112 protein-coding genes and 1 pseudogene (1 of these 113 only partly in view) are annotated in these 114150 nt (G+C 70.0%); 50 read left to right on the forward strand and 63 right to left on the reverse strand.

What is annotated here, in order from left to right; translation table 11 throughout:
- Positions 1–332: 332 nt before the first annotated feature.
- From ACSC1Q_RS14550 to ACSC1Q_RS14560, 3 genes are all read left to right on the forward strand, one after another.
- The gene (locus tag ACSC1Q_RS14550; RefSeq protein WP_436759226.1) at positions 333–830 is read left to right on the forward strand and encodes a MarR family winged helix-turn-helix transcriptional regulator; all 498 of its coding nucleotides are present in this window, start codon (positions 333–335) and stop codon (positions 828–830) included.
- Positions 790–3684 (forward strand): PEP/pyruvate-binding domain-containing protein, encoded by a 2895-nt coding sequence (locus tag ACSC1Q_RS14555; protein WP_436759227.1) that lies wholly within the window; start codon positions 790–792, stop codon positions 3682–3684. The genes ACSC1Q_RS14550 and ACSC1Q_RS14555 overlap by 41 nt, the downstream gene beginning before the upstream one ends.
- A gap of 275 nt (positions 3685–3959) precedes the next feature.
- Positions 3960–5138, forward strand: a complete 1179-nt coding sequence (locus ACSC1Q_RS14560; protein ID WP_436759228.1) for a carbohydrate kinase family protein — start codon at positions 3960–3962, stop codon at positions 5136–5138.
- Positions 5139–5276: 138 nt separating this feature from the next.
- On the opposite strand, the gene ACSC1Q_RS14565 is transcribed toward ACSC1Q_RS14560, so the two are convergent.
- Positions 5277–5858, reverse strand: coding sequence for a TetR/AcrR family transcriptional regulator (locus ACSC1Q_RS14565; protein ID WP_436759229.1), 582 nt, complete (start codon positions 5856–5858; stop codon positions 5277–5279).
- Positions 5859–5913: 55 nt separating this feature from the next.
- Between ACSC1Q_RS14565 and ACSC1Q_RS14570 the strand changes: the two genes are divergently transcribed.
- From ACSC1Q_RS14570 to ACSC1Q_RS14590, 5 genes are all read left to right on the forward strand, one after another.
- Complete coding sequence (locus tag ACSC1Q_RS14570; protein ID WP_436759230.1) at positions 5914–7056, forward strand: FAD-dependent monooxygenase; 1143 nt, start codon at positions 5914–5916, stop codon at positions 7054–7056.
- 203 nt (positions 7057–7259) lie between these two features.
- The gene (locus ACSC1Q_RS14575; protein WP_436759231.1) at positions 7260–9686 is read left to right on the forward strand and encodes an alpha/beta hydrolase; all 2427 of its coding nucleotides are present in this window, start codon (positions 7260–7262) and stop codon (positions 9684–9686) included.
- 600 nt (positions 9687–10286) lie between these two features.
- Positions 10287–11567: an ROK family protein gene (locus ACSC1Q_RS14580; protein WP_436759232.1), complete on the forward strand. Its 1281-nt coding sequence runs from the start codon at positions 10287–10289 to the stop codon at positions 11565–11567.
- A gap of 124 nt (positions 11568–11691) precedes the next feature.
- On the forward strand, positions 11692–17490 hold the full coding sequence (locus tag ACSC1Q_RS14585) for a ThuA domain-containing protein (RefSeq protein WP_436759233.1): 5799 nt from the start codon (positions 11692–11694) through the stop codon (positions 17488–17490).
- A 319-nt stretch (positions 17491–17809) separates the two neighbouring features.
- Entirely contained in the window at positions 17810–18412 is a 603-nt protein-coding gene (locus ACSC1Q_RS14590) for a hypothetical protein (RefSeq protein ID WP_436759234.1), read from the forward strand.
- A gap of 208 nt (positions 18413–18620) precedes the next feature.
- Here the strand turns inward: ACSC1Q_RS14590 and ACSC1Q_RS14595 are convergent, their stop codons facing one another.
- Positions 18621–19073: an RICIN domain-containing protein gene (locus ACSC1Q_RS14595; protein WP_436759235.1), complete on the reverse strand. Its 453-nt coding sequence runs from the start codon at positions 19071–19073 to the stop codon at positions 18621–18623.
- A gap of 73 nt (positions 19074–19146) precedes the next feature.
- Here ACSC1Q_RS14595 and ACSC1Q_RS14600 point away from each other — a divergent pair, with 73 nt between their 5' ends.
- Together ACSC1Q_RS14600 and ACSC1Q_RS14605 are read left to right on the forward strand one after the other, a co-directional pair.
- Positions 19147–19776, forward strand: coding sequence for a hypothetical protein (locus tag ACSC1Q_RS14600; RefSeq protein WP_436759236.1), 630 nt, complete (start codon positions 19147–19149; stop codon positions 19774–19776).
- A gap of 490 nt (positions 19777–20266) precedes the next feature.
- On the forward strand, positions 20267–21961 hold the full coding sequence (locus ACSC1Q_RS14605; RefSeq protein WP_436759237.1) for a pectate lyase-like domain-containing protein: 1695 nt from the start codon (positions 20267–20269) through the stop codon (positions 21959–21961).
- Positions 21962–22154: 193 nt separating this feature from the next.
- Here ACSC1Q_RS14605 and ACSC1Q_RS14610 read toward each other — a convergent pair whose 3' ends face one another.
- From ACSC1Q_RS14610 to ACSC1Q_RS14625, 4 genes are read right to left on the reverse strand one after another with little or no spacing between them, the layout of a single operon-like run.
- Positions 22155–22979 (reverse strand): AAC(3) family N-acetyltransferase, encoded by an 825-nt coding sequence (locus tag ACSC1Q_RS14610; RefSeq protein WP_436759238.1) that lies wholly within the window; start codon positions 22977–22979, stop codon positions 22155–22157.
- Between the two features lie 16 nt (positions 22980–22995).
- Positions 22996–25125, reverse strand: a complete 2130-nt coding sequence (locus ACSC1Q_RS14615) for a tetratricopeptide repeat protein (protein WP_436759239.1) — start codon at positions 25123–25125, stop codon at positions 22996–22998.
- On the reverse strand, positions 25122–25700 hold the full coding sequence (locus ACSC1Q_RS14620) for an RNA polymerase sigma factor (protein WP_436759240.1): 579 nt from the start codon (positions 25698–25700) through the stop codon (positions 25122–25124). The genes ACSC1Q_RS14615 and ACSC1Q_RS14620 overlap by 4 nt, the downstream gene beginning before the upstream one ends.
- 1 nt (position 25701) lies before the next feature.
- Positions 25702–25980 carry a hypothetical protein gene (locus ACSC1Q_RS14625; protein ID WP_436759241.1) on the reverse strand — a complete coding sequence of 93 codons (279 nt, stop codon included), beginning with the start codon at positions 25978–25980 and terminating at the stop codon, positions 25702–25704.
- A gap of 302 nt (positions 25981–26282) precedes the next feature.
- Between ACSC1Q_RS14625 and ACSC1Q_RS14630 the strand changes: the two genes are divergently transcribed.
- A complete protein-coding gene (locus ACSC1Q_RS14630) occupies positions 26283–28001 on the forward strand; it encodes an HAD family hydrolase (protein ID WP_436759242.1) in 1719 nt (572 codons plus the stop codon).
- A 278-nt stretch (positions 28002–28279) separates the two neighbouring features.
- On the opposite strand, the gene ACSC1Q_RS14635 is transcribed toward ACSC1Q_RS14630, so the two are convergent.
- Positions 28280–28861, reverse strand: a complete 582-nt coding sequence (locus ACSC1Q_RS14635) for a hypothetical protein (protein ID WP_436759243.1) — start codon at positions 28859–28861, stop codon at positions 28280–28282.
- Positions 28862–28893: 32 nt separating this feature from the next.
- On the opposite strand from ACSC1Q_RS14635, the gene ACSC1Q_RS14640 reads away from it, so the two are divergent.
- On the forward strand, positions 28894–29433 hold the full coding sequence (locus ACSC1Q_RS14640) for a MauE/DoxX family redox-associated membrane protein (protein WP_436759244.1): 540 nt from the start codon (positions 28894–28896) through the stop codon (positions 29431–29433).
- Here the strand turns inward: ACSC1Q_RS14640 and ACSC1Q_RS14645 are convergent.
- The gene (locus ACSC1Q_RS14645) at positions 29416–30543 is read right to left on the reverse strand and encodes an AfsR/SARP family transcriptional regulator (protein WP_436759245.1); all 1128 of its coding nucleotides are present in this window, start codon (positions 30541–30543) and stop codon (positions 29416–29418) included. The genes ACSC1Q_RS14640 and ACSC1Q_RS14645 overlap by 18 nt on opposite strands.
- 358 nt (positions 30544–30901) lie before the next feature.
- Between ACSC1Q_RS14645 and ACSC1Q_RS14650 the strand changes: the two genes are divergently transcribed.
- Positions 30902–32794, forward strand: coding sequence for a propionyl-CoA synthetase (locus tag ACSC1Q_RS14650; RefSeq protein ID WP_436759246.1), 1893 nt, complete (start codon positions 30902–30904; stop codon positions 32792–32794).
- 155 nt (positions 32795–32949) lie between these two features.
- Positions 32950–35190 (forward strand): WD40 repeat domain-containing serine/threonine protein kinase, encoded by a 2241-nt coding sequence (locus ACSC1Q_RS14655; protein WP_436759247.1) that lies wholly within the window; start codon positions 32950–32952, stop codon positions 35188–35190.
- Here the strand turns inward: ACSC1Q_RS14655 and ACSC1Q_RS14660 are convergent.
- The 11 genes from ACSC1Q_RS14660 to ACSC1Q_RS14710 all read right to left on the reverse strand — a co-directional run bounded on the left by ACSC1Q_RS14660 (position 35187) and on the right by ACSC1Q_RS14710 (position 47458).
- On the reverse strand, positions 35187–36404 hold the full coding sequence (locus tag ACSC1Q_RS14660; RefSeq protein WP_436759248.1) for a cation:proton antiporter: 1218 nt from the start codon (positions 36402–36404) through the stop codon (positions 35187–35189). The two genes, ACSC1Q_RS14655 and ACSC1Q_RS14660, sit on opposite strands and share 4 nt — an antisense overlap.
- A 68-nt stretch (positions 36405–36472) precedes the next feature.
- Positions 36473–36805, reverse strand: coding sequence for a hypothetical protein (locus tag ACSC1Q_RS14665; RefSeq protein WP_436759249.1), 333 nt, complete (start codon positions 36803–36805; stop codon positions 36473–36475).
- An 8-nt stretch (positions 36806–36813) separates the two neighbouring features.
- Positions 36814–37980 (reverse strand): DUF418 domain-containing protein, encoded by a 1167-nt coding sequence (locus tag ACSC1Q_RS14670; RefSeq protein ID WP_436759250.1) that lies wholly within the window; start codon positions 37978–37980, stop codon positions 36814–36816.
- 162 nt (positions 37981–38142) lie between these two features.
- The gene (locus ACSC1Q_RS14675) at positions 38143–39183 is read right to left on the reverse strand and encodes an N-acetylglucosamine kinase (RefSeq protein ID WP_436759251.1); all 1041 of its coding nucleotides are present in this window, start codon (positions 39181–39183) and stop codon (positions 38143–38145) included.
- 5 nt (positions 39184–39188) lie between these two features.
- Positions 39189–40076 (reverse strand): alpha/beta hydrolase, encoded by an 888-nt coding sequence (locus ACSC1Q_RS14680; protein ID WP_436759252.1) that lies wholly within the window; start codon positions 40074–40076, stop codon positions 39189–39191.
- Positions 40077–40246: 170 nt separating this feature from the next.
- The gene (locus ACSC1Q_RS14685; protein WP_436759606.1) at positions 40247–41641 is read right to left on the reverse strand and encodes an NAD(P)/FAD-dependent oxidoreductase; all 1395 of its coding nucleotides are present in this window, start codon (positions 41639–41641) and stop codon (positions 40247–40249) included.
- A 200-nt stretch (positions 41642–41841) separates the two neighbouring features.
- A complete protein-coding gene (locus ACSC1Q_RS14690) occupies positions 41842–42687 on the reverse strand; it encodes an ABC transporter permease (RefSeq protein WP_436759253.1) in 846 nt (281 codons plus the stop codon).
- On the reverse strand, positions 42684–43535 hold the full coding sequence (locus ACSC1Q_RS14695; protein ID WP_436759254.1) for an ABC transporter permease: 852 nt from the start codon (positions 43533–43535) through the stop codon (positions 42684–42686). The genes ACSC1Q_RS14690 and ACSC1Q_RS14695 overlap by 4 nt, the downstream gene beginning before the upstream one ends.
- Before the next feature lie 42 nt (positions 43536–43577).
- Complete coding sequence (locus tag ACSC1Q_RS14700; protein ID WP_436759255.1) at positions 43578–44786, reverse strand: polyamine ABC transporter substrate-binding protein; 1209 nt, start codon at positions 44784–44786, stop codon at positions 43578–43580.
- Positions 44787–44829: 43 nt separating this feature from the next.
- A complete protein-coding gene (locus tag ACSC1Q_RS14705) occupies positions 44830–45975 on the reverse strand; it encodes an ABC transporter ATP-binding protein (protein WP_436759256.1) in 1146 nt (381 codons plus the stop codon).
- Between the two features lie 25 nt (positions 45976–46000).
- Positions 46001–47458 carry a gamma-aminobutyraldehyde dehydrogenase gene (locus tag ACSC1Q_RS14710; protein ID WP_436759257.1) on the reverse strand — a complete coding sequence of 486 codons (1458 nt, stop codon included), beginning with the start codon at positions 47456–47458 and terminating at the stop codon, positions 46001–46003.
- A 193-nt stretch (positions 47459–47651) separates the two neighbouring features.
- Between ACSC1Q_RS14710 and ACSC1Q_RS14715 the strand changes: the two genes are divergently transcribed.
- Positions 47652–48146 (forward strand): Lrp/AsnC family transcriptional regulator, encoded by a 495-nt coding sequence (locus tag ACSC1Q_RS14715; RefSeq protein WP_344745451.1) that lies wholly within the window; start codon positions 47652–47654, stop codon positions 48144–48146.
- Between the two features lie 61 nt (positions 48147–48207).
- Here ACSC1Q_RS14715 and ACSC1Q_RS14720 read toward each other — a convergent pair whose 3' ends face one another.
- Complete coding sequence (locus ACSC1Q_RS14720) at positions 48208–48792, reverse strand: DivIVA domain-containing protein (protein ID WP_436759258.1); 585 nt, start codon at positions 48790–48792, stop codon at positions 48208–48210.
- 270 nt (positions 48793–49062) lie between these two features.
- Positions 49063–51819 carry a fascin domain-containing protein gene (locus ACSC1Q_RS14725; protein ID WP_436759259.1) on the reverse strand — a complete coding sequence of 919 codons (2757 nt, stop codon included), beginning with the start codon at positions 51817–51819 and terminating at the stop codon, positions 49063–49065.
- Positions 51820–52442: 623 nt separating this feature from the next.
- On the opposite strand from ACSC1Q_RS14725, the gene ACSC1Q_RS14730 reads away from it, so the two are divergent.
- The 5 genes from ACSC1Q_RS14730 to ACSC1Q_RS14750 all read left to right on the forward strand — a co-directional run bounded on the left by ACSC1Q_RS14730 (position 52443) and on the right by ACSC1Q_RS14750 (position 61544).
- Complete coding sequence (locus ACSC1Q_RS14730) at positions 52443–54566, forward strand: ThuA domain-containing protein (RefSeq protein WP_436759260.1); 2124 nt, start codon at positions 52443–52445, stop codon at positions 54564–54566.
- 49 nt (positions 54567–54615) lie between these two features.
- Positions 54616–57927, forward strand: a complete 3312-nt coding sequence (locus tag ACSC1Q_RS14735; protein WP_436759261.1) for a galactose-binding domain-containing protein — start codon at positions 54616–54618, stop codon at positions 57925–57927.
- 643 nt (positions 57928–58570) lie between these two features.
- Positions 58571–59848 (forward strand): pectate lyase, encoded by a 1278-nt coding sequence (locus ACSC1Q_RS14740; protein ID WP_436759262.1) that lies wholly within the window; start codon positions 58571–58573, stop codon positions 59846–59848.
- A 290-nt stretch (positions 59849–60138) separates the two neighbouring features.
- Positions 60139–60876 carry an ABC transporter ATP-binding protein gene (locus ACSC1Q_RS14745; protein WP_436759263.1) on the forward strand — a complete coding sequence of 246 codons (738 nt, stop codon included), beginning with the start codon at positions 60139–60141 and terminating at the stop codon, positions 60874–60876.
- A complete protein-coding gene (locus tag ACSC1Q_RS14750; protein WP_436759264.1) occupies positions 60873–61544 on the forward strand; it encodes a hypothetical protein in 672 nt (223 codons plus the stop codon). Before ACSC1Q_RS14745 ends, ACSC1Q_RS14750 begins: the two co-directional genes overlap by 4 nt.
- A 156-nt stretch (positions 61545–61700) precedes the next feature.
- On the opposite strand, the gene ACSC1Q_RS14755 is transcribed toward ACSC1Q_RS14750, so the two are convergent.
- The 6 genes and pseudogenes from ACSC1Q_RS14755 to rlmN form a co-directional block, all read right to left on the reverse strand.
- The gene (locus ACSC1Q_RS14755) at positions 61701–63185 is read right to left on the reverse strand and encodes an alpha/beta fold hydrolase (RefSeq protein ID WP_436759265.1); all 1485 of its coding nucleotides are present in this window, start codon (positions 63183–63185) and stop codon (positions 61701–61703) included.
- A 362-nt stretch (positions 63186–63547) separates the two neighbouring features.
- Positions 63548–64039: an AAA family ATPase gene (locus ACSC1Q_RS14760; protein WP_436759266.1), complete on the reverse strand. Its 492-nt coding sequence runs from the start codon at positions 64037–64039 to the stop codon at positions 63548–63550.
- A 422-nt stretch (positions 64040–64461) separates the two neighbouring features.
- Positions 64462–64875 (reverse strand): hypothetical protein, encoded by a 414-nt coding sequence (locus ACSC1Q_RS14765; RefSeq protein WP_436759267.1) that lies wholly within the window; start codon positions 64873–64875, stop codon positions 64462–64464.
- Positions 64876–65257: 382 nt separating this feature from the next.
- Complete coding sequence (locus ACSC1Q_RS14770) at positions 65258–66142, reverse strand: ATP-binding protein (RefSeq protein WP_436759268.1); 885 nt, start codon at positions 66140–66142, stop codon at positions 65258–65260.
- A 92-nt stretch (positions 66143–66234) separates the two neighbouring features.
- Positions 66235–66438, reverse strand: a pseudogene (locus ACSC1Q_RS14775) (AAA family ATPase); the annotation flags it as partial.
- Between the two features lie 483 nt (positions 66439–66921).
- Complete coding sequence (rlmN, locus tag ACSC1Q_RS14780) at positions 66922–68046, reverse strand: dual-specificity RNA methyltransferase RlmN (RefSeq protein ID WP_436759269.1); 1125 nt, start codon at positions 68044–68046, stop codon at positions 66922–66924.
- A gap of 72 nt (positions 68047–68118) precedes the next feature.
- Between rlmN and ACSC1Q_RS14785 the strand changes: the two genes are divergently transcribed.
- Positions 68119–69210: a suppressor of fused domain protein gene (locus ACSC1Q_RS14785; RefSeq protein WP_436759270.1), complete on the forward strand. Its 1092-nt coding sequence runs from the start codon at positions 68119–68121 to the stop codon at positions 69208–69210.
- A gap of 58 nt (positions 69211–69268) precedes the next feature.
- On the opposite strand, the gene ACSC1Q_RS14790 is transcribed toward ACSC1Q_RS14785, so the two are convergent.
- From ACSC1Q_RS14790 to ACSC1Q_RS14815, 6 genes are all read right to left on the reverse strand, one after another.
- Positions 69269–70138, reverse strand: coding sequence for a phosphatidate cytidylyltransferase (locus ACSC1Q_RS14790; protein ID WP_436759271.1), 870 nt, complete (start codon positions 70136–70138; stop codon positions 69269–69271).
- Between the two features lie 71 nt (positions 70139–70209).
- Positions 70210–70767, reverse strand: a complete 558-nt coding sequence (frr, locus tag ACSC1Q_RS14795; RefSeq protein WP_436759272.1) for a ribosome recycling factor — start codon at positions 70765–70767, stop codon at positions 70210–70212.
- 268 nt (positions 70768–71035) lie between these two features.
- Positions 71036–71803, reverse strand: coding sequence for a UMP kinase (gene pyrH / locus ACSC1Q_RS14800; RefSeq protein ID WP_386160956.1), 768 nt, complete (start codon positions 71801–71803; stop codon positions 71036–71038).
- Between the two features lie 50 nt (positions 71804–71853).
- Positions 71854–72687: a translation elongation factor Ts gene (tsf, locus tag ACSC1Q_RS14805; protein WP_436759273.1), complete on the reverse strand. Its 834-nt coding sequence runs from the start codon at positions 72685–72687 to the stop codon at positions 71854–71856.
- 109 nt (positions 72688–72796) lie between these two features.
- On the reverse strand, positions 72797–73747 hold the full coding sequence (rpsB, locus tag ACSC1Q_RS14810) for a 30S ribosomal protein S2 (protein ID WP_436759274.1): 951 nt from the start codon (positions 73745–73747) through the stop codon (positions 72797–72799).
- A gap of 227 nt (positions 73748–73974) precedes the next feature.
- Positions 73975–74595 (reverse strand): ArsR/SmtB family transcription factor, encoded by a 621-nt coding sequence (locus ACSC1Q_RS14815; protein ID WP_436759275.1) that lies wholly within the window; start codon positions 74593–74595, stop codon positions 73975–73977.
- A gap of 118 nt (positions 74596–74713) precedes the next feature.
- Here ACSC1Q_RS14815 and ACSC1Q_RS14820 point away from each other — a divergent pair, with 118 nt between their 5' ends.
- Entirely contained in the window at positions 74714–75997 is a 1284-nt protein-coding gene (locus ACSC1Q_RS14820; RefSeq protein ID WP_436759276.1) for an MFS transporter, read from the forward strand.
- Positions 75998–76475: 478 nt separating this feature from the next.
- Complete coding sequence (locus ACSC1Q_RS14825) at positions 76476–76874, forward strand: murein hydrolase activator EnvC family protein (protein ID WP_436759277.1); 399 nt, start codon at positions 76476–76478, stop codon at positions 76872–76874.
- Positions 76875–77140: 266 nt separating this feature from the next.
- Here ACSC1Q_RS14825 and ACSC1Q_RS14830 read toward each other — a convergent pair whose 3' ends face one another.
- The 3 genes from ACSC1Q_RS14830 to ACSC1Q_RS14840 all read right to left on the reverse strand — a co-directional run bounded on the left by ACSC1Q_RS14830 (position 77141) and on the right by ACSC1Q_RS14840 (position 78990).
- A complete protein-coding gene (locus ACSC1Q_RS14830; RefSeq protein ID WP_436759607.1) occupies positions 77141–77845 on the reverse strand; it encodes a DNA-processing protein DprA in 705 nt (234 codons plus the stop codon).
- Positions 77846–78067: 222 nt separating this feature from the next.
- Positions 78068–78517: a GntR family transcriptional regulator gene (locus tag ACSC1Q_RS14835; protein ID WP_436759278.1), complete on the reverse strand. Its 450-nt coding sequence runs from the start codon at positions 78515–78517 to the stop codon at positions 78068–78070.
- A 230-nt stretch (positions 78518–78747) separates the two neighbouring features.
- Positions 78748–78990, reverse strand: a complete 243-nt coding sequence (locus ACSC1Q_RS14840; RefSeq protein WP_436759608.1) for a GntR family transcriptional regulator — start codon at positions 78988–78990, stop codon at positions 78748–78750.
- Positions 78991–79088: 98 nt separating this feature from the next.
- Between ACSC1Q_RS14840 and ACSC1Q_RS14845 the strand changes: the two genes are divergently transcribed.
- A complete protein-coding gene (locus tag ACSC1Q_RS14845; protein ID WP_436759279.1) occupies positions 79089–79292 on the forward strand; it encodes a hypothetical protein in 204 nt (67 codons plus the stop codon).
- 136 nt (positions 79293–79428) lie between these two features.
- On the opposite strand, the gene ACSC1Q_RS14850 is transcribed toward ACSC1Q_RS14845, so the two are convergent.
- From ACSC1Q_RS14850 to ACSC1Q_RS14880, 7 genes are all read right to left on the reverse strand, one after another.
- On the reverse strand, positions 79429–79569 hold the full coding sequence (locus ACSC1Q_RS14850; RefSeq protein ID WP_436759280.1) for a hypothetical protein: 141 nt from the start codon (positions 79567–79569) through the stop codon (positions 79429–79431).
- A 29-nt stretch (positions 79570–79598) separates the two neighbouring features.
- Positions 79599–79850 (reverse strand): hypothetical protein, encoded by a 252-nt coding sequence (locus ACSC1Q_RS14855; RefSeq protein WP_436759281.1) that lies wholly within the window; start codon positions 79848–79850, stop codon positions 79599–79601.
- Positions 79847–80131 carry a DUF6247 family protein gene (locus ACSC1Q_RS14860; protein WP_436759282.1) on the reverse strand — a complete coding sequence of 95 codons (285 nt, stop codon included), beginning with the start codon at positions 80129–80131 and terminating at the stop codon, positions 79847–79849. The genes ACSC1Q_RS14855 and ACSC1Q_RS14860 overlap by 4 nt, the downstream gene beginning before the upstream one ends.
- 78 nt (positions 80132–80209) lie before the next feature.
- The gene (locus ACSC1Q_RS14865; protein ID WP_436759283.1) at positions 80210–80452 is read right to left on the reverse strand and encodes a hypothetical protein; all 243 of its coding nucleotides are present in this window, start codon (positions 80450–80452) and stop codon (positions 80210–80212) included.
- A gap of 45 nt (positions 80453–80497) precedes the next feature.
- A complete protein-coding gene (locus ACSC1Q_RS14870; RefSeq protein ID WP_436759284.1) occupies positions 80498–80812 on the reverse strand; it encodes a hypothetical protein in 315 nt (104 codons plus the stop codon).
- 120 nt (positions 80813–80932) lie between these two features.
- Positions 80933–81988 carry a helix-turn-helix domain-containing protein gene (locus tag ACSC1Q_RS14875; RefSeq protein WP_436759285.1) on the reverse strand — a complete coding sequence of 352 codons (1056 nt, stop codon included), beginning with the start codon at positions 81986–81988 and terminating at the stop codon, positions 80933–80935.
- Between the two features lie 226 nt (positions 81989–82214).
- Entirely contained in the window at positions 82215–82964 is a 750-nt protein-coding gene (locus tag ACSC1Q_RS14880; RefSeq protein ID WP_436759286.1) for a GntR family transcriptional regulator, read from the reverse strand.
- 209 nt (positions 82965–83173) lie between these two features.
- Between ACSC1Q_RS14880 and ACSC1Q_RS14885 the strand changes: the two genes are divergently transcribed.
- The 25 genes from ACSC1Q_RS14885 to ACSC1Q_RS15005 all read left to right on the forward strand — a co-directional run bounded on the left by ACSC1Q_RS14885 (position 83174) and on the right by ACSC1Q_RS15005 (position 96577).
- On the forward strand, positions 83174–83428 hold the full coding sequence (locus tag ACSC1Q_RS14885) for a helix-turn-helix domain-containing protein (protein ID WP_436759287.1): 255 nt from the start codon (positions 83174–83176) through the stop codon (positions 83426–83428).
- Positions 83429–83458: 30 nt separating this feature from the next.
- Positions 83459–83686, forward strand: coding sequence for a hypothetical protein (locus ACSC1Q_RS14890; RefSeq protein WP_436759288.1), 228 nt, complete (start codon positions 83459–83461; stop codon positions 83684–83686).
- Positions 83683–83826, forward strand: coding sequence for a hypothetical protein (locus ACSC1Q_RS14895; RefSeq protein WP_436759289.1), 144 nt, complete (start codon positions 83683–83685; stop codon positions 83824–83826). The genes ACSC1Q_RS14890 and ACSC1Q_RS14895 overlap by 4 nt, the downstream gene beginning before the upstream one ends.
- On the forward strand, positions 83823–83960 hold the full coding sequence (locus ACSC1Q_RS14900) for a hypothetical protein (protein ID WP_436759290.1): 138 nt from the start codon (positions 83823–83825) through the stop codon (positions 83958–83960). The genes ACSC1Q_RS14895 and ACSC1Q_RS14900 overlap by 4 nt, the downstream gene beginning before the upstream one ends.
- Before the next feature lie 112 nt (positions 83961–84072).
- Positions 84073–84282, forward strand: a complete 210-nt coding sequence (locus ACSC1Q_RS14905; protein WP_436759291.1) for a hypothetical protein — start codon at positions 84073–84075, stop codon at positions 84280–84282.
- The gene (locus ACSC1Q_RS14910) at positions 84279–84419 is read left to right on the forward strand and encodes a hypothetical protein (protein ID WP_436759292.1); all 141 of its coding nucleotides are present in this window, start codon (positions 84279–84281) and stop codon (positions 84417–84419) included. Before ACSC1Q_RS14905 ends, ACSC1Q_RS14910 begins: the two co-directional genes overlap by 4 nt.
- Positions 84416–84706 carry a hypothetical protein gene (locus tag ACSC1Q_RS14915; protein WP_436759293.1) on the forward strand — a complete coding sequence of 97 codons (291 nt, stop codon included), beginning with the start codon at positions 84416–84418 and terminating at the stop codon, positions 84704–84706. The genes ACSC1Q_RS14910 and ACSC1Q_RS14915 overlap by 4 nt, the downstream gene beginning before the upstream one ends.
- A gap of 123 nt (positions 84707–84829) precedes the next feature.
- Positions 84830–85036 (forward strand): hypothetical protein, encoded by a 207-nt coding sequence (locus tag ACSC1Q_RS14920; protein WP_436759294.1) that lies wholly within the window; start codon positions 84830–84832, stop codon positions 85034–85036.
- Between the two features lie 76 nt (positions 85037–85112).
- Positions 85113–85268 carry a hypothetical protein gene (locus ACSC1Q_RS14925; RefSeq protein ID WP_436759295.1) on the forward strand — a complete coding sequence of 52 codons (156 nt, stop codon included), beginning with the start codon at positions 85113–85115 and terminating at the stop codon, positions 85266–85268.
- An 86-nt stretch (positions 85269–85354) separates the two neighbouring features.
- Positions 85355–85654, forward strand: coding sequence for an HU family DNA-binding protein (locus tag ACSC1Q_RS14930; RefSeq protein ID WP_436759296.1), 300 nt, complete (start codon positions 85355–85357; stop codon positions 85652–85654).
- 76 nt (positions 85655–85730) lie between these two features.
- Entirely contained in the window at positions 85731–85916 is a 186-nt protein-coding gene (locus ACSC1Q_RS14935; RefSeq protein ID WP_436759297.1) for a hypothetical protein, read from the forward strand.
- 85 nt (positions 85917–86001) lie between these two features.
- Positions 86002–87417: a DUF2637 domain-containing protein gene (locus ACSC1Q_RS14940; protein ID WP_436759298.1), complete on the forward strand. Its 1416-nt coding sequence runs from the start codon at positions 86002–86004 to the stop codon at positions 87415–87417.
- Complete coding sequence (locus ACSC1Q_RS14945) at positions 87414–87872, forward strand: RapZ C-terminal domain-containing protein (protein WP_436759299.1); 459 nt, start codon at positions 87414–87416, stop codon at positions 87870–87872. Before ACSC1Q_RS14940 ends, ACSC1Q_RS14945 begins: the two co-directional genes overlap by 4 nt.
- Positions 87869–88102, forward strand: coding sequence for a hypothetical protein (locus ACSC1Q_RS14950; RefSeq protein ID WP_436759300.1), 234 nt, complete (start codon positions 87869–87871; stop codon positions 88100–88102). The genes ACSC1Q_RS14945 and ACSC1Q_RS14950 overlap by 4 nt, the downstream gene beginning before the upstream one ends.
- Complete coding sequence (locus ACSC1Q_RS14955; RefSeq protein ID WP_436759301.1) at positions 88099–88527, forward strand: DUF3307 domain-containing protein; 429 nt, start codon at positions 88099–88101, stop codon at positions 88525–88527. The genes ACSC1Q_RS14950 and ACSC1Q_RS14955 overlap by 4 nt, the downstream gene beginning before the upstream one ends.
- A complete protein-coding gene (locus ACSC1Q_RS14960) occupies positions 88524–90176 on the forward strand; it encodes a hypothetical protein (protein WP_436759302.1) in 1653 nt (550 codons plus the stop codon). Before ACSC1Q_RS14955 ends, ACSC1Q_RS14960 begins: the two co-directional genes overlap by 4 nt.
- A gap of 27 nt (positions 90177–90203) precedes the next feature.
- Positions 90204–92396, forward strand: coding sequence for a hypothetical protein (locus ACSC1Q_RS14965; RefSeq protein ID WP_436759303.1), 2193 nt, complete (start codon positions 90204–90206; stop codon positions 92394–92396).
- Positions 92397–92591: 195 nt separating this feature from the next.
- The gene (locus ACSC1Q_RS14970; protein WP_436759304.1) at positions 92592–92885 is read left to right on the forward strand and encodes a hypothetical protein; all 294 of its coding nucleotides are present in this window, start codon (positions 92592–92594) and stop codon (positions 92883–92885) included.
- A gap of 82 nt (positions 92886–92967) precedes the next feature.
- The gene (locus ACSC1Q_RS14975) at positions 92968–93177 is read left to right on the forward strand and encodes a hypothetical protein (RefSeq protein ID WP_436759305.1); all 210 of its coding nucleotides are present in this window, start codon (positions 92968–92970) and stop codon (positions 93175–93177) included.
- Entirely contained in the window at positions 93177–93824 is a 648-nt protein-coding gene (locus tag ACSC1Q_RS14980; RefSeq protein WP_436759306.1) for an NUDIX domain-containing protein, read from the forward strand. Before ACSC1Q_RS14975 ends, ACSC1Q_RS14980 begins: the two co-directional genes overlap by 1 nt.
- Positions 93824–94087, forward strand: coding sequence for a hypothetical protein (locus ACSC1Q_RS14985; RefSeq protein WP_436759307.1), 264 nt, complete (start codon positions 93824–93826; stop codon positions 94085–94087). Before ACSC1Q_RS14980 ends, ACSC1Q_RS14985 begins: the two co-directional genes overlap by 1 nt.
- Positions 94088–94371: 284 nt before the next feature.
- Positions 94372–95229: a tyrosine-type recombinase/integrase gene (locus ACSC1Q_RS14990; RefSeq protein ID WP_436759308.1), complete on the forward strand. Its 858-nt coding sequence runs from the start codon at positions 94372–94374 to the stop codon at positions 95227–95229.
- Positions 95230–95243: 14 nt separating this feature from the next.
- Positions 95244–95630: a hypothetical protein gene (locus tag ACSC1Q_RS14995; RefSeq protein ID WP_436759309.1), complete on the forward strand. Its 387-nt coding sequence runs from the start codon at positions 95244–95246 to the stop codon at positions 95628–95630.
- 60 nt (positions 95631–95690) lie between these two features.
- Positions 95691–95849 carry a hypothetical protein gene (locus ACSC1Q_RS15000; protein ID WP_436759310.1) on the forward strand — a complete coding sequence of 53 codons (159 nt, stop codon included), beginning with the start codon at positions 95691–95693 and terminating at the stop codon, positions 95847–95849.
- Positions 95846–96577: a PP2C family protein-serine/threonine phosphatase gene (locus ACSC1Q_RS15005; protein ID WP_436759311.1), complete on the forward strand. Its 732-nt coding sequence runs from the start codon at positions 95846–95848 to the stop codon at positions 96575–96577. Before ACSC1Q_RS15000 ends, ACSC1Q_RS15005 begins: the two co-directional genes overlap by 4 nt.
- Before the next feature lie 343 nt (positions 96578–96920).
- On the opposite strand, the gene ACSC1Q_RS15010 is transcribed toward ACSC1Q_RS15005, so the two are convergent.
- From ACSC1Q_RS15010 to ACSC1Q_RS15035, 6 genes are all read right to left on the reverse strand, one after another.
- Entirely contained in the window at positions 96921–97202 is a 282-nt protein-coding gene (locus ACSC1Q_RS15010; protein WP_436759312.1) for a DUF8825 domain-containing protein, read from the reverse strand.
- 357 nt (positions 97203–97559) lie between these two features.
- On the reverse strand, positions 97560–97922 hold the full coding sequence (locus ACSC1Q_RS15015) for a hypothetical protein (protein ID WP_436759313.1): 363 nt from the start codon (positions 97920–97922) through the stop codon (positions 97560–97562).
- Positions 97919–98530: a hypothetical protein gene (locus ACSC1Q_RS15020; RefSeq protein ID WP_436759314.1), complete on the reverse strand. Its 612-nt coding sequence runs from the start codon at positions 98528–98530 to the stop codon at positions 97919–97921. Before ACSC1Q_RS15020 ends, ACSC1Q_RS15015 begins: the two co-directional genes overlap by 4 nt.
- Before the next feature lie 250 nt (positions 98531–98780).
- Complete coding sequence (locus ACSC1Q_RS15025) at positions 98781–99593, reverse strand: peptidoglycan recognition protein family protein (RefSeq protein ID WP_436759315.1); 813 nt, start codon at positions 99591–99593, stop codon at positions 98781–98783.
- Positions 99590–99982 carry a hypothetical protein gene (locus tag ACSC1Q_RS15030; protein ID WP_436759316.1) on the reverse strand — a complete coding sequence of 131 codons (393 nt, stop codon included), beginning with the start codon at positions 99980–99982 and terminating at the stop codon, positions 99590–99592. Before ACSC1Q_RS15030 ends, ACSC1Q_RS15025 begins: the two co-directional genes overlap by 4 nt.
- A complete protein-coding gene (locus ACSC1Q_RS15035; RefSeq protein ID WP_436759317.1) occupies positions 99972–100382 on the reverse strand; it encodes a hypothetical protein in 411 nt (136 codons plus the stop codon). Before ACSC1Q_RS15035 ends, ACSC1Q_RS15030 begins: the two co-directional genes overlap by 11 nt.
- 303 nt (positions 100383–100685) lie before the next feature.
- On the opposite strand from ACSC1Q_RS15035, the gene ACSC1Q_RS15040 reads away from it, so the two are divergent.
- Complete coding sequence (locus tag ACSC1Q_RS15040) at positions 100686–101687, forward strand: DUF4352 domain-containing protein (RefSeq protein WP_436759318.1); 1002 nt, start codon at positions 100686–100688, stop codon at positions 101685–101687.
- 35 nt (positions 101688–101722) lie between these two features.
- Here ACSC1Q_RS15040 and ACSC1Q_RS15045 read toward each other — a convergent pair whose 3' ends face one another.
- From ACSC1Q_RS15045 to ACSC1Q_RS15110, 14 genes are all read right to left on the reverse strand, one after another.
- The gene (locus tag ACSC1Q_RS15045; RefSeq protein ID WP_436759319.1) at positions 101723–101875 is read right to left on the reverse strand and encodes a hypothetical protein; all 153 of its coding nucleotides are present in this window, start codon (positions 101873–101875) and stop codon (positions 101723–101725) included.
- 13 nt (positions 101876–101888) lie between these two features.
- The gene (locus ACSC1Q_RS15050) at positions 101889–105077 is read right to left on the reverse strand and encodes a fibronectin type III domain-containing protein (protein WP_436759320.1); all 3189 of its coding nucleotides are present in this window, start codon (positions 105075–105077) and stop codon (positions 101889–101891) included.
- A 4-nt stretch (positions 105078–105081) separates the two neighbouring features.
- A complete protein-coding gene (locus ACSC1Q_RS15055) occupies positions 105082–106269 on the reverse strand; it encodes a hypothetical protein (protein ID WP_436759321.1) in 1188 nt (395 codons plus the stop codon).
- Positions 106266–110030, reverse strand: coding sequence for a phage tail protein (locus ACSC1Q_RS15060; RefSeq protein WP_436759322.1), 3765 nt, complete (start codon positions 110028–110030; stop codon positions 106266–106268). The genes ACSC1Q_RS15055 and ACSC1Q_RS15060 overlap by 4 nt, the downstream gene beginning before the upstream one ends.
- A gap of 26 nt (positions 110031–110056) precedes the next feature.
- Positions 110057–110272 (reverse strand): hypothetical protein, encoded by a 216-nt coding sequence (locus tag ACSC1Q_RS15065; protein WP_436759323.1) that lies wholly within the window; start codon positions 110270–110272, stop codon positions 110057–110059.
- A gap of 11 nt (positions 110273–110283) precedes the next feature.
- Positions 110284–110754, reverse strand: a complete 471-nt coding sequence (locus ACSC1Q_RS15070) for a hypothetical protein (protein ID WP_436759324.1) — start codon at positions 110752–110754, stop codon at positions 110284–110286.
- A complete protein-coding gene (locus ACSC1Q_RS15075) occupies positions 110754–111308 on the reverse strand; it encodes a phage tail tube protein (protein WP_436759325.1) in 555 nt (184 codons plus the stop codon). Before ACSC1Q_RS15075 ends, ACSC1Q_RS15070 begins: the two co-directional genes overlap by 1 nt.
- Positions 111308–111643 carry a hypothetical protein gene (locus ACSC1Q_RS15080; RefSeq protein ID WP_436759326.1) on the reverse strand — a complete coding sequence of 112 codons (336 nt, stop codon included), beginning with the start codon at positions 111641–111643 and terminating at the stop codon, positions 111308–111310. The genes ACSC1Q_RS15075 and ACSC1Q_RS15080 overlap by 1 nt, the downstream gene beginning before the upstream one ends.
- On the reverse strand, positions 111643–111972 hold the full coding sequence (locus ACSC1Q_RS15085; RefSeq protein WP_436759327.1) for a hypothetical protein: 330 nt from the start codon (positions 111970–111972) through the stop codon (positions 111643–111645). The genes ACSC1Q_RS15080 and ACSC1Q_RS15085 overlap by 1 nt, the downstream gene beginning before the upstream one ends.
- Before the next feature lie 34 nt (positions 111973–112006).
- Positions 112007–112426 carry a hypothetical protein gene (locus ACSC1Q_RS15090; protein ID WP_436759328.1) on the reverse strand — a complete coding sequence of 140 codons (420 nt, stop codon included), beginning with the start codon at positions 112424–112426 and terminating at the stop codon, positions 112007–112009.
- Positions 112426–112881, reverse strand: a complete 456-nt coding sequence (locus ACSC1Q_RS15095) for a hypothetical protein (protein WP_436759329.1) — start codon at positions 112879–112881, stop codon at positions 112426–112428. The genes ACSC1Q_RS15090 and ACSC1Q_RS15095 overlap by 1 nt, the downstream gene beginning before the upstream one ends.
- Before the next feature lie 9 nt (positions 112882–112890).
- The gene (locus ACSC1Q_RS15100; protein ID WP_436759330.1) at positions 112891–113346 is read right to left on the reverse strand and encodes a hypothetical protein; all 456 of its coding nucleotides are present in this window, start codon (positions 113344–113346) and stop codon (positions 112891–112893) included.
- A 74-nt stretch (positions 113347–113420) separates the two neighbouring features.
- Positions 113421–113777 (reverse strand): hypothetical protein, encoded by a 357-nt coding sequence (locus ACSC1Q_RS15105; protein WP_436759331.1) that lies wholly within the window; start codon positions 113775–113777, stop codon positions 113421–113423.
- Positions 113778–113791: 14 nt separating this feature from the next.
- Positions 113792–114150, reverse strand: partial view of a phage major capsid protein gene (locus ACSC1Q_RS15110; RefSeq protein WP_436759332.1) — the end only. It continues 562 nt past the right edge of the window; 359 of the gene's 921 nt are visible here — the last part of the coding sequence; its start codon lies beyond the right edge, outside the window; it ends in the stop codon at positions 113792–113794.

The raw sequence follows: 114150 nt of genomic DNA on the forward strand, positions 1-114150 counted from the left end.
ACCCGACACCGACCCGGCACTGACACCGACCCGATCGGTCTTTCACGCTCGAACCCGGCCGGCTCCCCAGGGGGCCGGCCTCGTGCTGTACGGCCTTGTCCCCAGCCCCGTATTCAGCACCACGTCCCCGGCGCTGCGTCCACTTCCACATGCGCCGCCACATCCAGGCTGGACGGCGACCCACCGGGGACCGCGTGCCCTCCCGCGAACCCGGCACCTCGCGAGGCCCGACGGCCGCCCCGTGGGTTAATTTCATCACTTGTTGACTTCTTTCCCTCTCCGGCTTAACCTTGCGGCAGCGCATTAGTTGCAGTGATGCAAGGAGTTGTCCGATGAACCCCGTGGACGGCGCGGAGCGTGACCGGCTGGCCGACGACATCGGCGATTTCCGGCGGGCGCTCATCCCCGGTCTGCTGCTCCACCTGCTGAGCGGGTTCGAGGGCGACGAGCCCTCCATGATCCAGGTCGCCACGCTCTACACCATCGACGAACCGGTCGCCCCGACCCTCCGCGAGCTCGCCGGACGGATCAGCCGGTCCGTCTCGGCCACCAGCCGCCTGGTCGACCAGCTCGTACGGCGAGGGCTGGCCGACCGCCGGGAGGACACCGGCGACCGGCGGGTACGGCGGATCGCCCTCACCCCGGCCGGAACCGATTTCCTCCGCACGTTCGAGCGCGTCCGGGCCGACGCCCAGCTCGAAGTCATGGCCCATCTGACCGCCGAGGAACGCGAGCTCGTGACCCGGGCCATGACGCTTCTCGGCGAAGCCTCAAGGAGACGACGCACCCATGCCCAAGCCGCTCATCCCGCTCATCCTGAGATTCGGTGACATCGGGGCGGAGATGCTGCCCCTGGTCGGCGGCAAGGCCGCCAATCTCGGCGTGCTCACCACCGCCGGCTTCCCCGTTCCCCCCGGCCTGTGCGTCACCACCGAGGCCTACCGCAGGGTCGCCGAGCGGGCCGGGCTGGAGGGGGTGCTCGCGGCGCTCGCCACGACGGCCTCCGGGGACGTCCCCGCCCTGAACGCGCTCGCCGCGAAGGCCCGAGGGCTCGTGCTCACCGCGCCGGTCCCCGACGACATCGCGAGCGCCGTACGGGACAGCGCGGACGGTCCCGTCGCGGTCCGCTCCTCCGCTACCGCCGAGGACCTGCCGCACGCCAGCTTCGCCGGGCAGCAGGACACCCATCTCAACGTGATCGGCGCCGACGCCGTGCTGGACGCGGTCCGGCGGTGCTGGGCCTCGCTCTGGACCGACCGGGCCGTCGCCTACCGGGCCGCGAACGGCATCGGCCACGACACGGTGCGCCTGGCGGTGGTCGTCCAGGAGATGGTCCAGTCGGAGGTGGCCGGGGTGATGTTCACCGCGAACCCGGTCACCGGGCGGCGGCGCGAGGCGGTGATCGACGCCAGTCCCGGTCTCGGCGAGGCCGTGGTCTCCGGCGCGGTCAACCCCGACCACTTCGTGGTCGACACCGCCACCGGCCGGATCACCGAACGCCGCCTCGGCGACAAGCGGCTGGCCGTGCGGTCAATGGCGGGCGGCGGCGTCGAGCACGTCGAGGCGCCCGCGAGCCCCACGGCCTCCCCGGAGTCCGCAGGATCCGCAGAATCCACGGAGAGCGCCTGTGTCACCGACGCGCAGCTGGCGGCGCTGGCCGCGCTCGGCGACCGGGTCGAGCGGCACTACGGGGCACCCCAGGACACCGAGTGGGCGATCGACGCCGGAGGCGTCCTCTGGCTGACCCAGTCGCGTCCCATCACCACGCTCCACCCGATCCCCCACCACGCGGAGCCGTCCGCGAGTCCGTCGCCCGCGGCGGGCGGCACGGGCGCGGGAGAAACCGGCGCCCGGGGGTTCGAGCCCGACGGCACGCGGGTCTACTTCTGCTTCAGCCTGGCCCAGGGCCTCTACCGGCCGATCACCCCCATGGGCATGTCGGCCTTCAGGCTGCTGTCGTCGTCGGCGTTCGGGATTCTGGGGATCCCGGTGGCCGACCGGGTCGCCGGGGCTCCCGTCATCGCGGAGTCGGGCGGGCGGCTGTTCTTCGACGTCACCGGCCTCATGCGAGGCAGGGTGGGCCGGGTGGCCTTCCCGAGGGTGCTGGACGTGATGGAGGCCCGGTCGGCGAAGGTGCTGCGCGGCCTGCTCGACGATCCCCGGTTCAGCGTCACCCAGCCCTCGCTCCGCCCGCCCCTTCGCCGGGCGGTCAGGATCGCGTCCCGCTTCCGCGTCCCACGGCGTGCCGTACGGGCCCTGGTCAACCCCGCGTCGGCGCACCGGGACGTGGAGCTGCTGGACGCGCGCCTCCGGAGGGAGCTGGCCGCGCCCGGGGACGCCACCCCGGCCCAGCGCCTCGACCACGTCGAGCGGGTGCTGAGCCGTCAGATCTTCCCGCTGCTGCCGACCATCGCCCCGGCGGCGGCGGCCGGGTTCGTGATGCTCGGGCTGGCCGCCAAGGCGCTGGGTGACCGGGCCAGGCCCGGCGAGCTGCAGACGGTCCTGCGCGGGCTCCCCCACAACGTGACCACCGAGATGGACCTGGCGCTGTGGCGGCTGGCCACCCGCGTTCGCGAGGACAGCGAGTCGGCCTCCCTGCTGCTGGGCACCCCCGCCGCCGAGCTGGCCGAGCGCTTCCGCGCCGGGTCGCTCCCCGGCGTCGCGCAGCGGGGCCTGGCGGACTTCCTCTCCGTCTACGGCGTCAGGGCGGTCGCCGAGATCGACCTCGGGCTGCCGCGCTGGTCGGAGGACCCGACCCACATCATCGGTGTCCTCGCCAACTACCTGCGGCTGGAGGACCCGGCCCTGGCTCCCGACGCCCTGTTCGCCAAGGGCGCCGCCGAGGCCGTTCTCATGATCAAGACCTTGAGCGGGCGCGCCGGAGGTGTTCGCGGGCGGTTCGTCCGCTTCGCGCTCGGCAGGACCCGGGCGCTGGCGGGCCTGCGCGAGATGCCCAAGTACGCCATGGTGACCGCGCTGGCCGCGATGCGGGCCGAGCTGCTGGCCGTCGGCGCCGAGCTGGCGGCGCGCGGGCCGCTGTCCCGTGCCGACGACGTCTTCTTCCTGACCTTCCGCGAGGCCAGGGCGGCCCTCGCCGATCTCCCCGCCGGGGAGACCCCGGCTCCGGCCGCCCGGGAGACCTCGGATCCGGCCACGGCCGGTCACGTGCCCGGCACCGGACCGGATCTCGTCTCCGCACCGGCGCGGACCGTCACCTCACCGTCCGGCGGTGCCGCGCGACTCGCACCGGCGGAGATCGTGGCGCGGCGGCGCGAGGAGGCCGCCCGCGAGCTGCGCCGCAGGCACGTCCCTCGCGTCCTGCTGTCGGACGGCACCGAGCCGGAGGCCGTCTCCGTACGGGCGCCGGTGGACGGGGAACTGACCGGCACCCCGGCCTCGGCGGGCACCGTCACCGGGGTCGCCAGGGTGGTCCTCGACCCGGTCGGCGCCCACCTGGAGCCCGGGGAGATCCTGGTCTGTCCCTCCACCGACCCCGGCTGGACGCCGTTGTTCCTCACGGCGGGCGGCCTGGTGATGGAGATGGGCGGCGCCAACTCCCACGGCGCCGTGGTGGCCCGCGAGTACGGGATCCCGGCCGTGGTGGGGGTGAGCGGGGCGACCGAGCACATCGTCACCGGCCAGGAGATCACCGTCGACGGCGCCTCCGGCGTCGTCACCACCTGACCGGGCGCGCGGCTCATTCGTGGCCCGCTCGTGGTCCACATGGGCGAGACTGCTACCGGCGGTGTCGCCGGAACACCAGCCGCGCCGTCTCCAAGAAGCCGTCTCCAAGAAGCCGCCTCCACGAAGCCGTCTCCAGGAAGCCGTTCTCAAAAGGCCGCCCCCAGGAGGCCGACCTCGAAAAGCCGTACTCAAGAGGTCGTCTCCAGGAAGCCGCACCCGGGAAGCCGTCTTCAGGAAACGCCGTCGAGGAGACACCTCCCGGAAAGGCGGGGATCATGCCCTCCACCCAGGTCGCCGTACTCGGCGAGTGCGTCGCCGACGCCTTCGCCACAAGCGGCGCCTTCGCCACGAGCGGCGCTCTCACCAAGGACGGCGCCTCACCCCCGGACGGCTCCGCCACGGGTGCCCCCTTCTCGGGCGGCTCCGTCACGAACGACCCCGCCACGAACACCCTCGTCACGGACGGCTCCTCCGCGAACACCCTCCCCCCGGACGGCTCCCCCGCGGCCGGGTCCTCGACACCCGGCTCCACGACGCCCGGGTCCTCGACGCCCGGCTCCACCGCCGGTGACGCCCTCGCCCCGGGCGGCGCGCGGGACGAACTCGCCCTGCGCGTCCTGCCCGGCGGCGGTCCCGCGAACACCGCGGTGGCCCTGGCACGCCTCGGCACCGCCACCCGCTTCCTGGGACGCCTGTCGGGCGACTCCTTCGGCGCCCTGTTCCGCGCGCACCTCGGCGCCTCCGGGGTCGACCTGACCGGCTGCGTCGACGCCCCCGAGCCGAGCACCCTGGCGGTGGCGACCCTGGACGAGTCGGGGCGGGCCCGCTACTCCTTCCACGCCGACGGCGCCGCCGACTGGGCGTGGAGCGCGGCGGAGCTGACCGCCGAGCGGGTCGGTGACGTCTCCTGCCTGCACACCGGCTCGCTGGCCCTGGTCCGCGCGCCGGGCGCGGAGGTCGTCGAGGAGGCACTGGCGGCGGCCGCGACCCGCGCCACGATCTCGATCGACCCCAACGTGCGGGCCGTGCTCGTCGCCCCGGCCGTCTACCGGGAGCGGATGCCCCGGTGGTGCGCGCTCGCCGACATGATCAAGCTGAGCGACGACGACCTGGAGCACATCCACCCCGGCGAACCGGTCGAGCGGGTCTGCGACACCTGGCACGACGCGGGGGTGCGCCTGGTCGTGGTGACCCGCGGCCCGCTGGGGGCGCTCGTCTCCGTCGACGGCGAGCGCGCCACGGTCCCCACACCGCCCACGGAGGTCGTCGACACCGTCGGCGCCGGTGACTCCTTCACCGCCGGGCTCCTGCATCGGCTGCACGCCTCCGGCCTGCTCGGCGGGCGGCTCGACCGGCTCGACCTCGACCGGGCGGTGGACGCCGCGACCTTCGCCGCCCGGGTCGCCTCGCTCACCTGCTCGGTGGCCGGGGCCAACCCCCCGTGGGCGCGCTAACCGGCGGAACCCGCTCCGGCCACGTCCTCGACGATCTCCCGCCGGACCGCGAAGCCGTCCGCGCCTCCCGGCGGCCGGGCCGCGAGAGGTTACCGACCCGCCGACCGGCCGCGCGAGCACCTCGGCCGCGACCGTGCGCTAGTCGTCCGGTGTGGCCGAGCCGTACACCATGGTGTCGGCGATGGCCTCGACGACGGGCCGGGTGACACTGCCGGGAGGCGCGCTGACCAGGGCGAACAGGGCGCTGCCGTAGAGCGCGATGAGCGCGGGGACCTTCTCGCGCGCGATCCTCAGCCCCAGCTGGTCGTGATGCCCGGCGGTGAAACGCACCGCGACCTCCTGCAGCCCGGCCAGCGCCGCGGCCAGCGCCGGACGGCGCACCGCCTCCAGCTGTAGCTCGAAGATCGCGATATAGCGGTGGCGCAGCGTGGTCGCCGCCGTGAACAGCGACTCGGTCAGCATTTCCACCAGGTCGGCGCCGCTCGCGGGCTGGTGCCCGGCCGCCTGGTCCATGTCGGCCAGGTGGAGCTCGACCACCCGCTCGGCGGCGGCCACCAGCAGCGCCTCGCGGCTGCGGAAGTAGTTGGACGCCGTGCCGGTCGGCAGCCCCGCCTCCCTCTCCACCGCGCGATGGGTCACCCCGTGCACCCCCGAGGTCGCCAGCAGGTCGATGGCGGCGTCCGTCAGGACCTGGCGGCGGGCTGGGTTGGTGGGCGGCACCCGGCCATGCTACCAATAACCGTAGTAGTACGACCGTAGTGAATGGAGGGGCGCCATGCGCGTCGTCGTGGTCGGTGCGGGGCTGGGCGGGGTGACGGCGGCGGTGGGCCTGCACCGCCAGGGGCATCAGGTGACCCTCTACGAGCGGGGCGCCGAGCTCCGCGAGGCGGGCACCGGCGTGGTGATCATGCCCAACGGGCTCCGGGCTCTGGAGGAGCTCGGTTACGACATGAGAGGGCGGTCCATCCCCGCCCGCAACGCCGGGCTGCGCGACTGGCGCGGGAGGCCGCTGCTCATCACCGACGCCGTGCGCGCCCAGCGTGAGGTCGGGTCGATGATCGTGGCCGACCGGGCGGAGCTGCACCGCGTCCTGCGCGCCCCACTGCCCGCCGAGACGGTGAGGACCGCGACACCGGTGGAGCGACTGGAGCCCAGCATGGAAGGAGTAGCGGTGTTCAGCGGCGGTGAGCGCGTCGGCGAGGCGGACGCGGTGATCGTGGCGGACGGGATCGGCAGCAGGCTGCGCGGGCAGCTGTTCCCCGGTCACGGCGGGTCGCGCAGGATCGGCCGCATGGACCTGCGCGGCACCCTGCCCCGCCCCGCGGGGCTGGACGTGGAGGAGTTGCTGGCCGGCATCCTGATCGACCGGCGCACCGGGGCGATGTTCGGGCTGTTCCCCATCGGCACCGACAGGCTGTACTGGTTCACCGACTCCGTGCTGCCGGACCCCGTCCCGGGGCCCGCGGAGGCGCGCGAGCGGATGCTGGCGCTGATGGCCGACTGGCATCCGGCCGTCCCCTCGCTGCTGGCGGCCACCGCGGCCGGCGACGTCCACGTCGACCCGATCGCCTGCCTGGCCGAGCCGCTGCCGACGTTCGCGACCGGCAGGATCGCGCTGCTCGGCGACGCCGCGCACGCCATGACGCCCGACCTCGGGCAGGGCGCCAGCCAGGCCTTCGAGGACGCCGCCGCGTTCGCCCGCCACCTGTCGGGGGCCGGACCCGCCGAGGTGGCCGGGCGGCTGCTGCGCTACGACGCGCTCCGCCGCCCGCGCGCCAACCGGCTGATGCGGGCCGCGGAGCGGCAGTCACGGCTGACCTCGCGGACCGGGGCCGCCGCCTGGGCGCGTGACACCCTGCTGCGCGCGATCCCGGCCCGCCTGGCCACCCGTCAGCTCGCCGCCATCTGGCGCGCCTAGTCACGCCCGGCGCGGCTCGCGGGCGTCCGGCACGGACCTGGCGGGCGGTTTTCCAGCGGTCATCCCCGAATGTCATTTACAGACTTGCAAAAACCCCGTAACCCCCGCAAGCGATCATGCGCGATCTGATTTGGGTCGTACATGCAAAAACCCCACCAATGCGGACGTAAGCACCGCCTGGGGCATTGCTTGAAGGGAAAAACATGCGCTTGTACGCGCAGGTCAGGGCACGGGCGCTCGCCGGAACCACGGCCGCCGCACTCGTCTCCACGATGCTCCTCGCCGGACCCGCCCACGCCGACCCGCCCGTATCGGGAACCGGCGAAGACGGCACCTGGTCGATCGAGACCGCGGAGGGTGGCTACAAGATCACACTCCGGCTCGCCGAGCCGCTCCCGGTACGGGACGCCATACCGGAACTCGCCGTCGACGGCGCCTCACTCGGCCCCGCCGTGGAGTCGCCGGACGGCACGACCCTGACGATCACCACGTCCGACCCCAAGGCCGCCGCTCCGGCGTCCGTCGACGTGGCCTGGAACGGTGAGGTCCCCTCGGAGGCCGCCCCCACCGCGAGGGTCGCTCCCGAACCGGCGCCCTCCCGGCAGGGGAGGCCGAGCACTCCTCCCCTGCCGATCGACCCGGCGGCCCCCGGCCGCTACACCGTCGTCCACGACGAGTACGACCTCGGCGACACCGCCATCACCCTCGCGGGCCTCGGCGGCAGGCAGGCCGAGATCCGCGCGAAGGTGTACCTGCCGAAGGAGGCCACCGGCAGGCTTCCCCTGGTCGTCTTCCAGCACGGCCGCCACTCCGCGTGCTACAACCCCGTCACGCGCCAGACGTCGAACAGCACCTGGCCGTGCCCGGCCGGGCAGCAGCCGATCCTCAGCTTCACCGGGTACGACGGCCCGGCCGACGTGCTCGCCGGCCACGGGTACGCCGTCGTGTCGGTCAGCGCCAACGGCGTCAACGCCGCCGACAACCCGTTCAGCGAGGACCGGGGCGCCCTCGCGCGCGGCGAGGTCGTCATGCGCCACCTCGACCTGCTCGCCGACGCGACGAAGGGGGCGGGCGACGGCAAGCTCGTCGAGCTCTTCGAGGGCCGTCTCGACATGGACGACATCGGCCTGATGGGTCACTCGCGCGGAGGTGAGGGCGTCGTCAAGGCCGCGCTGCTCAACGCCGGGCGTCCCACGCCGTACGGGATCAGGGCGGTCCTCCCGCTCGCGCCCACCGACTTCGCCCGCGCGACCCTGCCCAACATCCCGATGTCCGTCTTCCTGCCGTACTGCGACGGCGACGTCTCCAACCAGCAGGGCCAGCACTTCTACGACGACTCCCTGTACGCCTTCGAGAAGGACGAGGCGTTCCGCTCCTCCCTCATGATCATGGGAACGAACCACAACTTCTTCAACACCGAGTGGACACCGGGCGTGGCCGTCGCGCCGGCGTCCGACGACTGGAGCAATCGGAACGACCCGGTCTGCGGCAGCACCGCCGCCCCCGGCCGGCTCACCCCGGCCGAGCAGTACGCGGTGGGCACGGCGTACATCGCCGGGTTCTTCCGGCTCGTCCAGGGCGGGGAGCAGGGGCTGCTCCCGCTGTTCGACGGCACCGGCGCCGTCCCGGCGTCGGCCGGGCGCGCGGTCGTCCACACGGTCGCGCAGGCCGAGGCCGACAAGCGCCTCGACGTGGCTCCCTTCACGTCGCCGTCGTCGCCCTTCACGGTCTCGGGGGCGGCGACCGGCGTGATCTGCGCCGGTATGCTGGACCGCTCGCCGCAGAGCGGCGTGCCCACCTGCGCCACCAGGCTGACCACGTCGCAGGCGCCGTCCTGGACGCCCGCGACGTACGCCGGGAACGTCACCGCCACGCCGGTCCTGCGGTTCGCCTGGACCGACACCACCGGCGAGGTGAGCGTCCCGCTGCCCGCGGGGTCGCGGAACGTCAACGGCCGCGACGCGCTGACCTTCCGCGCCGCCCTCGACGAGAACGCGACAGGCCCCACGACGGGGAACGTCGACCTCGCGGTCACCGTCGTCGACGGTCGCGGCACGACCGGCACCGTGCTGGTCTCCGGCGTGAGTGACGCCCTCACGCCGTTCCCCGGCACGGTCTCGCCGCTCCCCAAGACGTGGCTGCGGACGGTACGCGTCCCGACGTCGTCCTTCGACGGGGTCGATCTGCGTGACGTGCGGGAGGTCCGCCTCACCGGCGCGAGCCCGACCGGCGGCGTGTACCTGGGCGACCTCGCGTTCTCCGACGTCCGCGTGGGCAAGGCCGAACTGGACGAGCTGCCGCAGGTCTCGCTCCAGGAGCTCACCGTCCCCGAGGGTGACGGTCCCGGTGCCGCAACCATGACGCTGACGCTGTCGGGGCGGAGCAAGAAGCCGGTGACGGTCAACGTCCAGTCGATCGCCACCGGCACCGCACCGGTGATCACGGCGCTGGCCCAGCAGGTCGTCATCCCCGTCGGGGCGAGGTCGGCCACCTTCCAGGTACCCATCGCGGGCGACACCGCACCCGCGACGGCCGCGCAGTCGTACCAGGTGGTCGCGTCCGTGCCGACGAACGCGACGATCGGGAACGGCTTCACCCGCCTCATCGTCACCGACGACGAGGCTCTCTGACCTCCGACCGAACGGGCACGGACGCTAGAGCGGGAGCAGAAACAGGAAGCAGTGAGCAGTAAGCAGTAAGCAGGAACGGAAGTAGGAACGGGCACGGCTCACGAGCCGTGCCCGTTCCCGTGCGGCGATCCGGAGCGGGCCGGGCGAGCCGGTGGCACGGGCCGCGACGCAGCCGGCTTGCGGGCCGTGACGCGACCGACCCGCGAACCACGATTCCGTCGCGCCGGGGACCACGATGCGGTCGACCCGGGGACCACAACCCGGTCGACCCCGTGACCACGATGCGGTCGGTTTGAGGGCCACGATGCGGTCGGCCTGCGGGCCGCGATGCGGTCGAGCTGGGCCCACGATACGGCTGGCCTTAACCCCTCGCCCAGAGCCTCCACCCGGGACCGCCGGGAACGAGCGCGAGACCCCGACACCCTCCGGAAGCGGTGAACGGTGCAAATGTAACGGTCCAACTACCGAGCACCCAACCCGTCTACCTGCGCATATCCGAAGATGTCAACTCGTTACCTCGCAATAAGGTGCACACCGGACACGTGCGTGTTACAAACCTCATTAGTTAATTGCCGAGACAAACGAAAGGCGGTGCCTCGCGTGAACCAGGACCACAACCTCCCGTACGCGGCCGGTACCGCCCTGCCGACCAGCTCTCCCATGGTCCGTCAGACGAACCTCTCGCTGGTCCTGCGTCACCTGCGGGACAACGCGTGCCAGTCCCGGGCCGACATCGCGGAGGTGACCGGCCTGCACAGGGCCACGGTCTCCAACCTGGTGTCCCAGCTGGTCGACCGGCGGCTGGTCCAGGAGGTCGACACGGAGCACGTCGGCGCGATCGGCCGTCCCCGGCGGCCCCTCGCCCTGCACGGCGCGCACATCGGCGCGCTGGGTCTGGAGATCAACGTCGACCACATCTCGGTTCACGGGTCCGACCTCGGCGGCCGGGTCCTCGTGGAGCGCCGGGTCGGCTTCGACGCCATAGCCGGCGGGCCGGACCGCGCGCTGCGCGTGCTCGGCCGGACGGCGCTGGAGGCCGTCGAGGCGATGGAACGGGCCGAGGCGGTCCCGGCCGGTCTCGGGGTCGCGGTCCCCGGCCTGGTCGACGTGGCACGCGGCGTCGTCACGTTCGCCCCCAACCTGGGCTGGCGCGACCTGCCGCTGGCGGAACGGCTGTCGGCCTCACTCGGCCCGTGGAGCGTTCCAGTCGCGGTGGACAACGACGCGAACCTCGCGGCCGTGGCCGAGCACACCTCCGGCGTCGCCGCCGGCACCCCCCATCTCGTCTACCTGACCGGCGACGTCGGCGTGGGCGGCGGCATCTTCGTCGACGGCAAGCTGCTCCGCGGCGCGGACGGCTTCTCCGGCGAGGTCGGGCACCTGCCGGTCGACCCGGGCGGCGCCCGCTGCGGCTGCGGGCGGCACGGCTGCTGGGAGACCAAGGTGGGGCTGGCGGCGCTGGTACGGACGGCCATGCCCGACCGGGCGTACCAACCGGCCGAACCGTCGACGTCCGACCCCGAGGAGTACGCGACGGAGATCGCCCGAGGACTGGCCGCGGGCGACCACCGGATGATGGACGCGGTCGCGCGGGTGGGGCGGTGGCTCGGGCTCGGCGGCTCGATCCTCGCCAACCTGTTCAACCCGCGGGTGATCGTCGTCGGTGGTTACTTCGCCACGCTCGCCGAATGGCTGCTGCCGCACGCCCAGGCGGAGCTGGAACGGCTGGTCGTGGCCGGCTCCGCCAACCAGTGCCGGTTCGTCGCCTCCGACCTCGGCTTCGGCGCCGCCTCACGGGGCGCCGCGAGCATGGTGGTGAACCGGCTCATCGACCATCCGACCATGATCATGGATCCACCCCCCCGGCTGTCGGTCATCTGACGGCCCCCTAAGCCTGGAGGTAGCACCCTCCAGCCACTGCAATACCCAATTTCATGTCATAAGTGGCACCAGTGCGGCGGCGCGCGCTTTGCCTGACACCCCCCAGTCAGGGAAGGAATCACCCATGTCACCACGTTCTCGAACGTGGGCCAGGTTCTCCAAGATCCTGCCGAAAACCGAAAACCGTTTCCTACGCCGGACGGCGACGACGGTGGCGCTCGCCCTCGTCCTGCCCCTGGTACCCGTCTTCACACTCATGACGTCGCCGGCGAACGCATCCGCGTCCCTGACGTCGGCGAACGCCGCCGACCCCGCCTTCAAGGTGCTGGTCTTCTCCAAGACCAGCGGCTTCCGGCACGACTCGATCCCCGAGGGGATCGCCGCCGTCCAGAAGCTCGGCCTGGAGAACAACTTCGCGGTCGACACGACCGAGGACAGCGCGCAGTTCACCGACGCCAACCTGGCGCAGTACCAGGCCGTCATCTTCATGTCCACGACCGGTGACCCCGTCACCACGCCGGACCAGAAGGCCGCCTTCGAGCGCTACATCCAGAACGGCGGCGGCTTCGCGGGCATCCACGCGGCCTCCGACAGCGGCTACAACTGGGAGTGGTACGGCAAGCTCGTCGGCGCGTACTTCAAGTCGCACCCGGCGACCCAGCAGGCGAAGGTCGTCACCGAGGACCTCGCCCACCCGTCGACCTCGCACCTGCCCACCTCGTGGACCCGCGTCGACGAGTGGTACGACTTCCAGGCAAACCCGCGCACCAGCGTGCACGTGCTGCAGTCGATGGACCAGAAGTCCTACACCGGCTCCACGCAGGGCATCGACCACCCGATCTCCTGGTGTCAGGACTACGACGGCGGACGCTCCTGGTACACCGGCCTCGGCCACACCAAGGAGAGCTTCGCCGAGCCGAACTTCACCAAGATGCTCCTCGGCGGGATCAAGACCGCGGCGGGCGCCGAGAAGGCCGACTGCTCGGCCTCGCAGAGCGGCAGCTTCGACAAGGTCACCCTTGACGACAACACCGCCAACCCGATGATGACCGACATCGCCAAGGACGGCCGGGTCTTCTACATCGACCGCCTGGGCGACGTCAAGATCATCAAGACCACGGGCTCCACCGTGACGGCCGGCCACCTGAACGTGTTCACCGCCAACGAGAGCGGCCTGCTCGGCCTGGCGCTGGACCCGGACTTCGACACCAACAAGTGGCTGTACCTCTACTACTCGCCGACGGGACAGAACGTCGACCGGCTGAGCCGGTTCACGGTCAACGGCGACGCGCTCGACTTCTCCAGCGAGAAGGTCGTCCTCGACGTGCCGGTGCAGCGGGCCGAGTGCTGCCACCACGGTGGCGGCATGCTCATGGACCACAAGACCGGCGACCTGTGGCTGGGCACCGGCGACAACACCAACCCGTTCGCCTCGGACGGCTACACGCCGACTGACGAGCAGGCGGGCCGGTCCTCGTGGGACGCGCAGCGCACCTCGGGCAACACCAACGACCTGAGCGGCAAGCTGCTGCGCATCACCCCGCAGGACGACGGTACCTACACCGTGCCGGCCGGGAACCTGTTCCCCGCGGGCACGGACAAGACCAAGCCCGAGATCTACGGCATGGGCTTCCGCAACCCGTTCCGCATCGGCCTGGACCCGAAGACCGGTCACGTCATGGTGGCCGACTACGGACCCGACGCCGGTGCCGCGAGCGCCACCCGCGGTCCCCGGGGCACCGTCGAGTGGAACCTGGTCAGCAAGCCGGGCAACTACGGCTGGCCGTTCTGCGTGGGCGACAACACCCCGTACATCGACTACAACTTCGCCACCAAGGCGTCGGGCGCGGCCTACAACTGCGCCGCGCCGGTGAACGACTCGCCCAACAACACCGGCCTGACCAACCTGCCCCCGATGATCCCGGCGGCGATCCCCTACACCGGCGCCACCAACCCGAACTCCTTCCCGGAGCTCAACGGCGGCGCGCCGATGGCGGGCCCGGTCTACCGCTACGACGCCGACCTTGAGTCGCCCGTCAAGTGGCCGGCCTACTGGGACGGCAAGGCGATCTTCGGTGAGTGGAACACGAACAAGATGTTCTCGTTCCAGCTCAACGAGGCCGGCGACACCCAGATCAAGATCAACCAGATCCTGAGCTCCCTGAGCTTCAAGCGCCCCATGGACATCAAGTTCGGTCCCGACGGCGCGCTGTACCTGATCGAGTGGGGCTCCGGCTTCGGCGGCGACAACGCCGACTCCGGCATCTACCGCATCGAGTACGCCAAGGGCACCCGCCCGCCGGTCGCCCGCATCACCGCGGACAAGACCGACGGCCCGGCCCCGCTGACCGTGCAGTTCTCCAGCCAGGGATCGAGCGACCCGGACGGCAAGCCGATCACCTACGCGTGGGACTTCGACGGCGACGGCACCACCGACTCGACCGCCGCCAACCCCTCGCACACCTACACCGAGGCCGGGCAGTACAGCGCGGTCCTGACCGTCAGCAACGCCGACGGCCTCAGCGGCACGGCGAACCTGCCGATCACGGCGGGCAACACCCGTCCGGTGGTCACCTTCGAACTGCCGCCGAACGGCGCGTTCTTCGAGTTCGGCGACCAGGTGAACTACAAGATCGCCGTCACCGACGCCGAGGACGGCACGGTCGACTGTGACGACGTCAAGATCCAGGCGTACCTGGGCCACGACAGCCACGGTCACCCGCTCGACCAGCACGAGGGCTGTGAGGGCACGATCCAGACGCTGTCCGACAGCGGCCACGGCATCGACGACAACCTGTTCTACATCCTTGAGGCCACCTACGCCGACAAGGGCGGCTCGGGTGGCGGCCAGTCGCTGACCGGGCGGGCCGAGGTCATCCTCCAGCCCAAGCGCAAGCAGGCCGAGCACTTCTCCTCGACCGGCCGGGTCGCGGGCGGCGTCGGCACCGACGCCCCCGGCGTCCAGACCGAGACGGGCGCCGACCCCCAGGGCGGCGCCCAGAACATCGGCTTCACCAACGACGGCGACTACTGGGCCTACACCCCGATCAACCTGGGCGGCATCTCCCAGGTCCGGTTCCGGGTCTCCTCGGGCGGCGCCGGCGGCACCGTGCAGATCAAGGCGGGCAACGCCGACACCGGCACCCTGGTGGGCTCGGTCGACATCACGCCGACCGGCGGCTGGCAGACGTACAAGGACGTCACGGTCGACCTGACGAACGTCCCGGCGACGACCGGCCCGCTCTTCTTCATCGTGCGCAAGCCGGCGAGCGCGGCCAACGACGCCTACCTGCTCAACTTCAACTGGGTCGACTTCATCGGCCAGGGCGCCACCGACAACCAGCGCCCGACGGTGACCGCGTCGGCGACCCCGACCACGGGCATCGCCCCGCTGAAGGTCGACTTCACCTCGACCGCCACCGACCCCGACAACAACACCCCGCTCACGTACAAGTGGAACTTCGGCGTGAACGGCTCGCCGGAGCCGGCCACCGCCAACGCGAGCCACACCTACACCGCCCCCGGCACGTACACCGCCAAGGTGACCGTGACCGACGCCAAGGGCGCCTCGACGAGCAAGACCATCTCCATCAAGGTGGACCCGCCGAGCACCGCGTGCCTGACCGGTCGTTCCGACGACTTCCTGGGCACCTCGCTCGACCGGGACCGCTGGACGGTCGTCCGTGAGGACCAGAACCTCAAGGTCGAGGACGGCAAGCTCGTCCTGCCGACGTCGCTCACCGAGATCTACGGCTCCGGCCCCGGCAACACGACCAACCTCGTGCTCCAGCCGACGCCGCAGGGGGCCTGGACGGCCACCACCAAGGTCACGCTGAACGCCCGCGACATGTACCAGCAGGCTGGTCTGATCGTGTACGGCGACGACAACAACTACGCCAAGATGGTGCTCCAGGCTCGGGGGACCAACGACCACGCCGCCCGCATCTTCCAGTTCATCCGGGAGGAGAACGGCACGCCCAACGAGGTGTCGCAGAGCAACACGGCCAACCTCGGGGACGCGTACCCCGACACGGTGTACGTGCGGTTCATGAGCGACGGCACCAACCTCACCGCCCACTACTCGGCGGACGGGACCACCTTCACGGCGATGCCGCAGACCAAGGCGCTCGCCGGGATCAGCAACCCGAGGGTCGGCATGTTCGCCCTCGCGAGCACGGGCAACCGCCCGGTCGTGGACGCGTCCTTCGACTGGTTCCACATCACCCCCGACGACACGGCCGGCAACCCCGAGCCGAGCGACGAGTTCAACGGTTCGTCCATCGACACCTGCCGCTGGAACGCGATCGTCCGTGGTGACAGCTCGGCCGCCCGGGTCACCGGCGGCAACCTGGAGATCGACACCCAGACGGGCGACATCTTCGGTACCGGCAACACCGCTCCGAAGAACTTCATCCTGCAGACGGCGCCGAGCGGCGACTGGACGATAGAGACGAAGGTCGACGGGTCGGCGCTGAACGAGCAGTACCAGCAGGGCGGCCTGATCGTCTACACCGGCGACGACGACTACGTGAAGCTCGACTACGTCGTCGACAACACCGCGGGTTCCGCGGTGTCGCGGCGGATCGAGCTGCGCAGCGAGGTCGCCGGAGTCGTCCAGGAGCCGCAGCCGCAGATCGGCTCGCTCACCCAGGGCGTCTGGCACCTCCGCCTGAAGAAGGAGGGGACCGGCTTCAAGGGTTCCTACTCCGCCGACGGCACCGCGTGGACCGAGTTCGCGCAGGCGGTGACCAACACCGCCGTCGGTAGCGGCAAGATCGGTGTGTACACCATCGGCACCGCCCAGCAGGCGTCCAAGACGGTCAAGTTCGACTACTTCCGCGTCAACGGCGGCGGCGGCGGTACGGACGACTCGACCGCTCCGACGACGACGGCCACCCCCGACCCGGCCCAGCCGGCGAACGGATGGTTCAACAGCCTGATCCTGGTCACGCTGGCCGGCGCCGACGAGGCGCAGGGCAGCGGCGTCGACAAGACCGAGTTCCAGCTCGACAACGGTGCCTGGACCACGTACCTGGAGCCGGTGGTCATCACCGGTGACGGGAACCACACCCTGGCGTACCGTTCCGTCGACAAGGCGGGCAACGTCGAGGCGACCAAGACGCTCGCCGTCAAGGTCGACGCGACCGCGCCCACCACGACCGCGGACTTCCTCCCGGTCGGTCAGGGCACGGTTCCGGTGACCCTCGCCGCGGCGGACGCGACGTCCGGCGTGGAGAAGATCGAGTACGCCCTCGACAGCGGCGACTGGACTCCCTACACCACGACGGTCAACGTCACCGGTGCGGGCGACCACGAGCTGCGCTACCGCGCCACCGACAAGGCCGGCAACGTCGAGGAGACCAAGGCCGCGACCATCAAGATCGAGGACGGCGGCACCGCGCCCACCATCCTCATCTCCGGTGTCGCGGACGGTACCGAGTACGGTGACAGCCAGGACCTCACCATCGCCTGGGAGGTCGCCGGGACCGGCGTCAAGACCGTGACCGGCAAGCTGGACGGCCGGCCGTTCACGTCCGGGACCGTCCAGCAGCTCCACAAGCTGGCCCTGGGCGAGCACACGCTCACCGTCACCGTCGAGACCGAGTCCGGCGGCACGTCCGAGCAGACGATCACCTTCAAGACGGTCACCTCGACCGACGACATCTCCGCCCTGATCGAGCGTTTCGAGGCGGCCGGGCAGCTGACGGCCACCGGTGCCGCGAAGCTCCAGGACAAGATCTCCAAGGTCATGGTGTCCGAGGACAAGGAGCGCGAGCGCGACAAGAAGAAGATCGTCAAGAAGCTTGAGCGCTTCATCGAAGCGGTCAACGACCCGAAGATCGTCTCCAACGCGACGGCGAAGGCCACGTTCCTGCGTGACGCCAACGCCCTGATCGTCGCGAACGGCGGCACGCCCGTGTAAGCAGGGCCACCGCCCCGACCAGGGGCGTGACCTCTGGTCGGGGCCGTGACCAGGAGGTGCCGGGCTCCTTCCCTGAGCCCGGCACCCCCGATGGATCTCGTGGCCGGGGTGCCCCACGACGCGGGGCACCCCGTCTCACGCTCCGGCGTCGGCGGGCCCGGCGAACACCCGCCGGACCCGCCGACGCCAGACCCGTCGCCGACCTCATCACCGAACCCGTCGCGACCTCATCACCGAACCTGTCACTGAATCCGTCGCCGAACCCGTCGTTGAACCTGTCGCCGACCCCGTTGTTGAACCCGGAAGGAAGTCACGACCCGTGAACCCCGTGAACAAGGCCCCGAGATACGCCGCGGCCGTCCTGCTGGCCGGGCTCGGGCTGCTGCTCGGCGCCCCGGCCGCCTCCGCCGCGCCCGCCACCATCACCGCCACCATCACCGCCACCACCACCGCCGCGCCCGGCTCGCCCATCGCCCTGGAGGTCGCCGGAGACGGCGCCCGCAACGTCAACGTGCTCTTCACCTGGAAGAAGGACGGCCGCCCGGTCACCGACATCGTCGCGGCGACCCTGCTCGCGAAGGCGGCCGACGGCCGTACCTTCGGCCCGATCCCGCTGAAGTCGGCGCCCGAGGGCCAGAACCTCTACAACGCGGCCGAGCCGCTCCCCGCGGGCGAGTGGAAGGTCACCGTGACCGCCACCAAGCCCGCCGAGGCCCGCAGCAAGTCGACGACCGTGAAGGCCCAGGACATCAAGCTCCCCGCCGCGACCGCACCCGCGTCCACCACGGCACTGGCCGAACGCGCCGCCCAGGAGAGCTCGTCCGACGACCTCCCCCTCCAGATCGGCATCATCGCCGCCGCAGCGCTGGCCGCCGTCGGCGTCATGGTCGTCCTCGTACGCCGCCGGAACGTCTCCGGCTGACCCCGGGCCGGAGGACCACCCCCGGCCCCGGGGGCCCGAAAGATCGACCTGGGACCGCCCGGGAAAGGCCGATACCGGCCAGAGGCGGGGATGCCGACCGCACCCGGCTGCCCTGAGGGGCTCTGCCGAGCGGGACCGGCGTGATGGGCGCGGCGGTACGGATGGCGGCCACGCCCGTAGGACGCTCAGCGATCGGTGCGGCCCGGCCTCACAGATCCCTGGTGTGCCACCTCTGGGCACCCTCGTTGATGTCACAGGGATTCGCGATGACGTCCGTACCGTTTTTCGTGGCATCGCCTTCGAGCTCCATGCAAAGTCCCCGATCGTTTGGGGCACCCGCGCTTCTCTTGTTCTGCCAGACGTTGTACCAGCCCCCGTTCGGACGGGTGTCGTTGTCGGCGTAGAGGTTCCCCCATTTCGTCCAGTCGTCGCCGCGGGCATCGAGTTCGAGTCGTGCGCCGACCGCGTACCACTGACTGACGCCGATGCACCACCCCGGCTTCATCGCGCTTTCGAACTCCCAGTAGCCGTGCCCACCGGGACTGCCGGCCTCGTTGAGTGAGGCGGGACATCGTGTTCCAGCCCGTTCCACCCGGCACTCGGAAACGTCGGCCGACTCGGTCGCGGGCAGCGGCGACGACCGCCTGTCCCCGGGTGGCACCGGCCATCGGATATCCATCGACGATGGGCGGAATCTCGCTTGCCGGGATTCGGGGGGCAGGAGACACTGCGGCATGCCTCCCCGCGAGCAGGACGATGAGCTCGACCAAGCCGTCGACGAGCTGAGTGTCCGCGTCTACACGGCGTTGCGTGACGGTGGTCTCGACGCCAAGCCCCTCGTCGAGCTGGCCCGCCTGACGGAGGAGCGGGACGTGCCCCCTCCCGTCACGCGGGCACTCCTCGAACGCCCCGCCGCCGAGTTGACGGCCGCCGACCTGGCCCGGCTGGGCGAGGCCCTTCTCGACGGGATCGGCTTCGGGCCGACCTTCGCCCTGGAACCGGGCCTGCTGGTGCCGCTGGAGGAGGCGCTGGAGGTCGTGGAGCGTGACCTCCGCGCCGCGGGGATCACCGGGACGCTTCGGATGATCGCCTCCGACCGGGACAGCATGGGCATGGCGCGGGTGGAGTTCCGGGGCATCTGCCATGGCAACGGCCTCTGGCCCGGAGGAGACCTCCGAGACGTGGCCGACGCCACCCAGGACGTGGTCGTGGAGGCGACGTGGAAGATGTGGCCCCCCTGTCCCGTACACGACCGGGGCCTGCTCGCCGAGCGGGAGAACAAGATAGCCGTGTGGCGCTGCACTAGCCGCGGAACACACACCGTCGCACCGGTGGGCGAACTGCCGCCCGGACACCGTCAGTAGTCCGCAACTCCACGAAACCCGGCGTGGCCCAATCCCGCTGGACATCGGTCAGCGGCGTTCAGCCGCTTCTCGTTTGCCATGACGATCCACAGGACCCGCCCGGCCGACACGGTTCGTGTACTTGTGCTTCGACCAGTTCACGCGATAGAAACATGTCAATTCCTTTAACGCTTGATACAAGTCTTGCACCTTCTTCGAGAGAGCGCTCTCACGGTCCGGCGGTGCCAGCCGCCCGTCGAAGGATCTCACCCCCCGAACAACCACTGCGCACGCAGCGGAAAGGACGAACCGTATGACGACGAAACCTCCCGGCCACGGGAGTGTGACGACGCGACGCCCCCGCCGTCGGCAGATCGGCCGGGCGTTGGCGTTCGGTCTCGTACTCGCGACCGCCGTCATGACGGCCGGCGGAACACCCGCCACCGCCGCATCGCCGACGACCCTTGACGCGCCTGATCTCGGGCCGAACGTCACCGTCTTCGATCCGAGCATGCCCGTCAGCTCGATCCAGGCGACCCTCGACGCGAAACACGCCGCTCAGGTCGACAACGAGATGGGCACCACGCGCCACGCGTACCTCTTCAAGCCCGGCACGTACGGCACCGCGGAGCAGCCGCTCCAGATCAAGGTCGGCTACTACACCGAGATCTCCGGCCTGGGCGCCTCGCCCACCGACGTCGTCATCAACGGCAAGGTCGAGGTCTACAACCGCTGCCTGGAGGGCGGCGGGACCGGCAACTGCCTCGCGCTCGTCAACTTCTGGCGCACCCTGTCCAACCTGTCGATCAACATCAACGCGGCCGGCCAGGACGGCTGCCGGGGGTCGGCGAACTTCTGGGCCGTCTCCCAGGCGGTGTCCCTGCGCCGCCTCAACATCAACAGCGGCACCCTGTCGCTCATGGACTACTGCACCGCCGGCCCGCAGTACGCCAGCGGCGGCTTCATCGCCGACTCCAAGCTGCCGTCCGTCACGAACGGATCGCAGCAGCAGTGGCTGACCCGCAACAGCGAGGTCGCCGGTTGGTCGAACGCCGTGTGGAACCAGGTCTTCTCGGGCACCGTCGGCGCCCCGGACGACGCGGCGTTCCCGAACCCGCCGTACACCACCCTCGACACCACTCCCGTCAGCCGTGAGAAGCCCTACCTGTTCGTCGACGAGCAGGGCAACTACAACGTCCGCGTGCCCGCCGTCCAGAAGAACTCACGCGGCATCACGTGGGCCAACGGCCTGACCCCGGGCCAGACGCTGCCGATCAGCGACTTCTTCATCGCGAGGCCGTCGGATTCGGTGAAGACCATCAACAACGCGCTCAAGAGCGGCAAGCACCTGCTGCTCACGCCCGGCGTCTACGACGTCGAGAAGAGCATCGACATCGAGCGCCCGAACACGGTCGTCCTCGGCATCGGGCACGCCACGCTGACCGCCGTCAACGCCTCGACCCCGATCGAGGTCGACTCCGTCCCCGGCGTGATCGTCGCAGGCGTGACCGTCGACGCGGGTCTCAAGAAGTCGCAGGTCCTGCTGAAGGTCGGCAAGAAGGACAAGAGGAGCCACAGCACGGCGGACAACCCGATCACCCTGTCCGACGTGTACTTCCGCGTCGGCGGACCCCACGTCGGCAGGACCAACACCGCGCTGGAGGTCAACAGCGACCACGTGCTCATCGACCACACCTGGGTGTGGCGCGCCGACCACGGCGTCGAGGGCTTCACCGACACCCAGCGGTGGAACACCAACGACGGCCGCAACGGCGTCATCATCAACGGCGACCACGTGACCGCGACCGGCCTGTTCGTCGAGCACTTCCAGCGGCACAACACCATTTGGAACGGCGAGGACGGCACGACGATCCTCTACCAGAACGAGCTGCCGTACGACCCGCCGACCCAGGCCGACTGGATGGACGGCGACGTCGAGGGCTACGCCGGCTACAAGGTGGGCAGGAGCGTGAAGAGGCACCTCCTCTACGGCGGCGGTGTCTACGTCTTCAACCAGAACAACCCGCAGATCCACACCGAGAACGGCTTCGAGGTCCCGCGGACCCCGGGCGTCAAGCTGCACCACATCATGACCGTCAACCTCAGTGCCGGAATCATCGACCACGTCGTCAACGGCGTGGGCGAGGCGGCCGACATGACGAAGGTCGGCGCGCCGGTGTACATCACGGATTACCCGGCCCCGTAGGGCCAGCCCGCCCCGGTGGGCCGGAATCTCCGGACCCGGCCCACCGGGGACTTCACGGGCAACTTGTCGCACGGCGGGACTCGGGCCAACCGCAGGCTCCCGCCTCGATACCCACGGGCCGAGTACGGCCACCGCTCCTCCCGCGGCCGCTTCTTCCGGGGACCTGCGCCCGCACCCGCTGAGCTCGGGCGTGTCAGGGGGACTCCGGGCCTCCCGCGATCGCGTCACGGCAGAGCACGCACCCGGTGTCGGGACAGCGGGTGATGTCCTGGTCGGCGGCGATGGCGGCCGTCGCGGCGGCGAGGACCCGCTGGGCCGAGTAGGCGCGCCAGCGCGAGGCCTCCACGGTGGCGATCCGGGCGAAAGGGCTGAGGGCCGGTTCCAGCCGAGGGAACCCCTCGGAGCAGGAGCCGACCTCCACCATGCGGATCTCACCTTCCTCGTCACGCGCCCATCTGCGGAACAGGCGACGGCCTGACCGCTGTTCGGCCAGGTGCAGTGCCGTCATGCGGTTGAGGCCCACGCCGACGAGCAGGATCGCGCCGTCGCGATCGGCCAGCTCGCGGACGGGACCGTACACGTCGACCGGACTTTGGGCATCCATCAGCCCGGTCGCCTGCGGGCCGACGGCGGCGAAGGAGTTGAGCGGGTGCCTGCCGCGTACGGCGCCGACGCGCCCGATGAGCACCGCGGGCAGCGCGCCCAGATGAGGGTTGATCAGACCGCAGTCCACGCTGTAGGCGGGTCCCTCCGGGAGCGCGCTCCCGGAGGGCGGGGCGGTGTAGTCGAGGCCGTTGCGCGCCGGCCGCATGGTGGCAGGCGCGGCCAGGCCGAACTGGGGCTCGGTGAAGGCGGGCACCATCACGGTGCATCCTCGCTCCAGCAGCGCGTCCAGCAGGGTGTCGGCGCCGCCTTCGAGGGTCGTCCCGAAGGACCGCAGCGAGGTGTGCAGCATGACCGGGCGACCCGACAGGCGCAGGTTGTCGATGGTGGTGCCGAGGTGTTCGGTGAGGATCATGTGGACCTCCGCTTGGTCAGGCGAGATGGTCGGCGTCGGCGATACGGCCCCGCAGGAGCTCGTTCAGTGCCCGCCGGGTCGCCTCGGTATCGGGGTGGTCGTCGCCCAGGGTTCGGCAGCGGCGCTCGACGACTCGCCGGTAGAGGGACTCCGCCTCGGTCCAGCGGCCCTGGCGGGCGATCGTCCAGGCGAGCTCGTGCAAGGTGAGCAGGGTCTGGGGATGGTCGGTCTCGAGCGTCCGGCGCAGGCTGAGGAGGTGGCGGTACATGGCCTCGGCCTCAGCCCACCTGCCCTGCTTGGCGGTGATCCAGGCGATCTCGTGCTCGGTCTGCAGGGTTTGGGGGTGATCGTCGCGGAGGACGCGCCGCCGGTCCCGTAGAACGTCCTCGAAGGCGGGACGAGCCTCGTCGAGGCGGCCCTGCCTGGCGATCGCGTGGGCCAGCTCGTGGCGCGTGGTCAGGGTGGCCCGCGCGTATGGGCCCAGATGGCGCAGGCTGTCGGACAGGGTGTCCCGGTAGCGCTGCTCGGCCTCCGCCCACCTGCCCAGGCAGGTGGCGACCCACGCGAACTCATGGCGGCTCTCGAGGGTGTCGGGATGGGAGTCGCCGAGGACGCGCAGCCGGATGTCGAGGACCTCCCGGAACATCGTCTCCGCCTGGGTCGGCTCCCCTCCGTAGGCGACCGCCCAGGCGAGGTTGTGCCGCACACTCAGCAGCGCGGGGTGCTCCTCCCCCAGCGCCGCACAGCGTGCCAGGGCGGTCCGGCACAAGATGTCGGCAGCCCTCCCGGCACCGCTGCAGTTGAAGGCTCCGGCCATGTCGGCCGCGGCGTCCATGAGCAGGGCGAGGTGCTCCAGGTCCACGTGTTCGGCGGCATTGTCGAGCAGGGCCAGCAGGTGCTGGCCGAGCAGCCGGTAGTGGGGCCAGTGATCGGGCGACCAGTGGTCCGGCAGGTCGAGCTCCCTCAGCGCACCGGCGAGTTGCTCGACCGCGGTGTGCCAGACCTCCGGTCCTTCGATGTGGGCGCGGTTGGTAGCGGTGACGACGGGGTGGAGCGTGATCGCGGTGGAACCCTTCTGGATCAGTCCCACGCCTCTCAGCCCGTCCAGCGCCTCCTCCAGGCCGGTCATGGGGAGTATGCGCGTCGGGATCGACGTGGATGCGTAGCAACTGGCCAGTCGCAGCAGTTTCCGGGCCTGGGGGACACCGTGGCGGGCCAGCCCGTCCAGGGAGATCTCCGCGGTGCGGGCCACCGTGGTTCCCTCGGCGCCCCCGAGGGCGTGGGCGTATGCGGCGAAGGTCGGCCACTGCGCGGTCTCGGAGCGCAGGTAGGTCCCGGCCAGGGTGAGGGCGAGCGGGAGCCCGTCGAGCCGGCGTGCCAGGGCCTGGGCCTGGGCCTCGTCTCCCGCCTCCGGCGCGAGATCGCGCAGGACCTGGGCGGCGTCGGCCGTACTCAGGCCGTCGACCGTGAAGCGCCGAGCGGCTCCCCACGCGCGCGGGTCGGCCTCCCTGCTGGTCACCACGACCAGGCCGCGATGCGACGCGCGCGCCCAGCCCCTGCTGTCCCGCACCCCCGCGGGCGAGTCGGCCGCGGCGAGTATCCGGGGATCGTCGGCGTTGTCGATGACAAGGAGCCACTCCCGGGGGGCGTTCTCCAGCAGTCGCCAGAGCCGGTCGGGAGCGCCGGCCGCTCCCTTGGTGATCGATTCAAGGTCGGTGTGGGATCCACCCAGGTCACGCGCCACCTCGGCCAGGTCCGCGGAGAATCCGGCCTGGTCGGCGGCGGAGATCCACCACACCTGCCGGTCCCAGCCCCGCGCCTGCTCGGCCAGGGCCGCGGCCAGCGTGGACTTCCCGGTCCCGCCCGGCCCGACGAGGACGGCGGGGCCGTCCCCGGGCCGGCGTGCCAGTGCCACCAGCCTCTCCAGCAGGTCGCGGCGCCCGCGGAGCTCCCCCTGCGGGCTCCGCACCGCGACGGCGGGGGAGAGATCCCATACGGCCTCCTCCACGATGTCGACCTCCCGATCGATCCACGCCCTCAGGTCGTCCAGGCCACGTTGGAGGGGGAAGGGGGGGGACGCCTTGACGGCGTGGGCCAGCCGGTAGACCTCGCCGAACGTGAGCGGAATCGGCTTCTCGTGGTTCATGGGGCGGGCTCCTGTTCTTCCTCGTCGTCGATGAACGGAACCAGATGGCCGACCTCGGCTCTCAGTTGCCTGCGGGCCTCCCGCAGGTGCCCGCGGACGGTGCTCGGAGTCACCCCGAGGTGCTTGGCGACCCGCTCGGTGGTCCACGACTCGCCCCAGACCAGGAACGCGACCTCCTGCCGCGTCGACGGCATCGATTCGATGACCCTCAGGCAACCGGCCAGAGCGATCCAGAATTCGACACGGTCGCCGACGTCGTCGGACCGAGAGGGCGAATGGGGAATGTCGTCGGTCAGGTGGATCACGTCCTGTTTCCTCCGAAGGTCGATCGTCTTGTTCTTGAGCACCCGGCGCAGCCACCTCCTGCGTTCGTCGCGGCCGTACGGGCCGACGTCCCGCCAGGCGAGAATCGCCTCCTGAAAGGTCGTCTGCACGAGATCCCACGCCTCGGACGCACGGTCCCGTAAGACGCAGCGGGCGTACCTGTACAGGTCGTCGGCCTCCTGCCGGTAGAAGTCCTCCACCTGCTCGCGTTGCCTCTTGGTGAGTTTCGGCCGTGGTACGGAGGGCTCCACATCATGTCCTTGACTGCCGTACGCGCTGGTCCGGGTCGGCACCCCAGGCCAGGTGGACGGCCGGTTCCCGCGAGGCGTACCGCCGGATCGTGATCAGCCCCGCAGGGGCTGTGCGGGCGAGGGCGACGAGAGTGCGTCGCGCCTGCCATTCGGCGAGGAGGCGCATCACGGCCCAAGCCGTCAGCGAGCCCGCCATCAGTACGGTCGACTGCCAGATCAAGGCTCCCGCAGCCAGAGCGGTCAGCGCCGCCCATGTGTCGTGTTGGGGGGAAGTCAGCATCACACCTCACTGTCGTGCGACCGGCCCTCGGCGTTTGGTCGCCCCGACGAATTTCTCGGCGCCATGAGGTGTGAGGTCCTCGGTGAGAGTGACGCATCCGGGGGCAATGCGCCTGCCGGTAATTCCATCCGTCCAGGTGACGGCCTTCGCGGTGTATCCCCGGCCCACGGCGATCGTGTGCCTCCGTCGTCGAGCACGCCACACGCCGAATCCACATCCCCGGCGCCACCCGAACGTCTTCTGCCAGGAGAAGTTCACCTCGCGTCCCGTTTCCCTCCCAGGTCCCGGGTAGGTGGCCCGGCATGCGCTATCACGTTCTGGCCTGCGACTACGACGGAACGCTGGCCACCGAGGGCCGCGTCGACGACGACACCCTGGACGCGCTCGAACGCCTCGCCCGCTCGGGGCGGCGGCTGGTCATGGTGACCGGCAGGGAGGTCGACTCGCTGACACGGGACTTCGGGCGGCTGGACCTGTTCGACCTGGTCGTCGCCGAGAACGGGGCCGTGCTCCACCACCCCGGCGAACAGGAGAGCTCGTCCCTCGCGGAGGCGCCCCCCGAGGCCTTCGTCGAGCGCCTGCGCGAGCTGGGCGTGGAACCGCTCAGCGTCGGCTCGGTGATCGTCGCCACCTCCGAACCCCACGCCGGGACCGTGCTCGACACCATCCGCGAGCTCGGCCTGGAGATGCAGGTGATCTTCAACAAGGGCGCGGTGATGGTCCTGCCCTCGGGTGTCAACAAGGCCACCGGCCTCGCCGCCGCCCTGGCCGAGCTGGAGATGTCGGCGCACAGCACGATCGGCGTGGGCGACGCCGAGAACGACCACGCGTTCCTCGCCGCCTGCGAGTGCGCGGTGGCGGTGGCCAACGCGCTCCCCGCCGTCAAGGAGCGGTGCGACCTGGTGACGGAGGGGGAACGCGGCGCCGGGGTCGTCGAGCTGATCGACCGGCTCGTGGACAACGACCTGGCCGACGTGGACGTGGCGCGCCACCGCCTGCCGCTGGGCACCGGCGACGACGGGGAGGTGCGGTTCCCGCCGTACGGCATGCGCGTGCTGGTCGCCGGGCCCTCGCACAGCGGCAAGTCCACCGTCACCGCCGCGCTGCTGGAGCGGATCACCAGGGCCGGCTACCAGTTCTGCCTGATCGACCCCGAGGGCGACTACACCGACGGGGTCGAGGGCGGGTCCGTGCTCGGCGACGTCCGGCGCGCGCCCACCCAGGAGGAGATCCTCCAGGTGCTGCGGGATCCCGGGCAGAGCGTCGTGGTCAACCTGCTGGGGGTGCCCCTCGACGACCGGCCCGGTTTCTTCCAGGACTTCCTGCCCCGCCTGTCGGCGCTGCCGGCCGGCTCCGGGCACCCGCACTGGCTGGTGGTCGACGAGGCCCACCACATGATGCCCGACGGGTTCAAGCTGCAGTCGGTGGAGATGCTGCGCGAGATAGGCGGGATCCTGCTGGTCACCGTGCATCCCGAGGCGGTGAGCGAGGCGGTCGTGCGGACCCTCAACACGGTCGTCGCGGTCGGGGACGAGCCCGGCGGCGTCCTGGGCGCGTTCGCCGCCGCCACCGGCCACGACGCCCCCGGCGGGGATCTCTCCGACCTGCCGACCGGGGACCTGCTGTTCTGGGAGCTCGGCGGCGAGCCGGTCAGGGTGCGGCTGGCCCCGCCGGAGGAGGAACGCCAGAGGCACCGCCGCAAGTACGCGGCCGGCGAGCTCGGCGAGGACTCCAGCTTCTACTTCCGCGGCCCCGAGAAGGCGCTGAACCTGCGCTGCGGCAACCTGAACGCGTTCTGCCGCATCGCCGACGGCGTCGACGAGGACACGTGGAACTATCACCTGCGCCGGGGCGACTACTCGCGGTGGCTCGCGGACAGCGTCAAGGACGAGGAGCTGTCGGCCGAGGTGGCCGAGGTCGAGCAGGACCCCGGCGACTCCGCCGACGACGCCAGGCAGCGGGTGCGCGAGCTCATCGAGGCCCGCTACACCGCCCCCGCCGAACCGAGCGGGATGGTCTGACCCCACGACCGGCCCGGCGATGCCGGGCCCTTCCGGGAGGGCTTGCGCCTTCTCAGGCTCCGCGGTGCTCCTTCGGGTAGCGGACGCGGACAGGTGAGGCCGGTGGGCCGTCCGCGTACGGCCCACCGGGAACAGGCGCGATGACACATGTCCCCGTGACACCGATCGCACCCGGCCACCACGGAGCCCGGCTCGGACGGGGCGATCGCGGAGCTGCGTCCGCCTCGGCCCCCCTTTGCGCGGGCATGTCATGCGGGGCCGTTTAGATTAAATGTAGATCACCGCCGTACGCTCAATTTCCGCGCATTCTGATTGATGAAACAGGCGCTTTCCCGGCTTTTTCTGCCTGCGATCGGACAGCCGCCCCTTTTCCCCGCCGCGTCCGGCCGGGGCGCCTGAGCATTTGCTTCGCACATGCGCCTTGACAACGCCAGGCGCAGCGAGCCGCCGTAATTCCGCCGGACCGAGCAGCGGAAACTCCCGGCGCGAATATCCCGGAAGACGGCCACCGGGTTCCCGAGCACCATGTTTACGTGCTGGGCGACAACCCGGAGACCAGTGCGGACTCGCGCCTGTTCGGGCCCATTCACGTCCACCTGCTCATTGGCGGGGTGATACGCCGGATGCCCGGAAGTTCGAGAAATGGCGGCCGTTCTTCGAATCGCGTTCTCCACGGCGAGCACGCGCCACCTGCCGGACCCGATTCCCGCGAATTCGGGAGGGCGGCGCCCGGAGGGTTCGATGCAATATCTTGAGATCGGCGTCCGCTGCCTGATCGGAACGGTCTTCCTCGCCTCCTGCGCGAGCGAGCTGGTCCGGAGGACGGCCCACCGGGATTTCGTCGCCTCGATCGTCGGCATGCGGCTCCTGCGCCCCGGGCACGTGCGGGGGGGTGGCCGCCGCCGTCGTCTCGGGCGAGGTGGCGGTCTGCGTCCTGATGGTGGTTCCCGGCCCCGTGTCGCACGGGATCGGTTTCGTTCTCGCCGGGACGCTCCTGCTCGCGTTCTCGGCGGCGATCCTCACGGTGGTGCGGAGACGGGTGACCGCGACCTGTCGTTGCTTCGGCCCCTCCACGGTGCCCCTCGGCGAGCGTCACGTCGCCCGGAACGTGGTTCTCGCGCTGTCGGCCGGCCTCGGCTGCGCGGCGACGTTCCAGGGCGGCCCCATGGAGGTGGGCGCGCTGGTCGTCGCCGCTTTCACGGGCCTCGTGCTGGGCGTGGCGGAACCTCGGGCTCAGGCGGTTCGAGGATCCGCGCTTCCTGGACCAGCTCCGCCTCGCGCAGCAGGCCGGCGGCAGCACGTCGAGTCAGGTGGTCGACGGCGTGCTGGGGGTCGTCAGGGCGATCCTGACGATCGGGGGTTTCGTCGGCATCCTGTGGTTCCTGGGCCCGCTCGTCACCGCGCTGTTCCAGTACTACATGCGCAGGGATGACCGAGGGTCACGGCCTGCCCGCCGTACCGGACCCCGAAGCGCGTCACGGACGTTCCCGCGCCTCGTGCACCGCCCGCCGCTCCGCCCGCGCCTGACGTTCCCACTCCTCGTTGCCCAGCCGCTCGGCGAGGGCCGTCGCCTCGGAGACGAAGGTGAGGGCGTCGTCGAGCCGGCCCAGCAGCCGGCACGCCTGCGACAGCCAGGTGAGACAGTGCAACTGGCCGATGAGGTAGTCGGTCGTACGCAGCAGTGCCAGGGCCGCCTCCAGGTGGTGCCGCGCGGCTTCCGGGTCGTCGCTCCCCTGAGGTTGACGAACAGCTGCCCGTCAGGGAAACGGTCATTGACCTGGTGCGCGACCCGTACGGCCGGCGCGGACTTGCCGACGCCCGGCGCGCCGGACACCACGACCAGCGGCGGCGGGGCGACGTCGTCCCGGGGAGCGAGCACCGCCCGCAGCTGGACGGATTCCTCGACGCGGCCGACGAACCCGATCAGGTCGCGGGGCAGCTCCCGCGGCGGCGGCAACCGTGTCTCGACGGTGAGGCGAAGGATGTGCCGGTGGCAGGCGCGCGGTCCCGGGCCGGGGCCCACGCCCAGCTCCTCCGACAGGACCCGCCGCCCCTCCTCGAACACCTTCAGGGCCTCGGCCTGGCGGTCGCATCGATGCAGCGCGAGCGTGAGCAGCTCGCGTACCTTCTCGCGAAGCGGGTGCCGGCGTGTCAGGTCCTGGAGGAGGGGGAGTGCCTCCTTGGGCCGTGACAGGCCCAGGAGCACCTCGGCACGCCGCTCCAGGGCGGCGAGGCGGCCCCCGTGCAGGCCGGCGCGCTCGGCCTCCGCGAACGGGCCGGGAATCCCCGCCGGCGCCTGACCGTTCCACAGCCGCAGTGCCAGGTCGAGGCAGCGCAGCTCACCTTCGAGGTCCCCCGAGTCCTGGGCACGGCGGGAGGCGTCCACGTGGTCGGCGAAGGCGCCCACGTCGGTCTGCCGGTGATGCAGCCGCAGCACGTAGCCGGTCGCGGTGCGCGCCAGCACGGCGGAATGCTCATGGCGGCCCCGGCCGGGTTCGAGCACCCGCCGCAGGCCCGCGACGTAGGTGTAGACGCTCTGCACCGCGGTGCGCGGTGACCCCTCAACCCCACAGGGCGTCGATCAGCTGGCTCAGCGACACCACCCGCCGGGAGGCAGGGCCAGCACGGCCATGATCGCCTGTTGACGCGGCGGGCCGAGATCGAGATCCATCCCGTCCTGGGATCCCGCCACAGGTCCAAGAAGGCGAATGAAGGTTCCCTCAGCCACACCCGCTCCGCAACCGTGTCGACCGCTACCACCGGAGCCTAGCTACAAGATCCCGAAAAAATAAACCCCGAGCCGCCTCGAAAGTCCGCGGCTCCGCCGGGAGCCGTTCTCCGTGCGCGAAGGCCGGAGAGGGGCCTCGACCCGGGCGTGCGGGGAAGAGCATGATGGCCTGATGTCGTACGCTGACGCCTTCGCCCGCAGCATCGCCGATCCCGAGGACTTCTGGGCCGAGGCCGCCGAGGCGGTCACCTGGAGCAGGCCACCGCGCGAGGTGCTGGACGCGGGGGCGCCGCCCTTCTACCGGTGGTTCCCCGACGGGGAGCTGAACACCTGCCACAACGCGCTGGACCGGCACGTCGACGCGGGTCACGGCGACCGGGTCGCGCTGATCCACGACAGCCCGGTGACGGGCACCGGCAGGCGTTACACGTACGCCGAGCTGCGCGACGAGGTGGCGCGGTTCGCCGGGGTGCTGCGGTCGCTCGGGGTGGAGCAGGGCGACCGGGTGGTGGTCTACCTGCCGATGGTGCCCGAGGCGGTGATCGCGATGCTGGCGTGCGCGCGGCTGGGGGCGGTGCACTCGGTGGTGTTCGGCGGGTTCGCGCCCAAAGAGCTGGCGGCCAGGATCGACGACGCGCGTCCCAAGGTGGTCGTGTCGGCCTCCTGCGGGATCGAGCCCACGCGCGTGGTGCCGTACAAGCCGATGCTCGACGCCGCGCTCGGCCTGGCCGCGCACGCGCCCGCGCACTGCGTGATCCTGCAGCGCGAGCAGGCCCCCGCCGAGCTGGTGGAGGGGCGGGACGTCGACTGGGCGAGCGCGAAGGCCGAACCGGCCGACTGCGTGCCGGTGCGGGCGACCGACCCGCTCTACATCCTCTACACCAGCGGTACCACCGGCCTGCCGAAGGGCGTCGTGCGCGACAACGGCGGGCACGCGGTGGCGCTGCTGTGGAGCATGGCCAACGTCTACGACATCGCGCCGGGCGAGGTGTTCTGGGCGGCCTCCGACGTCGGCTGGGTCGTCGGGCACTCCTACATCGTGTACGGGCCGCTGCTGCGCGGCGCCACCACCGTGCTGTACGAGGGCAAGCCGGTCGGCACCCCCGACGCGGGCGCGTTCTGGCGGGTGATCGCCGAGCACCGGGTGACCGCGCTGTTCACGGCGCCGACCGCGTTCCGCGCCATCAGGAAGGCCGACCCCGAGGCGGCCCTGCTCGGCGGGTACGACATCTCGTCGCTGCGGACGCTGTTCCTCGCCGGGGAGCGCCTGGACCCCGACACCTACCACTGGGCGGCCGGGAGGCTGGGCGTGCCGGTCGTCGACCACTGGTGGCAGACCGAGACCGGCTGGCCCGTCGCCGCCAACCCGCGCGGGCTGGAGCCCATGCCGGTCAAGCCCGGCTCCCCCACCGTGCCCGTCCCCGGATACGACGTGCGCGTGCTGCGTGCCTCGGGCGACGAGTGCGCCCCGGGTGAGGAGGGCGCGATCTGCATCCGGCTCCCGCTCCCGCCGGGCACCCTCCCCACCCTCTGGCAGGACGACGAGCGCTACGTGCGGTCCTACCTGTCGGCCTTCCCCGGCTACTACCTGACCGGCGACGGCGGCCACCTCGACGAGGACGGCTACCTGTTCGTGATGGGCCGCACCGACGACGTGATCAACGTGGCCGGGCACCGGCTGTCGACCGGGTCCATGGAGGCGGTACTGGCCGCGCATCCGGCGGTGGCCGAGTGCGCGGTCATCGGGGTCGCCGACGAGCTGAAGGGGCAGGTGCCGCGCGGTTTCGTGGTGCTCAAGAGCGGGGTGGAGATCGCCCCGGAGACCCTGCGGGCCGAGCTGGTCCTGGCCGTCCGCGAGCAGGTGGGCGCCGTGGCGGCCTTCCGGCAGGTGGACGTGGTCCCGGCCCTGCCGAAGACCAGGTCGGGGAAGATCCTGCGCAAGACCATGCGCGGCATCGCGGAGGGCTCCGACGAGCCCGCCCCCTCGACCATCGAGGACGCGACGGTGCTGGACGTGCTGCGCCCCATCATCGGGCGCCGCACCGCCGGGGACGGCCGGAAATAGGAAACGACACGAAATCTCACCGGCCGGAATTTCCCAAGGTCACCCCGGGTCTTCCCGGGAGTTCACGAGATGGCCGGCCCACGCTCGGCATCATCACGGTCACAATCAGTTCCTCTCCTCCACTCGCGGCACTATGACGTCGTTAAAGTCTCTTTGTGGCGAATGACGCGGGCAGGCTGGTCGCCGGGCGATATCGGCTGATGGACGTGCTGGGCCGCGGCGGGATGGGCACGGTGTGGCGGGCGCGGGACGAGAGCCTGCACCGCCAGGTGGCGATCAAAGAACTCATCCTCCCCGACTACCTGGACGTCTCCGCGCGCGAGATGCTCTACAAGCGGATGCAGCGCGAGGCCCGCGCCGCGGCGCAGCTGAAGCACCCGTCGATCATCACCGTGCACGACCACGTCGTCGAGGCCGACGGCAGCCCGTGGATCGTGACAGAGATCATCGACGGGCCCTCGCTGGACGAGGTGCTGAGAACCGAGGGGCGCCTGCCGCCCCGGCGGGTGGCGGCGATCGGCGGGCAGATCCTCGCGGCGCTGGCGGTCGCGCACGCCGCCGGGATCACCCACCGCGACATCAAACCCGCCAACGTCCTGCTCGAAGGCGAGCGGGTCGTGCTGACCGACTTCGGGATCGCCGCCGTCGAGGGAGACGTCACGCTCACCGGCGCCGGTGTCACCCTGGGCACCCCCGCCTTCATCTCCCCCGAGCAGATCAACGGCCACCCCGCCACCGCGGCGTCGGACCTGTGGTCGCTGGGCGCCACCCTGTACGCCGCGGTCGAGGGCCGCCGGCCGTTCAGCGGCACGACGCACGGATCGGTCTACGTCTCGATCGTCACCCGGCCGCCCGCCCCGCCCGTGCACGCCGGTCCTCTCGCCCCCCTCCTGGAGGGGCTGCTGCGCAAGGACCCCTCCCTCCGCCTCACCGGCCCCCAGGCCGCCGTCGCGCTCGCCGAGATCGCCGCCACCCCGGCCCCCCGCGAGTCCTCCGCCGGATCGCGGCCGGACGACGCCGAGACCCGGATCGCCGACCGCCCCGCTCTCCCCACGCCGCCCCCTCCTCTCCCTCCTCCCTTGCCGACCGAGCCGTACGCCACCGCACGCCAGGAGGAACGGCCCGTCACCCTGCCGCTCACCGCCCTGTCGCCCCCGGTCCCGTCCTCCAGCGCCTCGTCCCCCACCGCCTCGCCGCCCACCGCCGCGCTCGTGCTCGCGGCCACGGAGATCCCGGCGCGCGCCCCCCGGAAGCGGCTCCGCCCGGCGATCGTCGTGGTCGCGGCTCTCCTGGTCACCGCCGCCACGGTGGCCTACCTGCTCCGGCCCGGGACGGGCCCCGCGACCGTGACCTCCGTCGCCCAGCTCAGGGGACACACGGAAACGGTGAACGCGGTGGCCTACAGCCCCGACGGCGGGACGCTGGTCAGCGGCGGCGGTGACGGCGAGGTGATCATGTGGGACACGCGAACCCGGCGCCCTGCCGGCGATCCGTTGAAGGGCCACACCAGGGCGGTGCAGGCGATGGCGTTCAGCCCGGACGGCGGGCTCCTGGCCAGTGCCGGCAGCAACGGCGACGGAACCGACCCCGGCGACCACACGGTGGTCCTGTGGGACACACGGACCCGCCGGCCGGTCGGCGACCCCCTGACCGGCCACGTCAACTGGGTGGAGGCGGTCGCCTTCAGCCCCGACGGCAAGACCCTCGCCACCGGCAGCAGCGACAGAACAGCGATCGTGTGGGACACCGCGACCTGGCAGCCGGTCGGCGCCCCCCTCACCGGCCACAACGACTGGGTACAGGCGGTCACCTTCAGCCCCGACGGCAAGACCCTCGCCACCGTCGGCGACGACATGACGGCGATCATGTGGGACACCGCGACGTGGCAGCCGGTCGGCGCCCCCCTCACCGGCCACACCGGCTCGGTGCTGTCGGTCGCCTTCAGCCCCGACGGCAAGACCCTCGCCACCGGCAGCGGCGACAGAACAGCGATCGTGTGGGACACCGCGACCCGGAAGCCGATCGGTTCCCCGCTCACCGGCAATCCCGGCGAGATCCACACTCTCGCGTTCAGCCCGGACGGCGCCACCCTGGCCGTGGGCACCGGTTCCGTCGTCCGGCTGTGGGACACGCGAACCTGGAAGCCGGTCGGCGGCCCGCTCACCGGCCACACCGCGTCGGTGTGGTCGCTCGCGTTCAGCCCCGACGGCAAGACCCTCGCCACCGCCGGTGACGACACCACGGTGATCCTGTGGGACACCTCCTCGTCGGCCGGGACGGGCACGACCGTTCCGTGGCCGTGGCTCGCCGGAGCGGGCGTGCTCGTCGCGGCGGTGGTGGCGGGAGCGATGGTGATCCCGCGGCGCCGTGGCAGGCGGACTCCGGCGGCCTCCTAGGGGACAGGTTCCCGGTCCCCGGTCTCCACCGGGTCCGTCTCGGTACGGCGCCTCCCGCCGGGGAGCAGCCGGGAGATCTGCTCGGAGCGGCTCGCGACCAGCGGGCCCAGCAGGGCGAGGATGAGCACGTACCCGGCGATGAACGGGGCGAGCCTGCCGTCCAGCCCGGCGGCGAGCGCCATGGTGGCCAGGACCAGGGCGAACTCGCCGCGCGAGAGCACGGTCAGCGAGATGTTGACCGCCTCCGCCCGGCCGAACGCGTTGAGCCTCGCCGCCAGCACCCCGGCCGCGACGTTGAGCACCACCGTGACCAGCACCGCGATCGTGATGGGCCAGGCCACCGAGAGCATGTCGCCCGGTTCGATGGACAGGCCGAAGGCGAAGAAGAACAGCGCGGCGAAGGCGTCCCTGAGCGGGTGGACGAGCTGCCGGATGCGCGGGGCGGCCCTGCTGGAGCTCAGGATGAGCCCGATCATGAAGGCGCCGATGGCGTCGGAGACGCCCAGCTCCTCGGCGATCCCGGCGGTGAAGATCGCCAGGCCGGTGAACATCACCACCAGCAGTTCCTCGTCCCTGGTGGTGACCAGCTTGTTGACGAACCGCGTACCCCAGCGTGCCAGGGCGGTCAGCGCGATGAGGAAGGCGAACGCCTTGCCGAAGGAGAGCGCGGCGGCGCCGAAACTGTCGGCTCCGCTGAGGACCGGCTGCAGCACGGCGAGGTAGAGCGCGAGGAAGACGTCCTCGACGACGATGATCCCGAGGATGAGGCGGCTCTCGGGGTTGCCGAGGCGTCCCATGTCGACCAGGAGCTTGGTCACGATCGCCGAGGAGGAGATGCCGATCACCCCGGCCAGGACCATCGCCTCCCTGGTCCCCCAGCCCACGGCGAAGCCGAAGGCCAGGCCGCCTCCGACGTTGAGCACGATGTAGCCGACCCCGGCCAGCACCAGGCGCCTGCCTCCCGCCACCAGGTCGTCGAGGGAGAACTCCAGGCCGAGGTAGAACAGCAGGAAGATCAGGCCGAGCGCGGCGATCACCTTCAGGTCCGCCGGGTTCTCCACGAGGGCGAGACCGGGCGTGTGCGGGCCGAAGATGATGCCCGCCAGCATGAACAGGGGGATGGTCGGCAGCCCTATCCGGGTGCCGAGCCTGGCGATGATCCCGGCGGCGAGGAAGGAGCCGCCGAGCGCGACGAGAGCGTCACCCAGTGCCATCCGGCCCTCCCCCGGGGACGACCGCGGGCATGGCGAACACACATTCGTGGAACATGGAAAAACCTCCGTCAAACGATCTCGGGCGGGAACCTCTGCTGATCGCTTGACGGGGGCGCTCGGGGCGAGCTGTCGTCGTACAGGGTGTGCGTGGCCGGGACCGGCCAGGCGGGCAGCGGGACGACCCGCGCCGACGGGTCCGGCGGGGCGAGACCCGGGCCGGGCGGGCACAGGTCGCAGGCCGGCGCGTGGGGGGCCGCGGGAGCGAAGCCGACCCCGCTGGCCAGCGTGATCGCGGCGCCGGGGACGGCGGGATGATGGGCGGGCCCCGGCAGCGGGGCGTACACGAGGGCGATCAGGGAAAGCAGAAGGGCCGCGACCGTACCGGCGACCCTTCGCGACAAACCATGCCCTAACGTTTTGTGGAAACTTCTACTATTTTATCAGAGTTCTTCGAGCGCCCCTGCGGCAGCAGGTACGCCCACTGCCAGAGCGTCTCGACGGGACCGCGTTCGAAGCGCCGCAGCCACAGCGTGGACAGCGTCATGAAGAGCGCGCAGATGCCCGCCCAGGCCGCCAGGACCCACCACGGCCGCAGGCCGTCGAGCGACGCGGCCAGGCCGAGCCCCCAGCCGTAGCAGAGCGCCGACGCGACCAGGTTCTGGAGGATGTAGGAGCTCAGCGCGGTACGGCCGACGTTGGTCAGCCCTCGCCTCAGCACGCCGGGGGCGCCGGTCGCCCGCCGCGCGAGGGTCGCGACGAGGCCGAGCAGGCCCAGCGCCACCAGCGGGGGGAGCAGATACCGGTCCACCAGGAACCAGCCGGGGCCCGCGAAGGCGGTGACCAGGTTGAGCGGCAGGGCCACGGCGAGCCCGGCGACCATGAGCCCGCGGCGCAGCGCGGCCCCCCGCTCCGAGTCCTCGAACACCCCGGCGCGCATCAGCCGGGAGCCGAGCAGGAACAGCACGATGCCCATCGGGACGATGAGGACGATCTCGATCCGGTAGAGGCCGATCATCTCGATCCGGGCGGCGACCTGCTGCGGGTAGGTGCCGTCCGTGAAGAGCGTGGAGGACTCCGGCGCCCCGCCCGTGCTCGCCTGGTCGGTGAGCATGCCGAGGGTGAGCAGGCCGATCAGCGCGGCGAACACCGCCCCGACGGTGATCATCCATGCCTTGACCGCGCGGTCGCTCCTGCCGATCAGGTACGCCACGATGACCGAGGTCAGCGCGTAGCCCATCAGCACGTCGAACTCGAAGATCAGCAGGTAGTGGATCAGGCCCTCGACGAACAGCAGCCCGGCCCGCCACAGGTACCAGCCGGGCCACGGCACGCCCCGGCGCGCGGCCGAGCGGTACTGGAGTTCGAGCCCGACCCCGAAGAGCAGGGTGAGCAGCGCGAGGAACTTGCCGTTGGTGAGGAAGCGGAGGAAGGTCTCCACCGTCCCCGGCCGCCCCAGCGCCCCGATGACGTCGGCGGGACCCCCGGGATCGGTGAAGATCCAGATGTTCGTGCCCAGGGTGCCGACGATGGCGATCCCCCTGAGCAGGTCGAGCACTTCTATGCGGCGACTTGTCACGCCTTCCACGATCCCGCCCGATGGGCCCGCGGACATCGTCACGCGGGCCCATCCGAGGCGTACATCGATGTATGTACCCGCCTCGGATTCCGGCCCACCGGACCGGTCTCGGAACCGGAGCCCGGCCGGTCCTCTGACCCTGTTCAGGCCCCCGGAACCCGCTCAGTCCCCGGAGACGACGCGGGCGTGCAGCCGGGCGGCGGTCGCCGGGTCCCAGCCGAACGCCTTCCGGCCGGCCAGCCAGGCCGCCGCCCCCGCGCCGTCGCCCGCGAGGACCGTCGAGGGCCCCAGCCTCTCCCGTACGGCGGAGGCGACCGGTCCCTCGCTGGTCAGCACGCTCCCGGCCAGCACGATCGGGGTCGTCTCGCCCGCCTGCCGGACCTCGGCCACCGTCTCGCAGAGCAACCGGGCCCCGGTGGACACGATCTCCAGGGCGGCCGGGTCCCCCTCCGCCGCCGCGCGGCTGACGAGCGGGGCGAGCCGGGCCAGCTCCAGCGGGGGCCGCGACTGCGCGCGGACCACCAGCCTGATCGCGAGCGCCCGCATCGCCTCCACCGAACCCGCCGAACCCGCCGAACCGGCCGAACCGGCCGAGCCCGCGGAACCGGCCGTACCGGCACCCATCTCGACGACCCCCGTCCCCGGGATCTCCTCCTCCAGGAGGGCGCCCGTGACGAGGCGGGTGAGCGTGCCGTCCGCGTCGCCCCGGCTGAGGGCGTGGGCGGCGGCACCGGCCGCCTCCCTGCCCAGCCAGAACCCGGAGCCCCGGTCGCCGAGCAGCCAGCCGAGCCCGTCGGCGATCATCACCGGCTCGCCGTCCTCGATCCTGGCGGCGATCGCCCCGGTCCCGGCGATGAGCGCGGTGCCGCGCGGTTCGGCCGTACCGGCGGCGAAGGCGATGCCCAGGTCGCCGGTGAGCCGGGGCGGGACCCGCAGCCCGGCGGCGGCCCACATGGGGTCGAACACCAGCCGGTCCAGCGCCCCGCCGCCCGCCAGCCCGACGACCGCCCCGGCCACCAGGCCCGGGTCGATCCCGCGCAGGGCTAGCTCCACCGCCAGGCCGATGTTGGCCACCGCGACGGCGTTGCCGTGGGCCGCGGGATTGCCTCCCGGAGCCCTCCCGTACCCGGCCCGCCGCCCCGAGGCGTCGAGCAGGAGGGCCCGCGAGGAGGTCCCGCCGACGTCCAGCCCGAGGACGTACATCGCGTTCAGAGGTGCTCGCCGAAGAACGCGGTGACGGCCTCGACCGCCCGGGTGACGTGCGGTTCGGTGTCGTAGAGGTCGATGTGCAGCTTGGCGTCCAGCCAGACGAGCCGCTTGGGCTCGTCCATCCGCCGGTACGCCTCCTCGGCGCCCTCGGGCGAGCAGAAGCGGTCGACCACGCCGTGCACGATCAGGCCGGGCTTGGGCGACAGGAAGTCGGCGCCCGTCATGTTGTCCACGGTGATCAGCTCGCGGACGGAGGCCCGGGTGACCTCGTTGCGCCAGTGCTCCGAGGCGCTCCTGGAGGTGCCGTAGTAGGCGAACGGCTCGTCGCCCGGCATCGCCGCCTCCCCCTCCTCGGCCACCACGGGCAGGTACTCCACCTCACCGCCCCCGTCCTGGCGCTCCAGCACCTCTGTGAACGAGGCCAGCGCCTGCTGGTACCCCGAGGGCGACATCCCGGCGCGCATGCCGTAGGGGTTGTTGTAGGCCCCCGCGACGCCCGCGAACGCCTTCACCCGGGGGTCGAACGCGGCGAACCTGAGCGCGTAGCCCCCGCCGAGGCAGATCCCGACCGCGCCGATCCTGTCGCCGTCCACCTCGGGACGCGAGCGCAGCAGCGAGACCGCGGCCCGCAGGTCCTCCAGCTTGCCCTGGGCGTCCTCGTGGTTGCGCGGCTCCCCGCCCGACTCCCCCCAGTTGCGGTGGTCGAAGGCGAGTGTCGCGTATCCCGCCTCGGCCAGCCGGGCGGCGTACAGGCCGGTGACCTGGTCGCGGGTGCCGGTGAACGGGCCCGTGAGGACCAGGGCGGGGTGCGGGCCCGGCGCCGCCGGAATCCGCAGGTCGCCGACGAGGGTGATCCCTCCGGCGGTGAACTTCACCTTTTCGGACATGCTCCAAGTCTGTACGGCCCGCGCGACGGAAGCCAGCGGGTTCCCCGTCCGGCCCCGTCCCCGGCGTCCCCGGCGCCCCCGGCGTCCCCTGAAGTCCCCGCTCCCGTCCGGGCCTGAGCCGGGAACGGGAACGGGAACAGCCCTCGGAAACCTCGGAGCGCCCGGGAACCTCAGGAGTCGAAGCCGAGACCCATCCGGTCCAGGGTCCGCAGCCAGAGGTTGCGGCGCCCCTGGTGCAGGTCGGCCTGGGCGATCGACCAGCGGGTCATCTGGATCCCGGCCGAGCGGACCGGCTCGGGCGGGAACGGGACGGGCTTCTCCTTGACCATCCGGAGCTCGGTCCGCTCGGTCCGCTCTCCGGCGAGCAGGTCGAGCATGACGTTCGCCCCGAACCGGGTCGCGCCGACGCCCATGCCGGTGTATCCGGCCGCGTAGGCGAGACGCCCGCCGTGCGACTGGCCGTAGAAGGCGCTGAACCGGCTGCAGGTGTCGATCACGCCGCCCCACCTGTGGGTGAAGCGCAGCCCGGCCAGCTGGGGGAACGTGGTGGAGAAGTGTTCCGCCAGCTTGACGAAGGTCTCGTCGCGCTGCTCGTACTCGGGCTTGATCATGCCGCCGTTGTAGTAGACCGCGTCGTAACCGCCCCAGAGGATCCGGTTGTCCTCGGTCAGCCGGTAGTAGTGGAACTGGTTGGCCGCGTCGCCGACCCCCTGCCGGTTGTGCCAGCCCACCGAGGCCAGCTCGTCGGCCGAGAGCGGCTCGGTCATCAGCGCGTAGTCGTAGACCGGCACCAGGAAGTGCCTCAGCCGCCGCAGCAGCGGCTGGAACACTCCGGTGCCGAGGGCGACCTTGCGCGCCCTGACGCTGCCGTGCGGGGTGATCAGGTCCAGGCTCGTCGGGGTGTCCCTCATCGTGCGTACCGGCGTGCGCTCGTAGATGCGCACGCCCACCGAGAGGCAGGCCTGCCGGAGCCCCCAGGCCAGCCGGGCGGGGTCGAGCATGGCGCAGCCGTCGCGCTCCCAGTGGCCCCCGATGTACGTGGGCGAGTTCACCTCCGCCCGCACCTGTTCCTCGTCGAGGACGTCGAAGCGGGCGCCCAGGTCGCGGGCGACGCCGACGTTGCGGTTCATCTCCTCCAGCTGCCACGGCTCGGTGGCCACGTGCAGCTCGCCGGTGCGCTCGTAGCCGCAGTCGATGCCGTACCCGGCGACCGCCTCGCCGATCTCGTCGAGGTTGTCGAGGCCGAGGCGTTCGAGCGTGGAGATCTCCTCGGGCCAGCGCTCCAGCCCGTTGGCGATGCCGTGGGTCAGCGTGGCCATCGCGAAGCCGCCGTTGCGGCCGGACGCCGCCCAGCCGACCCTGCGTCCCTCAAGGAGGACGACGTCGAGCGAGGGGTCGCGTTCCTTCGCCATCAGGGCGGTCCAGAGCCCCGAGAAGCCGCCGCCGACCACCGCCAGATCGGCGGAGGTCTCGCCGAAGAGCCGCGCGAGCGGCTCGGGTTTCGCCGGACTGTCGAGCCAGTACGGCTTGCGCTCCGCGTCAGCAAGAGCCTTCAGCGGATCCACAAATCTCACTTCCCTACGTGAGTCAGGTTGTCCATGTGTGTATCGCGTGGTCACGAGGATCACGCGCGGGTTCCCCCCGCCTGGGTCCGATCTCGCCTCCCTGTTCTCTGCCGGGAACTGTTCTTCTTCTGGCGCCGCCCGGGAGCCCGGGTACACCGAAGCCCCGTGCCACCCGGTGAGGGCACGGGGCTCGGCGGCGACTAGGTGCGGCGGCGCGCGGTGACCGTGTTGACCACGGCGATGGCGACGCCTACCGCGAATATAAGCGTTCCGAGGATGTTGACCTGAGGCGGCACCCCGATACGGGTGGCCCCCCAGATCCACAGCGGGAACGTCTGGGTCGCGCCGCTGGTGAACTGGGTGATCACGAAGTCGTCGATGGAGAGGGCGAAGGCGAGCAGCGCGCCCGAGACGACGCCGGGCAGGATCATCGGGAAGGTGATCCGCCAGAACGTGATCCAGGTGGACGCGCCGAGGTCGCGCGCCGCCTCCTCGATCGACCGGTCGAGCCCGATCACCCGGGCCCGTACGGTGATCGCCACGAAGGAGAGCGAGAACAGCACGTGCGCGACGACCACGGTCGCGAAGCCGGTCTGCACGCCGACGCTGATGAACAGCGACAGCAGCGAGGCGCCCATCACCAGCTCGGGCGAGGCGATCGCGGCGAACATCACCAGGTTGGTGGCGCCCTGCCCGCGGAACCGGTAGCGGCCCAGGGCGAGGCCCATGAGCGTGCCGAGCAGCGTCGTGATCACCGTGGAGAGCAGGGCGATGAGGACGGAGTTGCGCACCGCAGCGAGCAGCTCGGGATACTCGTCCAGGCGGCCCCACCACTTGAGGGTGAAGCCCTGCCAGGTCACGTTCGACTTGCTCTGGGTGTCGTTGAAGCCGAACACGATCATGACGGCGATCGGCAGGAACAGCCAGATCAGGATCAGCCACACGTAGCCGAAGAGCAGCCGGTCGCCCAGCCGCCTGCCCCCGCGCGGCCTCCGCGCGGCGGGCGCGTCCGCCACCGGGGCCTCCGTGACGTCGATGGTGGTCATCGGGCCGCCGCCTCCAGGACGTTCTCGGTGCCGAGCGCCTTGGCGTAGGCGAAGATGCCGACCAGCATCGCCGCCATCAGCGTGAACGACAGCGCGGCGGCGGTCGGGTAGTCGTTGTTGACCAGATACTCGGTCTGGATGATGTTGCCGATCATCGTGTTCTCCGGCCCGCCGAGGATGCCCGCGTTGACGTAGTCGGCGGTCATCGGGACGAACGTCATCAGCACCCCGGCGAACACGCCCGGCAGCGAGAGCGGCAGCACGATCCTGGTGAACGCCTCGCGCCTGGCCGCGTAGAGGTCCTGGGCGGCCTCGACCACCTTGGGGTCGACCCGCTCCAGCGCGACGTAGATCGGCAGGATCATGAACGGCAGGTAGTTGTAGACCAGCCCGCCGATCACCGCGAACGTCGTCTGCAGCACGTGGAAGTCCTCGGGCAGCAGCCCGGCCGACTTCAGCGGCCCCAGCAGCATGCCGTCGTCGGCGAGCAGGAACCTCCACGACACCGTGCGCAGCACGAACGACACGAAGAACGGCAGCAGCACCAGCAGCAGGTAGGTGGACTTGCGGCTGCCGCCCTTGAAGGCGATCCAGTAGGCCATCGGGTAGGCCAGCGCGATGGAGATCACGGTCGCCACCAGCCCGTACCCGGCCGAGCGCAGGAACTGCGTCTGGTACTGCGTCAGGGCGTCGCCGTACACCGAGAAGTTGAACGTCTGGACGAATCCGTCGACCACGTTGCCCTCCTGGGTGGAGACCGAGGCCATGAAGACCATCGGGACCACCAGGAAGATCGCGAGCCAGAGTCCGCCGGGCAGGATGAGCAGGTAGGGGGCGAGGCGTTTCACCGGCCGCTGGCCCCTTCCCGTCCGAGTCGCTCTCTCATCCGCCTAACCCTGCGTGACCGGCTGGAAGATGTCCTCGAAGGTCTTCTCCTCCGCCGAGGTCAGCGTCTTGTACGACCGCAGCTTGGCCATGTCCGTCTCGGAGGGGAAGATCAGCGGGCTCTCGGCGATCTGCTCCAGCGCCTTGCGCTCGTCGCCCTTGGCCTTGGCGGCGTCGGCGAGGACGAGGTCCTTGGCGGAGGAGACCGGCGTGATGTAGTTGATGTACTCGACCAGCATCGTGGCGATCTTGGGCTGGTAGACGTAGTCCATCAGGGTGAGCGCGTCGACCGGGTTCTGCGCGGTCTTCGGGATGCACATGTTGTCGGTCCAGATCGTGCCGCCCTCCTCGGGCACCACGAACCTCAGGTCCTTGCCCTCGGCGACCTGCTGGAAGATGTCGCCCGACCAGGCCATGGTGATCCAGATGTCGCCCCTGGCGAGGGCGTCGACGTAGTCGTTCTCGTAGTACTTGCGCACGAGCCCGGCGTCGCGCTGCTCCTTGAGCTTCGCCCCGGCCTTCTTCCAGTCGGCCTCGGTCGACTTGTCGGGGTCGATGCCCAGGGCGAACATGCCGAAGTTGGCGACCTCCTGGGTGTCGAGCATCATGCCGACCTTGCCCTTGTACTTGGGGTTCCAGAGGTCGGCGATGCTCTTGACCTCGTCCACGTACTTGGGGTTGTAGGCGATGCCGGTGACGCCGACCGTCCACGGGATCGTGTGGGCGTTGTTGGGGTCCCAGGTGGGGTTCTTCACCGCGGAGCTCGCGTTGGCCGCGAAGTTCGGCAGCTTGGAGTGGTCGAGGGGGACGAGGTAGCCCAGCGCGATGGCCTTGCCCAGCTGGAGGCCGTTGGTCAGCACCATCAGGTCGTAGCCGATGTCGTTGTTCGCGGCGAGCAGCGGCTGGACCTTGCCGAAGAACGTGCTGTTGTCCTGGATGGCCTCCTGGTAGGCCACCTGGATGCCGGTGTCGGCCTTGAACAGCTCCAGCGAGGGGTAGCGCTTGCCGTCCTTGTCGATGTAGAGAGGCCAGTTGGCGAAGCGCAGCGTGCCGTTCTTCCTCTTGGAGCCCCAGTACTCGGCGACGGCGTCCCTGGGGGGGACCGCCGCCACCTTCTTGCCCTGCACGCCGCAGGCGGCGAGGGCGAGACCGGCGGCCGAGAGGCCGCCGAGCCGGAGGGCGTCACGCCGCGTGACGGAGCGGCTCTGCGTCATGCCTCGCAGAAAGGCGGGGTTCTTGCGGGGGTCCATGTCGAGCTCAACTTCCGATCGCGTACGAGTGGTGCGGCAGCCACGACAGCCAGACGGCGTCGCCGCGCTCCGCCGTGCTCGTGCTGTCGAGTGCGTTCTGCTGGAAGACGGTCACCTCTGCACCGTGGGCCAGGGAGACCGTGTAACTGGTGTAAAGCCCCAGATAGACCACCTCTGAGACGGTGCCTCGCACGACACTGAGGTCTCCGGTGGGCTCCTCCGTGGTAATCCTGATCTTCTCCGGGCGCACCGTGATCGCGATGGGTTCCCCGGCACGGAACGATCCGCCCTCGGCGAGGACGTGGTCGTCATCTCCCAGCTTAAGCACCGCGAAGCCGGACTGAAACCGGTCGACAGTGCCGCTGAGCAGGTTGGACGTCCCGATGAACCCGGCCACGAACGCGGTCGCGGGCCGCTCGTAGATCTCTCTGGGGCTGCCGAGCTGCTCGACCTGGCCGTCGTTCATGACGGCGATGCGGTCACTCATCGTGAGCGCCTCGCTCTGGTCGTGGGTGACGTACACGAAGGTGATGCCGACCTCGCGCTGGATGCGCTTGAGCTCGATCTGCATGGCCTGGCGGAGCTTGAGGTCGAGGGCGCCGAGCGGCTCGTCCAGCAGGAGCGCGCGGGGGTTGTTGACCAGGGCGCGGGCGAGGGCGACCCGCTGCTGCTGGCCTCCCGACATCTCCCGGGGGCGGCGTTTCTCCCGCCCGGTGAGATCGACGATCTCCAGGATCTCCCCGACCCGGCGCTTGATCTCGGCGTCGGCCACCTTCTTGCGCCGGAGGCCGAACGCGACGTTCTCCCAGACGTTCATGTGCGGGAAGAGGGCGTACGACTGGAAGACCATGTTGACGTCGCGCTTGTTGGGGGGGACGTCGGTGACGTCCTGGCCGTGCAGCCGCACGTTGCCGCGCGAGGGGTCCTCGAAGCCGGCGATCATGCGCATTGTGGTGGTCTTCCCGCAGCCCGAGGGGCCGAGGAGCGAGAAGAACTCCCCCTCGGCGATCGACAGGGTGACCCCCTTGACCGCCTGGACGACCTCGCCGTGGGAGACGTACTCCTTGACGACCCCGTCAAGTTCGATTGCGGGTACGTGGGGCGAGCGGGAGACGGTGTCGGCCGTCTCCGTGCCCGCCTGGATTTCGGTCATTCCAGGCTTATCCCTCTGTTCGCGGCTATTCGCCGATGTAGTGCATGACGTGCTTGACGCGCATGTAGTCGTGCAGCCCGAAGACGGACAGGTCCTTGCCGTAGCCGGAGTGCTTGAAGCCTCCGTGCGGCATCTCCGAGACGAACGGGATGTGGGTGTTGACCCACACCACGCCGAAGTCGAGACGGTTCGACACCCGCATCGCCCGGCCGTGGTCGGAGGTCCACACCGAGCCGGAGAGGCCGTACTTCACCCCGTTGGCCTTGGCGAGGGCGTCGGCCTCGTCGGAGAAGGTCTGGACGGTGATGACCGGCCCGAACACCTCGTTCTGCACCATCTCGTCGTCCTGCCTGAGGCCGTCGACGATGGTGGGGGCGAAGAAGTAGCCCCGGTCGCCGATCCGGTTGCCGCCGGTCAGGACCTTGGCGTGGCCGGGGACCCGGTCGATGAAGCCGGTGACGCGGGCCAGCTGGTCGGCGTTGTTGAGCGGGCCGTACAGGGCGTCCTCGTCGGAGAGGTCGCCGGTCACGGTGCTCGCCGCCGCCTCGGTGAGCGCGGCCACGAACTCGTCGTGGACGTCCTCGTGGACGATCACGCGGCAGGCCGCGGTGCAGTCCTGGCCCGCGTTGTACAGGCCCGCGGTGGCGATGGACTCGGCGGCGGCCTTGAGGTCCCTGACGTCGTCGAACACGATGACGGGCGCCTTGCCGCCCAGCTCCAGGTGCACCCGCTTGAGGTCCTCGGCGGCGCTCCTGGCCACGGCCATGCCCGCGCCGACCGAACCGGTGATCGCGACCATGGACGCGGTCGGGTGGCCGACGACCAGCGCGCCGGTCTCCCGGTCGCCGACGACGACGTTGAAGACGCCCTTCGGCAGGACGTCGCCGAGGATCTCGGCCAGCTTGACCGTGGAGACGGGGGTGGTGTCCGAGGGCTTGAGCACGACGGTGTTGCCCGCGGCGAGCGCCGGGGCGATCTTCCAGACCGCCATCATCATCGGGTAGTTCCAGGGGGTGACCTGGCCCACCACGCCGATCGGCTCGTGCCGGATGACGGAGGTGTGCTCGGCGAGGAACTCGCCCGACGTCGGGCCCTCCAGCGTGCGCGCGGCCCCCGCGAAGAAGCGGAAGTGGTCGGCCGCGATCGGGGTCTCGTCCTCGGCCATCCGGGCGCGCGGCTTGCCGGTGTTGCGGCACTCGGCCTCGTTCAGCTCCTCGGCCCGCGCGTCGATCGCGTCGGCCACCTTGAGGAGGAGGTTGGCGCGCTCGCCCGGGGTGGCCTGGCTCCACGACTCGAACGCGGCGGCCGCGGCCGCGTAGGCCGCGTCGACGTCCTCGGAACCCGATACCGGGGCCTTAAGGTAGATCTCGCCGGTGCACGGATCGACGACATCGGAGAACCGGTCGCTCCTGGCCTCCACGAGCTCGCCGCCGATGTAATTTCGCAGGCGGGGGAATTCGCTGGTCTCAACCGGGGTGGTCACCATCGGCCTCCTAAGGATCGGGGCTGAGTTGTCGCGACTCTTACAGAGCGACAGCCCTACGACAAGGGATTTCGTTGTTAAGATACCAAATTGCTACGAAATCGCTTGACAGAGGCGCCGGAACTGACAGCATGTCGCATCGGAGCCGCAACATGACGGCAACAGCCCCGCAACATGACGCCAGGGAGCGCCCATGACGACGCCGCCCAAGGTTCGCCGTGAGAACGACGCCAGGAACGGCCCCGTCGTCCTCGACGAGATCTCCAAGCAGATCATCGAGCAGCTGCAGACGGACGGGCGCAAGCCGTACGCCGCGATCGGCAAGGCGGTCGGGCTCTCCGAGGCCGCCGTGCGCCAGCGGGTCCAGCGCCTGCTCGACGCGGGGGTGATGCAGATCGTCGCGGTGACCGACCCGCTCACCCTAGGCTTCCCCCGCCAGGCCATGATCGGCATCAAGTGCGAAGGCGACCTGGAGACGGTGGCCGACGAGCTGTCGGCCATCAGGGAGATCGACTACGTCGTGCTGACCGCGGGGTCGCTGGACATCATGGTCGAGGTCGTCTGCGAGAGCGACCAGCATCTCCTGGAGATCCTCGGCAAGATCCGGGCCATCCCGACCGTCCGTGCCACCGAGACCTTCGTCTATCTCAAACTTCACAAACAAACCTACTCCTGGGGCACCCGCTGACGGGTCCCGGTGCCCTGTGAGGGACCTGTGAGGGACCTGTGAGGGACTGTGACGGACCCCGTCACCGGCCGAGGCGGGTCTCCAGGGCGCCCGCGAGCTCTTCGAGGAACTCGTCGACCTCGCCGATCGCGTACCCCGGCCTCAGCATCACCGTGGCGAACCTCGCCTCGCGCACGTCACCCGGGGTGAGAGGCGTGTCGGTGGTGCCGCGCAGGGTGGCCACGATCCGGTCGAGGAAGGCGTCGACCTCGTCCTCGTCGTAGCCCATGCCGAGCCGTCCCGGCCGGAAGGCGACCCGCTCGACCCTGGCCGCGCGCTCCTCGTCCTCCTCCTCGCGCTCTCCCGGCCCGGACTCCTCGGGCTGCCCGGGCGCGGTACGGCGGGCGGGCACGGCCGGGCGCCCGCCCGCGCCGGTGGGCCGGGTCTCGATCGCCACGATGAAGGCCTCCAGCGCGAAGTCCACGGCGACCTCGTTGTAGCCGCCGAGCCTGACGCGGAACCGGGCGTCGCGGATCTCGTCCGCGGTGACCGGGTCGCCTTCGGGGGCGCCCCTGCCGAGGGTCCCCTCGATCCGGCGGACCAGCAGGTCCACCTGGTCCGTGTCGTATCCCAGGCGAATCCCGAGAACCCGTGGAAAGCGGTTCAAACCCGAATCCTTTCCCGTCTCCCCGACAGGGCCTTTACCCGATGTATCCATTCTGGAGGGAATAGCGGGATAAAAGCGAGACGTCGGGGGCGAGCGCGGAGCCTGGTGTTCCAATGGGCATCGAGATCCGGGCTGTCCCGTGCGACGAAGGACCGGCGAACGCCGGTGCGGACATCCGGGCGTGACAGCCCGGGTGACCGGCGGGAAAGGCGAAAACCGAGTCCGGCGGGCCGAAGCCTGCCGAACTCGGTTTCCAGAAAATCCGCTTATTTAGTTATTTATCAGGTCGAAGCTCTCCCAGGGACCGATCGCGTCGCGGTTGGCGATCAGCGGGTTGGCGCCACCGGCGTCGGCGCACACGAGCTTGCCGTTGACCTGGGCCCTGAGGCTGACCGAGCCGTCCGGGTTGGTGATGAGCTGGAAGGTCTCCCACGGTCCCGCGGAGGGACGGTTGGCGATCAGCGGCTGGGCTCCGGCGCCCTCCGCGGCCACGAACTGGTTGTTGACCCTCGCGCGCAGCGCGATGGTGCCGCCGCTCTGGTTGACCCTGTCGAACTGCTGCGCCGTCCCGATGGACGTCCCGTTCGCGATCAGCGGCGAGCTGGTGGAGGCGGTGACGTAGAGGCCGTTCGCCTTGGAGCGCAGGCTGATCGTCCCGTTGCTGGTGCCACCCGGCAGGCCCAGGGTGGAGGCGGTGCCGCTCAGGGCCTTGACGCCCTGGTTGGCGGAGCCGGTCAGCGTCGTCGAGGCGTACCCGCTCAGCGGCTTGGCGGTCCGCTCCACGACGTACACCGTGTTGGCGGCGGTGGCGAAGGAGACCTCGCCGGTGGAGACGGTGGTCAGGACGGCGTTGTCCGAGGCGCGGCGCACCCGGATCTGCTGGGTGCCCCAGGGGTTGACCACCGTGGCCTGCTTGCCGTGCAGGCTCCTGAGCCCGACGTACTTGATCTCGCCGGCCTCGCGCTCGGAGCTGACCAGGAAGCCGTCCTTGGCCAGGAGGGTGAACTTGCCGACGAAGGAGGAGTCGCCCGGCACCGCGGGGAACACCCTGATCTTGTCGTTGTAGCTCTGCATGAGCGACTCGTTCAGCGCCGACAGGTGCACGCCGAGATACTCGAAGACGCCGTTGGTGTTGGTCGTCATGCCGTTCGGGTGGTTCTGGTACTTCTGCAGCATCGTCTTCATGCCCTGGTACGCCTGGTCGCCGAGGCCGAGGCGGGCCGCCTGCACCGCGTCGTTGGACCACACGTTGCCGTAGGGGAACGGCCGCTGGTTCCAGGTGTTCAGCGCGGTCTGATAGTCGGGGTAGCCGATGCCGGTGATGTTGTAAGGCCAGATCAGCTCCGAGGAGACGTTCTCGTTGTTCCTCGTCTGCGAGATCGGCGGCTGGTGCGGCTGGTAGGCGCCGTTGGCGACGACGTACGGGGTGAGGTTGTTCACGATGTTCTGCCAGTCGGCGCGCAGTCCGGCGTCGAGGCCGAGCTGCTGGCTGACCTGGATCGTGAGCGGGAAGATGCTGCGCACCGCGGCCAGGTCGGTGATCGCGTTGCGGACGTTCCAGTACGTCTCGTGCGAGTTGGAGTTGGCCATGTAGTACTTGCCGGTCGGCCCGTCGAAGGAGAGCAGGCCCTTGTAGAGCTTCGCGGTCTCCCGCATGTACGGGTACGCCACGTCGCGCAGGTAGTTCGCGTCGTTGGTGTAGCGGTACTGCAGGTACATGTTGTACGCGGCCTGGTAGCCGGTGGTCAGGATGTTCTTGGTGTAGTCGCTGTTGATCGTGCCGCGCGCGTTGCCGTCCCAGCCCATGGTCTCGGGCACCCACAGCGCGTCGATCCCGTACCTCGTCTGCGTGTACGACTTCAGCGCGCTGTAGTTACGGTTGTAGAGCCGGTTGAAGTTGTTCATCAGTTCGGTGTGGTTGGACGCGAAGAACGAGTTGTAGACGTCCCGCTGGTTCCAGTACCAATAGGCGTTGCTCCACTTGGAGTTGTCCTGCGTGGCGCGGAAGACACCGTTGATGAAGTGCAGCGGGTAGTTGCCGTAGCTGCCCGCGGCGATCATGTACGTGCTGAGGTAGTAGACGTTCTCCAGATAGTCCGCGTCGCGGTTGGAGTTGGAGTACTGGACGAACGACTTCTCCCAGAACGCGTGCCACCAGTTGCGGTAGTTGTTGTACGTGGTGGTGTAGCCGGTGTTCTTCACCGAGGTGAGCTGGCTGCGGGCCTGGGCGACCGAGTCGCGGTTGGGGGAGTTGATCCGGCTCGCGGCGGTGAACCAGATGGTGTAGCTGGAGGTGGGCGTGATGTTCAGCCGCACGTTCCTGCCGTTCACGACCTGGGTGGTGAAGTTCGCGCCCTCGACGGTGGCGGCCATGGTGTAGCCGAAGCCGTTCGCGTCGGTCTGGCCCCGGCTGAACCCGGCCACGTTGGCGTCGGAGAAGGTGGAGATCGTCCGCCAGGTGTTCAGGTCGGGCACGTCCGCGATGTTCTGGACGGTGGCCGGGTCCCACATGCTGAGGTCGAACGCCACGTTGGACACGCCGCCCCGGGTGTCCTCGACGTGGATGCCCATGACCTCGGAGTTCGGCGACCCCATCACGGTCACGGTCCGGTTGGAGTCGTACTTGGTGGTCAGCGTCCCGTCGTACAGCGAGAGCCGCTGCTGGAAGGTCGTGTACCCGGTGTCCATCGCGGGGGTGGTCCTGAGGTTCGCCAGGCCCGCCGCGTAGGTCGACTGCTGCGACAGGTCCACGCCCGAGACCTGCATCGTCAGGCCGTTCTCGTTCCAGGCCATCGCCCCGGTGCGGCCGTTGCCGACGGTGAGGCCCTGGATCGGGTTGGTGTTGGGGCGGTTGTAGACGATGTCGTGCTTCGACAGGTACGACCCGTGGTTGACCCTCAGCGCCCCGGTCGCCTGGTCGAAGGCCGTGTCACCCGGTGCCGCCCACGCCGGCACGGCCAGGCCGACCGCGGCCAGGCACGTCACGAGGAACCACATGAACAACAGGCGTACTGGTTTTCTCGACATGATCTTCCTTAATCGCCACCGGGGACGGCGGCCACGCCGCCCCGTCCTGACCAAGCGCGACTCACCCACCTGCGTGGCCGGCGCCTCCGCTTGGGGGGAGAGCGGGTCGCTTCGGCGGGACGGGGCTGCCGGTGGGTGACGTGATGCGGGGAAAGTACGCCGGGGAGTTAGGGAGCCGCCGCCGGCAATCGGCGACCGGCGGCGGCTCCCTAACTTCCCCGTGGGTGCAGATCCGCCACCGGGACACCTGTGGTCACAGGCCGGGCCTGCTTCACATTCGGTAGGTCGGATCTGTCAGCCGTAGTTAACATCGGACGTCTGCGCACGTCAAGATGGGAAATATCCCCTTTGGACAGGAAAAACTTGTCTCCCGATCGAGATAAGCCGCTGACCAGGCCGTATTTTGTCTATCTCGTCCGGAAATTACAGCCCGCCGCAAATAAATACATCCGATGTATCAAGATCGTTGCGAAGCGAACCATTCGTTAACACCCCCGACGCATTGACGCTTTCGCCGGTTCGTGCGAATCTTTTGTCGTACGGCGGCGAATGTCTCGACATCTCCGCCGAAAGGTTGTCATCAGGTGCGGCGGCGCGCTCCTCTCCCCCCTAGGAGTAGACGTATGCGCCGGATCTCGCGGGTTCTCCTCGCGCTGGCCGTCATGATCACCGGAGCCATCGCGCTGCTGCCCGGCACCGCCACCGCGGCTCCCCTGACCAAGGTCCTCATCTTCTCCAAGACGGCCGGCTTCCGGCACTCGTCGATCCCGTTCGGGATCACCGCCATCCAGCAGCTCGGCGCGGCCAACGGCTTCACCACGGTCGCCACCGAGGACGCGGGCGCCTTCACCACCGCCAACCTCGCCCAGTACCAGGCGGTCATCTGGCTGTCGACCACCGGCGACGTGCTCAACGCGGCGCAGCAGACGGCGTTCCAGTCCTACATCGCGGGCGGCGGCGGGTACGTCGGCGTCCACGCAGCGTCCGACACCGAGTACGACTGGCCCTGGTACGGCGGCCTGGTCGGGGCGTACTTCGCCTCCCACCCCGCCACCCAGCAGGCGACGATCCGCGTGGAGGACCGGGCGAACCCGTCCACCTCGCACCTCGCGCCCACCTGGACCCGCACCGACGAGTGGTACAACTACCGCGCCAACCCGCGCCCCGCCGTCAAGGTGCTGGCCAACCTGGACGAGTCGTCCTACAGCGGCGGCGGCATGGGCGCCGACCACCCGATCACCTGGTGCCAGGACTACCAGGGCGGCCGGGCCTGGTACACCGGCCTCGGTCACACCGACGAGTCCTACGCCGATCCCAACTTCACGAAGATGCTGCTCGGCGGCATCCAGGTCGCCGCGAAGGCGAAGGCCGCCGACTGCCGTCCCGAGACCGGCTACACGTCGCTGTTCGACGGCACGCAGGCGAGCCTCAGCCGGTGGCGGCAGGCCGGCGCCGGCAGCTTCACCCTGGCCAACGGGACGCTGTCCTCGGTCGGCGGCATGGGCCTGCTCTGGTACCCCGTCTCGACCTTCTCCAACTACTCGCTCAAGCTCGACTGGATGATGCCGGGCGACGACAACGGCGGCGTCTTCATCGGCTTCCCCGACCCGGGCAACGACCCGTGGCAGCCGGTCGACCTGGGACACGAGATCCAGATCGACGCCACCGACGCCGACCCCACCCGGACCACCGGCAGCGTCTACAGCTTCAAGGCGCCCGACACGGCCGCTCGCGCCGCCGCGCTCAACCCGCCCGGCTCGTGGAACACCTACGAGATCGCGGTGCACGGCCAGCGCGTCGAGATCTACCTCAACGGCACCAAGATCAACGACTACACGAGCACCCGGAACATCGCCAACGGCTACATCGGCGTCCAGAACGACGGTGACGGGCTCGACATCAACTACCGCAACATCCGCATCAAGCAGGACGGCCCGACCAACCCGCCGACCACCGACCTGGCGCAGGGCAAGCCGGTCACGGTGAGCAGCGTGGAGACCGGCAGCGCGCACGTCGGCGCGAACGCGGTGGACGGCAACCCCGCCACCCGCTGGGGCAGCGCCTACGCCGACCCGCAGTGGATCAGCGTCGACCTGGGCGCCAGCTACAACCTCAACCGGGTCCGGCTGAACTGGGAGGCCGCCTACGGCAAGGCGTACCAGGTCCAGACCTCCACCAACAACACCACCTGGACCAACGTCTACTCCACCACCACTTCGGACGGCGGGGTCGACGACCTGACGCTGACCGGGACCGGCCGCTACGTCCGCGTGTACGGCACCCAGCGCGCCCTCGCGTACGGCTACTCGCTGTGGGACCTCAACGTCTACGGCACCCCCGCCACCTCGAACCCCACGACGCTGCTGTCCACCGGCAAGCCGGTCACGGTGAGCAGCGTGGAGACCGGCAGCGCGCACACCGGGGCGAACGCGGTGGACGGCAACCCCGCCACCCGCTGGGGCAGCGCCTACGCCGACCCGCAGTGGATCACGGTTGACCTCGGCGCCACCCGCTCGATCAGCCGGGTCCGGCTGAACTGGGAGGCCGCCTACGGCAAGGCGTACCAGGTCCAGACCTCCACCAACAACACCACCTGGACCAACGTCTACTCCACGACCACGAGCGACGGCGGTGTGGACGACCTCACCGTCACCGGCACCGGCCGCTACGTGCGCGTGTACGGCACCCAGCGCGCGCTCCCCGCCTACGGCTACTCGCTGTGGGACTTCGACGTCTACGGCTCCTGACACCCCCTCCCCGCACGCATCTGCCTTTTCACCCCCCCAGGAGACCTTCGTGTTAGGTTTCACGCGCCTTCGTACGGCCTTGGGCGTCGCGGTCCTCGCTCTCTCCACCGCCGCGGCGGGAGCCACCGGCACCACCGCCGAGGCATCGACCTCCGCCGCGTCCGCCGCGTCCGCCGCTTTCGCTCCCCCGCCGACCAGCGCCTTCGAGAAGGTCAAGCTGGACGGCGGGCTGTCGATGGGCGAGCCCATCGAGCTCTCCGTCCTGCCCGACGGCAAGGTCCTCTACATCAACCGGGGCACCACCTCCGGCGGCGGCCAGGTCCGCCTGTACAACCCGACGACGAAGGCTACGACCGTCGCGCTCACCGTCCAGCTGGACGCGCGCTTCGAGGACGGGCTCATCGGCATCACCCTGCACCCGCAGTTCGCCACCAACCGGTGGGTGTACCTCTTCTACTCGCCCAAGGTGACGCCGCTGGTGAACCGGATCTCCCGGTTCACCTTCAACGCCACCACCAACGTCCTCGACCCGGCCAGCGAGGACATGATCATCGAGTGGCCCACCGAGCGTGAGCTGTGCTGCCACTCGGCCGGCTCGATGACCTGGGACAGCAACAACAACCTGTACTTCGCCGTCGGCGACAACACCAACTCCGGCGGCGACTCGGCGGGCATGGCCCCGATCGACGAGCGCACCGGCCGCAACCCGCAGTACGACGCGCAGCGCACCTCCGGAAACACCAACGACCTGCGCGGCAAGATCAACCGGATCCACCCGGAGAATAACGGCACCTACACCATCCCCGCGGGCAACCTCTTCGCGCCGGGCACCGCGCAGACCAGGCCCGAGATCTACATCATGGGCACCCGCAACCCGTACCGGATCTGGGTCGACAAGAAGTCGGGCAACACCCTGCACTGGGGCGAGGTCGGCCCCGACGCGAACGCGACCCTCGCCAACCGCGGCCCCGCCGCCTACGACGAGTTCAACCGCGCCACCGGGCCGGGCAACTACGGCTGGCCCTACTGCGGCGGTCCCAACGTCGCCTACAACGACTGGGACTTCGCGGCGAACGCCCCGCGCGGCTGGTTCCCCTGCGGCGGCACGACGGGCCCGGTGAACAACTCGCCGCGCAACACCGGCCTCCAGCAGCTGCCCGCCACCAAGCCGGCGCTGGTCTGGGAGCAGCACGGCGGCAGCAAGGAGTGGCCCGCCCTGGACAACCCCGGCGGCTGCGGCTCTCCCAACCACGCCGAGGTCTACCACTACGACCCGAACCTCGTCTCGGACGTGAAGTGGCCCGCCTACTACGACAACAAGCTGCTGATCTCCGAGTACTGCCGTAACTGGATCAAGGAGGTCCAGTTCAACAACGGCAACCCGACCACGGGGACGCCGACCATCATCGAACCGGTGCTCGCGGGGATGAACCTCGTGCACCCCATCGACATGGAGTTCGGCCCCGACGGCTCGCTCTACCTGCTGGAGTACGGCAGCGGCTACTTCTCCGGCGCCGCCGACGCCGGGCTCTACAAGATCAACCACGTGCAGGGCGGCCGGTCGCCGATCGCCCAGGCCACCGTCAACCGGGACAACGGGCTCGCCCCGCTCGCGGTCACCTTCTCCAGCGCCGGGACCTCCGACCCCGACGGTGACGCGCTCACCTACGCGTGGGACTTCGACGACAACGGCACCGTCGACTCCACCGCCGCCAACCCCACGTACACCTACACGACCAACGGCGACAAGCGGGCCCGGCTCACCGTGAGGGACCCGAGCAACCGCACCGGGACCGTGGTGATCCCCATCGTGGTCGGCAACAACCGGCCCACGGTGACGCTGAACGGCCTGCCCGCCGGAGGCATGTACAGCTGGGGCGACGACCTGGTCTCGACCGCGTCCGCGACCGACGCGCAGGACGGCACGCCCGCCTGTGCCGACGTCGTCATCCGCGCCGCGCTCGGCCACCAGGAACACGCCCACGAGGAGGGCCAGGGCACCGGCTGCGGCTTCACCGTGAACACCGGCCCGATCCACGCCGGGCTCGACGCCGTGCAGTTCTTCGTGATCCGCAGCAGCTACACCGACCGCGGCGCGACCGGCTCCGTCCCGCTCACCGGCGAGAAGGAGATCACGCTCTGGCCCAAGCAGTGGCAGGCCGAGCACTACGCGCAGCTCAACGGCCCCAAGGTCGTCGACCAGGCGGCGGCCGAGGGCGCCAAGCGGCTCGGTGACATCCAGAACGGCGAGTGGGTCAAGCACCACGCCGTCAGCCTCAAGGGCATCACCGGGGTGAAGGCCCGCGTCTCCTCGGCCAACGCGGGCGGCACCCTGTCGTTCCGCTTCGACTCGCCCACCGGCCCCGAGGTCGCCCGCCTCACGGTCGGCGGCACCGGCGGCTGGGACAACTACGCCGACGTGACCGCCCCGGTCACCAAGCCCGACGACGGCACCCACGATCTGTACATCGTCTTCACCGGGACCGGCACCGGCGCCCTGTACGACCTGGACAGCTACACCTTCACCGGTGCGGGCGCCAGCACCCCGCCCGGCAACCCCAACCCGGGCGGCGACATAGCGCGGGGCAAGCCGGTCACCACCTCCAGCGTCGAGGAGGGCAACGTGCTCGTCGGGGCGAACGCGGTGGACGGCAACTCCGCCACCCGCTGGGGCAGCCTCTACAGCGACCCGCAGTGGATCACCGTCGACCTGGGCGCGAGCTACAACCTCAACCGGGTCCGGCTGAACTGGGAGGCGTCCTACGGCAGGGCGTACCAGGTGCAGACCTCCGCCAACAACACCACCTGGACCAACGTCTACTCCACCACCACGGGCGACGGCGGGGTCGACGACCTCACCGTCACCGGCACCGGCCGCTACGTCCGCGTGTACGGCACCCAGCGCGCCCTCACCTTCGGCTACTCGCTGTGGGACCTCAATGTCTACGGCACCCCGGCGGGGTCGAACCCGTCGCTGCTGTCCGTCGGCAAGCCGGTCACGACCAGCAGCGTCGAGGAGGGCAACGGCCGGGTCGGCTCCTTCGCGGTGGACGGCGACCCCGCCACCCGCTGGAGCAGCCTCTACAGCGACCCGCAGTGGATCACCGTCGACCTGGGCGCCACCCGCACCATCAACCGCGTCCGCCTGAACTGGGAGGCCGCCTACGGCAAGGCCTACCAGGTCCAGACCTCCGCCAACAACACCACCTGGACCAACGTCTACTCCACCGTCGCCTCCGACGGCGGGGTCGACGACCTCACCGTCAGCGGCAGCGGGCGTTACGTGCGCGTCTACGGCACCCAGCGCGCCCTGCCCGCCTACGGCTACTCCCTGTGGGACTTCGACGTCTACGGCAGCTGACCCCGTAGGCGCGGAGCCGAACAGCGCGTAACACCGCACCGATTCGACAACGACGGAGACCTCGCGTTCGCGCGGGGTCTCCGTTCTGTTCGAGCGCCACGAGCGTCGAACTTCGAACGCCGTTCGCGGCCTTCCCTCCCCCGCCCCGGGCGCGGGGACGAGACCAGGGCGGCGGCACGGCCCCGCGCGTGTAGACCGTTCCGCCGGGCGCCCGAGGTGCCGTCGCCGCCCGGCGCGACGGTGGCCGTCCACGAGAAGTCGTGTCGTGCCGCCCGCCTCCACGTCGACGTGGCCGATGTTCGGCGCGAGGGCTCTTCTATTCATGTTCTTGCAAACGGTTGTTGCAGAAATCGCGACACGACCAGGAGAAACACCAGGCCGCGTTTGCAGTTTTACCTGAACGTATTGACGTTTCCGCCATGTAACGCGAATGTGTCTGCAACCGGTTGTTTGCAAACGTGATCTCTGAGTGGCCCGCGTGACCACTGCGTCGAGGTGGCGCGGCCGGCAACGGCACGCGTCACCCCCCGAAGGCGCCGGGCTCCTCCGACTCACCTTCACGTAACCCCCTCGGGCCGCCACGGCTCACGACCTCCGCTGTGCCATGCCTGAATCACCACAGATCGCAGAAATGGAGCTGGAAGTGCGTAGGAAAGAACATTTCGCCAGGAGACTGGCGGTCGTCCTGACCACCGGGCTCATCACCACCGGCGGGCTGGTGGTCATGTTCGACACGCCCGCCTCGGCGGCCCCCTCCAACGGCAACTACACGCTGGCCAACGCGGGCAGCGGCCTGTGCGCCGCCGTACCCGGGCAGAGCACCGGCGACGGCGTCCAGCTGGCCCAGAGCGCCTGCGCCGACACCGCCGGACAGGTCTTCACGCTCACCTCCTCGGGCGGCGGCTACCAGATCAAGGCGGCGCACAGCGGCAGGTGCCTCGGGGTGCGGGACGCCTCCACCAGCGCCGGCAAGGCGGTCCAGCAGGAGTCCTGCACCTCGGCCGCCTCGCAGACCTGGCAGCTCACCGCCTCGGGCTCCAACTACCGGGTGGTCAACGGCAACGGCGGCAAGTGCCTCAACGTCAAGGACAACTCCACCTCCTCCGGCGCCCCGCTGCAGCAGAACTCCTGCGACTCGGCGGCCACCAAGCAGTGGACGCTGCGGCCCGCCGGCGGGGGCGGCACGCCCGGCCCCACCCCCACTCCTACCGTGACCCCGACCGTGACGCCTCCCCCCGGCGGTGGTGACGGCAGCGGTTCGTGGCCCTCGGACACCGGCAGCGTCCACCAGACCACCACTCGCGACGCCGGCACGTTCTTCGACGGCGGCATGAAGCGCTACTACGGCATCGGCGACGGCGGCCAGGGCGAGAGCCAGGACCCGATGTTCGTCGTGGCCAACGGCGGCACCATCCAGAACGTCATCCTCGACGCCCCGGCCGGCGACGGCATCCACTGCGAGGGCTCGTGCACCATCCGCAACGTCTGGTGGAACGACGTCGGCGAGGACGCCGCCACCTTCCTCGGCTCCAGCTCCTCGGCCACCTACCTGGTGGACGGCGGGGGCGCCAAGTCGGCCTCCGACAAGGTCTTCCAGCACAACGGAGCCGGCAAGCTGACCATCCGCAACTTCCAGGTGCACAACGCCGGCAAGCTGTACCGGGCCTGCGGCAACTGCTCCAGCTCCTACCAGCGCCACGTCGTGCTGGACGGCGTCACCGCCCGTTCCACCAAGGTGCTCGCCGGGATCAACTCCAACTGGGGCGACACCGCGCGCTTCAGCCGGATCACCGTCTACGGCAGCGCCACCATCTGCGAGCGCTACAAGGGCGTACCGAAGGGCAGCGAGCCCAGCAAGATCGGTGAGGGCCCCGACGGCACGCACTGCCTGTACTCCGAATCCGACATCACCCGCCGCTAGCGCCCCCGGGTGGGCGGGCCTCTCCCCGCCCACCCGGGACTCCCGAACTCCCCGAGAACGTCCCTGACCGGAACAGCGGGACCACGTCGACCGCGACCCGCGCAAGAACGGCGAGAGCGCCGACGGCCCGGCCATCAAGGAAGGCCCGGGCAGCGGCGACGTGGTGCGCGGTGCCCGGCCGTGGAACGACTCCGACGACGGCCTGGACTTCTGGATGTTCCTGTCCCCGGAAACCGGGGGGAGCGAGGGCTCGGGCCGGAAAGCGGGTGATCACGGTAGGGTTGCGGCTTATGCGGCTTTCCACGGTGTCCTTCCGATACTCGCGGCGCGGCCCCTGGATACTGCGGGATGTCGAGCTCACGCTCCGCCCCGGCTCCGTCGTCGAGGTCACCGGCCGCAACGGCGCGGGAAAGTCGACGCTGCTCCGCCTGATGGCGGGCTTCGTCCCCCCGTCCCGGGGCTCGATCTCCGACCGGCCGGGCGTCGTCGGCTACGCCCCAGACGTGTTCCCCGTGGACCAGCCGTTCACCGTCGCCGCCTACCTCGCCCACATGTCCAGGATCCGGGGTCCGTCCTCCACCTCCGCCGCCGGGGACCTGGCGGGGCGGCTGAACGCGACCCACCTGCTGGAGCAGCCGCTCGGCGACCTGTCCAAGGGCAGCGCGCAGAAGGTGGGACTCATCCAGTCACTGCTGGCCCCGCCGGACCTGCTGATCCTGGACGAACCCTTCGCCGGGCTCGACGAGCAGACCCGCGTCGAGCTCCCCGTGATCATCGAGGAGATCGCCGCACGCGGCGGCACGGTCGTGGTCAGCGACCACCAGAAACAACTCCAGGACTTCCCAGGCGCCGAACACTGGCTCGTCGCGGACGGCGGCGTCACGGTCGGCACCCGCGCCCCCTCCGGGGACACCCACCGTGAGGTGCCCGCGCGGGTGGTCATCGAGGTGATCGTGGACGCGGACGACGCCGACGAGGTCGAGCAGAGGCTCCGCGCCGACGGCTACCTCACCAGGCGGTCATCATGATCCATCTCGTACGCTTCAAGCTCGCCGCCTACGCCCGGTCGCACCGGCTGCTCCAGCCGGCGATCGGGCTCCTCGCGATGCTGGTCATCTTCTACTCCACGCTGACCCCGCCCGGCAAGGAGCTGTCCGCGTACGCCGACTCGGCCGGGCTGCTCATCCTCATCTTCGCCTGGGCCGCCCGGGGACTGCTCGACACCGACCCCCCGACCCAGCGGCTGATCTCCATGACCGCCGCCGGACGGCCCGGCCGCGAGGTCGGGGCCGGGCTGCTCGCCGCGCTGATCGTCAACCTCGGCATGGCGGCGATCGCGATCGGGCTCCCGCTGGTCCACGGCTTCGCGGCCATGCCCACCTCCGCCGACCTGGCACTCGGCATCGCGCTGCACGTGCTCGGCGTGAGCGCGGGAACGGCCCTGGGCGCCCTGACCAGCCGCCCGATCCTCGACTCCCCCGCCGTCTCGATGCTCGCCCTGTTCGGCGGCTATCTCGCCCTGCTGCTGATCAGCATCACCCCGGTGGGCCGCCTCTCGGTGCCGATCATGCCCTGGATGCGCGCCGCCAACGACGGCCTGCTCGACACCGTCCTCCTCCCCATCTCCGCCGCCACCCTCTTCTGGACCACCGCGAGCCTCGCCCTGTACGCGCGCCTCCGCCGCCTGAACCCCTGAACGGGATTCGCGGCCGATTCGAGGCCCGTACACAGGCAGTGGGTGTCGCCGAACCACCGGACTCGCGTGATTCGACGACACCCACTCACTCGACAGCCGTACAGCTCTCACCCGGTCTCACCCGGTCTCACCCGGACGAGTGGCCGAGTGCCGGACCTAGAACGCCCAGTGGTTCGGGCCGGTCGGCCACGTCCGCGACGGCGCCTGCTGCTTGAGCACACCCTCCTCGGCCGTTCCCACGGCGCAGCGCGTGCCGTGCGGCGGCACCTTCAGCGAGATCAGGTACTCGTCGAAGATGTCCGTCTGGCACTTGTCCTTGCCGTAGATGCGGTGTCCCCAGCCCTCGTATGTGAGCAACACCGCCTTGGACCCGAGCTGACGGGCCGCGTTGGCGGACCATATCCACGGGGTGGCCGGATCGTGCAGGGAGTTCCCGAGCAGCAGCGGGGCGTCGCCCGTGTATCGCAGTGCGTGCGGCGCGTTTGTGGTCGGGTAGTTCATGCAGATCGGCAGATCGTCGATCGGGTACGGGTGGTACCCCGTGTCGGGTGCGAGCCGGTTGGAGACACGCATGAGCGCGGCGTACTCAGAGTAGTTACGCAGCTTGAGGTTGTAGTCCTGGCAGAGGACCGCGGTCGGCAGATGCGCGACGTCGCCCTCCACGGGCTGCCGTCCGGACAGCGGGGGCACCCACTCCGGCTCCGGTCCGCCGTCCAACCAGTCGATCACCTCGCTCAGCAGGCGCCAGGCCGGCCCCTCGGTGCCCAGCGCGGCGTTGTAGACGACCTGCAACTCGGTCATCGTCTGGCCCGTGCTCGGGTACTTCAGCTCACCGCGCCGTGCCCTCTCCCGCAGGTCCTTCCAGATCCCGCGGACGTCACGCCCGTACAGGGCGCAGGTGGTGTCCTGCTCGCACCAGCCGACGAACTGGTCGAACGCGTCCTCGATGGCGAGCGCCTCGGTGGCCAGGAAGCCCGCGACGCCGAGGCTGTGGTCCATGTTGCTGTCGAGCCCGAGGGCCCGGACGCGGCCGGGGAACAGCTCGGCGTACATCTGGCCGATCAGCGTGCCGTACGAGATCCCGTAGTAGGTGAGCTTCTCCTCGCCCAGGGCGGCGCGCAGCGCGTCCAGGTCACGGGCGACGTCGGCGGAGTCGACGTGGTCGTACAGCGGGCCGGTACGGGCGCGGCAGTCGGCGTGCAGCTGCTTGGTGAACGCGTCCCAGGCGTCGAAGTCGGCCTGGCTCCTCATGACGGTGTGCGGCATCCGGTTGTACACCGACGCCGAGCAGATCACCGGGTTGCTGCGACCCACGCCCCGGGGGTCGAACCCGACGATGTCGAACCGCCGCTGCAGTTCCTCGGTGTAGGACCCGGGGGCGCCGTACACGGCCTCCACCCCCGACCCGCCCGGACCACCGGGATTGATCACCAGCGAGCCGACCCGCGCGGCCGGATCCGTGGCCTTGCGCCGCGCGACGGCGATGTCGACCTTCGCCCCGCCCGGCCTCGACCAGTCGATGGGCACGCTCAGCGTGCCGCACTCGGCGGCGGGCTCCTCCTCACAAGGCGCCCAGGCGATGGTCCGCGCCCTCAGGACTTCGGTGTCCGCGCTGGCCACCCCGACCGGTAAAACCGTCACCGTCGCCAGGAGGACGGCGAACCAAGAGGTTCTTCTTCGCACAATGCTCCAGTCTCTAGTTGATCTTCTGTCGTAACGGGCGACGGTAGCCGATCACCACATATCTGACGGCAGAAACAGGAAAAAATGGCAGTATTTCCTATAAATGGGCATCAGATCCGATGGAGTTCACGCCCTGTCATCGACGCGGACAACGACACCCCACGTGACCGGCGAAACAAGACCTGCCGGGCCCGCCTCGTGGAAAGGCCCCTCGGGTCCTCTCACGAGCGCTTCGAAACCGAAGGGCCGCTCGTCGGCGAGGGCGACGGCCGACATCGCCCTGCACGTGCCTGGTGTGAACGCGGGGACGGACCCTTTGATCAGTCAGCGTCGGTGGCTGTGTCCAGGGCGTACCGCAGGTAGAAATCTGGTTTGGCGAGGAAGCGTCGCCAGTGATCGACCAGTTGGAGGTTCTCCCACTCCGTGATGCGGGTGCCGTGGTCGCCGAGTTCGATGATCTGCGAACCGGGGAGGCTGGTGAGGATCGGTGAGTGGGTGGAGCAAATGATCTGCCCGCCCTCGTCCGCGACGCGGGCCATGAGACCGACCAGGCGCACGCATGAGTGAAACGAGAGGGCCGCCTCGGGTTCGTCCATGAGGTAGAGACCCGGCCCGGTCACCATGCGTTCCAGGACGGTGAAGAACCCTTCCCCGTGGGATTGCTCGGTGAGATCTTCTTCCCAGAACCCGTACCGGCCGGAGACGTTCTGTCCGAGGTTGAAGAGAGTTTCGGCGCGGAGGAAGAACGCTCGGCGCTTGGTGCGGGGGCCGCGAAGAAGGCGAAGGCCAGTCGTCGTGAGTTCGGCGTCCATGACACTCGCTAAGGGCGGACCTGGACCATCTCCGAAGGCACCGGAAGCGGTTGGTACGCCGTGCGACGCACCAACCTGTCGGCGTACGGACTTGAGCACGGCCTGTGCAACGTCCGCTGCGGAGCAATAGTGGAGGAACTGGCCCGCAACCTGGAAGAGGAGACACGACTGGAAAACCAACCCTGGCGACGCGTTCCGTTGCCCCTGATGCCGTGACCCGCGCCAGGCGTGACAGTGGATGTGGTGCACCTGGCCCGCGTCGCGGTGAGCGCTGACGTGCGCCGCGCGCACTGCCACCGGCGCCCCGGCGACGACGCCCGTGAGGCCCCGGCGAGACCTCCGGCAGGACGGTGAATCACTTGTTGTCCGTCCCGGCGAAGGTCTCGGCCATGTTTTTGACCCGGTCACCGTTCACCGGTTTCTCAGGGCAGTACGTAAGGGCTGTAGTAGTAGGTTCCGTTGGTCAGATCACGCATTTGCACCCGGCACTCCTGCTGGTTGCCGACCGCGAAGACGAAACTTCTTCTCTGGCCCGCCTCGATGGAAAAGGCGCCGTTGTCGGCCTTACTGAAACCATTCATGCACTTCAGGTAGAACCGCACGGTTATCTTGGGACCCGAATACTTCACATAGGCCGCGTCGTAACCGCCGGGAGTGCCACCGATGCCTGTCGCGCACAGGTCACCGTTCGTGAGGAAACTACACCTCGTCGGCCCGAAAGCAGCCGCCGTGTTACTTACGTCGGCCTGAGCCGCGGTCGAGGAGAAGGCGGCACCCGGCACGGCGGCACACACCGTCGCGAGCATAAGAGCGCTCATTCGAAGACGAGTGATCATCTTTGTTCCTTTCTCGGATGAGAATCATGTCGCAGGTTTCCGGTCACCGCGGCTTCGTCCTGGGCGTATCAGGTGCGCCCCGACAAAATCGTTCGCACCCTCAAGCCTTACTCACCGATTTGGCATGAAGGGACAGCACGTACTTCTGCGGCCTCGTCGCCGGAAACCGTGAGTAAAAATCCGGATCGTCGTTCGCGGGAATTGATCTCAGGATAGGCAGTACGGGAAGGACATCTTTGCCTGCGAGCGCAGCACACTTGACGATTCGCGCCCGACCACACGGATCGCGCTCGCGAACGGAAGCCTCGTCGACCCGTGGCGACAGGGTCGCCTCAGCGGATCTACGCCGTTGGCGCCGACGCCGTACCTCGTGACCAGGCGATCACCCCTGCGGAGCGGTGACCTCCCAGAGGGCGCTCACCGGCATGGCGCGCATGCGGTCGCCGAACGGGAGTGTCTGCGTCCCCGTGTAGAGGACGATTCCCACCGCGAAGTCGTCGCCGAGGCGGGCCGCGAGGTGGCGCAGTCCCTTGAAGTCGTCCGGTCGCACCGTGGACGACGCCCTCACCTCCACCCCGACCACGCGCCCCTGGCGATTCTCCAGGACGGCGTCGACCTCCGCCTTGTCCTTGGTCCGGTAGTGGAACAGCTCCACTCGTTCGTCGGACCAGGTGAGCTGGCGGGCCAGCTCCATGAGGACGAAGCCCTCCAGGAGCGGGCCGAAGGCACCCTCGGGACGAACCAGGCTCCGGGAGTCGGCTCCCAGGAGGTTCGCCGCGATCCCGGAATCGACGAAGGCCATCTTGGGCGTCCCGATCGCACGGCTGCCGAGGTTGCGTGACCAGGCGGGGATCCGCTTGATCAGGAAGACCTCTTCGAGCAGGCCGAGGTAGCGATGGACCGTGCTCCCGGAGAGCCCGATCCCGTTGCTCAGGGACCCGGGCACCGGCAACTGCCCCGACCGGGCGGCCAGCAGCCGGATCAGGGCCCGCATCTCCGCCGTCCGCTCGATCTCGGCCAGCTGGCTCACGTCACGCGCGATGAGATCCGCGACGTACGAGTCGAGGAACCGCGCGCGTCTGCGGACGTCGGGACGCGAGACCGCCTCGGGAAACCCGCCCCGGACCAGCCGTTCCGCGTACTCGGCGCGGCCGACCTCGGAAGTGTGGTGAAGGTTCTCGGGCCCGGCGAAGACGACGTCCACGAACCCGTCGGCCGTGCCGTCGATCTCGCCCTGCGAGAAGGGCCACAGCTCGATGGTCTCCATCCGGCCGGGCAGCGCGTCGGGAAACCCCGAAGCCCGAGCACGCGCGCCGAACCGGTCAGCAGATAGCGGCCCGGCCTCGGGTCGGTGTCCACCTGTTCCTTGATGGCGAGCAGCAGCTCGGGGGCTCGCTGGATCTCGTCGATGACCATGAGCTCGGGAAAGTCCACGAATCCGGCGGGGTCGGCGAGCGCTGCCTGGCGGGCGGCGGGGGTGTCGAGGTCGCGCCACTCTCCGGCGCGCCCCTTGGCGAGAAGCCGGACCAGGGTGCTCTTTCCGCACTGGCGTGCCCCCGTCACGAGAGTGACGCGAGTGTCGGCCAGGGCCTCCTCGACGAGCCTTTCCGCGCGTCGTGGAACGACCCTGCCGAGAGGAGTCTATGAGCCGCTGACCATGGGACAAGCATGTCACAGCATGAGGTCTGACGACAGGATGGCCGCTGGGTCGCTGACAGAATGGTCGCTGCTTTGCTGGTGGATTGGTCGCCAGGTCGCTGCCAGAACGGTCGCGGGCAATGCGCCAGAACGGTCGCAGGCGACGCGGCGGAATGGCCGCTGCCTCGCGGGATGCCGGTCGATGTGGGCATGACCGCACCGGGGAACGCCAAGGCGACGGCCTGGGGTCCGGACGGGCCGCGCCACGCCGGGCCGGTCGGCGATGCGGTGGAAGCCCGGAACGGCCCGGGAGCGCCGCCCCGGGTGAGTGCCCCGAGGCGGCGGTCGGCGCCTCGGGGGGCGCAGCCGTACGGTATCGGTCGGGGGCGCGGCCGTACGGTGGGAAAGTTACTCGGCGGCGGCGAGCTGGCCGCAGGCGCCGTCGATCTCGCGGCCCCGGGTGTCGCGGACCGTCACCGGCACGCCGTGGTACTCCAGGCGCCGGACGAAGGCGCGCTCGTCCTCCGGGCGGGAGGCGGTCCACTTCGAGCCCGGGGTCGGGTTGAGCGGGATCAGGTTGACGTGCACCAGCTTGTTCTTGATCAGCTTGCCGAGCAGGTCGGCGCGCCACTCCTGGTCGTTGATGTCCTTGATCAGGGCGTACTCGATGGAGACCCGGCGCTTGGTCCTGGCCGCGTAGTCCCAGGCCGCGTCGAGGACCTCGGCGACCTTCCAGCGGGTGTTGATCGGCACCAGCGTGTCGCGGAGCTCGTCGTCGGGCGCGTGCAGCGAGAGGGCGAGCGTCACCGGCAGGCCCTCGGCCGCGAGCTTGCCGATCGCGGGGACCAGGCCGACCGTGGAGACGGTGACGCCCCGGGCGGAGATGCCGAGGCCGTCGGGGGCGGGCTCGACCATGCGGCGGACGGCGCCGATCACGGCCTTGTAGTTGGCGAGTGGCTCGCCCATGCCCATGAAGACCACGTTGCTGACCCGTCCGGGACCACCGGGGACGTCACCGGCAGCGAGCGCGCGGGCCCCGGCGACGACCTGCTCGACGATCTCGGCGGTGGTCATGTTGCGGGTCAGGCCCGCCTGGCCGGTGGCGCAGAACGGGCAGTTCATGCCGCATCCGGCCTGCGACGACACGCACATGGTCGTACGGTCGCTGTAGCGCATGAGGACCGACTCGACCAGCGCGCCGTCGAAGAGGCGCCACAGCGTCTTGCGGGTGGTGCCCGCGTCGGTGGTCATCTCCCTGACCGAGGTCAGCAGGCCGGGGAAGAGCGCGGTCGCGAACTTCTCCCTGGCCGAGGCCGGGAGGTCCGTCATCAGCTCGGGATCGCCGTTGAACTTCTCGAAGTAGTGCCGGGAGAGCTGGTCGGCGCGGAACGGCTTCTCGCCCAGTTCGGCGACGACCGCCCGGCGCTCGGCCATGGTCAGGTCGGCCAGGTGGCGGGCGGGCTTGGCCCGGCGCGGCGCCACGAAGGTGAGCTGGCCGGGTACGGGGGTCCCGGACGGGCTGACGGTCGACAAGTCCAACGCCTTCTCTCAACGGTTACGCGAATGCTCGAAGCGGTGCCCGACAGTGATCTAGAGTCCGGAGGTATGGCGACAAACCGCCCCACGGGCCCCGCGGGAGAGCGGGGAGACGGCGTCGAGGTCGTGCTCACCGACGTCAATCCCTACGGGAGCCGCACCCTGGTGGTCGAACGCGACGAGACCTCCTCGGTAGCTTACCTGTGCGGGCCGGGCGGAACGGTGCACGGAGCCGTCTGGCTCGCCAACCACCGGCCGGCCCCGGACGGGATCGACCCCGACCGCCTGAACTCCGCGCTGCCGCCGATGGCCCCGAGGGCGAACACCCGCCACCCGGACGGCAGAGGACCCCTGGGCCCGCTGAGATCACTGTGGTTCGAGGAGGGCGACGGCGTCGCCCTGTACGAGAACGACGAGCTTCTCGCGGTCATTCCTGGGTGGGCGGACATGAGCCGGGGGATGCCCGGCTACTCCCGCGACGCGCTGGGCGAGTCCCCGTTCGCCTGGTCGCTGGAGGAGGCCCACGACGGCCTCGCCTCCCGGATCGCCAAGGCCCGCGCCTACTGGGAGTGGCGCGGAGGGGACGGCTCCTGGGCCTCGTTCCAGCAGTTCGTGATGGGCCACCTGGACCGCGCGGTCGGCACCGCGGGCCGGTTCTGGGACGCGGGGGGCGGGCGGATGCCCGCGGTGGGCATCACCGAACGCCCTCCCGAGCGGGACAGGGAGCACACGATCCTGTCCACGGTCGGGATGAGCTGCCAGCGGATGCCCACCGTCGAGCAGTACATCGACCGGCCGGACGCGTACGCCCGGGTGGAGCTCGCCGTCGCCTCCCCCGGCGACGCCCGTGACGCGGCCCGGCTGTTCCTGTGGCTGGGGCAGTATCCGTGGCACTCGGTCACCTGGCTGGGCCACGGCCACACCGCCAAGTGGTACCACCGGCCGGAGACCTTCCCGCTCGGCTCCGACTACGGCGGCGTGATGATGCTGACCGGGCTGCCGGGGCTGCCCGACCTGTCGGGTTTCTCCTTCGGCGGCGACTCCGTGCAGTGGCTCTGGCTCGTCCCGATCACCCCGGACGAGCTGAGCCTGGTCTCGGCCGAGGGCTACCGGGCGGTGCTCCCGCGCCTGTCCGCGACCCGGCTCACCCGGGCGGGCTGACCTGGCCGTACGGCTCGGGCTGGTCGGACCGGCAGGGTGAGCAGGGTGAGCAGGGTGGTCAGACCAGCAGGGTGAGCAGCACCCAGACCGGGATCAGCGCGGCCACCATGGAGTCGAGGCGGTCCATCATGCCGCCGTGGCCGGGAAGCACGCTGCCCATGTCCTTGACGCCGAGGTCGCGTTTGATCACCGACTCGACCAGGTCGCCGAGCGTGGCGAAGACCACCACGACCGCGCCGATGAGGACGCCCTTCCAGATGTCGTCCTCCAGCAGCCACGCCACCAGCCAGCCGCCCACCGCCATGCAGGCCAGCGCCGACCCGGCGAAGCCCTCCCAGGTCTTCTTCGGGCTGATCACCGGGGCCATCTTGTGCCTGCCGAGGGAGATCCCGGCGAAATATCCGCCGATGTCGCTCGCGGCGGTGGTGGCGATGAAGACGACCACCCGGTCCGGGCCCTGGTCGGGGTTGGCGAGCAGCAGCGCCACGAACCCGGCGAGCAGGGAGGGGTAGACGACGACCAGGATGGTCGCGGTGATGTCGCGGACGTAGTCCTCGGTGCCCTGGAACATCCGCCAGATCATCAGCACGAGCACGGTCATCGCGAAGACGCCGACCAGCCAGGCGGTCCCGCCCCAGGCGGAGCCGGTGACCTCACCGCCCCAGTAGGCGCCGACCAGCATGGCGGTCATGCCCGCCAGGGCCGGGACCAGGGGGACGGTGATGCCTCTGGCCTCGAACGACCGGACCAGCTCCGTCACGCCGATGCCCACCGCCGCGATCACCACGGCGAGGAAGAGCACCTTCACGAAATAGAGGGAGGCGATGATGACCGCCGCCAGGGCGAGCCCCACCGCCACGGCGACGGGGAGGTTCCGGCCGGTACGGCTACTGCCCGCCACGGGTTCCACAGGGGGTCCTACTTTCATACCTGCACAAAATCCTTGTCCCGTACGGACGACGACGGCTCGCACGGCCCGTACGGGACAAGGATCGTGGTTCAGACCTCTAGCAGCTCGGATTCCTTGTGCTTGAGCAGCTCGTCGATCTTGGCGACGTGCTTCTGGGTGAGGTCGTCGAGCTCCTTCTCCGCCCGGCGCACCTCGTCCTCACCGGCCTCGCCATCCTTGATCAGCTTGTCCAAGGTCTCCTTGGCGTTGCGACGGATGTTGCGGATGGAGACCTTCGACTGCTCCGCCTTGTTCCGGGCGACCTTGATGTACTCCTTGCGGCGCTCCTCCGACAGCTCGGGGAAGGCCACCCGGATCACCGCTCCGTCGTTACCGGGGTTCACACCGAGGTCGGAGTTGCGGATCGCCTTCTCGATCGCGGCCATCGAGCTCTTGTCGAAAGGCTGGATGATGACCATGCGCGCCTCGGGCACGTGGAACGAGGCGAGTTGCTGAATGGGGGTGGGTGTCCCGTAGTACTCAGCGCTGATCTTGTTGAACATCGACGGGGTGACACGACCTGTGCGGATGCCCGCGAAGTCGTCCTTCGCCACCGACACGGCCTTGTCCATCTTTTCCTCGGCTTCGAGGAGGGTATCGTCGATCACAGCGGCTCCCTGTCTTCTCGGTCACTCCCCATCCTCACGCACTTCGCGGGACGTCATCACGCCGGAGGTCCACCCGGGACCGCCACGGTCGCGTACCGCTCGGCTCGTTACGTCAGGTTCGCATCCTGTCCTCTGGTCGCTCACCACTCCTCACGCGCTTCGCGGGACGCTCCTACCTCGCGTACCACTCCACTCGCTGTGTCGGGCTCGCTCCCGTTTCCGTACCGGCCCTGGTCGCCGTGCCGGATCGGTTACCGTACCGGCTCCGTCACCGTGCCGGGCTCACCAGCGTGCCGATCTTCTCACCGCGTACGGCCCGCAGGATGTTGCCCTCGCCCATGAGGTCGAAGACCACGATGGGCAGGCTGTTGTCCATGCACAGGCTGATGGCGGTGGCGTCCATGACTCCGAGGCCCCGGGTCAGCACCTCACCATATTCGAGATGGTCGAACCTGACGGCGTCGGGGTTCTTACGGGGGTCGGCGTCGTAGACGCCGTCCACCTGGGTGCCCTTGAGCAGCGCCTCGGCACCGATCTCCAGCGCTCGCTGCGCGGCGCAGGTGTCGGTGGAGAAGAACGGCGAGCCCAGCCCCGCCCCGAAGATGACCACACGGCCCTTCTCCAGGTGGCGGATGGCACGGCGGGGCAGGAACGGCTCGGCGACCTGCTGCATGGTGATCGCCGTCTGGACCCGGGTGTCGATGCCCCGCTTCTCCAGGAAGTCCTGGAGGGCGAGGCAGTTGATGACCGTGCCGAGCATGCCCATGTAGTCGGCCCTCGCGCGGTCCATGCCGCGCTCGGACAGGGCGGCGCCCCGGAACATGTTGCCGCCGCCCACGACGACCGACACCTGCACGCCACCGCGTACGGCCTCGGCGATCGAGTCGGCGAGGTGGCCGACGACGCCCGGGTCGATGCCCAGCGGCTCCCCGCCGGCGAACGCCTCCCCGGACAGCTTCAACATCACCCGCTTCCAGCGGAGCGGGTCCGAGTACGAAGAAACCGCCGGCGTAGCGGGTCCTGGATTCTCCTGCACGGCGGCGGCCTCCTCGTTTGGGGCTCTGCTTGAAGAGCGGATGTCAGGGATTAGGCCTGGCCGACCTTGAAGCGGACGAAGGCCTGGACCTTGACACCATTCTCGCCCGCGAACTTCGCGACCGACTTCTTGTTGTCCTTGACGAAGGACTGCTCAAGGAGGGTGAAGTCCTTGTACCAGCCGTTGATCCGGCCATCGACGATCTTGCCGATGGCGGCCTCGGGCTTGCCCTCCTCGCGGGTCATCTCCTCGAAGAGCGCGCGCTCCTTCTCGACGACGTCGGCCGGGACCTCGGCGGGGCTGAGGTACTTCGGGGCCATCGCGGCGGCGTGCTGCGCGATGTCCTTGGCGACGTCGGCGTTCGGGGAGTCGAGCTGCACGAGCACGCCGACCGCCGGGGGGAGCTGGGGGTCGGTCTTGTGCATGTAGGCGCCGATGAAGCCGCCTTCGAGCACCGCGAACCTGCGGATCTCGATCTTCTCGCCGAGCGCGGCGTTGGCCTCGTCGAGGTGCGCCTTGACGGTCTTGCCGGCGAGCTCGGAGTCGAGCAGCGAGGGCACGTCGGACGGCTTGGTGGCCAGGATGTGGTCGACCACCTGGCCCGCGAGCTCCTGGAAACGCTCGCCCTTGGCGACGAAGTCGGTCTCGCAGTTGAGCTCCAGCAGCGCGGCGGCGGAGTCGCCCTCCTGCTTCAGGGCGACCAGGCCGTTGGAGGCGGTACGGGCCTCACGCTTGCCGACGTCCTTGGCGCCCTTGAGGCGGAGGATCTCGACCGCGCGGTCGAAGTCGCCCTCGGAGGACTCGAGAGCCTTCTTGCAGTCCATCATGCCGGCGGCGGTCAGCTCACGAAGCCGCTTGACGTCGGCCATGTTCACGGAAGCCATTGTCTTTTCCTCGTGGGAATCGTCGTGGATCGGGTGGGTGCCCCCGTCTGAGCGGCACCCACCCGGAAGGGTCTTGCGGGTCGTACGGCCGGGGCCGTACGGAAGTGACCTAGGCCTGCTTCTCGGTCTTCTCGGCGGACTCGTCCTCGGCGGGAGCGTCCGCCGCCTCGGCCGGAGCCTCGGCGGTCTCGGTCTCCGTGACCTCGGCCTCGGTCGCCTCGGCGGGGGCCTCCGCGGCCTCGGCCTCGGTCGCCTCGGCGGCCGGGGCGCTGTCGGCGCTGCCCGCGAGCAGCTCCTGCTCCCACTCGGCCAGCGGCTCGGCGCCACCGGCGACGGCCGGCTTGTCGTCGCCGCGGTTGGCGCCGGCGCGGGCCATGAGACCGGCGGCGACGGCGTCGGCGACGACGCGGGTCAGCAGGCCGACGGCGCGGATGGCGTCGTCGTTACCCGGGATCGGGTAGTCGACCTCGTCGGGGTCGCAGTTGGTGTCGAGGATGGCGACCACCGGGATGTGAAGCTTGCGGGCCTCGCTGATCCCGATGTGCTCCTTCTTGGTGTCGACGACCCACACGGCGCTGGGAATCCGGGACATGTCGCGGATGCCGCCGAGGGTGCGCTCAAGCTTCTCCTTCTCGCGGCGGCGCATGAGGAGCTCCTTCTTCGTGAGCCCCGAGGCGGCCACGTTGTCGAAGTCGAGCTCCTCCAGCTCCTTCAGGCGCTGGAGCCTCTTGTGCACGGTGGAGAAGTTGGTGAGCATGCCACCCAGCCAGCGCTGGTTGACGTACGGCATGCCGACGCGCGCGGCCTGCTCGGCGATGGCCTCCTGGGCCTGCTTCTTCGTGCCGATGAACATGATCGTGCCGCCGTGCGCGACGGTCTCCTTGACGAAGTCGTAGGCCCTGTCGATGAAGGCCAGCGACTTCTGGAGGTCGATGATGTAGATGCCGTTGCGCTCGGTGAAGATGAAGCGCTTCATCTTCGGGTTCCAGCGACGGGTCTGGTGGCCGAAGTGCACGCCGCTTTCCAGCAGCTGTCGCATGGTGACGACGGGGGTGGACATTGATTGTCCTCCAGATCGGGGCGCCCGTCTCAGGGCGCTGTTCTCGGTTGGACGCGACAGCCTGCGGCTGTCGCCCTGATGCCCCGAACAGGATCCAGCCGGGCTCTCGCCCGGACCGAGGGACCCCGGTTCTTGACGGGGCATGCGAAGTCGGCCCATGACTCACAGGCCTCCAAAAGTGTACCCGCAACCGCGCCTCTTCCCGACCTTCGGGCGTCAGGCGGCCCTTACACGTCGCGTGGAAGGCCGTGCGGCCGGCGCCGGGCACGGGGGAAGAGACTGACCTGGGCCTCGGAGACCCGGGCCCCGGGCGGGGCGTCCTCCCGGTCCCTCACGGTGGTCTTGTAGGGGGCGAGCAGCTCGTCGATCCGCTCGTTCAGCGCCCTCAGCTCCTCGGCGTCGACCAGCAGGATGGCGCGGTTGAACATCGCGGCCTCGCGCCACTCGCGTGACTCCCGCTCAAGGCTCTCCAGCGCCCTGTTCGCCTCGTCCGCCGCCTGTTCCCGGAACGCCTTGATCAGGAATTCCTTGGCGCCGCGCACGTCCGGGCCGTCGTCGGGATCGGGGCTGACGCTGATACCCCCAGAGCTGGAGCGCCACACCCGCTCCCTGCCGTCACCGCGGCCGTCACCGCGTACGGGCGCGTCCTCGACGAAGCCGTACTTGGCGAGCATGCGCAGGTGGTAGCTGGCCGCGCTGGGCGTGACCCCGACGACCTCGGCGACCTCGGTCGCGGTGCAGGGCCCCTCGGCCTGGAGCCGGTTCAGGATCGCGAGCCGCGCCGGGTGCGCCAGCGCGCGCATCGCCGTGGGATCGGTGAGGGCCTTGCGCCTCGGTACCTCGGTCATGTGCAGACCGTACCCACTCCACATATGAAGCATTGCCTTCATAACTGTGAAGGGTTATCTTCATAGTTGTGAAGCGTTCCCTTCAGAATCGCCGGAAGCCGGAAAGGTACCGATCCCTATGACTCCCGGGTCCCCCGCGATCAAGCCGGTGCCTCTCAGGAGGCAGCGTGACTACCGGTTCCTGCTCTCCGCCCGCGCCGTCACCGAGACCGGCACCGAGGTCTCCCGGCTCGCGGTACCGCTGACCGCCGCCGTCCTGCTCGGCGCCTCCCCGACCGAGATGGGCGTGCTCACCGCCGCGACCTCGCTGCCCTACCTGCTGATCGGACTCCAGGCGGGGGCCCTCGCCGACCGGCTGAGACGGCACCGGCCGGTCATGGTCGCCTGCGACACGGTCTCGGCCCTCGCCATGGCCACGATCCCGGCGGCCTGGATCACCGGGCTGCTCGGCGTGCCGTGGCTGGTCGCGGTGGCGTTCGTCGTCGGCACCTGCTCGGTGATCTTCCGGGCGGTCAACTTCCCGCACCTGGCCACGGTGATCCACGAGAGCCAGCGGACCGAGGCGCTCGCGGGCTTCCAGTCGGCCTTCGCCGTGGCGACGGTCGCGGGACCCGGCCTGGCCGGACTGCTCGTCCAGCTGATCACGGCCCCGTTCGCGATCCTGGTCGACGCGCTGTCGTTCCTGGCCTCGGCGTTCCTGATCAGGTCGATCGAGGCGCCGGAGAACCACACACCCGCCGCTCCGCGCGGCATGTGGACCGAGATCCGCGAGGGTCTGGGCACGGTGGCCGGGCACCCGGTCCTCCGCGCGCTCTGCGCCGCCGGGGTCACGATCAACTTCTTCGGCAGCGTCTACATGGCGTTGTTCGTGCTCTACGCGCTCACCGTGGTCGGCCTGCCCGCGGGGCTGATCGGCGCCATCACCGCCTGCTTCGGCGTCGGCGGCCTGCTCGGCGCGGCCGTCGTCCCGCGCCTGACCCGGCGGTTCGGCGAGAACCGGGTGCTGGCCTGCTCGGCGCTGCTCTTCCCCGTCGACTTCGTGGTCGCCGCGCTCGCCTCGGGGCCGGTGTGGCGCAGCTTCCTCCTCCTCGCCGCCAGCGCGGTGATCTCCGGTGTGGCCGTCGTGGCCTTCGCCGTCTGCATGGGCGCCATCACCCTGCGCGAGACCCCCGCCGAGCTACGCGGCCGGGTCAACGCCACGCAGTCGTTCATGGTCCAGGGCGTCCTCACCCTCGGCGGTCTCGCGGGCGGCCTGGCGGGCGAGCTGCTCGGGCTGCGCCCGGTGTTCTGGATCTCGGCGGCCGGGGTCCTGACCACGATCGTATGGATCTGGCTCTCCCCCCTGCGCCACTCCTCCCTCCCCGTCCCCGAGACCCCTGACGCCCCAGCCCACACCGGATGACCCCGGCCGCTTGTCCGCTTATCCACAGAACTCCATTCGGCCCGTACCCGCCCCGTCACGAGTCCTCATGCTCACGGGCATGAAGACCGCCCACACCGTGGGGCTGCGAGCCCTGTTGTGTTCACTGATCCTGGCCACACCGGCGGCAGCGGGCGCCCGTCACGCGCCCGCCCTCGCGCACCCCACCGGCACAACCGGCCGCGCACACGACTCTCACGGCTCTCACGGCTCTCACGGCTCTCACGGCGTAACGACTCCCGCGACCATCCCCACGTCCACCCGCGCCGATGCGCACGCCCCGGTGAGGACGACGCGTCCGGCCGAGGCACCGGCCCCCTCCTCCCCACGGAATCCGGCCAAAGAAGCTCACCGGAACCGGAACCCGGCTGCAGCGCTCGCTCCCTCCCCTGACCGGAATCCGACCGAAGCACTCGCTCCCTCCGCTCGCTGGGAATGGCCACTCGCCGGGCGGCCACGGGTGCTCAGGGGCTTCGCGCCACCGGCGCAGCCGTGGCTGGCCGGTCACCGGGGCACCGACCTCTCCGCGTCTCCCGGAGCCGAGGTGCGCGCCGCGGGAGCGGGAAGGGTCGGTTACGCCGGGCCGCTCGCTGATCGAAGCGTGGTGACCGTGCTCCACCCCGGCGGCCTGCGGACGACCTACCTGCCCGTCCAGCCCTCGGTGCGGCGCGGGCAGGCGGTGGCCATCGGCGAGGTGATCGGCACCCTCCAGGACGTCCCCGGGCACTGTCCCGTCGCCTGCCTGCACTGGGGCCTGCTCCGCGACCGCGCCTATCTCGATCCCCTGCTCCTCCTGGGCCACGGCCAGGTCCGCCTCCTCCCGCTGTGGTCCGCTCCGTCCTCGCGACCCGCTCAATGAATGGCTCACTCTGCCCCGTGAACCGATCGACCCCTGTGCACCCGTCCTGATCGCGAGCCCACTTCGTGGGCCGCTCCGCGTCCTTGGCCGTATTCCCGGCTGCGTTCTCGGCATTCCCGGTTGCGTTCTCGGCCGCGTCTTCGGCTGAATTCTCGGCCTGAGCTGCTTCGAATCCTTGGCTGCCTCCTCGGCTTGGGCCGTTTCCCATCCTTGGAATCAACTTCCTGGGCTCAACCGGCGGGAGTTCCCTACAACCCGAAGACGAGCTATCCACCGGGAGGGCGGTCTCGGCGGAGGCGCCAGCCCTGGGAGACACGTTCGACGTAGCCCGCGGCCGCCAGACCACCGAGGCAGGAGAGCACGCTCTCCAGGCTGACGCCCGCCGCGACGGCTATCGTCGCGGGGCCCACACCGATCCGGGTGGGCATGGCCTCGACGACCTTCCGGGTCTCCGGGTCGAGCCGGTCGCGGGGAAGCACCGGGCCACGTGGCTCGGGGGCCAGATCGGTGCCCATCGTGCCGACGAGTTCGATCACCTCCTCGGGACCGGTGACGCAGATGGCCCTGCCCTGGCGGATCAGCCGATGGCACCCCGCCGAGAACTCCGAGGTCACCGGGCCGGGCATCGCGGCCAGATGACGGTTGAGCGCGATCGCGTGCCCGGCGGTGTTGAGTGCCCCGCTGCGCACGGCCGCCTCGACGACCACGGTGCCCCTGGACAGGGCCGCGATGATGCGGTTTCTGATGAGAAACCTCGGCCGGGTCGGGTGTGCCCCCATTGGACACTCGCTGACCAGCACCCCTCGCGCCCGGATCGCGGCGAACAGCTGCTGGTGCGCGCTGGGGTAGGCGACATCGGCGCCACAGGCGAGCACGGCGACGGTCGGCCCCTCGCAGGCGAGCGCACCCCGGTGGGCGGCTCCGTCGATGCCGTAGGCGCCACCGGATGGTGGCGTTACTGGTTGGGGTATGACTGTTAACGGTTCGACGAGCCTAGACGCTCAGGTGATGACATGCTGCAGCGACACGGCTACTATTCGAGTTTCCGTGTGATCGCTGCACGTGGCGAGGGAGGGCAGCCGCACCGCTGCAGTCCACCACCGAGGCGGGACGCGGGCAGCGGTGCGGCCCTCACGGGCGGGCCACCCCGACAGGCGTATTGCCGGGGTGGCCCTGCTCATGAAGACGCCCGATCAGCCCTTGGCGGCCTCGCCGGCGTCCTGGTCGGCGATCGGCGCAACCGCAAGCCGGACCCGGTCCGCGGGAATCACCTCCGGCTCCCCGCCAGGATGCTCAACGACGAACACCGGCACCCCTGGTGGAAGGTTCCAACGGTCTCGCTCTTCGGGCGTCGGCATGCGTGAGGTGACGTATCCGCCCGGCGGCAACATCATGACCTGCACCTCCCGGTCGCTGCGCACGCGTGTCCCTGAGCCCCTCTGCGTGACCACCAGGCCCTCGTGGCGCAGGATGTTCAGCGCGTCCCTGACGGTGTCGCGGCCGACGTCATGAATTTGGCCGAGGCGCCCCTCGCTGGGGAGCTTCTCCCCGGGACCATACTCGCCGCGCTCGATCGCGTCTCGGAGGAGGGCTGCTAGCCGCTCGTAGACGGATTCGGGCGGGGACTGATCGATCACGATCATGAAGGCTAGGGGCAGTCTGAGCCGCTTCGAGTTGTGGCCCTAGGGCCACAACTTGGGATGTGATCAAGGTGTCGTATAAGCGATTCTTCGCTCAGACCTGGCATTACGTGCGGATGCGGCACGCGCCGGGCAGGAAGTAGGGCATTCCGCCTTGAGCGCGTTCGTCGTGGCGGTCAGACGTACGAGAGCCCCGGCCCGGAGCAACCAGGTCGGGGCTTTCGCGGCTTACGCTACTCGTCGGCCGACGGCGGGGCGACGAACGTGCCGATGCCGCGCACCGAGTAGGCGACACCCTGCTCGCGCAACTTGGTCAGGACCTTCTGAGCGGTGTTCGGCACGATCTCGAACTCGCGCACCAGCTCATGCTGCGACGGGAGCCGGCCGTCCACCGGGTAGGTGCCGTCGGCGATCCGCTGCTTGAGGACCTCGGCCACCTGGACCCACTTCGGCGCGTTCTCCCGCCACTCGATCATCACATGCTGACCGTATGAACCATGGGTGAGCGCGGACACTCACGGATAGGCAAGGTTACGCATGGTCAAGCATGGGCTACCTCGCTTAGGCTGACCCCATGGAGCCGATCCCTCACTCCGCGTACGACGAGATGGTGGTTGCCGCCCGGCGGGCGATGAGCCGTGGCGATGTCGCCAGCTTCGAACTCTCCCCGGCCGCGCTCCAACTCGCCACTGAGATGGGCATCGACCCGGCCGTGGTGAGGACGCATTTCCTGCTGCTCGTCTACCGGGAGACGCTCACCGGACGCCCCCGCCTCTGAAGCTTCCGCTGGACGTGCGCGTGCCCGGCGTCACCCGGGATCCAGCGGGGTGGCGACCCCACCTCGGAGGGTGGTGGGGTTGCTGAACACAGGAAGGGCCCCCGCCGGCGCGGCGGGGGCCCTTCTCGTGGAGCTGCTACGGGTTGACGCCTTCCAGTCGTGCGACGACGCGGGCGAGAAGGTCACGGATCTCGACCTGGCCGGCCTTCAACTCGGCCAGGTCGCGGAGCATCGCGTCGCAATGCTGGTCGATCCGGGCGTACACATTCTCAGGCATACGCCCGGCGATGCCGCGTCCGTGGCCGGTCATCCCACCCAGATGATGTCCACCACCCGCACCACCTCGACCGAGTCCAGGATCAGGAACGTCACGAACCCGCGCCCGCCGCCGAAGTCCGCGCGCCGCACCTGCGGGTCGCCGGTGCCCATCGTGGTCAGCGGGTCGTACGGGTTCTCGCACACGTCGGCCATGACGGCGGCCAGGGCGCCGAGCGCGCCGGTGGGGAACCCGCCGAGTTGGCTGAGTGCCCGCTCCGACAGGTCGGGGCGGAACGTCACCGGCGGCCCAGTTCGGCGGCGAGCGCCTCCCCCAGCGGCACACCAGGGCCGGTCTTCGCCGCCTCGATCGCCTCGTAGTAGCCCGGCCGGTTCGCGGCGACCACGACGAGGCTCCACTGGTGCAGCAGCCGACCCAGATCCCGGTAGCAGGCCATGTCGTCGCGGGCCGCCTCGAGAGCCTGGCGGTACTGGCTCAGGAACTCCGGGCGTTCCCGCTCGGGCAGGCCCCGCAGGATGGTTTGCGGGTCGCGCGAGTCGTCTTCGACGGGCTGAGCGCTCATGGGGCCACGGTACCCCCCCCGGGGGCGGGCTGTTGCTGGCCGAACACGAAGGCCCCCACCGTGCGGTGGGGGCCTCACTCAATCCTCGACCTCGGTGATCGCGACCACATCGTATTGATCCGGGTTGCTGGGCGGGTCATCAGTCCACATCCGCACCAACACGCGGAGCCCTTTGCGGGGCTTGAACACCGTGATGGTCGGATCGACAGAGTCTTCTTCCCAGCGGAATTCGCCTTTCATTGACGACTTGTCTTCGATTGCTTCGAGAAGTTTTTCGATGAGCCGCCGGTCTTCCGGTGTGGCTCCGGCTTTCCACTTCACGACTGTTGTCTCAGTGTTCTCAGTAATCCGGAGCCTGCGCAATAGCTACTCCCGTAGTCGCTTGACCAGGTCGGCGACGTCCCTCAGGTCTTCGGCGGGGCTGGGCTCGGTCTGCGCGTCGAGGATCGCCTGCCGGGTCGCTGGGTCGCCGTGGAGGAGGATCGTTGTTTTCACACTTTCCGCGAGCCGTGCCATGTGGTCAATATCACCACTGCGCTTGAAAGCAGTAGCCGCACGGTAAACCGACCTGAATATCTCCCGCTGCTCGTGCGGTTTGAGGCTGTCATAAACTTCCATCGCTTTGACGACTTGAGGGTCATCGAGAGGGATTCCTCCGGGGCGGAGGTTGATATCGGCCATTACGTTGAGCTCCTTCGTTCTGTTTCGTCTGTCACGGTAGGGGGTGGGGTGGTGTCCGTCTGGGGGTGCGCCGAAACGGCATGCCGGGGTAGCGGGAGGTTTACTCCTCGGCGAGGGGCGTCACCTCCCCCCGGGCCGCGCCGGGCTGGCTCCGACCCGGGAGCGGGCGTAGGCGATCGCTTTCTCCCGGTCGGTCAACTCCTCGTCACGCGGGGCTGGGGCGACTGGGCGGCGGGCCTGGGCGAGCACGATATGGAGCGGCGGCGGGATCGGTGTGGCTGGCGGCGTAGCGGCTCCTCCACCAGCTCGCAGGTCAGCCAGCCGTTGGCGGAAGTCGGCGTCTCCGGTGTTGCTCAGCAGCCAAGGACCCGGCGTACGGATACCCGCTTGGCGTGCGGCGGCGACAATGCGAACGAACTCGCTGGCGGTCGCAGTCGTGGCCCACATGACCTTCGCGGCCAAGTCGGGCGGGACTCCGGGGACGTTCGGCACCTCAACCGAATCCTGTCCTTGATGATCCTCTTCTCTCTCCTCGACACCCCCGCCACCACCGCCCGCGTCGGGAGGAGAGTCAGGAAGGACTTCAGTAAGAGAGTCGGGTCCACGCCGTGGACCGGTTCCCGTCCATGTCATGGACCGGTTTGTGTCCACGGCATGGACCGGTACCTCTGGTGGACCGGTTTGCCCGTCAGCGCCGTCTACCTGCGACGTTGCATCCATGTCCGCGCCGCGAGCTGATTCGGGGGCGCCGCCAGACCAGTCCACCTCGTGGACCGGTTTCGTGATGAACCGCCCCTTGCCGTCCCGGCCGCGCCCCGTGGTCGAAGAGGATGATGCGGCGGACTCGTCGGGCGCCTGGAGCCGGTAGACGCGGATCTGCTTATGCCCAGGCCGCGCCCCGATGTCGACCAGCCATCCCTTGTCGATGGCTCCGTTCCGCGCCAGGATGACCGCCCCTTTGGACATGCCGGTGCGCTCCATGAGGCGCGCCGTGGTGACCCACGCACGGTCTACCGGCCGTCCGGCGTCGTGGGCATGGTCGGCGTAGCACAAGCAGACGAGGCGCTCGTTCGGACCCAGGCGCTTCGACTCCCACACGGCGTCGGTGTAGAGCTGGCCGGGCGTGGGAGCCCTCCTGCTCGCGGCGCCGTCGGCGGGCGGCGATGCGTCCGTCATCAGGTGTCCGCGCTTGAGTATGTGAATATGCGTGCGCGAAGGCGCGACGGTATCGTGCCCATCGGGTCCTCTCCTGGCTTCGACAGGGGTGGATCAAGGGCCTGTTCCGGTGTTGACGCACCGGGCAGGCCCGAGTCATATACAGAGACCGTATCTCCCCAGGGGGAGATACGGTCCGCATGCTACCTGTCGCCAGACCGGCAGGTCACCCCGCCGTCGCCCAAGGTCAGTCCATCGGCACGTCGTAGACGAACCGGTGCCATGAGCCGTCGAACAGGAATTTCGTCACCTCGACAGGCTGGTCTCCGGCGTGGATAACCCGCGTCAGTTCGACCACTGGTGTCCCTGGTAGCAGCGCGAGGGCCTCCTTTTCGGCCGGGGTCGGCATGCGCGCCACGAGCACCTCCTGCGCATGCGTCAGGGGCGTACCGAGGACGGCGGCGAGTTCCGCGTGCACACTCGGGATCTCCTCCATGCGGGCGATCCGCGACCCCTGCACCTGGTCGGCGACGAAAAACGAATCTGCTGTCTGGGCCGGGTCGCCATCGAGGGTGATGAGGTGCTGTCGACAGACCAGCAGCGTTCCCGCCTCCACTCTCAGATGTTCGGCGATGTCGGCCGGAGCCGGAAGCGTTTCAACAGCCAGCAGGTTGCGCCCCCGCTGGATGCCCTGGGATTCCGTCTCGGCCTGCGTCGGCGAGGTCCCGGCTGGCCGCTGCGAGCTCAGATGCCGCTTCGTGCCGTTCCGGAGATACCGCTTGAACCTGCGGACAAAGACGCCCTGGCCGTGCTTGCTGACGATCAGGCCCGCGACCTCCAGCAGCTTCCGTGCGTCCTTGAGGATGTTTTTGCTTTTCGTGCCGTACTGGGCCATGAGCTGGGTCTCGGATGGCAGACGCGCGTCCGGCGGAAATTCCCCTGCTTCGATACGTCGCCGCAGATCTTCGGCGATCTGCCGGGCGCTCACTTCTGCCACGTTTCACCCCTTTTCCTGGTCCGCGTCTCGGTTTCGTGATCCCCAGCGTAGGGCGAGTCCCCTTGGGGAGTCGACATTGCCCCTGTGAACATCCGCTCACCGACTTGACAACTCCCCCTGGGGAGTTGCATGGTTCTTTCAGGTCCCCAGGGGGAGTTTCCTGGGTCGCCTGGTCCCCGCTAGTCCTATGTCCGATTTGGAGGTGTTTTGTGAGCGCCGCCCCGGCCACCCGCCAGAAGCTGTCGATGAAAGTCCCCGAGGTCGCCGAACTGTTCGACGTCGACCCCGAGACGGTCAGGGTCTGGTTCCGCGAGGGCAAGCTCAAGGGCCGCCGGAACCCGGGTGGACGAACGCTCGTCTTCAACCGGGCCTACGTCGAGGCGATCCACGCCGCCGAGCCCGACTTCGCCGCCCAGAACACGAACGAGCCCGTTCGGTGTGCCACCACCGAACGGGCTCTCTGATCCCCACACCTGCCGTACAGGAGGAGAACCGTGCTGCTTCACCTTACCCCCGGCCTCAGCGACGCCGAGGCCGGGTTCCTCACCGGATACGTGTCCGCCATCAACACCGCCAGCGACCTCATCGAACTCGCCGGAGCCGACGTCAGCTGGTGGATGACCGCCAGCCGCAACGTCCTCACCACCGACGAACTCGCCGAACTCGCCCAGACGGCCGCCGACATCCTCGCCCGCCGCAACCGTCCGGCGGTGGCGGCATGAAAACCGCGCAGATCATCCAGGCCAGCGCGCAGATCGCCGACACCATCGACACCCTCACCCGGGCCATGGCCCGCCCCGACACCCGCGTCATCACCGGCGCCTGCACCTGCCCGACCTGCACGAAAGGCGGCAAGCGATGACCTTCGACGAGCAGCAGATCGCCCGCCAGCTCGGCGTCACCATCGACCACCTCGACCAGCTGCGGGCCGAGGTCGGCGCGATCATCCTGCGCGACGCCGAGACCCAGCGTGAGCGGAAGGCGGCCACGCGATGAGCCTCCCGCCACACACCCCGGCCAAACCGCTCTACGGCTCGACCCGCGCCACCAACGCGCAGGACGCCCGCCAGCCGCTCCAGACCAGCAAGCCGCCGAAGGGAGGCAAGTGATGGCCCGCTTCACGTTCGACACGCCGTCCGGCCCCCGCACCGTCCACGCCGCTGACGCGGCCACCGCCCGCGCCTACCTGGAGAGCCAGCTCCACCACCCCGACCCCAACGGGACCGGTGGCCAGCCGTACACCTCCGCCCAGCTCACGAAGCTCCGCCGGGAGCGGGAAGCCCGCGCCGCCCTCCTCACCCTCAAGGCCGAGCAGTGACGCCGGCCGAGCGGCTCGCCGCCACCCTCACCGCCCTCAACCAGCTCGACTCCGCCATGGCGGACCCCAAGCCCGCACCCCGCCCCCGGCACGACGACCCCGCCCGCACCCAGCCGCCCAGGAGGACGACGCGATGACCAGCCTCGCTTCCGTCATCCGCACCGCCCGGACCGTTGCCCGCACCAAGACCACTCCGTACACCGGGGCGCACCTCCGCTACCTCGCATGGGTGCTCGTCCCGCTCACGCTGCTGGCCTGGAAGCTGGGCGCGACCGCTGCCGTGGCGGCCCTCCTCGCATCCGGGATGGCCTACACGGCTGGCACGTACGCGGGACTGTCCCACGCCTGGAAGGAGGAGGCGCCCTACACGGTCGAGCTGGAGGACGGCGCAGAGCCGCCCGGCTGCCACTGCTTCGATCGTTGACCCACCAGCCGACCAGCAGACCCCTGGGTGCGAGTCCCAGGCGGGCACGCAGGAGCACCCGCTCCAGCACCACCGCGAGAAGGAGAGATCGACATGGGTCTGTTCGGGCCGAGCAAGCGAGAAATGAAGGCCCTTGGACGCCGGGAGGCGTCCCGGTTCGAGGACATGGCGCACGAGCAGGACGAGGCCGCCCGCGACCACGACCGCTTGGCCGCCGCGTTCGAGCGGACCGGCGACCACAGGCAGGCGGCGCACGACCGCAAGGCCGCAGCCGACGCTCGCGGGGCGGCGGGCCGCTTGCGCCGAGACGCCCGGGACCTGAGGCGCTGACGTTGCGGGTGCCGCCCGGCCCACCCGCCGGACGGCGTCCGGAGCAGCAGCTCCACACCACCACGAAGGAGACCACATGGGTTGGCTCAGCAAAAAAAGCCCCGAGGAGAAGCGCGACCAGGAGCAGAAGAAAATCCGCCGCACCAACCAGGGAGGCGACAAGTACGGCCTGCGTGAGCAGCGCAGGGGCGAGGAACGCGCCGCCCTGTACCGGCGCAGCCGAGGCTTCTGACCTGATGTTGCGGATCGCGCCCAACCCAGGCTGGGCGCGCGTCCGGAGCACCAGCTCCACCACCGAACGAAACGAAGGAGAACACCGTGAACAAGACCGAGCTGATCGCCGCCATCGCCGAGCACGCCGACCTCCCCAAGACCACCGTCGCCAAGGTCCTCGACGCCGCCCTCGACGTCATCCCCCTCGCCGTCGCCGCTGGCGAGAAGGTCACCCTCCCCGGGTTCGGCGTGTTCGACGCCGCCGAGCGTGCGGCCCGCACCGCGAAGAACCCGGCCACCGGGCAGCCCGTCCAGGTCCCGGCCAAGCAGGCACCCCGCTTCAAGGCGGGCGCCGCGTTCAAGGACCTCGTCAAGCAGAGCAAGTCGCCCGCGCTCAGCAGCTGATGTTGCGGGTCCCCGCCCGACCAGGTGCGGGCGGGGCGCCCGGAGCAGCAGCTCCCACGACACGAAGGAGCACGACATGAGCCGGATCAGCCGGGCCGACAGGGCGAAGCTCTCCACCCTCAACCACGACGAAGCCACCCAGTGGGCGGCGAAGCAGATCAAGAACGGCGCATCCAGGGCGGAGCTCAGGGACATCGCCCGCGCCGAGAACCGGAGGCAGGACGGCAACTGGGGCGTCGTCGACGCCCTGCGGAACGCCTGACCTACAGCCGGTCCCGGGCCGCGGTGAGGCCGCTGACCCGGGACCTCGACCCCGCACCACCCGATGAAGAGCAGGAGAAGGATCTATGGAGCACGCTACGGACACGGCCCCGGCCGCGCCACAGCGCGCCGAGCCGAGGCGCCTGTGGCGCTCCCGCGCCGAACGCCGCGCCGACGCCGCCCGCGCCCACATCGACGAACAGCGCGCCCGCCAGCAGGCCGAGCGCGAACGCCTCGAAACCGAAACCGAGCACGCCCGCCTGCGCGCGCAGCTCGACGAGCAGGCCACCACCGCCGCCGCCAAGCGCCGCGACCAGCGCCGGACCCTGCGCCAGCGCGTCAGCCTCGCCGTGGTCCTGGCCGCCGCGAACATCGGCGTCAACGCCGCCGCGGTCCTCGGCCAGATCCTCGCCCTCATGTACGGGCTGGACTGGGCGTGGTGGCAGGCCGTCCCGCTGGCCGTCGTGGTGGAGTCGGTCGCGGTGAACGTCGGCTACCTCGCCCACGACAAGATGATCAAAGGGTTCAGTGCTTACGGTCTGCGCCTGCTGTCCTACGCCATCGGCGTCGGCGTCGGCGCCTTCAACTACAGCCACAACTCCGGGCTGGCCCAGACCGGCGAGTTCGCCGGCGTGTTCGGCGCCGCCTCCATCTTGAGCCCGGTGCTGTGGCAGATCTACTCCCAGTGGCGCCACTGGGAGACGATGCGCGAGCAGGGCCTGCTCGAAGAGCGGCCGCTGCGGTTCCCGCTGCTGCGGTGGGTCATCCCGTCCCTGCGCGCCGAGACGTGGGAGGCGTTCAAGCACGGCGTCGCCGAGGACATCCGCTCCCCGCAAGTCGCGCTGGCCGAGATCCGTGCGCTGAACGCGACGGACGCCGCACTGCGGGGCCTCGGGGACGTCCGGGCCGGACTGATCCGCGCCCAAGGCGACGTCCTCACGGTCACCCAGTTGGTCATCGCGGAGATGGAGGCGGCGCGCGACGCCGTGACCGCCAGCGCGACGATCGAAGCACCGGCGATCGGTACCCGCGAGGTCACCCCGGCGATCACCGGACCGGTCACCGTCGAGGCTGCTCGCGCGGACGATGCCGTGAACACCTCGGCGACGATCGAGTGCACACCAGAAGCGCCCCCGGCCGACCCGGAGCCGGTCATCGACGCGGTCACTTCGGACGCCGCCGACGATGACCAGGACGGTGACCGGGATCGCCCCGATGAGCAGGACAATCGCGATGCCGAGAAGTGGATCAGGGGGTGCATTCGAAAGGGCCGCACCCCGACCTACGGTGAGGTCGCCGGGCGGTACGAGTTCAGCCGCGGCTGGGCGCGGAGCCGTGTACAGGCGGCGCGCGCTGAGATGACCGCGAAGGGGTACCGGTTCCTGCCCGCGAACGTCGTCCAGTCGCCCGCCGAGCCGGTCACCGTGAACGGCTCACGAAGTGAACACGCTGACGACGTTGAGATGACCGCCATCGGCTCGGCGGGCGGTGACGAGCGATGACCGCGACCACCACGCCGGTCGACCCGTGGGCCAACCCGGAGGGCTCTCCGGACCTGCCCGCTCAGGTCGTCATCACGAGCTTCGGCTACCGCCACGCCGGACCGCCCGCCGCCGACCTGACCGTGGACGCCCGCCGGGTCCTCCGTGACCCGCACACCAGCCCCGCCATGCGACAGCGCACCGGCCGCTCCCCGAAGGTCCGCCGCCACGTCCTCGTCACCCCCGGCGCCCGCGAGCTCATCCGCCACACCGTCGTATGCGCCTTGGACCTGATGCTCGCCACCGGCTGGCGGATCACCATCGCCACCGGCAGCACGGGCGGCCGACACCGGTCCGTCGTCCTGGCAGAAGAAATCGCCCGGCTCATCCGGCGCGAGGGCATCACCGCCGCCGTGCACCACCGCGACGTCGACAAGCCCGTCCTGCCCGCATCCACCACCGGAGGTGGGTCATGATCCGCCAAAGCCTCGTCACTCAGATCGCCCGCGTCCTCCTCTGCATCGTGCTCGACCTCCTCGACATGCTCGCGCACCTCGCCGTCATCGCCCTACTCGCGTTCGCGCTCGGGCTGGTTTTGCCCATCCCCGTCGCGCTTGTGGTCGCGCTCCTGGCCGTCTGCACCTACAGCGGCTACCGCACCGCCCGCCGCGTTGACCGAGCACGCATGAGAGGCGAGATTCGATGACCGCCGCCACGTTCGCCGCCGTCTTCGCCGCCCTGTACGCCGCGCACAGCTTCGGCGACCACTGGGTGCAGACCCACCGTCAGGCGTGCGGCAAGGGCGCCCCGACCCGGGCGGGCCGCGCGGCCTGCGCCTGGCACGTCGTGACCCTCACCCTCACGAAGATGATCGCGGTCTCCCTCGTCATCGCCGTGACCGACCTACGCCTCAACGGGCCCTGGCTCTGCGCCGGGCTGCTGGTCGACGCGGGCTCACACTACTGGGCCGACCGGCGCGTGACGCTGGCCCGCCTGGCCGAGCGGATCGGCAAGGGCGGCTTCTACAGGATGGGCGACGGCCTCGCCTCGGGCGCTTACGCCCTCGACCAGTCCTTCCACGTCCTGTGGCTCTTCATAGCCGCACTGATCATCGCTGGAGGTGGGTCATGAGCGCCGCCGAGACGCAGTCTCGCCCGGACGAGCGCACCTGGGACGACGAGCCGCAGCCGAGCGTGCCGGAGCCCCGGCAGCAGCACCGCAGTGAGCCCGCCCCGGCCCCGGTCGAGGACCCGCAAGCAGCCGAGCAGGAAGAGCCAGAGCGGGGTACGCCCGCCGCCCAGTTGCTCACCGGGCTGGCTTGCGTGCTGACCGTGTTCGGTGCTGGCCTTTACCAGCTGCTTGGCGTCTGGGGCCTGGCCGGTGGAGCGGGCAGCGCCGTGGCGGCCGGCGGCGGCTACGGGTACTGGAGGTGGAGGCGCGCGCACCCGCGCAACCGGTCGAGCCGGTCCCCGGGATCGCGCTCCTCCCGCAGCAGTCGGGGTTCGGACCTGGGTATCAGCCGAGGCGGGCGGCGGATGGTGCTCGGCGCCACCTCCGGCCCCGGTCGCGCCGGGCCGGGCCGGGGTCGTACCTCGACGAGTTCGCGGATGCCGTCCTTCGGCGGTGGCCACGCTGGTGGCCGAAGGGGCGGGAAGTCCGCGGGCCGCAGCCTCTTCGGTGGCGGCGGCCGAGGCGGCGGGAAGTCCGGCAAGCTGTTCGGCGGTGGCCGAGGCGCCTCGGGCGGCCGAGCCGGAGGCCGCAGCGGCGGAGGCCGCGGGGCAGGTGCGTTCCGGTCGGGCTCCGGCCGGGCCGGAGGTAGCCGTTCCGGTCGGCACGTCTTCGGCGCCGGAGGCGGGCGTCGAGCAACTGGTGGAGCAGCCCGCCGCGGCGGAATCGTCGGCGCCGGGCGCAGCCTGGCCCAAGCGGGCCGTACGGTTCGCCAGCGGACCGCGTCCCCGCGGCTGGATGCCCGCACCGCCGAGCTGGCCCGCCGAGCAGGCGGGTCCGCTCGCGCCGCCCGGCAGCGCCTCGCCCAGGCTGGTCGTACGCTTCGCCGCCGGGTCGCCTCTCCGGGCCTGGACCGGCGTACCGCCGACGCCGCTCGGCGGGCGGGCCGGTGGATCGACCAGCGCACCGGACGGCGAGTCAGTACCGCGTGGACTGCGGCCCTCGGTGGCGGCCGTCGCGCTGCCGTCGCCGCCCTGCGGAAGCGTTACCGCAGGTGGGACGCAGAAACCACCGGCGCGCTGGTCGCGGCATGGGCCTGGCTGACCGCTCCGCTGCGTCGCCGCTGGGCCGCCCAACCCACACCCACCCCCGACACCGACCCTGCTCCCGATCCGGTCTCGGACTCCACCCCGGAGTCGCAACCCGCCCTCCAGGACCAGCAGCAGCGCCCCGACCGCCGCCCCGCCCGGGAACGGCTCAACCGAGAAGGAAGAACCATGGCAAACAACCTGGTCACCCATGCCACCGAACTGCCGACCATCGCCTCCGGGTACGAGACCGAGGACATGATGCAGGTCAAGGTCGACCTGGAGATGCTCCGCGAGCTACCGCTGCAGTGCGCCTCCGCCATGCGGCTGATGACCGAGCGCCTGTCCGCGGACTACCCGATCCATCAGGACGTCGTGGAAAGCCTCCAGGTCGTCTACGAGGGGTTCTGCCAACTGGCCAACGCCTGCGACGACGCATCCACCACCTTCCAGGCCGCTCACGAAGCCGACATCGCCCGCCACCTGGAGCCTCGCACCAACGAGCAGAAGTGGAACGTCCAGTAGCTCGCCGCACCAACGAAAGGGGGGATCATGGGCACGAGGACGAAACCAGCGCCGCCGCGCGCTGACTGGTCGATGCGCCCGCGTGGCACCGCCAGCGCCACCGGTATGGGCGCGCTCGGCCTGGCCGCGCTCGCGGCCGGCGGCGACGCGCTGCAACTGCATCCGGGATGGGCGGCGGCTGGCGCCACGCTGGGCGTGGTCGGCACGGTGCTGTCCGGTGTCCGGCTCCCCTCGAAGACGCTCGGCTACCGGCTGGGCGCGTGGTTGGGCGCGGGCGGGTGGTTGACCTGGTCGTGGGTGCACACCCCCTGGGAGCTCAACACGATGGCGGCGCTCGGCCTGGGTGCCCTCGGCGCCGGACTGCTCGCCGACTGGGCCCGCGTCCCCGACTCGGCCGCGCCTTCCACCGGCGCGGTGGTCGTGCACCGGCACGCCACCCTGGCGGCCGAGTGGACCGACCGCATCCAGCGCGTCGCCGCCGTGCGCGCGCAGGTCGAAGACGTCCGCGAATGGGCGGGCGCCGCTGGGTTCTCCGCGCTGGTCATGCAGCCCAGCGGCAGCTCCAGCACCAGCAAGCTGCGACAGTCCGCGGCCGGGCTGGCCGAGGACGCGCGCCTGCCCAACGGGTGTGGCGTGGAGTTCGCCGTGGGGCCGTGGCGTGGGAGCCTGCGCATGCACGTCTCCACGGTCAACCGGCTGACCGAGACGATCCGCCACCCCGGTATCACCGTGGGGGGCAGCATCAACGACCCGGACGCGATCCGGCTCGGAGCGCACCGCGACGGCAGCACCGCCGCGGTGGCGCTGCGCGAGTCGACGATGATCCTGGCCGGGCAGAAACGGAGCGGGAAGTCCGGCACCCTGCACAACGTCACCGCCGATGCAGCCTCTCTGGATGACTGCCTGGTGTGGCACATGGACCTCAACGGCGGAGGCATCAGCCGGGCCTGGCTGCGCGCCTGGTTGGAGGGCCGCACCGACCGCCCCGCGATCGACTGGGCGGCAGGGTGTCCGGAGGAGGCGCTGCTGATGGCCAAGGCCCTGGTCGACATCGCGAAAGACCGCAAGTCCGCGCACGCCGAGCTCAAGGCCGCCCGCGACGTGCAGCTGCTGCCCGTCTCCCGGCAGGTGCCGGCCATCCTGCTGATCCTGGACGAGGGCAAGGAAGTCCTCGGCACGAAGATCTCCGAGCCGATCATCCGGGCGATCCGGCGTGCGCTGGAGACGACGGTAGACATCGGCGGCAACGAGGCCGTCAACGCGGTGCTGTCGGTGCTGCGCAGCATCAGCACGGCGCTGTCGACCGACATCCTCAAGCAGTGCAGCACCAGAGCCACGATGCGGGTGTTCGACCAGTCCGAGATCGACTACCTGTTCGGCTACCGCCGGGGCGTCACCCCGCAGGACGCCCCCGAGCAGGGCTCGGGCTTCCTGCAGATCGGGGCGGATGCGGTGCGGGTCTTCAAGGCCTACTTCATGGTGCCGTCCGACATCGACGTCGCTGCGGTGCAGATCGCCGCGCACCGGCCTGACCTGGACGCTGACGCAGCCCGCGCCGCCGGTCAGGCGTATGCGACCAGGTTGGAGCGGATGCGCTACCTCTACAGCACCCCGGCGGTCCAGGCAACCCTGCCAGCCCCGGCGCCCGTCTACCTGCCCGGGTTCGACGACGAGCCATGGTATCCGGCCGGGGTCTCGGGCGACGGCGCCGCACCGGCTGCTCCCGCCACGGGGAGCGAGGTCACCCGTCGCCGTCCTGGTCATCTGACGCTGCTGAGGCCGACCGGGGCGACAGCGGGCTGGGATGACCCCGAGCAGATCGCCGCCCGCGCCCGAGGGGACCGCCCCGGCCCAGCGCGCGGACCCGAGCGCACCCACCCGTACCCGTCTGGGCCGCGGCCCCGGCTGCACGCCGAGCAGATCCACGAGATCGGCGGCGCCGAGGCCGCGGTGCCCGAGCTCCTCACCCGCGCCCTGACGCTGCCCTGGGACAGCGGACGCCTGCACAGCGAGGCCCTCGCCCAGGCGCTGGACATGACCGAGCTGGAGCTGGCCGCGCTGCTGGGCGCGATCGGGGTGACCACGCTGCCGAACGCCTTCGAGCGCGGCGGCAAACGGCGCCGCGGATACCAGCGCGGCGACCTGGAGGACGCGGCAGAGGCGATCCGCTCCGGCGAGCTGGAGGTGCCGCCCGAGGTGGCCGACTGGCCAGCGGCCTGACCCCCACAACCCCCCACGACCCCCACAACCCCCCACGTGGGACCCCCACAACCCATATGAGCTGGGAAAACGCCCCGCCCGTGGGGGGTTGTGGGGGTCGTGGGGGTCTCCCGAGACACCCCCTTTTCGGGGTCTGAGAGCCCTCAGACCCCCCACCCTCGGGACCCCCACGGGTCCCACACCAAGGAGATCCAGATGACCCTCAGAGAGAGCGCCCGCCAGGACACCATCCAGACCGACCCACATCGAGTCCTCGCCGTATTCACACTGCTGCTTGGCGCCCTGGTCCTGTTCAACAGACCCTTCTTCGCCCACCTACTGGGCACCTGGGGGCCACCGACGTGGGTCATCCCCATCGCCACCGCAGTCGCGGCACTGGACTACGCAGTGAGCGTCTGGCGGGGCGACCCACGGACATCATCGGGCGCGGTGACCGCCGTGGGTGCGGCGCTGCTCCTGGTGGCCGTCCTCGCCTGGCGGCTGTCGTAGCGGCGCTGGGGGTGCGCGACCGGCCGCCGGTCAGCCGCGTGCCCGGAGCAGCCGCTCCACTATCACCGAGAAGGAGAACGGCATGGCCAAGAACGAAGCGCGCGGTAACGACGTCCAGGCCGTCCAGGTCGGGCGTGTGCTGGGCAAGAGCCGGGAGGAGATCCTGGCCGACCGCGCTGCGGCGAAGGCCGCGAGCCTCGCGAAGACCGGAGACTCGACCCGGAACGTGCGCGAGGGCAACGCCCAGGTGGGCAAGCAGGCCGACGTCATCACCGGCGGGATCCGACTGTGATGGGCGCGACGTACACGCACCCCGACGTGCTCACCCGGGGAGTACAGGAGGGTTGGGCGGATCCGCAGGAGGACCCGACCCGCATCGACTGGGCCGCCCGGCAGCAGGCCGCGGCGATCCCGTTCCGCATGATCGAAGGACGCCCCGTCAGCCCCGGCGCGCCAACCGGCATCCGGTACGGCCGCGGCGAGCTGGGCCACTGGGGAGAGCAGCAGGTTGCCGACGCCATCGTCTTCGCCCACATCGACGGCAGGCGCTGGGTGCTGATGGTCGAGCGCGACGACGGCCACGGCTGGGCGATCCCGGGCGGCTGCCTGGACCCCGGCGAGGATCCGCTGGCGGCGGCGGTCCGCGAGCTGGAGGAGGAGACCGGCCTGGTCCTGGAGCGCGTCTCGTGGGAGGTGCTCCCCGTCCGGATCGTGCCGGACCCGAGGGCGACCGACGAGGCGTGGATGGTGACCACGCCCGCCGTGACCGACCTCGGCGACGTCGCCCAGCTGCCCGCCGTGGCAGGGGCCGACGACGCCCGCCGCGCCGAGTGGGTGCAGGCCGGCACCTACGACGCCCTGGCCACCTACCTGGAGGAGACCTTCGGCGGACGCGTGTTCGCCGCGCACGAGGAGCTGCTGGCCGAGGTGCTCGGCTGATGACGGACCACGACGAGTGGGTGGCCGGCCTCACCACCGCCGAGCAGCGGGCCCAGGCCGCCGAGGTGGTCGACCGCCTCACCCCCGCCGAGCAGACCCGCGTCCTGGTCGAGGTGTACGCCACCGCGGCCGCGCACGGCGATGACACCACCCGCATGATCCAGCTCGGCCGAGACGTCATCGCCACCGTACGGCTGCGCGGCCTGCCCGGCTACCGGGAGATGGTCGACGGCAGGACTACCGCGAGCCCGACGCCTGCTTGACCCTCGCGGCCCCGGTGTCCCCCCGGCGCCGGGGCCGCCCCCGTCTCCACCACCGATCTTGAGAGGACGCCATGAGTCTGCACGCTGGAGCTGGAGCAGCTTCTGATACTTGTGAGTATCAGAAGCTGTCCCCGGGGAGAGCTTCCGATACTTCGGTCTCCGAGGATTCGCAGGGCCCCGATTCGACTTCCAATACTACGGACCTTGATCACGATGGCGACGGGTCCGCCCCTCGACGCGGACCCGGAGCGCTGCCGACCCGGCTACCCGACCGCTACACCCAGGTGTTCGCCGACTACGAGACCAACGTCTCCCGGCCCGGCACCCCGCTGGCACCGAGGACCATCACCGCTTACCTCTCCCGGATCCGGCAGTACCTCGTATGGCTCGACGCCGCAGCCCTCGACGGCGACCCCCTCACCGATCCCGTCGCCCGGGACTGGGCGGCCCGCGACTACCGCGCCTACCTGATGACCGTGGCCAAGCGCGCCCCATGGACCGTGAACGGGCACCTGACCGCCGTGGACGACTTCAACCGGCGCATGGGCGTCGGCCCGGCCGCGGCCAAGCGCACCGACCTCCCCCAGCTCGCGCCCCGCGCGCTGGACGATCGTGCGCAGACCCGGTTCCTGCGCGAGGCCGAGCGAGCGCCGACTCGGGACCGCGCGCTCGCCTACACCGGGTTCTACGCGGGCCTGCGCATCGCCGAGCTGGCCGCCCTCGACATGGATGACGTCCACCTGTCCGCGAGGAAGGGAACGCTCATCGTCCGCTACGGCAAGGGCGGCAAGTACCGGAGCGTGCCCATCCACCCGCAGCTCCGCACCGCGCTGGAAACGTGGATGGCCCAGCGCGTCGCAACGGCCGGGGAGGTGGCGCTGTTCGTCAACGCCCGCGGCCGGCGCCTGTCCTCGCGCGGCATCTATGACGTCCTCACCGGCCTGGCGGACGCCGCCGGGGTCGAGGACTTTACGCCCCACGTGCTGAGGCACACGCTGGGGACGAACCTGCGGCGGCAGGGCGAGGACATCGTGGTCATCGCCGAGCTGCTGGGCCACAGCATCGAGACCGCCCGCCGGTACACCCTGCCCTCGGAAGACGAGCGCCGCGCCGCCATCGAAAACCTGCCCACCGACGAGTAACCCGGGGAGCCCCCATGGCCAAACGTGAACTTCCCTGCTGCGAGTTCTGCCACTACTGCGATGCCCCGCTCGTGCGACGCCACGAGCACGACCACTTCCCGATTCCCAAGGCGGCAGGCGGAACGGAGATGGCCCCGGCGTGCATGAACTGCCACGAGATGAAGGACCGGATGCCTCTTGAGCAGTGGAACCCCACCTTCTTGGTAACTGGGCTTCTGGAAATCCTCGGAGGTCAGCCTCAATGCTCCCTGTCCCCCTACGAGATCGTGGATAGCGTCGCTGACTACAAGGCAGTCTGGCCCAACCTTTCCCACGCCGGGCGGCTGGTTTATGCGAAGACGCGCGCGGCTGTGGAGCACCACCGAGCGCGGGAGACCCGCAGGCGGGCGGCTGGCGAGTAAGGGCGGGGGCGTCCTGCTGTCTGCCTGCGATCGATCAGTGGGCCGGGTGAACATGACCCCATGACCTCACCCGACCTGCCCTCCCCGCCCGACGACCCCGTGCCCGACTGGGTGCTCCAGCGCGGCCGGGAGTTGCTGGACCCGCACCGCGAGGTGCTGGAGCCGCTGCTGCGCGCCGCGGCGGACGCCCTGGACCCTGAAGAAAGAAAGATCACATGACCACCGCACCCAACAACCGGATGATCACGGTCGCGAAAGCCACCCGACCAGGCACCGCCAGCCCCAGCGGCGACGCCGCCGTGGTGTGCACCCTGGATGACCGGACCACGGCTATCGCCATCGTCGACGGCATCGGCCACTCCGACCGCGTCGCGCACGTCGCCGCCCTGCTCGCCGAGACGGCCGCCCGCGTGGCCGCGCGGCGCGGACCTCTGGCCGGAATCCTCACCGCCACAGAACTGATCGCCGACACCGGGGCCAGCGAGGACCCCGAGCCCGACGCGGCCGCCGTGGTGGTGACCGCGTCAGTGGACGCCGACGATGTACGGATCGCCTGGGTCGGGGACTGCCGCGCCTACGCCCTGGAGGACGGGCAACTCCAACTCCTCACCGTCGACCACAACCTGGCCACGCAGCTGGAAATGTGCGGGTACGAAGGCGAGGTCACCCGGCGCGCCGCGCAGCTGCTGCGCACCAGCATCGCCACGGCGTCCGTCGCGACGGTCTCAGAGGCATGGACCACGAGCGACCTCGTGGTCCTCACCTCCGACGGCGTGCACGACCAGGTGCCGCACGACATGCTGGAGAAACTGGTGCTCACACGCCGGGACGACCCGCAGGCGCTGGCCGAGGCGATCGTGGCCGCCGCCCGCGCGGACGCGGATGGCCATCGGGACGACGCGACGGTGGTCGTCCTGGCGATGCGGCCGCCGGCCGCCGCCATCTGACCGCAACGCGAGAAGCCCCGCCGCTCCGGAGGAGAACGGCGGGGCTTCCGTGTTCCTGGGTGCGCCTCGCGTCCGAGCCCGATTCGGATTCGGGCCAACCACTCCGCCCCGGCCGGCGTCTCACAGGGTGAGGCCCGTCAGCGTGCGGCTGACCGGGTCGGCGTCTCCTCCCTGGGTGGCCGCCTCCAGCGGGGGGCGGCCACCCAGCAAACAAGACGAAGCAGGCCCGCCCGGGATGGGCGGGCCTGCGTCATGCCAGTCGGGTATGGCTGGTAACCCGCGAGGCTCCCGAGCCGATCCCTGGTCATCGGTCCCGTACCCGGCGAGGCGGGTACGGGACCCTTCAGCCCTCGCCTCGGGCTGCTTTTTGCAGCGCCATCCGCGCCTTGTGCGGGTCGTCCACCGTCTGAAACCACGGGTGCCGGTATAAGACATCGACGAGGCGCAGCCGCTCGGCGCGGGCCGCCGCCAACTCTTCCCGCTGCTCCTCCGACACCGCCGCTTCCCTTGCGAGCACCGCCACCGACGACGGCATCGCGTCCGTTGCCGCCTGTACACGTTCGTCCGCCTCGTAGAAGGCGCGCTGCGCTTCGATCAGGTCTTCGGGAATCTCGTAGTCGGCCATCGGTCACTCTCCCCCGGGTCGTGCGATACCGGAGCGATCTTACGAGGCGGCGACAACAAGACGAACGCCCCGCCCTCCCGGAGGAAGGCGGGGCGTCTCAAGATCAGAGCGTGGGGTCCCGTCCGGCATGGCCGCACGCACAGGACCCCACCAGCACAGTATGCCGGGGGCAACTCCCGGAAGCGCGCCCAGCAGCAGGAGTTTGAGGCTGCCCCTGCAGTACAGGGTTCGTCAAAGCCGCACTCAAAGCCGGGTCGGGAACGCGAAGAAGCCCCCGCCGTCCGAAGACGACGAGGGCTCCCCACCTACCAGTTGCTGCCACCTGCGGCCAGGCTGGCAGTTCACGCTCTCGGCCAGTCAGGCCGCCAGGTCGTAGGCTCCGCGCGGCTTCGACGTCTGCCGGATGAACACCGCCACCGCCAGACCGACGAACGTCATGATCGCCACCGTCTGCTCCGGGCGAGCCTCCCACCCAAACGTGATCGCCAACGACAGCCCCGCCTGAACAGCGCCGAGAATCGCCGACTTGATCGACCCGCCGTTATCGAGGCTCCGCGTCGCGAACGCCACCCACACGCCCGCCAGCGCGAGGATGAGGGCGTTGACCACAGCGACCTGGACGTCCGACCACGGGATGAAGAACGCGGCCAGCAGCTGCACGAAGGACGCGGCGAGGGTCGCCCACAGGGCGGGCTCGCCTGTCAGGTCGTCCTTGGTCACAGCTGCTCCCCCTCGGGGGCGTCGCCCTCGCCGGGCGCCGGCGTCTCGTTCTCGACGTCACCCGCCACCAGCTCGATCGTCGCCGTCCCCGCGGGCACGACGTCGATGGCGTGGGTGGCCGACAGCGGCTCCTGCCCCTCACTGTTCTCGTCCTCGATGGTGACGGTCAGCACCGCCGAGCCGGGGGCGCCGGACACGACGACGCAGGTCTGCTCGTCCTCCGACACCCGCAGCTCCGCCACCGCCGGGTCGTCGATCGACCACTGCACGTTCGGCCGGGTCGGGAAGCCGGCGGCGTCCTTCGCGTCGATGCTGAGCTGGAACTGGTGGCCGGTGTTCATCTGCGTCATCGTGTTGCCTTCCTGGTGAGTGATTGTGCCGGTCGGCACGGGTTTGGCCTCGTCAACGACGGGCCCAGGGGTGAGGAAGATGCGGGTGGTGCCGAGCACGTAAGCGGCCAGCCCGTCCGCCAGCCGCCGGATCGCGGCCTGGGCGACGTGCTCGGTGACCGCCCGGTCGACGCCGGGCTCCAAACAGATCGGCCCGTGCAGCAGCGCCGCGGCGTGGACGGCGGCGGCCCGCGCCAGGGCACGGTCGGTCAACGGCATGGCGGCCTCCAACGGGCGATCAGCGCCCGGGCTCGGGCAGCAAAAAGCCCCAGCCGCGATGGCCAGGGCGTCGGGGGGTTCCGCCGCGGCGGCGGGTCCGGGGAGCGGACGATGCGAAGCTCCGGGCGGTGCGGGTCGACGCGTCTCATCGCCCCAACCCGTCTTGGATCCACAGGGGCAACTTCCAACTCCAGGGCCGGTTCGGTTGGATGCTGGCGTCTCATCAGCAGTTGGAGGAGCGCGGCCTCGATCACGCCGACTCGGGCGGCGTCCACGACCACGTCATCGCCCACGTCGCCTTGTCCACGGTGTCGCCAGCAGGAAGGCCGGTTCCGCGCCGGTAGCCGCGGGCCACGCCTGCGGACTGCCCGCCGAACCAGCCGTCGACGTCGATCGTCCAGCCGCGGCGGGCCATCTTCTCCTGCCACACCCGGACGTCTTCGCCGCGCATCATCTGCGCGCCCTCAACGTGCTTCAGAACCCGGCCCGGCCACCGGGGTACGTCGCCGTCCCACACCACCGTGACGGGCTTCTCCACGGGCTTCGGCTTCGCCGGGACCTCCTGTGGGCGGGGCGCCCCCTTCCGCACCCACGCGTACAGCGGGCCGCCCGGGCAGCTGGTCGAGTAGCCGTCGCGGTGCCCCTTGATCTCGCTGCCCGCGCCGTGCTTGCGCAGCAGCTCGATGCCGTCACGTACGGCGTGCAGCAGGTCGTCGGTGGGCTCGACGAAACCCGAGCTGCCGACGAGGGCGAGGATCGCGTAGTGCCCGCTGTTCTGGCCCTCCCCGTTCGCCGCGCTCATGACCCGGAGTCCGCGCCCCTCCAGCAGGCGGCGGTGCGGGCAACCCGCCAGGTTGTACGCGAAGTCGCTCCACTTGTTGACGTTGATGTGCTGGTTCTGGAAGTTGCGCATCAGCTCCAGGCAGATGTCATGGTCATCCACGATCTTGGGCGAGACATAGCCGCCGGTGTAATGCACTTTCGTGCCGCGCGCCTCGGGCAGCGGCGCGTAGGAGCCGGTCGGCCGCCGGGCACCCCACCCGGCCCTGGTGATTACCTTCATGGCGCTTCCACCTCTCCCACCTCAGTCTCCGGCCGGATGTCGGCCTTGCTCAGCTGCAGCCGCAGATCAGCGACCGTCTCCTCCAACAAGTCCACCTGCGCGCGCAGGTCACGGATCTGCTGCCGCATCTCCGCTGACGCGTCCTGCTCATGAGCAAGCTGCTGATTCAGCTCCCCCATCCGCTCACGCAACTTCAGGGACTGCTCTTCCAACGTCTGCAGCGCCGACTCGTAGATCGCCCGCGCCCGGTCGAAGGCGGCCGCATCGACCTTGCTGGTCTCCACCGCCTCCGTGACCCGCGCAGTGCGCCTGCTCGCAGCCGCGGTGAACGCGGCGCTTCCCAACGCGCCGATGCAGGCGACGACCGCGATCCAAATCTCACCGGTCACTCCGCCCACCCTTCGGCACCGTCGCCATCACCATCACCAGCCCGGCCGCCAGCAGCCACATCACCGCCAGCACGTAGCCACGCGGCAACACCCCCGCCACCCACGCCCCCAGGTGCAGCAACGCCCAAAAGATCTTCAGGCCGGTGGCGGCCGTGTACGCGACCCGATCCCGGGGCGTCCACGCCTGCACCAGGCAGATCGCACCGACTGCGGCCCACACGCTGCCCCACACGGGCAGCGGGGCAAGCGCCGCGTAGAACCGGTACGTCTCGGAGGCGAGCGTCTCCGGCGGCGCGTAGGTGAGGGCGATGGCGTAGACGACGTCGACGGTGGCGAGGATCAGCAGACACGCGCCACGTTGAGAAAGGCGGTGGCGCAGCACGACGCACAGCCGGGTCATGTGGTGGCCTCGGGCATGCAAGGTCCTCTCAAGGCAAGGTGAGGGCGCAGAGCCGCGCCGAAGAAGGGGGTGTCGTCCGCCGTGGGGGCACACGGGCGACACGAACACGATGGCCACATCCGGCCAGCAGTAACCCCGGAGAGCGACCCCAGCGTCACACACGCACCCCCCGACTCAGGAGATGCCGTGTCATACCCCCCGCAAGGTCAGCCGCCGCACAACCAGTACCACCCGCCGCACAGGCACCCGCAACAGCCGACCGCGCACAAACAGCCGCCACCGCGCGGCGGATCCGCACTCTCCATGGCAGTCATCGCCCTCGCCACCGTCGCCCTGCTCGGCATAGCCGTCGCCGCAACCCTCATCGTGCTCAGCCCCACCAGCCCGAACACCGGGGCTCCCGACAGCGTCGAAGTAGCCGCCGCAGACCTACCAGCGCAAGAACAGAACGAAGCCGGCGCGCGAGCAGCCGCCCAGCAGATTTTCGACCTCTACGCCGCCGGTTCCTACGGCAAGTTCTGGGATCACTGGGCGCCCCAATCGCAAGCCCTGGTATCGCGCGACGACTACGTGGACATGTTCGAGCAGTGCCCGCAGATCGCACGGAACCTGCGGTTCACGATCACCTCAGTCACCGTCAACGGCGACGCCGCGCAAGTGCAGGCCAACCGGCTGATCGCGGCGTTCACCTTCGACTTCCTCTACGAAGGGCAGGCGTGGCGGTACGTGCTGCCCGCTGACCAGCAGAAGGAGTACCAGTCCAAGACCGTTGAACAAATCGTGCAAGAGCGGCGAACATCCCGACTTTGCGGCGGCCAAGACGCACCGCAACTCACCCCGCAACCAGCCCCAACCTCAACCCCGCCACCAGCGGCGCAGGAACAGGCGCCGTCAGGCGCGAAGGTCGGCGAGACGCTCACCGTCAAGGGGCTGCAATCGGGTGTTGAAGTCGCTGTCACCCTCAACCGGGTCATCGACAACGCAACGCCGAACAACCCGTACGTGAAGCCGAAAGCCGGTAGCCGCTACATCGCCATCGAACTGACCTTGAAGAACATCGGCCAAGACGTCTACACCGACTCGCCGGGTATCGGCGGCGCGTTGATCGACGCCGAAGGCCAACAGCACCGCCCGACGTTCGCCGAGGTGACGGAGGGAATCGTGTTCGGCGGAGCGGTCACCGTAAACCGTGGTGACGCCCGTAAAGGGCTAATCGTGTTCGAGATGCCCGCCGCGGCGAAAGCGGTGAAACTCCAGTTCGGGGTGATGTTCGGCCAGCAGAAAGGCGAATGGGTGCTCTCCTAACGCCTTCCCGCCGCACCGGAATCCGCCAGAGATACCTACCTACCCACCTGCCGGAGTTCGGCGGCCTCCTGCTGCGCCTGCCGCAGGGCCGCCCTCAGCAGCACGTTGTCGTAGATGGCAGCGTCCAGCCGCACCCGGTACTCCTGCACGACCTCGGCGGGGTCGACGTTGGTTTGCTGCTCATCCATGTTGGCCTGCTGCTCATGCATCAGCGGTCCTCATCGTGTAGTAGCGGTACGGGCCGTCGCCATGGATGTCCACCTCATCGCGGCGAGGCTCCACCAGCAGCGGCGGGACGTCCGAGCGGATCGCTTTCACCAGCCAGGAAACGCGACGCCCCGGCGGCCCGGAAATGCGGAACCGGCCGCCCTCCGGGTACGTCGCCGCCACCTCGCCCGGCACATCGAAGCAGGACAGCAGCACTGCCCGGCCGACGCCCCGGGTGAGCGCTTCGAAGTATCCGGGCAGCTCCACCGCCGCTTGGCCGTCCTCGTCGAGCACCACGTCGCCCCAGTATTCGACGCCGTTGTGCGGCGACTCGGTGGTGGCGTGCACCAGGTGCCGGCCCGCGTCCTGCGGGTGGTCGATGATGAAGGTTTTCACGATCGAATTAGTGTCGTTCCGGACGAAATGGATATCCGACCCACTCCAGTAGCAGCGGAAAAAACCGTCGCCAGGCCCGCCCTGCGCCATGAAATGCAGTGCGCCGCCATTCGTACCAATGCCCGCGCCTCGCACGTCGGTGACGCCATTGTCCTTGAATCGGATCCCGGCGATTTCCGAGCCAGAGGTTAAACCAATGTAGTTGGTAGCCCCAGGCGAAATATCGATAACATATTTACGGCCACTGGAGGTTACGCTACCAATTTGCAACGAATCGGGGGATGCCACCGACGACGTAATGTAGTGGTAGCTGGACACGTCCTCGTAGAAGCGGATTTCCGCGTCAGCGCCGATAACCGGGTTGATGACCAGGCGCTTCGTCGTAAAGTTGACGCTACTGGAAATACGGCCCACGACATCAACGTTGCCGGTCGTCGCATCCAACCTGAACGTTTCCAAACCACTACTGTTGTAGCCCCGCAGCCCATAAAGGTCCAGCTCGATGCGAGCATTGGAGGTGCCCGACCTCAGGATGAACGACCCGTTCGGGTCGAGCCCTACCGTGTTGACGCCGCTGCTGTTGTGCAACTGCAGGCCGCTGATCGTGCTCAGATCCACCCGCGCCCCGCTCGTAGCGGACCTCATGTAGAACACGCCGTTCGCGCCTTGGATGCCGACGGTCTGCACGCCGGCGGCGTCCCACGCGCCGATGCCACCAGCGTTGACCTCTACCCGGGCGCCAGAGGCGGACGTCCGCAGCGCGAAGCTGCCGTCGTTGAGGAGCGACACGAGCTCGGTGCCGCCGCCGTTGTATCCGTGCAGGCCGGTCGCGTTGAGCTCCACCCGCTGCCCGGACGACGCGGTGCGGATGCTGGCGCCGAGCAGGATGTTCGCCCCGATCGTCCCGGCTGTGATCTTCGACGCGGTCAGGTCCGAAATGTGCGCCGAGTCGACCAGCAGGGCCGTCGCGCTCGCCGCAGCGGACGGCAGCGACCGGTTGCCCGCCTCATCCACCGCGACCACCCGCACCCATCGGGTGGTCGTCTCCTCCACCTCCACCGTGCCCACCGCGGCGATCTCCGCCTGCATCATCCCCGCGTTCGCAGGGATCTTGCCCTTCACCGTCGTCTCATCCGCGGTGAACCCGGAGCTGTCGCCGACGTGCACCTCAAGGTGGTCCAGGTCGAGTTCAAGGTTGAAGGTGCCGCCGGTCGCTTTGCCCAGCTCGTGCCGCACCTGCAGGGCCAGCGACGACCCGGCCACCGTCGGAGCAGCCGGCGTGCTGGGCGGGATCGTGTCCGGGTGCGCGGTCGCCGACTCGGTGACGCTCCATTCGCCGGCGTTGCCGGACAGGTCGACGGCGCGGATCCCGAAGTCGTAGACGACGCCGGGGCTGAGGTCGCCGACGACGACCTGCGTGTCTCCCCCCGCCGCGTACGCCATCCGCCAGGTGGTCGCCGGGGACACGTCGTAGCGGATCTCGTAGTGGTCGAGGTCGAGGATCGTGCTGCCGTCCTCGTTGAGCGGTTCCTCCCAGGCGACCATGATGTTTGCCCTCGTGCCGCCGAGCGCGTCCAGGTAGACGCTGGTCTCGAACGGCAGCGCCCACGACACCACGCCGGGGATCGTGGCGTCCGGGATGGGCCGCGGCCCGACCGGCTCGCCGCCGGAGTTCGTCAGCGACCTGTTGAGCTCGCCGACGACGACGGATGTGGCGCCGCTCTCCCACACCGCGTACGGGGTGAGATCCAGCCAGGTGCCGTCCTGGTGCCGGTAGGCGACCGTCATCCCCTCCGCCACCGGCCACGACGTTTCGACGGCGCGCAACCGGATCGGGTTGATGCGCTGCCCGCGGTACTGCACCTCGTTGGAGACGTCGAACAGGGTCGCGTCGGGGTCGTACACCCATACCCAGTCGCCGACGACGAACGCGCCGCGGATGTCGTAGTCCGCCGCGCTGAGCCGCATGGCGTTGCGGGTGCCGCTGAACCTGTTCAGCTGCAGCTGAGCGCGGGCTTGGGCGTTGCCGGTCGCGGTCCCGGACTCGCTGACCAGGCGGGTGCGCTTCACCGGGTTGCCGCGGAGGTCTTCGTAGGGGTTCGACAGGACGTTCACACCCGCGGTGGCCACGGATGCGCCGTCGCCCTCGGCGAGCAGCACCACCCGCGACGTCCAGTCCTCGACGTCGCGGGCGAGCGCCATATCCCCGGGCAGGCCGGTCAGCTCCATGTCGGGGCCGACTGCGCCGTCGCGGACGATGACGCAGGTCGGCGTGACCTTGAACAGGTTGGCGGATGGCCCGGCGTCGAGGGTGGCGTTGCCGTTGACCCGCCAGTCGCAGTCCTTCGTCGAGCAGATGTAGTCGATCGCTTTACGCTTCGACTGCCACTGGTGGCGGCCGGTGTAGGTGCCGGGGGCACTGTAGAGGGCGCCCTCGACCACGGCGGTGCTGGCGCCGAGGATGGCCCGGATGGCGTTCGGGAACGTCTCGCCGACGAGCTGGATCGGCGTCTCCAGGACTTCGCCCTTGTCGTCGGAGTCGCCGAGCCAGACGGCCATGCCCTGACCCTTGATGGTCTTCCGGTTCTCGAATTCGCGGCCGGTGAGCACGCCGACGTAGCGGGCCATGGTGAGCAGCTCGTCGTCGTACTGGGCAGGGGTGAGGTCGCCGGGGACGATGGCGACGTGGCCGAAGAAGCCGAGTCGGTCGAGGACGTCGCGCGGCGTCTCCTCGCTGAGCTGGACGCTCCAGGAGCCAAGCCCCATCAGCACCTCGGTAACAGCCACCCAGTCACCTCCTTACGACGCTGGTCGTTTCCGGTAGAGCACCGACATACTGATCCCGCAGGTGAATGGCCATGTCGCCGGACACAGCCCCGGAACCGCCCGCCACGGTGCCGAGGTAGAAGTCCATCACCGTCGAACTGGTCTTCGTCATCCCGCCGTTGGCGTGCGGCGCGAAGTTCCGGGCCGACCCGGCGGTCACCCGGTTCCCGTCGGAGTCGTTGGTCGAGCGCACCACGTACGACGTACCGTCCGTCAACGTCTCCGCTGACGCCAGGTAGACGCTGAGGGCGCCGGAGTCGCCACGCTGCAAATACCCCTCCACGAAGCGGGAACCCCGGCGCAGGGTGAGGTCCAAGACGGTTCGACCAACCGGCACCCGGTGCTCCACCAAGCGGACAATCACCTGCTCAGGGTCGTTCCGCAGGATCGTCGCCGACTCGAACCGGGCCACTTGCGTGCCGCCGACATCCACCCACCACGCCCGCGGCCGCCAAGCGCCGCCGGTGAACGACGCGACCTCGATGCTGCCGCCGGACTGCAAGGGGCGCACCCGCACCAGACCATTCGACAACTCCCAACCGTCGACCTCCACCCGGTGGCCGGTACCAACCCGCTCGTACCCGGCCGACAGGATCCGGACCCGGCCGCGCATGTAGTCGCCGGTCGCGCACCCCCACCGCGGCGACACCCCGGCGGGCAGACCCCGGTACACCGTGATGAGCCCGTCGGTGGTGGCCCGCGTCATCATGCTGGGCAGCGTGGCGCCGGTGTTCAGGGCGTAGTGGCCGGGCGGCGGCGCGTGCCACCGCTCCCCCGACAGGCCGTAATCGTTCGCGCGCCGGGCGCCGGTCAGCCGAGACTCCAGGTCGATGTCGGTGTCCGAGCCGTGCCGGCGCAGCCCCAGCTTCCACACCACCCACGCCAGACGCTGGCCGAACCGGTCGACGTAGTCCGCGGACACGTCGGTGACCGTGTAGTACCCGTTGCGTTCGGACTTCTCTTCCCAGCGAGCGGGCACCATGGCGCCGACCAAGCCGAGGGCGCCGTCCATGCGCTCGAGTAACTCCGCCCGGGAGATGAGCCCCACGACCTCCTTCCCTTGCAGGCTCATCGTCCGGCCGTCGCTGCTCCCCGACTCCGACAGCCCGAACGTTTCCCGGAGGGTCAGCCGGCCCACGGTCAAGTCGCTCACGCGTACACCTCCCGCTCTAGGTCACGCAACGCGTCACGAATCTTCACAGCCAGATCCCTGGCTACCCGGTCAACCTGCAGAGGATCACCGCTGGGCAACGTCGCCTCGACATTGAGGTTCTCCACCACGATGCCGCCCCGGCCGCCGGATGCCGACGAGGCGGTGAAAGCTCCGGCTGCCGGTGCCACCGTCATGGATCCGCCGGTCAGATCAAGGTGTGCTGCGTCAGCGAGCCGCCCGGCCGCCGCCGTCACCAGGCCAGCGGCACCGTCCATACCGACCGCCAGGCCGGCTGGCAGTTGCTTGCCGATCGCGGCGAACACCTTGCTGGGGGAGGCGATGCCGAGGAGGCGCCGCAACCAGTCGATGAGACCGGTGAACAGACCGCCGACCGCGCCGACGAACCAGTTCCAGGCCCCGACGATCCCATTCCACAACCCGATGATCATGTTGTGGCCGACGCTTCCGAGCAGCCCGCCGAGGCTGCTCAACGCGCCCCCGATCATGCCGGGCAGGCCCCGCACCCAGTTCACCAGATCGGTCGCGCGGCTGACTGCGGCGTTTCGCATCTCCAGGAACCAATTCGCGACCCGGACCGGTATCTGACCTAGGTCCGCTATCGCGTTGAACACCTTGCCGGGAAGGGTGGCGAGCCATACAACCATGTCGTTGAACCGGGCGATGACCTTGTCTTTCGTCTCCCGAATCCACTTCTCGGCATCCCCTGCGAAGGTCTGCAGGAAGCGGACGAACTCATCCAGGCGTGCGCCAACCCATTCCACCGCCGCCTTCGCGCCGCCCTTGAAGTCGTCCCAGCTTTTGACGATCTTCGCGACCTCGCCCGCGATCACCCCGGCCAGCCACTGCATGCCCGCCACCAGGGCGGGCATGATCGCGTTGACCAGGTCCGCCATCAAGGTGATGAGACCCGTCAACACGGGGATCAACGGGGCAAACGTCAACGCGAGCGTCACCAGTTCGGGGATCAGCGGGATGATCTGGATCAGCAGATTGCTGAACGCGGACACCAGCTCCGGCAAGTACGGGGCGACCTGCTGCACCGCGCGGGCGAGCTGCTCGGCGATGATGACTGCTACCTGCGCGAGCACCGGCACCAGCGGCAGCAAAGCCTGCACAACCTGCACGAACGCCGCCGCCAACGGTGGGATAACCGGCGCCAGCTGGGTGATGACCTGAGCGACTAGCTCAGCCAGCAGCGGCAGCAGCGGAGCCACCGCCACCACCAGGGAAGCGAACGCGCCCGCCAACGGCACCAGGGCAGGCGCCAACGCGGCGACCGCCTGGCCGATCGCACCGAGCACCGCGACGAACGCGGGCCCCAACGCGGCCAGGGCAGGACCCACCTGCTGCAGTGCGCCACCCAGTTGCTCGGCGAACACGGCCGCCGCAGCGCCGATGACGGGCAGAAGCGGGGCGATCGCGATCACCACCGCTTGGACCGCTCCGACCAGGTATACGCCCAGGGTGGAGATGATCTGCGCGACGATCGGGATCAGCGGAGTCAGGGCAGGCAGCAGCCGGTCGACGACGGCGACCGCCAAGCTGGTCAGGAGCGGCACCAACGGCATCAACGCCTGCAACCCTTGGCCGAACGCCGCCACCAGCGCAGACAGGGCGGGAGTGACGGCGATGACGCCTTGGGCGAGGTTCGTGGCGATGACGGCGGCGAACTGGCCGATGATCGGCAGCAGCGGCGCCAAGGCTTGCAGCACGCCGCCGATCGCGGCGCCGACCGGCCTGAACGCTGAACCCAGACTGCCCGCCGCGGCGCCGATGCCGCGGACCACAGCGGTGAAACCGGGCAGCAGCGCAGCCGCCGCCTTAGCGATCTCCGCGAACAAGGGGATCACCGCGGTCAACGCGTCCGCGAACGCGTCCCCAAGCGGAGCCAACAGGGGTGTCAGCTGGGTGACTGCGCCAGCCAGGCTGACGGCGATCAGGGAAGCGAGCCGGGCGACGACAGGCAGCAGCGGAGCCACCGCCTGCAGGACGGTGGAAACGGCTTGAGCGACGGGTTGCAGGGCGGGCGCCAGGCTGCCGACAGCGCCACCGATGCCTTGGACGACGGCGGCGATACCAGGCAGCAGCGCGATGAACGCATCACCGACGGCGGCGATCAGCGGAGAGATCCTGTCCAGGGTGACGCTGATCGCGCTGCCCAACGCCCCCAAGGTGGACGCGATCGTGGTGACCGCCGACCCGACCCCCTGCGCCAGCGCGGTCAACCCCGGGGTGACCGATGACAGGGCGGACACGATGCCCTGCACCACGGCGACCAGAACCGGCGCGAACCCGGCAGCCAGTTGAGCGACGACCGGCACCAGTACGCCGAGACCGGAGGCGATCGCGGTGATGACCGGCACCAGGCTCTGGCCGACCTGCGCGAGCGACTGGAAGATCGTGATAAGGATCTGCTGACCGGCCGCGCTGTCGACCCAGGCGTGCATGCCGTCGACCAGTTGGCCGAGCACGCCGAGCGCACCAGCACCTGCGGTCTCCGCCGCCCGCAGGACTCCGCCGAGAACACCGCCGAGATCAGCGACCAGCGCGCCGAGCTGCTTGAGGGCGGCCAGCGCGCCGCCCATCCACGCCAACGCCTGACCGGAAGCGGCAGCGTGGAACATGAACCGGCCGAACTTCTCCACCACGTCGGCGATGCCGGGCGCCAGATTCGCGAGCCAGCCGGCACCCACCACAGCCAGGTCCCTGAACCCGGCCAGCAGCGGGGTGATCGCTGGCTGCAGGGACTGCAGGGCGGTGCGGACGGAGATGAACAGTGATTCCAGGGCCCACACCGACTCGCCTGTGCGGGCGAACTGCAACGCGGACGCGGCGGCAACCCCGTACTCGCGGGTGATGCCGGACAAGCCGTCACGTAGCGGCCCGTGCAGGGCGTCCATGAGGGGGCCGAGCTCGCCGAGCAGCGGTTCGAAGAACCCCTGCCCGACGGTGTCCTGGATGTCCTCCAACGCCTGATTGAGGCCCAGCATTTCGCGGCCGAACTGCTGAGCTGCGGGGGCGAGGTTGACCAGCAGCGGCTCCAGCGCCTCGGGGGCCACCTCAGCCCAGAAGCCCTCCCAGAAGTCTTTGAAGTCCGACGTGACGATCTTCAGGGCGCCCATGGCCAGGCCGACGCCGCTGACCAGGCCGGGCAGGGCGGCGATCGCCCCGGCGGCGGGGGCGAGTGCGGCGACGAGGCTGACGACGCTGGCTGCCGCTGACGCCGCCCCGGCGGCGAGCACCGACATCGCTCCGGCGGCGACGCCGAGCTTGCCGAGCCCTGTGACGAGGGCGCCGACGGCGCTGGTCGCTTGGCCGAACCCGCCGACCAGGCCGCCGAGGCGCGGGGTGATCAGGTCGAAAACGCGGGCGGCGAGGTCGCCGACGCCGCTGAGCCTGTCGCGGAAGCCCTCGGTGAAGCCGCCGCCCGCTGATTCGCCGAGCCGGAAGCCTTCCCCGAAGAATCCGGGCCGGTCGAATCCGAGCCGCCCGGGGTCGGCTTTCGCGGACTGGTTGAAGCCGTCGTTGAAGCCGTCTCCGGCAGCGTCGCCGAGACGTCGGCCTTCGGCGGTGAATCCGCTCTGCTCGCTGCGCAGCCGTCCTTGGGCGTCGCGGCTGAAGCTGCGGCCGAAGTCGTCGCCCGCCTCACTTCCGGCGCCGTCGAAACCACGCCGGACGTCGTCGCGGACGCCGGTGGTGTCGGCTCGGACGCGGACGAACGCTTCGGCGAGGGCAGCCACGTGACCCCCTCGCCTGGCGTCGTGGGTTATCCGGCGGCGAAGCGGGCGATCATCGCTCTGCGCTCCTCCGAATCCCGGCGGACCGGGGCGGCAGGGGGAGCGAACAAGTCGTCGAACGCGGCATGCGGGTCCGGTTCGAACTCATCGCCCGCCCCGGCCAAGGTGAGGAGCATGCTGGTGCGCAGGGTGTCGGTGCGCCACTCGATCCACAGGCTGTGGACGACGTCGAGGAAGTCGGGCAACGGCAGGTCGCTCAGCCGTAGGACACCAGCCGAGGCGTCTCCTTCGGCTGCTGGGCCGGTAGCTCCGTCTGCTCGACGGTGCCCCGCGAGAAGGAAACGACCGTCGCAGTAGCCGGGGCGGTCGGCGGCCCATCGGATGAGTCCGAGGGCCTGCCGGTAGGGCGGTTACCCGCCTCCTCCATGAGGTCCCCGATGATGGCCAGCAGCGTCTCATCGTCCGTGCCATGCCTCCGGCAGTGGGCGCGGAACCGCTGGTAGGTGCTCTCGCCGAGCAGCATCATGAAGATTTCAGCGATGATCGAAGCGCCTGCCGCGCTTTTCGAGTCGACGCCCATGGTGGCCAGCCGGGCGAACTCGCTGAAGTCCAGGACGCTGGCGGCAGCATCTTCGTTCCGGAAGGTGACGCCGTCGAGGTCGAACTCGACGACGAGGCTGTTGGAGGCCTTCTTGTGGCCGGGCGAGGTGTAGGAGCGTCTGGTCATCAGAGCCTCGTCGGGGCGGCGAGGATGGCCTTGAACAGCTTCGCTCCCGCGGGCCGCTCCGCCTTGAAGCTGCAGCCGATGGTGGCCTTGGCCGCACCCTTGCCGCGGTTGATCTCCATGTTGCCGGTCTGCAGCGTCTTGCGGAACACCCACCGTTCGGTGTGGTCTTCGGACTCGAAGCCGATCATGACGCGGATTTCTTCGCCGAGGTCCGGCGGTTCGAAGGTGACGATGCCGGATCCGGCGGTGATCGTGCCGCCGTTCAGCGCGACGCGCAGGTTGGTGGCGGTGATCTGCGCGAGCGCGAAGTCGATGGTCAGTTCGCGGCTGGTGAGGGCGACCGCGATCGGGTCGAGTTCCTCGGCGACCTCAACGTTCTCGCTGTCGACGCTGTAATTGACCTTGGAGCCTTCGTTGGTGTAGCCGAGGCCGATCCAGGACGTCGACACCGACGCCCACGGCGTGACGAGGTCCACCGGCTCGGGGGTGCCGAGCACCGCAGTGAACAGGCTTCCAGGGCCGAGTGCGATCGCTTCCGGCTTGCCACGCGCCATCAGGCACCGTCCTTGCTGTTGGTGGCCTGGCCGGGCGTGGTCTCAGGCTCATGTACGGGGGTGTTCTCGGCGGGTTCGGGGCGGCGGACCAGGTCGGCCCAGCCGAACTGGACGACGTGGTCGACGGGCACCCGGTCTCCGGGGTTGAAGGCTCGACTGAACTGGTTGTCGATGAACAACGGCTGGATCGCGATGTAGTACGGCGGCGCGGCGGCCTCGTCGTCGACCTGCTTGGCGGCGACGGTGGAGGTGGCGTCGGCGGTGTCGGAGAGAGCGACCTCGCGTACAGCCTGCGGGGTGTCGTCCGGCGGCGATGAGGCGGCGCGGCTGGCCATCAGGCGGCCTTGAAGGCGCCGACAGTCAGGCTGGTCGCGTCCGGACTGTAGGTGATCACGCACTGGCCATCCGCGCCCGCGAACAGGCGAGACGGCACCGGAATCTTCCACCGCTCCCCGGCAGGCACCGGCACCGACCGGTCCTGAATTGTGAGCCCCTCCACCGTGCCCGGCGTAGCCAGAATGACGGTCTTCGTCGCCCCGGAGGCGTTGTTGACCTCCAGGAACACGCCGTCGCCCGGCGTGCAGGTGTCGCCGCCTCCGGCTGCGGCGGTGAGGGTGGATGCTGAGCCGCCGGGCACCAGCACCTGCGTGGTCAATGCCGCCATGAGGGGAGTCCTTCCAGGTCAGGCGTTAAAAGGGTCAGAGCACGTAGAAGGAGGCATCCACGACGTAGTGGTACTGCTCCCGGTCGGAGTCGTGGTTGTCGACCAGCAGCGGCCCAGCCAGGTCGTCGGCGACCAGGCAGCGCGCGTCACCCATGACCGCCGGTGCGCCGCGCAGCGCGTCGACGGCGTTGGCGTAGGCGACGGCGGCGATCTCCGCCGCCTCGTCAGTGCCAGCGAAGATGGATGCGCTGATGCGGGGGCTGTCGATGGTGTCCTCGGCGACCAGATCCCCGGCCGCACGGCCGATACGGGACAGCAGGGCGTAGGCGCCGTGGCCGGGTGAGCGGGGGTGCTGCCGGAAAGCGCCGAGGGCGAGCGGGCGACCGGAGCCGACGAGGGTGTCGAGGCTGTTGACCCAGGCTCGGACGGCGGTGACGGCGACCACGTACGGCATCAGGCGCCCCGCAGATCTTCAAGAGCTGGCCGGAGGTGCGGTTGCGCCGAGGTGCCGGGGTGGTTGACCTTCCGAGTGAACCGGACCTTGCCGTCGGAGCCGACCCAGCGCAGCCAGCCGCCCGGCTTCTTCGGCCGGATCACATGAGGCCTCGTCCCGACCTCCACGAACAGGCCGTACGGCTCGCCTTGCGGGGTGCGTGCGGGTGAGGCGATGTCGACGTACAGGCCGATCTCGTCGCGGCCGAGTTCCCACCCGATCTTGCTGCGGAGGTAGCCGGACGGGCGACCGCCGGACCCGCGCGGTGAGACCGGTGCCCGGCGTTTCGCCCCCTGGGTGACGATTTCCCCGTACCGGGCCATGAGCCGGCCGACCGGCCCGTCCTTGCCGTGCAGCAGCTCGCCGAGCTCGCGCTCATTGAAGTCGAGGCGGAAGCCCCGCCCGCCAGCGGCCACGATGACCTCCTACAGGGGGTAGTCACCGGGCCAGGGAGAGGGTGCAGGCATCGACCAGACAGGCAGCAGCGAGCCTTCAGAGCCGGGTGAGCCTGCGTCGCTGACCGCGCCCACCAGACGGGCCAAGGCGTCTTTCGCGCGCTGGTCGAGGCGTTCGGACACGTCGACGTCGGCGTCCCGATCCGGATATGCCAACTCGATGTCGGCGGCGGCCCGCAGCGCGGCGGCTTTCTGGGCGAGCACCCGCAGGTAAGTAGGGGTGTCGGGGACCCTGCCGGCGACGGCGCCGAGGACTTCGGAGACGGCGCTGTCGATGAACCGGCTGGCCTGCTCCCCGGTGGGGGTGGTTGAGGCGTTGAACGTCATCGACAGGGTGTCGTCGCCCGGCGGGGCGTTGGTGGGGCGGGTGCGGGTGGGGATGTGGTCGGCGACTTCCTCCAGGCTCGGCGCCCACGGCTCAGCCATACCCCTCCCCCTGATCCTGTTGTGGTGGCCCGGCCCGGGACCACGGGGGCGAACCCCGAGGCCGGGCCACGTCTCTACTGCTGGGCGCCCTTGAGGTAGCGGGCCTGCAGTTCCTTGAGGTTGAGGTCCTCCAACTCGGCGCGGGTGCCGCCCTGGGCGACGCCATAGTCGACGAGCTCCGCCTTCGAGGAGCGGGCGTTGACGCCCTTCCCGTCGCCACTCGGCTGCGGGCTGGAGGTCTGCTCAACGGGCTTGTCCGGCCCACCAACCTCCTTGATCAGCTTCACCGACAGCAGATGCTCGATCCGGTCGTCCGGCACATCCGACGGCAGGAACGCGTCCTTGTACAGCGTGATCCGCGTCGGCCCCATCGGGCCGCCGGTCGGAATGTCGGTCACGCAGGCGCCAACCACCTGATACTGCTTCGCCATGATCAACCCTCCTGTCAGGTGGTGGTGATGCGGATCCCGGCGCCGGGCTCCTGCACGACCGGGACGGTGATGCGGCGACCCCAGATGTCCCAGGCGTCGCGGCGGGCCAGCCGCTCGGACTGCACCTGCACGGCGAGCGTGTCGACGGTGTAGCCGGCATCGACCTCGGTCTCATCCGCCATGCCGCCGAGCTGCTTGCTGTCGACGATCCACACGTCGTCGGAGGGCAGGCTGGAGGCGGGCGCGGTGACGACCTTCAGGCCGGCGATGACGTCCATCTCGCCGGTGTAGATGGGGTTGTCGGTCGCCTCCCGCCTGCGCAGGCTGGCGACCTTCTCGTCGCTGATCATGTACGCCCACTTGGTGGTGGACA

Source organism: Streptosporangium heterodermiicola (assembly GCF_051390675.1).
Taxonomy (GTDB): Bacteria; Actinomycetota; Actinomycetes; order Streptosporangiales; family Streptosporangiaceae; genus Streptosporangium.

Coding starts and splice junctions, on each gene's coding strand:
- ACSC1Q_RS15020 (WP_436759314.1), bottom strand. CDS start 98,530: ATGCCGTTGACCGACCGTGCCCTGGCGCGGGCCGCCGCCGTCCACGCC.
- ACSC1Q_RS14680 (WP_436759252.1), bottom strand. CDS start 40,076: ATGTCCGAAAAGGTGAAGTTCACCGCCGGAGGGATCACCCTCGTCGGC.
- ACSC1Q_RS14790 (WP_436759271.1), bottom strand. CDS start 70,138: ATGAAAGTAGGACCCCCTGTGGAACCCGTGGCGGGCAGTAGCCGTACC.
- ACSC1Q_RS14895 (WP_436759289.1), top strand. CDS start 83,683: ATGAAAACCGCGCAGATCATCCAGGCCAGCGCGCAGATCGCCGACACC.
- ACSC1Q_RS14770 (WP_436759268.1), bottom strand. CDS start 66,142: ATGGAGACCATCGAGCTGTGGCCCTTCTCGCAGGGCGAGATCGACGGC.
- ACSC1Q_RS15105 (WP_436759331.1), bottom strand. CDS start 113,777: ATGGCGAAGCAGTATCAGGTGGTTGGCGCCTGCGTGACCGACATTCCG.
- ACSC1Q_RS14970 (WP_436759304.1), top strand. CDS start 92,592: ATGACCCTCAGAGAGAGCGCCCGCCAGGACACCATCCAGACCGACCCA.
- ACSC1Q_RS14555 (WP_436759227.1), top strand. CDS start 790: ATGCCCAAGCCGCTCATCCCGCTCATCCTGAGATTCGGTGACATCGGG.
- ACSC1Q_RS14850 (WP_436759280.1), bottom strand. CDS start 79,569: ATGCCTGAGAATGTGTACGCCCGGATCGACCAGCATTGCGACGCGATG.
- ACSC1Q_RS15000 (WP_436759310.1), top strand. CDS start 95,691: ATGACCTCACCCGACCTGCCCTCCCCGCCCGACGACCCCGTGCCCGAC.
- ACSC1Q_RS15040 (WP_436759318.1), top strand. CDS start 100,686: ATGGCAGTCATCGCCCTCGCCACCGTCGCCCTGCTCGGCATAGCCGTC.
- ACSC1Q_RS14815 (WP_436759275.1), bottom strand. CDS start 74,595: ATGACCGAGGTACCGAGGCGCAAGGCCCTCACCGATCCCACGGCGATG.
- ACSC1Q_RS14760 (WP_436759266.1), bottom strand. CDS start 64,039: ATGGACGCCGAACTCACGACGACTGGCCTTCGCCTTCTTCGCGGCCCC.
- tsf (WP_436759273.1), bottom strand. CDS start 72,687: ATGGCTTCCGTGAACATGGCCGACGTCAAGCGGCTTCGTGAGCTGACC.
- ACSC1Q_RS14875 (WP_436759285.1), bottom strand. CDS start 81,988: ATGACGGACGCATCGCCGCCCGCCGACGGCGCCGCGAGCAGGAGGGCT.
- ACSC1Q_RS14635 (WP_436759243.1), bottom strand. CDS start 28,861: ATGCCGACGATCGAGGCGACGAAATCCCGGTGGGCCGTCCTCCGGACC.
- ACSC1Q_RS14725 (WP_436759259.1), bottom strand. CDS start 51,819: ATGTCGAGAAAACCAGTACGCCTGTTGTTCATGTGGTTCCTCGTGACG.
- ACSC1Q_RS14820 (WP_436759276.1), top strand. CDS start 74,714: ATGACTCCCGGGTCCCCCGCGATCAAGCCGGTGCCTCTCAGGAGGCAG.
- ACSC1Q_RS14860 (WP_436759282.1), bottom strand. CDS start 80,131: ATGAGCGCTCAGCCCGTCGAAGACGACTCGCGCGACCCGCAAACCATC.
- ACSC1Q_RS14870 (WP_436759284.1), bottom strand. CDS start 80,812: ATGGCCGATATCAACCTCCGCCCCGGAGGAATCCCTCTCGATGACCCT.
- ACSC1Q_RS14935 (WP_436759297.1), top strand. CDS start 85,731: ATGAGCCGGATCAGCCGGGCCGACAGGGCGAAGCTCTCCACCCTCAAC.
- ACSC1Q_RS14965 (WP_436759303.1), top strand. CDS start 90,204: ATGGGCACGAGGACGAAACCAGCGCCGCCGCGCGCTGACTGGTCGATG.
- ACSC1Q_RS14585 (WP_436759233.1), top strand. CDS start 11,692: ATGTCACCACGTTCTCGAACGTGGGCCAGGTTCTCCAAGATCCTGCCG.
- ACSC1Q_RS14625 (WP_436759241.1), bottom strand. CDS start 25,980: ATGCTGACTTCCCCCCAACACGACACATGGGCGGCGCTGACCGCTCTG.
- ACSC1Q_RS14765 (WP_436759267.1), bottom strand. CDS start 64,875: ATGATCACTCGTCTTCGAATGAGCGCTCTTATGCTCGCGACGGTGTGT.
- ACSC1Q_RS15010 (WP_436759312.1), bottom strand. CDS start 97,202: ATGGCCGACTACGAGATTCCCGAAGACCTGATCGAAGCGCAGCGCGCC.
- ACSC1Q_RS14945 (WP_436759299.1), top strand. CDS start 87,414: ATGACCGCGACCACCACGCCGGTCGACCCGTGGGCCAACCCGGAGGGC.
- ACSC1Q_RS15005 (WP_436759311.1), top strand. CDS start 95,846: ATGACCACCGCACCCAACAACCGGATGATCACGGTCGCGAAAGCCACC.
- ACSC1Q_RS14835 (WP_436759278.1), bottom strand. CDS start 78,517: ATGATCGTGATCGATCAGTCCCCGCCCGAATCCGTCTACGAGCGGCTA.
- ACSC1Q_RS15090 (WP_436759328.1), bottom strand. CDS start 112,426: ATGCCGTACGTGGTCGCCGTCACCGCCGTCCGAGCCTGGGTCAACAGC.
- ACSC1Q_RS14550 (WP_436759226.1), top strand. CDS start 333: ATGAACCCCGTGGACGGCGCGGAGCGTGACCGGCTGGCCGACGACATC.
- ACSC1Q_RS15075 (WP_436759325.1), bottom strand. CDS start 111,308: ATGGCGCGTGGCAAGCCGGAAGCGATCGCACTCGGCCCTGGAAGCCTG.
- ACSC1Q_RS14630 (WP_436759242.1), top strand. CDS start 26,283: ATGCGCTATCACGTTCTGGCCTGCGACTACGACGGAACGCTGGCCACC.
- ACSC1Q_RS14605 (WP_436759237.1), top strand. CDS start 20,267: ATGCCCGTCAGCTCGATCCAGGCGACCCTCGACGCGAAACACGCCGCT.
- ACSC1Q_RS14785 (WP_436759270.1), top strand. CDS start 68,119: ATGGCGACAAACCGCCCCACGGGCCCCGCGGGAGAGCGGGGAGACGGC.
- ACSC1Q_RS14560 (WP_436759228.1), top strand. CDS start 3,960: ATGCCCTCCACCCAGGTCGCCGTACTCGGCGAGTGCGTCGCCGACGCC.
- ACSC1Q_RS14985 (WP_436759307.1), top strand. CDS start 93,824: ATGACGGACCACGACGAGTGGGTGGCCGGCCTCACCACCGCCGAGCAG.
- ACSC1Q_RS14955 (WP_436759301.1), top strand. CDS start 88,099: ATGACCGCCGCCACGTTCGCCGCCGTCTTCGCCGCCCTGTACGCCGCG.
- ACSC1Q_RS14745 (WP_436759263.1), top strand. CDS start 60,139: ATGCGGCTTTCCACGGTGTCCTTCCGATACTCGCGGCGCGGCCCCTGG.
- rpsB (WP_436759274.1), bottom strand. CDS start 73,747: ATGTCCACCCCCGTCGTCACCATGCGACAGCTGCTGGAAAGCGGCGTG.
- ACSC1Q_RS14940 (WP_436759298.1), top strand. CDS start 86,002: ATGGAGCACGCTACGGACACGGCCCCGGCCGCGCCACAGCGCGCCGAG.
- ACSC1Q_RS14920 (WP_436759294.1), top strand. CDS start 84,830: ATGAAGGCCCTTGGACGCCGGGAGGCGTCCCGGTTCGAGGACATGGCG.
- ACSC1Q_RS14980 (WP_436759306.1), top strand. CDS start 93,177: ATGGGCGCGACGTACACGCACCCCGACGTGCTCACCCGGGGAGTACAG.
- ACSC1Q_RS14660 (WP_436759248.1), bottom strand. CDS start 36,404: ATGGCACTGGGTGACGCTCTCGTCGCGCTCGGCGGCTCCTTCCTCGCC.
- ACSC1Q_RS14615 (WP_436759239.1), bottom strand. CDS start 25,125: ATGAACCACGAGAAGCCGATTCCGCTCACGTTCGGCGAGGTCTACCGG.
- ACSC1Q_RS14700 (WP_436759255.1), bottom strand. CDS start 44,786: ATGACGCAGAGCCGCTCCGTCACGCGGCGTGACGCCCTCCGGCTCGGC.
- ACSC1Q_RS14610 (WP_436759238.1), bottom strand. CDS start 22,979: ATGATCCTCACCGAACACCTCGGCACCACCATCGACAACCTGCGCCTG.
- ACSC1Q_RS15045 (WP_436759319.1), bottom strand. CDS start 101,875: ATGGATGAGCAGCAAACCAACGTCGACCCCGCCGAGGTCGTGCAGGAG.
- ACSC1Q_RS14975 (WP_436759305.1), top strand. CDS start 92,968: ATGGCCAAGAACGAAGCGCGCGGTAACGACGTCCAGGCCGTCCAGGTC.
- ACSC1Q_RS14900 (WP_436759290.1), top strand. CDS start 83,823: ATGACCTTCGACGAGCAGCAGATCGCCCGCCAGCTCGGCGTCACCATC.
- ACSC1Q_RS14715 (WP_344745451.1), top strand. CDS start 47,652: ATGACGACGCCGCCCAAGGTTCGCCGTGAGAACGACGCCAGGAACGGC.
- ACSC1Q_RS14915 (WP_436759293.1), top strand. CDS start 84,416: ATGACCAGCCTCGCTTCCGTCATCCGCACCGCCCGGACCGTTGCCCGC.
- ACSC1Q_RS14600 (WP_436759236.1), top strand. CDS start 19,147: ATGCCTCCCCGCGAGCAGGACGATGAGCTCGACCAAGCCGTCGACGAG.
- ACSC1Q_RS14690 (WP_436759253.1), bottom strand. CDS start 42,687: ATGACCACCATCGACGTCACGGAGGCCCCGGTGGCGGACGCGCCCGCC.
- ACSC1Q_RS14750 (WP_436759264.1), top strand. CDS start 60,873: ATGATCCATCTCGTACGCTTCAAGCTCGCCGCCTACGCCCGGTCGCAC.
- ACSC1Q_RS14570 (WP_436759230.1), top strand. CDS start 5,914: ATGCGCGTCGTCGTGGTCGGTGCGGGGCTGGGCGGGGTGACGGCGGCG.
- ACSC1Q_RS15035 (WP_436759317.1), bottom strand. CDS start 100,382: ATGACCCGGCTGTGCGTCGTGCTGCGCCACCGCCTTTCTCAACGTGGC.
- ACSC1Q_RS14905 (WP_436759291.1), top strand. CDS start 84,073: ATGGCCCGCTTCACGTTCGACACGCCGTCCGGCCCCCGCACCGTCCAC.
- ACSC1Q_RS14840 (WP_436759608.1), bottom strand. CDS start 78,990: ATGATCGAGTGGCGGGAGAACGCGCCGAAGTGGGTCCAGGTGGCCGAG.
- ACSC1Q_RS14960 (WP_436759302.1), top strand. CDS start 88,524: ATGAGCGCCGCCGAGACGCAGTCTCGCCCGGACGAGCGCACCTGGGAC.
- ACSC1Q_RS14730 (WP_436759260.1), top strand. CDS start 52,443: ATGCGCCGGATCTCGCGGGTTCTCCTCGCGCTGGCCGTCATGATCACC.
- ACSC1Q_RS15070 (WP_436759324.1), bottom strand. CDS start 110,754: ATGACCAGACGCTCCTACACCTCGCCCGGCCACAAGAAGGCCTCCAAC.
- ACSC1Q_RS15100 (WP_436759330.1), bottom strand. CDS start 113,346: ATGGCTGAGCCGTGGGCGCCGAGCCTGGAGGAAGTCGCCGACCACATC.
- ACSC1Q_RS14705 (WP_436759256.1), bottom strand. CDS start 45,975: ATGACCGAAATCCAGGCGGGCACGGAGACGGCCGACACCGTCTCCCGC.
- ACSC1Q_RS14845 (WP_436759279.1), top strand. CDS start 79,089: ATGGAGCCGATCCCTCACTCCGCGTACGACGAGATGGTGGTTGCCGCC.
- ACSC1Q_RS14575 (WP_436759231.1), top strand. CDS start 7,260: ATGCGCTTGTACGCGCAGGTCAGGGCACGGGCGCTCGCCGGAACCACG.
- ACSC1Q_RS15025 (WP_436759315.1), bottom strand. CDS start 99,593: ATGAAGGTAATCACCAGGGCCGGGTGGGGTGCCCGGCGGCCGACCGGC.
- ACSC1Q_RS15080 (WP_436759326.1), bottom strand. CDS start 111,643: ATGGCCAGCCGCGCCGCCTCATCGCCGCCGGACGACACCCCGCAGGCT.
- ACSC1Q_RS14675 (WP_436759251.1), bottom strand. CDS start 39,183: ATGTACGTCCTCGGGCTGGACGTCGGCGGGACCTCCTCGCGGGCCCTC.
- ACSC1Q_RS14950 (WP_436759300.1), top strand. CDS start 87,869: ATGATCCGCCAAAGCCTCGTCACTCAGATCGCCCGCGTCCTCCTCTGC.
- ACSC1Q_RS14650 (WP_436759246.1), top strand. CDS start 30,902: ATGTCGTACGCTGACGCCTTCGCCCGCAGCATCGCCGATCCCGAGGAC.
- ACSC1Q_RS15085 (WP_436759327.1), bottom strand. CDS start 111,972: ATGGCGGCATTGACCACGCAGGTGCTGGTGCCCGGCGGCTCAGCATCC.
- ACSC1Q_RS14925 (WP_436759295.1), top strand. CDS start 85,113: ATGGGTTGGCTCAGCAAAAAAAGCCCCGAGGAGAAGCGCGACCAGGAG.
- ACSC1Q_RS14995 (WP_436759309.1), top strand. CDS start 95,244: ATGGCCAAACGTGAACTTCCCTGCTGCGAGTTCTGCCACTACTGCGAT.